General features: G+C 71.2%; 90 protein-coding genes and 4 pseudogenes. 46 read left to right on the forward strand and 48 right to left on the reverse strand.

Features of this window, described 5'->3' with window-relative positions; genetic code table 11:
* The 4 genes from ABT299_RS25535 to ABT299_RS25550 all read right to left on the reverse strand — a co-directional run.
* A partial coding sequence (locus tag ABT299_RS25535) for a branched-chain amino acid ABC transporter permease (RefSeq protein ID WP_500252241.1) occupies positions 1–1,059 on the reverse strand: 1,059 nt, incomplete at its 3' end.
* The gene (locus ABT299_RS25540; protein ID WP_387026473.1) at positions 1,052–1,903 is read right to left on the reverse strand and encodes a branched-chain amino acid ABC transporter permease; all 852 of its coding nucleotides are present in this window, start codon (positions 1,901–1,903) and stop codon (positions 1,052–1,054) included. The genes ABT299_RS25535 and ABT299_RS25540, both read right to left, overlap by 8 nt.
* A 16-nt stretch (positions 1,904–1,919) precedes the next feature.
* The gene (locus tag ABT299_RS25545) at positions 1,920–3,068 is read right to left on the reverse strand and encodes an ABC transporter substrate-binding protein (protein ID WP_500252242.1); all 1,149 of its coding nucleotides are present in this window, start codon (positions 3,066–3,068) and stop codon (positions 1,920–1,922) included.
* Positions 3,069–3,345: 277 nt separating this feature from the next.
* Complete coding sequence (locus ABT299_RS25550) at positions 3,346–4,068, reverse strand: TetR/AcrR family transcriptional regulator (protein WP_190855411.1); 723 nt, start codon at positions 4,066–4,068, stop codon at positions 3,346–3,348.
* Positions 4,069–4,350: 282 nt separating this feature from the next.
* Between ABT299_RS25550 and ABT299_RS25555 the strand changes: the two genes are divergently transcribed.
* Positions 4,351–4,647 (forward strand): hypothetical protein, encoded by a 297-nt coding sequence (locus ABT299_RS25555; RefSeq protein WP_500252243.1) that lies wholly within the window; start codon positions 4,351–4,353, stop codon positions 4,645–4,647.
* A 163-nt stretch (positions 4,648–4,810) separates the two neighbouring features.
* On the opposite strand, the gene ABT299_RS25560 is transcribed toward ABT299_RS25555, so the two are convergent.
* Positions 4,811–5,299 (reverse strand): DUF5994 family protein, encoded by a 489-nt coding sequence (locus tag ABT299_RS25560; protein WP_433135783.1) that lies wholly within the window; start codon positions 5,297–5,299, stop codon positions 4,811–4,813.
* 207 nt (positions 5,300–5,506) lie between these two features.
* Here ABT299_RS25560 and ABT299_RS25565 point away from each other — a divergent pair, with 207 nt between their 5' ends.
* A complete protein-coding gene (locus tag ABT299_RS25565) occupies positions 5,507–5,887 on the forward strand; it encodes a DUF2255 family protein (RefSeq protein WP_500252244.1) in 381 nt (126 codons plus the stop codon).
* Between the two features lie 87 nt (positions 5,888–5,974).
* Here ABT299_RS25565 and ABT299_RS25570 read toward each other — a convergent pair whose 3' ends face one another.
* Entirely contained in the window at positions 5,975–6,844 is an 870-nt protein-coding gene (locus ABT299_RS25570; RefSeq protein WP_500252245.1) for an aldo/keto reductase family oxidoreductase, read from the reverse strand.
* Between the two features lie 135 nt (positions 6,845–6,979).
* Here ABT299_RS25570 and ABT299_RS25575 point away from each other — a divergent pair, with 135 nt between their 5' ends.
* Entirely contained in the window at positions 6,980–7,423 is a 444-nt protein-coding gene (locus ABT299_RS25575; RefSeq protein ID WP_190855422.1) for a winged helix-turn-helix transcriptional regulator, read from the forward strand.
* Between the two features lie 69 nt (positions 7,424–7,492).
* Here the strand turns inward: ABT299_RS25575 and ABT299_RS25580 are convergent, their stop codons facing one another.
* Positions 7,493–8,146 carry a TetR/AcrR family transcriptional regulator gene (locus ABT299_RS25580; RefSeq protein ID WP_500252246.1) on the reverse strand — a complete coding sequence of 218 codons (654 nt, stop codon included), beginning with the start codon at positions 8,144–8,146 and terminating at the stop codon, positions 7,493–7,495.
* A gap of 121 nt (positions 8,147–8,267) precedes the next feature.
* Between ABT299_RS25580 and ABT299_RS25585 the strand changes: the two genes are divergently transcribed.
* Positions 8,268–9,602: a cytochrome P450 gene (locus tag ABT299_RS25585; protein WP_500252247.1), complete on the forward strand. Its 1,335-nt coding sequence runs from the start codon at positions 8,268–8,270 to the stop codon at positions 9,600–9,602.
* 189 nt (positions 9,603–9,791) lie between these two features.
* Here the strand turns inward: ABT299_RS25585 and ABT299_RS25590 are convergent.
* Together ABT299_RS25590 and ABT299_RS25595 are read right to left on the reverse strand one after the other, a co-directional pair.
* Positions 9,792–10,292 (reverse strand): annotated as a pseudogene (locus ABT299_RS25590) (molybdopterin cofactor-binding domain-containing protein); the annotation flags it as partial.
* A gap of 103 nt (positions 10,293–10,395) precedes the next feature.
* A pseudogene (locus ABT299_RS25595) lies at positions 10,396–10,875 on the reverse strand (molybdopterin cofactor-binding domain-containing protein); the annotation flags it as partial.
* Between the two features lie 102 nt (positions 10,876–10,977).
* On the opposite strand from ABT299_RS25595, the gene ABT299_RS25600 reads away from it, so the two are divergent.
* Positions 10,978–11,265, forward strand: a complete 288-nt coding sequence (locus ABT299_RS25600) for a hypothetical protein (protein WP_500252248.1) — start codon at positions 10,978–10,980, stop codon at positions 11,263–11,265.
* Positions 11,266–11,308: 43 nt separating this feature from the next.
* Here ABT299_RS25600 and ABT299_RS25605 read toward each other — a convergent pair whose 3' ends face one another.
* From ABT299_RS25605 to ABT299_RS25615, 3 genes are all read right to left on the reverse strand, one after another.
* On the reverse strand, positions 11,309–12,202 hold the full coding sequence (locus tag ABT299_RS25605) for a DMT family transporter (protein ID WP_190855428.1): 894 nt from the start codon (positions 12,200–12,202) through the stop codon (positions 11,309–11,311).
* A 98-nt stretch (positions 12,203–12,300) separates the two neighbouring features.
* On the reverse strand, positions 12,301–12,570 hold the full coding sequence (locus ABT299_RS25610) for a hypothetical protein (RefSeq protein WP_387026457.1): 270 nt from the start codon (positions 12,568–12,570) through the stop codon (positions 12,301–12,303).
* A gap of 16 nt (positions 12,571–12,586) precedes the next feature.
* Positions 12,587–13,180, reverse strand: a complete 594-nt coding sequence (locus ABT299_RS25615; RefSeq protein ID WP_500252249.1) for a PASTA domain-containing protein — start codon at positions 13,178–13,180, stop codon at positions 12,587–12,589.
* A 343-nt stretch (positions 13,181–13,523) separates the two neighbouring features.
* On the opposite strand from ABT299_RS25615, the gene ABT299_RS25620 reads away from it, so the two are divergent.
* The 8 genes from ABT299_RS25620 to ABT299_RS25655 all read left to right on the forward strand — a co-directional run bounded on the left by ABT299_RS25620 (position 13,524) and on the right by ABT299_RS25655 (position 23,367).
* Entirely contained in the window at positions 13,524–14,414 is an 891-nt protein-coding gene (locus ABT299_RS25620; RefSeq protein WP_500252250.1) for an alpha/beta fold hydrolase, read from the forward strand.
* 2 nt (positions 14,415–14,416) lie between these two features.
* Positions 14,417–15,220: a class I SAM-dependent methyltransferase gene (locus ABT299_RS25625; RefSeq protein ID WP_500252251.1), complete on the forward strand. Its 804-nt coding sequence runs from the start codon at positions 14,417–14,419 to the stop codon at positions 15,218–15,220.
* A 101-nt stretch (positions 15,221–15,321) separates the two neighbouring features.
* Positions 15,322–16,770 carry a serine/threonine-protein kinase gene (locus ABT299_RS25630; protein ID WP_500252252.1) on the forward strand — a complete coding sequence of 483 codons (1,449 nt, stop codon included), beginning with the start codon at positions 15,322–15,324 and terminating at the stop codon, positions 16,768–16,770.
* Between the two features lie 102 nt (positions 16,771–16,872).
* On the forward strand, positions 16,873–17,451 hold the full coding sequence (locus tag ABT299_RS25635) for a hypothetical protein (protein WP_500252253.1): 579 nt from the start codon (positions 16,873–16,875) through the stop codon (positions 17,449–17,451).
* A 67-nt stretch (positions 17,452–17,518) separates the two neighbouring features.
* Positions 17,519–18,142 carry a TetR family transcriptional regulator gene (locus ABT299_RS25640; RefSeq protein ID WP_190855440.1) on the forward strand — a complete coding sequence of 208 codons (624 nt, stop codon included), beginning with the start codon at positions 17,519–17,521 and terminating at the stop codon, positions 18,140–18,142.
* Between the two features lie 502 nt (positions 18,143–18,644).
* Positions 18,645–19,502, forward strand: coding sequence for a universal stress protein (locus ABT299_RS25645; RefSeq protein WP_500252254.1), 858 nt, complete (start codon positions 18,645–18,647; stop codon positions 19,500–19,502).
* A 248-nt stretch (positions 19,503–19,750) separates the two neighbouring features.
* On the forward strand, positions 19,751–22,111 hold the full coding sequence (locus tag ABT299_RS25650; protein WP_500252296.1) for a phosphoketolase family protein: 2,361 nt from the start codon (positions 19,751–19,753) through the stop codon (positions 22,109–22,111).
* A gap of 215 nt (positions 22,112–22,326) precedes the next feature.
* Positions 22,327–23,367 carry a zinc-dependent alcohol dehydrogenase family protein gene (locus ABT299_RS25655; RefSeq protein ID WP_500252255.1) on the forward strand — a complete coding sequence of 347 codons (1,041 nt, stop codon included), beginning with the start codon at positions 22,327–22,329 and terminating at the stop codon, positions 23,365–23,367.
* A gap of 94 nt (positions 23,368–23,461) precedes the next feature.
* On the opposite strand, the gene ABT299_RS25660 is transcribed toward ABT299_RS25655, so the two are convergent.
* Positions 23,462–23,953, reverse strand: a complete 492-nt coding sequence (locus ABT299_RS25660; RefSeq protein WP_500252256.1) for a DUF2231 domain-containing protein — start codon at positions 23,951–23,953, stop codon at positions 23,462–23,464.
* A gap of 267 nt (positions 23,954–24,220) precedes the next feature.
* On the opposite strand from ABT299_RS25660, the gene ABT299_RS25665 reads away from it, so the two are divergent.
* Positions 24,221–25,054 (forward strand): universal stress protein, encoded by an 834-nt coding sequence (locus ABT299_RS25665; RefSeq protein WP_500252257.1) that lies wholly within the window; start codon positions 24,221–24,223, stop codon positions 25,052–25,054.
* A 60-nt stretch (positions 25,055–25,114) separates the two neighbouring features.
* A complete protein-coding gene (locus ABT299_RS25670; RefSeq protein WP_500252258.1) occupies positions 25,115–25,978 on the forward strand; it encodes a universal stress protein in 864 nt (287 codons plus the stop codon).
* A gap of 53 nt (positions 25,979–26,031) precedes the next feature.
* On the opposite strand, the gene ABT299_RS25675 is transcribed toward ABT299_RS25670, so the two are convergent.
* Positions 26,032–28,449 carry a glycoside hydrolase family 65 protein gene (locus tag ABT299_RS25675; protein ID WP_500252259.1) on the reverse strand — a complete coding sequence of 806 codons (2,418 nt, stop codon included), beginning with the start codon at positions 28,447–28,449 and terminating at the stop codon, positions 26,032–26,034.
* 196 nt (positions 28,450–28,645) lie between these two features.
* Here ABT299_RS25675 and ABT299_RS25680 point away from each other — a divergent pair, with 196 nt between their 5' ends.
* Entirely contained in the window at positions 28,646–29,524 is an 879-nt protein-coding gene (locus ABT299_RS25680) for a universal stress protein (protein WP_190855454.1), read from the forward strand.
* 58 nt (positions 29,525–29,582) lie between these two features.
* On the opposite strand, the gene ABT299_RS25685 is transcribed toward ABT299_RS25680, so the two are convergent.
* Positions 29,583–30,104: a CBS domain-containing protein gene (locus ABT299_RS25685; protein WP_500200775.1), complete on the reverse strand. Its 522-nt coding sequence runs from the start codon at positions 30,102–30,104 to the stop codon at positions 29,583–29,585.
* 117 nt (positions 30,105–30,221) lie between these two features.
* Positions 30,222–32,831, reverse strand: coding sequence for a cation-translocating P-type ATPase (locus tag ABT299_RS25690; RefSeq protein ID WP_500252260.1), 2,610 nt, complete (start codon positions 32,829–32,831; stop codon positions 30,222–30,224).
* Positions 32,832–33,217: 386 nt separating this feature from the next.
* Between ABT299_RS25690 and ABT299_RS25695 the strand changes: the two genes are divergently transcribed.
* Positions 33,218–34,228: an Acg family FMN-binding oxidoreductase gene (locus tag ABT299_RS25695; protein ID WP_500252261.1), complete on the forward strand. Its 1,011-nt coding sequence runs from the start codon at positions 33,218–33,220 to the stop codon at positions 34,226–34,228.
* A gap of 135 nt (positions 34,229–34,363) precedes the next feature.
* Positions 34,364–36,082, forward strand: coding sequence for a sensor histidine kinase (locus ABT299_RS25700; RefSeq protein ID WP_500252262.1), 1,719 nt, complete (start codon positions 34,364–34,366; stop codon positions 36,080–36,082).
* Between the two features lie 82 nt (positions 36,083–36,164).
* On the opposite strand, the gene ABT299_RS25705 is transcribed toward ABT299_RS25700, so the two are convergent.
* Genes ABT299_RS25705 through ABT299_RS25715 form a run of 3 tightly spaced genes read right to left on the reverse strand, consistent with a single transcriptional unit; the run spans position 36,165 to position 38,820 of the window.
* Positions 36,165–37,661, reverse strand: a complete 1,497-nt coding sequence (locus ABT299_RS25705) for a bifunctional aminoglycoside phosphotransferase/ATP-binding protein (protein WP_500252263.1) — start codon at positions 37,659–37,661, stop codon at positions 36,165–36,167.
* Between the two features lie 6 nt (positions 37,662–37,667).
* Positions 37,668–38,348 carry a CBS domain-containing protein gene (locus ABT299_RS25710; RefSeq protein ID WP_387026423.1) on the reverse strand — a complete coding sequence of 227 codons (681 nt, stop codon included), beginning with the start codon at positions 38,346–38,348 and terminating at the stop codon, positions 37,668–37,670.
* 28 nt (positions 38,349–38,376) lie between these two features.
* Positions 38,377–38,820 carry a universal stress protein gene (locus tag ABT299_RS25715; protein WP_190855470.1) on the reverse strand — a complete coding sequence of 148 codons (444 nt, stop codon included), beginning with the start codon at positions 38,818–38,820 and terminating at the stop codon, positions 38,377–38,379.
* Between the two features lie 335 nt (positions 38,821–39,155).
* On the opposite strand from ABT299_RS25715, the gene ABT299_RS25720 reads away from it, so the two are divergent.
* Positions 39,156–40,001 carry a universal stress protein gene (locus ABT299_RS25720; RefSeq protein ID WP_387026720.1) on the forward strand — a complete coding sequence of 282 codons (846 nt, stop codon included), beginning with the start codon at positions 39,156–39,158 and terminating at the stop codon, positions 39,999–40,001.
* Between the two features lie 104 nt (positions 40,002–40,105).
* Positions 40,106–40,753 carry a CBS domain-containing protein gene (locus ABT299_RS25725; protein WP_500252264.1) on the forward strand — a complete coding sequence of 216 codons (648 nt, stop codon included), beginning with the start codon at positions 40,106–40,108 and terminating at the stop codon, positions 40,751–40,753.
* A gap of 3 nt (positions 40,754–40,756) precedes the next feature.
* Here the strand turns inward: ABT299_RS25725 and ABT299_RS25730 are convergent, their stop codons facing one another.
* Positions 40,757–41,209, reverse strand: a complete 453-nt coding sequence (locus ABT299_RS25730; protein WP_190855479.1) for a pyridoxamine 5'-phosphate oxidase family protein — start codon at positions 41,207–41,209, stop codon at positions 40,757–40,759.
* A gap of 251 nt (positions 41,210–41,460) precedes the next feature.
* Between ABT299_RS25730 and ABT299_RS25735 the strand changes: the two genes are divergently transcribed.
* The gene (locus ABT299_RS25735) at positions 41,461–44,103 is read left to right on the forward strand and encodes a bifunctional acetate--CoA ligase family protein/GNAT family N-acetyltransferase (protein ID WP_500252265.1); all 2,643 of its coding nucleotides are present in this window, start codon (positions 41,461–41,463) and stop codon (positions 44,101–44,103) included.
* Positions 44,104–44,242: 139 nt separating this feature from the next.
* Entirely contained in the window at positions 44,243–46,930 is a 2,688-nt protein-coding gene (locus ABT299_RS25740) for a cation-translocating P-type ATPase (protein ID WP_500252266.1), read from the forward strand.
* A 117-nt stretch (positions 46,931–47,047) separates the two neighbouring features.
* Here ABT299_RS25740 and ABT299_RS25745 read toward each other — a convergent pair whose 3' ends face one another.
* The gene (locus tag ABT299_RS25745) at positions 47,048–47,413 is read right to left on the reverse strand and encodes an STAS domain-containing protein (protein WP_500252267.1); all 366 of its coding nucleotides are present in this window, start codon (positions 47,411–47,413) and stop codon (positions 47,048–47,050) included.
* Positions 47,414–47,675: 262 nt separating this feature from the next.
* On the opposite strand from ABT299_RS25745, the gene ABT299_RS25750 reads away from it, so the two are divergent.
* The 6 genes from ABT299_RS25750 (at position 47,676) to ABT299_RS25775 (ending at position 52,757) form a co-directional block, all read left to right on the forward strand.
* On the forward strand, positions 47,676–47,879 hold the full coding sequence (locus ABT299_RS25750; RefSeq protein ID WP_387026415.1) for a DUF1918 domain-containing protein: 204 nt from the start codon (positions 47,676–47,678) through the stop codon (positions 47,877–47,879).
* A 41-nt stretch (positions 47,880–47,920) separates the two neighbouring features.
* Positions 47,921–48,784: a universal stress protein gene (locus ABT299_RS25755; RefSeq protein ID WP_500252268.1), complete on the forward strand. Its 864-nt coding sequence runs from the start codon at positions 47,921–47,923 to the stop codon at positions 48,782–48,784.
* A gap of 122 nt (positions 48,785–48,906) precedes the next feature.
* Positions 48,907–49,320 carry an OsmC family protein gene (locus ABT299_RS25760; protein ID WP_190855485.1) on the forward strand — a complete coding sequence of 138 codons (414 nt, stop codon included), beginning with the start codon at positions 48,907–48,909 and terminating at the stop codon, positions 49,318–49,320.
* 33 nt (positions 49,321–49,353) lie between these two features.
* On the forward strand, positions 49,354–49,842 hold the full coding sequence (locus ABT299_RS25765; RefSeq protein ID WP_387026411.1) for a cyclic nucleotide-binding domain-containing protein: 489 nt from the start codon (positions 49,354–49,356) through the stop codon (positions 49,840–49,842).
* A 112-nt stretch (positions 49,843–49,954) separates the two neighbouring features.
* Positions 49,955–50,206: a DUF1876 domain-containing protein gene (locus ABT299_RS25770; RefSeq protein WP_190855486.1), complete on the forward strand. Its 252-nt coding sequence runs from the start codon at positions 49,955–49,957 to the stop codon at positions 50,204–50,206.
* A gap of 235 nt (positions 50,207–50,441) precedes the next feature.
* A complete protein-coding gene (locus ABT299_RS25775; protein WP_500252269.1) occupies positions 50,442–52,757 on the forward strand; it encodes a heavy metal translocating P-type ATPase in 2,316 nt (771 codons plus the stop codon).
* 27 nt (positions 52,758–52,784) lie between these two features.
* Here ABT299_RS25775 and ABT299_RS25780 read toward each other — a convergent pair whose 3' ends face one another.
* Positions 52,785–54,107, reverse strand: a complete 1,323-nt coding sequence (locus tag ABT299_RS25780; RefSeq protein ID WP_500252270.1) for a nicotinate phosphoribosyltransferase — start codon at positions 54,105–54,107, stop codon at positions 52,785–52,787.
* Positions 54,108–54,336: 229 nt separating this feature from the next.
* Between ABT299_RS25780 and ABT299_RS25785 the strand changes: the two genes are divergently transcribed.
* On the forward strand, positions 54,337–55,182 hold the full coding sequence (locus tag ABT299_RS25785) for a universal stress protein (RefSeq protein WP_387026405.1): 846 nt from the start codon (positions 54,337–54,339) through the stop codon (positions 55,180–55,182).
* 45 nt (positions 55,183–55,227) lie between these two features.
* Entirely contained in the window at positions 55,228–56,076 is an 849-nt protein-coding gene (locus tag ABT299_RS25790; RefSeq protein WP_500252271.1) for a universal stress protein, read from the forward strand.
* A gap of 99 nt (positions 56,077–56,175) precedes the next feature.
* Here the strand turns inward: ABT299_RS25790 and ABT299_RS25795 are convergent, their stop codons facing one another.
* From ABT299_RS25795 to ABT299_RS25825, 7 genes and pseudogenes are all read right to left on the reverse strand, one after another.
* On the reverse strand, positions 56,176–56,565 hold the full coding sequence (locus tag ABT299_RS25795) for a PLD nuclease N-terminal domain-containing protein (RefSeq protein ID WP_190855497.1): 390 nt from the start codon (positions 56,563–56,565) through the stop codon (positions 56,176–56,178).
* Between the two features lie 166 nt (positions 56,566–56,731).
* Positions 56,732–58,126 (reverse strand): CapA family protein, encoded by a 1,395-nt coding sequence (locus ABT299_RS25800; RefSeq protein ID WP_500252297.1) that lies wholly within the window; start codon positions 58,124–58,126, stop codon positions 56,732–56,734.
* Positions 58,123–58,383 carry a glycoside hydrolase domain-containing protein gene (locus tag ABT299_RS25805; RefSeq protein ID WP_500252298.1) on the reverse strand — a complete coding sequence of 87 codons (261 nt, stop codon included), beginning with the start codon at positions 58,381–58,383 and terminating at the stop codon, positions 58,123–58,125. The genes ABT299_RS25800 and ABT299_RS25805 overlap by 4 nt, the downstream gene beginning before the upstream one ends.
* Before the next feature lie 7 nt (positions 58,384–58,390).
* Positions 58,391–59,275: pseudogene (locus ABT299_RS25810) on the reverse strand (glycoside hydrolase domain-containing protein); the annotation flags it as partial.
* A gap of 353 nt (positions 59,276–59,628) precedes the next feature.
* Entirely contained in the window at positions 59,629–59,814 is a 186-nt protein-coding gene (locus tag ABT299_RS25815) for a hypothetical protein (protein WP_500252299.1), read from the reverse strand.
* Positions 59,815–59,964: 150 nt separating this feature from the next.
* Complete coding sequence (locus tag ABT299_RS25820; protein WP_500252272.1) at positions 59,965–61,605, reverse strand: amidohydrolase family protein; 1,641 nt, start codon at positions 61,603–61,605, stop codon at positions 59,965–59,967.
* A 279-nt stretch (positions 61,606–61,884) separates the two neighbouring features.
* Positions 61,885–63,222 (reverse strand): GH1 family beta-glucosidase, encoded by a 1,338-nt coding sequence (locus ABT299_RS25825; RefSeq protein WP_500252273.1) that lies wholly within the window; start codon positions 63,220–63,222, stop codon positions 61,885–61,887.
* Between the two features lie 69 nt (positions 63,223–63,291).
* On the opposite strand from ABT299_RS25825, the gene ABT299_RS25830 reads away from it, so the two are divergent.
* On the forward strand, positions 63,292–63,942 hold the full coding sequence (locus tag ABT299_RS25830) for a TetR/AcrR family transcriptional regulator (protein ID WP_387026394.1): 651 nt from the start codon (positions 63,292–63,294) through the stop codon (positions 63,940–63,942).
* A 1,258-nt stretch (positions 63,943–65,200) separates the two neighbouring features.
* On the opposite strand, the gene ABT299_RS25835 is transcribed toward ABT299_RS25830, so the two are convergent.
* Positions 65,201–65,440, reverse strand: a complete 240-nt coding sequence (locus ABT299_RS25835; RefSeq protein WP_387026392.1) for a hypothetical protein — start codon at positions 65,438–65,440, stop codon at positions 65,201–65,203.
* Between the two features lie 205 nt (positions 65,441–65,645).
* On the opposite strand from ABT299_RS25835, the gene ABT299_RS25840 reads away from it, so the two are divergent.
* A complete protein-coding gene (locus tag ABT299_RS25840; RefSeq protein ID WP_208269775.1) occupies positions 65,646–66,161 on the forward strand; it encodes a nitroreductase family protein in 516 nt (171 codons plus the stop codon).
* Positions 66,136–66,576: an archease gene (locus ABT299_RS25845; protein WP_387026388.1), complete on the forward strand. Its 441-nt coding sequence runs from the start codon at positions 66,136–66,138 to the stop codon at positions 66,574–66,576. The genes ABT299_RS25840 and ABT299_RS25845 overlap by 26 nt, the downstream gene beginning before the upstream one ends.
* A gap of 28 nt (positions 66,577–66,604) precedes the next feature.
* On the opposite strand, the gene ABT299_RS25850 is transcribed toward ABT299_RS25845, so the two are convergent.
* From ABT299_RS25850 to ABT299_RS25865, 4 genes are all read right to left on the reverse strand, one after another.
* Positions 66,605–68,017, reverse strand: coding sequence for an RtcB family protein (locus ABT299_RS25850; RefSeq protein ID WP_500252300.1), 1,413 nt, complete (start codon positions 68,015–68,017; stop codon positions 66,605–66,607).
* A 2-nt stretch (positions 68,018–68,019) separates the two neighbouring features.
* Positions 68,020–68,229: a hypothetical protein gene (locus ABT299_RS25855; RefSeq protein ID WP_500252274.1), complete on the reverse strand. Its 210-nt coding sequence runs from the start codon at positions 68,227–68,229 to the stop codon at positions 68,020–68,022.
* 10 nt (positions 68,230–68,239) lie between these two features.
* Complete coding sequence (locus ABT299_RS25860; protein ID WP_500252275.1) at positions 68,240–68,491, reverse strand: hypothetical protein; 252 nt, start codon at positions 68,489–68,491, stop codon at positions 68,240–68,242.
* A 275-nt stretch (positions 68,492–68,766) separates the two neighbouring features.
* Positions 68,767–69,444, reverse strand: coding sequence for a haloacid dehalogenase type II (locus tag ABT299_RS25865; protein WP_500252276.1), 678 nt, complete (start codon positions 69,442–69,444; stop codon positions 68,767–68,769).
* A gap of 1,073 nt (positions 69,445–70,517) precedes the next feature.
* Here ABT299_RS25865 and ABT299_RS25870 point away from each other — a divergent pair.
* Both ABT299_RS25870 and ABT299_RS25875 read left to right on the forward strand, forming a co-directional pair.
* Positions 70,518–71,231: a site-specific integrase gene (locus ABT299_RS25870; RefSeq protein ID WP_500252277.1), complete on the forward strand. Its 714-nt coding sequence runs from the start codon at positions 70,518–70,520 to the stop codon at positions 71,229–71,231.
* Between the two features lie 33 nt (positions 71,232–71,264).
* A complete protein-coding gene (locus tag ABT299_RS25875; RefSeq protein WP_500252278.1) occupies positions 71,265–71,624 on the forward strand; it encodes a hypothetical protein in 360 nt (119 codons plus the stop codon).
* Positions 71,625–72,056: 432 nt separating this feature from the next.
* Here ABT299_RS25875 and ABT299_RS25880 read toward each other — a convergent pair whose 3' ends face one another.
* From ABT299_RS25880 to ABT299_RS25890, 3 genes and pseudogenes are all read right to left on the reverse strand, one after another.
* Entirely contained in the window at positions 72,057–72,974 is a 918-nt protein-coding gene (locus ABT299_RS25880; RefSeq protein ID WP_500252279.1) for a ketopantoate reductase family protein, read from the reverse strand.
* A gap of 122 nt (positions 72,975–73,096) precedes the next feature.
* Positions 73,097–74,002, reverse strand: coding sequence for a YbhB/YbcL family Raf kinase inhibitor-like protein (locus ABT299_RS25885; RefSeq protein ID WP_500252301.1), 906 nt, complete (start codon positions 74,000–74,002; stop codon positions 73,097–73,099).
* 261 nt (positions 74,003–74,263) lie between these two features.
* Positions 74,264–74,773, reverse strand: a pseudogene (locus tag ABT299_RS25890) (MFS transporter); the annotation flags it as partial.
* On the opposite strand from ABT299_RS25890, the gene ABT299_RS25895 reads away from it, so the two are divergent.
* Together ABT299_RS25895 and ABT299_RS25900 are read left to right on the forward strand one after the other, a co-directional pair.
* Entirely contained in the window at positions 74,750–75,352 is a 603-nt protein-coding gene (locus tag ABT299_RS25895) for a CGNR zinc finger domain-containing protein (protein WP_500252280.1), read from the forward strand. The pseudogene ABT299_RS25890 and the gene ABT299_RS25895 sit on opposite strands and share 24 nt — an antisense overlap.
* Positions 75,353–75,843: 491 nt before the next feature.
* Positions 75,844–76,197 (forward strand): helix-turn-helix domain-containing protein, encoded by a 354-nt coding sequence (locus ABT299_RS25900; RefSeq protein WP_500252281.1) that lies wholly within the window; start codon positions 75,844–75,846, stop codon positions 76,195–76,197.
* A gap of 255 nt (positions 76,198–76,452) precedes the next feature.
* Here ABT299_RS25900 and ABT299_RS25905 read toward each other — a convergent pair whose 3' ends face one another.
* Both ABT299_RS25905 and ABT299_RS25910 read right to left on the reverse strand, forming a co-directional pair.
* Complete coding sequence (locus ABT299_RS25905) at positions 76,453–76,848, reverse strand: nuclear transport factor 2 family protein (RefSeq protein WP_500252302.1); 396 nt, start codon at positions 76,846–76,848, stop codon at positions 76,453–76,455.
* A gap of 67 nt (positions 76,849–76,915) precedes the next feature.
* Positions 76,916–77,701: an SDR family oxidoreductase gene (locus tag ABT299_RS25910; protein ID WP_500252303.1), complete on the reverse strand. Its 786-nt coding sequence runs from the start codon at positions 77,699–77,701 to the stop codon at positions 76,916–76,918.
* Positions 77,702–77,947: 246 nt separating this feature from the next.
* Here ABT299_RS25910 and ABT299_RS25915 point away from each other — a divergent pair, with 246 nt between their 5' ends.
* Positions 77,948–78,559: a response regulator transcription factor gene (locus ABT299_RS25915; RefSeq protein ID WP_500252282.1), complete on the forward strand. Its 612-nt coding sequence runs from the start codon at positions 77,948–77,950 to the stop codon at positions 78,557–78,559.
* On the opposite strand, the gene ABT299_RS25920 is transcribed toward ABT299_RS25915, so the two are convergent.
* Positions 78,485–80,419 carry an ATP-binding protein gene (locus ABT299_RS25920; RefSeq protein ID WP_500252283.1) on the reverse strand — a complete coding sequence of 645 codons (1,935 nt, stop codon included), beginning with the start codon at positions 80,417–80,419 and terminating at the stop codon, positions 78,485–78,487. The genes ABT299_RS25915 and ABT299_RS25920 overlap by 75 nt on opposite strands.
* A gap of 870 nt (positions 80,420–81,289) precedes the next feature.
* Between ABT299_RS25920 and ABT299_RS25925 the strand changes: the two genes are divergently transcribed.
* Positions 81,290–81,931, forward strand: coding sequence for a LysE family translocator (locus tag ABT299_RS25925; RefSeq protein ID WP_500252284.1), 642 nt, complete (start codon positions 81,290–81,292; stop codon positions 81,929–81,931).
* On the opposite strand, the gene ABT299_RS25930 is transcribed toward ABT299_RS25925, so the two are convergent.
* The 3 genes from ABT299_RS25930 to ABT299_RS25940 form a co-directional block, all read right to left on the reverse strand.
* On the reverse strand, positions 81,928–82,146 hold the full coding sequence (locus ABT299_RS25930; protein WP_500252304.1) for a hypothetical protein: 219 nt from the start codon (positions 82,144–82,146) through the stop codon (positions 81,928–81,930). The two genes, ABT299_RS25925 and ABT299_RS25930, sit on opposite strands and share 4 nt — an antisense overlap.
* A 342-nt stretch (positions 82,147–82,488) precedes the next feature.
* Positions 82,489–83,226, reverse strand: a complete 738-nt coding sequence (locus ABT299_RS25935) for an SDR family oxidoreductase (protein WP_387026363.1) — start codon at positions 83,224–83,226, stop codon at positions 82,489–82,491.
* Positions 83,227–83,228: 2 nt separating this feature from the next.
* Positions 83,229–84,176 (reverse strand): MFS transporter, encoded by a 948-nt coding sequence (locus tag ABT299_RS25940; protein WP_500252285.1) that lies wholly within the window; start codon positions 84,174–84,176, stop codon positions 83,229–83,231.
* 90 nt (positions 84,177–84,266) lie between these two features.
* Between ABT299_RS25940 and ABT299_RS25945 the strand changes: the two genes are divergently transcribed.
* Entirely contained in the window at positions 84,267–84,761 is a 495-nt protein-coding gene (locus ABT299_RS25945; protein WP_500252286.1) for a MarR family winged helix-turn-helix transcriptional regulator, read from the forward strand.
* 184 nt (positions 84,762–84,945) lie between these two features.
* Here the strand turns inward: ABT299_RS25945 and ABT299_RS25950 are convergent, their stop codons facing one another.
* Together ABT299_RS25950 and ABT299_RS25955 are read right to left on the reverse strand one after the other, a co-directional pair.
* A complete protein-coding gene (locus tag ABT299_RS25950) occupies positions 84,946–85,581 on the reverse strand; it encodes a LysE family translocator (protein ID WP_500252287.1) in 636 nt (211 codons plus the stop codon).
* A 103-nt stretch (positions 85,582–85,684) separates the two neighbouring features.
* Positions 85,685–86,155, reverse strand: a complete 471-nt coding sequence (locus ABT299_RS25955; protein ID WP_500252288.1) for an aminoacyl-tRNA deacylase — start codon at positions 86,153–86,155, stop codon at positions 85,685–85,687.
* 132 nt (positions 86,156–86,287) lie between these two features.
* Between ABT299_RS25955 and ABT299_RS25960 the strand changes: the two genes are divergently transcribed.
* Positions 86,288–87,379 (forward strand): ArsR/SmtB family transcription factor, encoded by a 1,092-nt coding sequence (locus tag ABT299_RS25960; RefSeq protein WP_500252305.1) that lies wholly within the window; start codon positions 86,288–86,290, stop codon positions 87,377–87,379.
* Positions 87,380–87,730: 351 nt separating this feature from the next.
* Here ABT299_RS25960 and ABT299_RS25965 read toward each other — a convergent pair whose 3' ends face one another.
* A complete protein-coding gene (locus tag ABT299_RS25965; protein ID WP_500252289.1) occupies positions 87,731–88,330 on the reverse strand; it encodes a TetR/AcrR family transcriptional regulator in 600 nt (199 codons plus the stop codon).
* Positions 88,331–88,510: 180 nt separating this feature from the next.
* Between ABT299_RS25965 and ABT299_RS25970 the strand changes: the two genes are divergently transcribed.
* From ABT299_RS25970 to ABT299_RS25980, 3 genes are all read left to right on the forward strand, one after another.
* Entirely contained in the window at positions 88,511–89,377 is an 867-nt protein-coding gene (locus ABT299_RS25970; protein ID WP_500252290.1) for a polysaccharide deacetylase family protein, read from the forward strand.
* A gap of 579 nt (positions 89,378–89,956) precedes the next feature.
* Positions 89,957–90,499 carry a GNAT family N-acetyltransferase gene (locus tag ABT299_RS25975; protein ID WP_500252291.1) on the forward strand — a complete coding sequence of 181 codons (543 nt, stop codon included), beginning with the start codon at positions 89,957–89,959 and terminating at the stop codon, positions 90,497–90,499.
* Between the two features lie 142 nt (positions 90,500–90,641).
* On the forward strand, positions 90,642–91,223 hold the full coding sequence (locus ABT299_RS25980; RefSeq protein ID WP_500252292.1) for a hypothetical protein: 582 nt from the start codon (positions 90,642–90,644) through the stop codon (positions 91,221–91,223).
* A gap of 191 nt (positions 91,224–91,414) precedes the next feature.
* Here ABT299_RS25980 and ABT299_RS25985 read toward each other — a convergent pair whose 3' ends face one another.
* Positions 91,415–91,633 (reverse strand): integrase core domain-containing protein, encoded by a 219-nt coding sequence (locus ABT299_RS25985; protein ID WP_500252293.1) that lies wholly within the window; start codon positions 91,631–91,633, stop codon positions 91,415–91,417.
* Positions 91,634–92,354: 721 nt separating this feature from the next.
* On the opposite strand from ABT299_RS25985, the gene ABT299_RS25990 reads away from it, so the two are divergent.
* Together ABT299_RS25990 and ABT299_RS25995 are read left to right on the forward strand one after the other, a co-directional pair.
* Positions 92,355–92,528 carry a hypothetical protein gene (locus ABT299_RS25990; RefSeq protein ID WP_387026341.1) on the forward strand — a complete coding sequence of 58 codons (174 nt, stop codon included), beginning with the start codon at positions 92,355–92,357 and terminating at the stop codon, positions 92,526–92,528.
* 334 nt (positions 92,529–92,862) lie between these two features.
* Entirely contained in the window at positions 92,863–93,138 is a 276-nt protein-coding gene (locus ABT299_RS25995; RefSeq protein WP_500252294.1) for a hypothetical protein, read from the forward strand.
* Between the two features lie 539 nt (positions 93,139–93,677).
* Here ABT299_RS25995 and ABT299_RS26000 read toward each other — a convergent pair.
* On the reverse strand, positions 93,678–94,055 hold a 378-nt coding region (locus ABT299_RS26000; RefSeq protein WP_500252295.1), incomplete at its 5' end, for a substrate-binding domain-containing protein.

Below are 94,055 nucleotides of genomic sequence, written 5' to 3' on the forward strand. Positions count from 1 at the left end.
CGCGCACCGCCCGGGGGGGGGGGGGGGGCCCGGGGGGGGGGGGGGGGGGGGGGGGGGCGGGGGGGGGGCGGCCGCCCCCGGGGGGGGGTACCGGCGGGAGAGCAGCCGTCCGGCGAGCCGGACGAGCGGGCCGATGAGCCCGCCGGGGACGAACACCACGACGGCGATCAGCAGCGCGCCCTCGATGATCGTCCACTGGGCGGGGAAGTGCTCGTTCAGCTTGGCGCCGGCCAGGCTCATCACGATCGCGCCGATCATCGGGCCGACGATGGTGGCGCGGCCGCCGACGGCGACCCACACCAGCATCGAGGTGGCGAGCGTGAAGCCGAACTGGCCGTCGTTGGAGACGCCGGTCATCATCGCGAACACCGCCCCGGCGAGCGCGGTGACGGCGGCGCCCGCCGTGAACACGCCGATCTTGACGTTGACGTCGTTGTAGCCGAGGTAGCGGGCCCGCGGCGCGTTGTCGCGGACGGCCCGCATCAGCAGCCCGAAGTCGCTGCGCACGACCACCAGCGCCACCGCGACCGTCACGGCCAGCAGCGCGGCGGTGATGTAGTACCAGCCGAGCGGGGTGACGTTCTGGAGGTTGAAGCCGAACAGGCCGTTCTCGCCGCCGCCGAGCGCCGGCGTCTGGTCGTAGACGGTGACGGCGGCCGTGGCGAGCGCGAGCGTCACCACGACGATGTAGAAGTCGTTCGAGCGGCGCGACGACAGGCACAGCCGCGCGACGATCGCGGCCAGGGCGGTCGCGGCGGCGACCCCGACCAGCGTGCCGAGGGCGTAGCGTCCGAACGAGCCGTGCACCTCGGTGACCAGCCCGACGTCGGACAGCACCGTGGTGGCATGGCCGACCGACAGCGCGCCGATGCCGAACCAGAGGGCGTGCCCGAGGTCGGGGACGCCGGCGTACCCCCACACGAAGTCCAGGCTCACCGCGACGATCGCGTACAGGAACGCCTGGGCGAGGAGTTGCTGGTAGTAGGTGCCGGTGAGGTACGGCGCCACCAGCACGACCACGGCCGCCGCCGCCGTCGCGATGACGACCGGCCTAGACATGGGCCCTCCTGAACCGCCGCAGGTCGATGCCGTCCGGCAGGAGGCCGAGCACGATGACGGCCACGGCGATGACGGCCACGGTCGCGTACGCGGGCTTCGACCAGTAGGCGAACCCGACCTGCACGACCGACAGGGTGATGCCGGAGATGACCAGGCCGTGCAGCGTCCGGCCGGACATCATCACCGCGAGGAACGCGGGGATGAGCAGGCTGCCGGCGAAGTTCGGGTCGATCCCGGAGATCGGGCCGAGCAGGACGCCGACGAACCCGGCGAGCGCGCAGCCGAGCACGAACGTCGCCTGCCGGACCAGCAGCGTGTTGATGCCGCTGTCCTCGGCGAGGTCCGGGTCGGCCATGCACATCCGCACCCGGAGCCCGACGCGGGTGAAGCGGGTCAGCGCCCACATCGCCGCCACCAGCAGGATCGCCGCCGCCACCAGCAGCACCCGGTACTTCTGCCAGGTGGTGCCGAACAGGTGGAACGAACCGTGCAGCGGCGTCGCCATGACGCGGCTGTCCGGGCCGTACCGCAGCGTGATGAGCTGGGTCAGGATCAGCGACAGGCCCCAGGTCGCGAGCATCGTCTCCAGCATCCGCTCCCGGACGCGGCGCAGCAGCAGCGTCTCGGCGGCGGCGCCGATCAGGCCGGCGAGCACCGCGGCGGCGAGCGCCCCCGTCCAGAAGCCGAGCCGGGGCCCGACCTCCAGCCCGGTGTAGACGCCGACGGCCATGAAGCCCGTCTGGGCGAGGTTGACGATGTGCATCAGGCCCAGCACGATCGCCAGCCCCATCACGACCAGCAGCGTGGTCGCGCTCGTATTGATCATGCTGATGAGTACGGTCATGCCGGCCCCCGCCCGCTCACTGCCGGCACCCGACGGACGGGTCCGCGGACGGGACGGTCTGCAGCACCGACGAGGCGGCGCCGTCCGCGCCGACCTTCCAGATGCGCATCGGCATCGTCACGTAGCGGTTCGCGCCGGCCGTGAGCGTGCCGCTCGGCGTGTCGGTGGCCGCCGACGACAGGGCCTTCCCGATGGCCGCGGACGTCGGCTTCGCGCCCTTGGGCAGGCCGTCGAGCGCCTTGCCGACCAGCGCCATCCCCTGGTAGGGGAGGATGGCGTCACCCGGGTTCACCTTCGGCGCCGCCGCCTTGAGCGCCGCGACGTAGGCGGTGTTGGCGGCGTTCTGCGCGGACGGGTCGTAGGGGCCGGCGTAGACGGCGCCCGCCGCGGCGGAACCGAGCGCCCGGGCGGTCTTGGTGACCATCTGCATGTCGCCCTGGACCAGCTTCTTCGTGCCCGCGTTCGCGGCGAACTGCTTGTGGTAGGTGATGTTGTCGCCCGCGACGACCGCGCTGAACACCGTGTCGGCACCGGACGAGACGATCTTGGAGATGTCCGGCGAGAAGTCGGAGGTGCCGAGCGGCTCGTAACCGGTGCCGACGACCGTGCCGCCGTGCGCCTCGACCTGCGACCGCACGATGGCGAAGGTCGCCTTCGGCGAGGCCGAGTCGGTGCCCACCAGGTAGAACCTCTTCGAACCGTGCGCGAGCAGGTACTCGATGAGCGGCAGCGCCGCCTGCTTGGGAGAGGGGCCGTAGTTCCACATGTTCGGGAAGCAGAACTCGGTCGCGCCGGTGGCGAACGAGACGTACGGGGTCTTCCGTGCGGCGGCGACGGCCCGGCACGCCTGCGCGTTGGCGGCGGGCTGCCCGGCCACGATCAGGTCGACGTGGTCCTGGTTGACGAAGCGCTGGCACACCTGCGTCGAGGTGGCCGGATCGCTGGCGTCGTCGCCCTTCTTCAGGACGAGCTTCCGGCCGCCGGACTTCTCGTGGACCTTGACGGCGCTCTCGACGCCGCCGGTGAAGCCCCCCGCGTAGAGCGCGGCGGTCCCGGACAGCGGTGCGATGTAACCGATCTTGATGGTCGAGCCGTCGCCGCCCGCCTCGCTCGTCCCGCACGCGGTGAGGGGGAGCAGCAGCGAGGCGGCGGCTGCACCGAGCATCCGCGCACGGGACCTCGGTGGACGGGACGGCGGCGTGGTGAGGGTGGATGGACGGCTTCTCCCGGTGTTGGCGAACATCCGGGTACCTCCTTGGTGACGCGACGCCGCGTAGGGCGCGAAGGAGTGCGTGGGGTGGGGTGCTCGATGCCGCGGACGTCACCGCCGTCACGGCATGCGGGAAGGGCGGGCGCGCGCATGGCGCGCCGCGTCGAACGGGTGGGTCAGAGGGATGGGCGGTGCCCGCGAGGGGCGGGCGGGAGGCGGCCTCGGCGGCCGGTCACCACCAGACGTCGCGGTGGGCGTCCTCGACCACCTCGACGAGCCGGGCGACGGACGGCGCTTCGAGGTCGTCGAAGCGCAGCGGCCGGCCGTCCCGGTGGGCGCGGACGGTGCCCAGCGCCAGGTCGGCGAACTGGGCGGTCACCGCGTCCAGGCCGAGCGCGCCGTCGGCCTTGTACCACTGGGTGACCAGCGTGGTCGAGCGCATCAGCGCGATCCGCGCCAGCGACGCCGACCCGAAGGCGAACACGCCCTCCGCCCGGCCGCGGGTCAGGACGCCGGTCCACAGCCGGTTCGTGAGCGCGCGCTGGCGGCTGATCGCCGGATGGTCGGACCAGTCGCGCGCGTGCAGCTCCTGCTGCAGCAACTGGCCCATCTGCGGATGCTTGACGGGGATGATGATGTGGACGCCGATCAGGGCGGCGAGCTGCTCCTCCGGGCGGTCGACGATCGCGCAGGCGTTCTCCAGCGCCTGGCCGTGCCTGCTGAGCCCCTCCAGCACGAGGTCGCTCAGGGCCTCGTCCTTGGAGCTCAGGTAGTGGTAGAGCATCGAGGTGCTCACGCCGGCGTGCGCGCCGATCTCGCGGATCCCGGTCGCGTGGAACCCCTTCTGGGAGAAGAGCTCCAGCGCCGCCTGCGAGAGCCGGACGCTGGCGGGCGCGCCGTCCGCGGTCCGGCGGCCGCGCCGCCCCCGCGCCGCCCCTTCGGCGTTCCCGCTCATCCGGCCTCCTCGATGCGCTGCGGATTCTGGTCGATCGATCGGTCGATCGAACCGTTGCCGCCGACCGTATCTATCGATCGATCGATCGGTCAATAGGGTCGCCGACGCCGGTGCCGGAAAGCGGGCGGGCTCGTCCCGCTCGAACGCCGCCGCTCGCGGGCGGCGCGAACGTGATCGCGATGTCGGCGCGGGCCGGCGCCCGGGGCGAGAAAGTCGGCGGGGTGGGGCCGCTTATGGTGGAGTGGTGGGCCCGAGGCTGGTGAACCGGGGGAGGTGAGGCCTATGAGCGGGACTCTGCCCGCAGCGTGGATCTCGGGCGCCGACGGCGATCTGATCCGTGCCGATGCGATCGTGGTCCTGCGTCTGGACAGGACCGGGCGGCTGACGGCGCAACTGCGCGACGAGGCGAAGGTCAGCGTGACCCTCCTGGAGGGCGCGCCCGGTGGCGGCCACCCGCCCGCCGACTTCCACCGCGAGCTGGCCCGGATGATCGCCGAGGCGGCGGCCTCCGGGAGCACGCAGTTGATCAGCGCGCGGCATGTGGACGGCGCGTGGCGCTGGATCAGCGAGCCTTTGTAGGCGGTGCGCGCGCGGGGCGTTCAGGAGACGATCAGGAAGACCGCGGCGATGACCGCGCAGACGGCGACCACCGCCACGGCCATGCCGCCGACGAGGCCCCTCATCAGCCCGAGGTACTCGTCCTTGATCGTCATGCGCTCGTCGCCCCTCGCCCGAGCCGGGCTCATGGACGGGCGGCGGAGACGTCGCAGGAGGCGAGGATCTCCCATGGCAGCGGATCGCCGGCCTCGGCCGTCCTGCCCAGGGCCTCCTCAGCGCAGGACCGGGGCGTCTCGGGCGGGATGACCAAGAGGAGGAGCGGCTCGTCACGTCCGCACGCGACCGCGACCATGTGGTCCAGATGGGGAAGCCAGCCCACCCTGATCGCGCGGCCGAGGGCGGTGATGCGGAGCGGGACGTGGTCCCAGTCGTCGAAGTCGATGGTCAGGCGGGTGGCCATGCCCAGCCGGTCGGCCAGGGCGATCACCAGCTCGGGGAGTTCGGCGGCCGCGTCGCGCGACCGGGGCCACCAGCCGCCGTCCATGATCCCGCGCCCGGTGCCGTCCGGCCGCAGGCGCAGCCGGGGCGTCGGCGGCGGGATCAGGGGCGGCACGGCCGTGCCGGGAAGGTGGGCGAGTCGAGTGCTCTGGCGGGCCATCTCGAAGGGCCCCATTCTCGGTCCGGTGAGGACCGGGTCGTGATCCCCGAGGACGGCGCCGGCAAGGCGGCCCGCGCGCGAAATGCCCTCGATCGACCAGCCTACGCCATGCGCCCGGGCAAAACGCTGCCGCGTCCCTGATCGGACCGCGGATTTCGGGGCAACCACGGTAATGGGCACCACTGAACCAACGGGCAACATCGAAACCAGGGGGAGCACACGATGAGCGGCTGGACCAGTCAGGAACTGGAGACGATCGCGAACGCCGACGAACTGCAGATCGCACCGGACCAGGACGACGGCGGGCGGCGCGACCCCACCACGATCTGGGTGGTCGGCGACGGCGACGAGCTCTACGTCCGCTCCTACCGCGGCGGCCAGGGCACCTGGTACCGCACCGCCCGCGCCACCGGCCACGGCCGCATCAGCTCCGGCGGCGTCACCAAGGACGTCGCCTTCACCGACGCGGCCGGCGACCCCGACCTCAACGCCCGCCTCGACACGGTCTACCGCACCAAGTACGGCCGCTACGCCCGCCAGTACGTCGACCCCATGGTCGCCGACACCGCCCGCGCCACCACCCTGAAACTCACCCCGCGCTGAACGGCCGCCGCGGCGGGACCACCGCCGGCGCGAGGGCCCGCCGGAGAATCCAGCAGGATGACCGCCGTGCGGCGATCTTCAACACCGTCACCGACGGCCGATCTTGTCGAGTTCTGCGAGATCGTCGGGGGAGAGCCGCAGTGCCGCGCCCGCGACGTTCTCGTGCAGGTGGGCCGCTGACGAGGTGCCGGGGATGAGCAGGATGTTCGGCGACCGCTGGAGCAGCCAGGCCAGGGCGACGGACATCGGCGACGCGCCCAGCCGGCCGGCCACGGCGGAGAGCGCCGAGGACTGCAGCGGGCTGAAGCCGCCGAGCGGGAAGAAGGGCACGTAGGCGATGCCCTCTTCGGCGAGCTCGTCGATCAGCTCGTCGTCCTGCCGGTAGGCGAGGTTGTACATGTTCTGCACGCACACGATCGGCGCGATCGCGCGTGCCTCCGCGACCTGCTCGGCCGTCGCGTTGCTCACGCCGAGGTGCCGGATCAGGCCCTGCCGCTGGAGTTCGACGAGCGTTCCGAGGGGCGCGGCGAGCGAGCCGGGCCGGGGCCCCTGAGCGTCGCCGAGCCGGAGATCGACCAGGTCGAGCGCCTCGAGGCCGAGATCCTCGAGGTTCTCGTGGACGGCGCGGCGCAGGTCCTCGGGTTCGCGGGCCGGGGGCCAGCCGCCCTGCCGGTCGCGGTCGGCGCCGACCTTGGTCGCGATGTGCAGCGCCTCGGGGTAGGGGTGCAGCGCTTCGCGGATGAGCCGGTTGGTGGAGCGCGGCCCGTAGGCGCCGGCGGTGTCGATGTGCGTGATCCCGAGGTCCCTGACCTCGCGGAGGACGGCGAGTGCGGCGTCGCGGTCGGCCGGCGGGCCCATGACCCCGGGGCCGGCGAGCTGCATGGCGCCGTAGCCGAACCGGGAGACCGTCAGGTCGCCCAGGGTCCAGGTGCCGCCGGGGAGGGAAGGGGAGGACATTCGCTACCTCTGTCTCTGGTGGTGTGCTGGTAAAGGGCCTTGCGGCTCCTCGGCCAGCCTCGGGGAGTAACGTTCTGAAAGGAAGTAGGCACCTGAAAGTGCGTATCGAACCCTGAGGGCGTGAAGGAGCGGGCAGTGGCGACGACGACGGCGGCCCAGCAGCGGGCACGGTCCAAGGTGGAGTACGACGCGTTCCTCGCGGCGTGTCCGAGCCGCGACCTCCTCAACCGGATCTCCGGCAAATGGGTCGCGCTGATCCTCTCCGCCCTCGGCAGCGGCGGTCCGCGCCAGGTGGACGGCGAGTGCGCGGGCGAACCCCGGGCGATGCGCTACTCGGAGCTGTCGCGCATGCTGGCGGGCGTCAGCCAGAAGATGCTCACCCAGACGCTGCGCTCGCTGGAGCGCGACGGACTCGTCAGCCGCACCGTGGTGCCCACCGTGCCCGTCACGGTCACCTACGAGCTGACCGACCTGGGCGTCTCGCTGCACCGCATGGTGCGCGGCCTGAAGACCTGGGCCGAGACCCACATGGACGACGTGATCGCGAACCGCGCGGCGTACGACACCGGGACCGGCTGAACGGCGTCCCGCCGGCGCCGGCGCGCCGGCGCGGCGGCGCGGCCGGAGCGCTGGACGGGCTCGCTCCGGTCAGCGGAGGCGGTGGTGGAGCGGGGCGGCCAGGTCGGTGGTCGCCAGGACCAGGGCCACGGTGTAGTCGATGAGGTGGTCGCGGTCGATGTCCAGCTCGCCGCGGAACCAGGCGGTGAACAGGTCCCAGAGGCCGGCGGTGAGGGTCAGGCCGGTCAGTTCCAGGTCGGTGCCGGGGACGGGGACGCGGTCCAGCGTCTCGTGGGCCTGGGCGGCGAAGATGGCGGCCAGGGTCCGGACGATCTCGACGCGCCGCTGCTGGAGCAGGGGAGAGGACGGGAACGCGCGGGTGAGGATGTGAGCGCGGCGCGGATCGGTGGTCAGGAAGTCGAACACCGCCGTCACCACGGCCCGGGTGCGGGCCTGCGGGTCGCGGGGGGCCTCGCGGGTGGCGGAGAGGATCACGGCGGTGCCCTGGGCGACCTGGTCGTCGACGATCGCCAGCAGCAGGGCGTCGCGGTCGGGGAAGCTCTCGTAGAAGTAGCGGTCGTTGAGCCCGGCTTCGGCGCAGACCTTCCGCACGGTGGTGGCCGCCAGTCCCTGCGTGCCCAGCAGCCGCAGCCCCGCCGCGAGCAGCGCGGCCCGGCGGCGGGCCCGGCGCTGGTCGGCGGGAACGCCGCGGTAGGGGCGCGCGGGGGATGTCTCGGGCGTCACGGCTCCGATTCTGCCGCATCCCCTTGACGCGGCCCGCGAAGCTGAGGACGCTGAACACCGGATATTTCTGGTGAACTGACTCACCAGAAAGCGTCGCGGCGAGACGGGAGCGTGAGGTCCGGTGGCGACGGAGAACCCCCCACAGCCGGCACTGGCGGACATCGACCCGAGCGATCTGCGGTTCTGGGCCCGGCCGCTGGACGAGCGGGCACGGGCCTTCGCGGAGCTGCGCGCCCGGCCGGAACCGGTGTTCATGACCCTGCCCAAGTTGCCGTTCCTCCCGCAGAGCCCCGGTTCCTGGGCGCTGGTCCGCCACGCCGACGTGACCGAGGCCAGCCGCCACCCGGAGATCTTCAGCAGCGAGCCCAGCGCGACCAGCCCGGCGGACATGCCCCGCTGGATGGACAAGTACTTCAACTCGATGATCGACATGGACGACCCGCGGCACGCCAAGATCCGCCGGATCGTCTCCCGGGCGTTCAGCCCCAAGATGCTCGCCAAGGCCGAGGACGACATCGCGCGGCGCGCCGCCCGGATCGTGGACGAGCTGATCCGGGCCGGCGGCGGCGACTTCGTCTCCCAGGCCGCGGCGCGGCTCCCGGTCGAGGTCATCTGCGACATGCTGGGCATTCCCGCCCGGCATCACCGGCGCGTGGTGGAGCTGACCAACATCATCGTCGGCTACAGCGACCCCGAGTACGTCGGCGCCACCGTGGAGTACGGCGGTGGCGGGCCGACGATGGGACGGCTCCCGACGCTCCGCATGCTGGGCACGGTGGCGTCGGCGGGGTGGCGGCTGCACCGGCTGGCCGCCCGGCTCGGGCGGGAGCGCCGGGCGGCGCCCACCGGTGACCTGACGTCGGCGCTGGTGAACGCCAACGTCGACGGGGAGCGGCTGAGCCCGCGCGAGTTCGGCGCGTTCTTCCTGCTGCTCGTCGTGGCGGGGAACGAGACCACCCGCAACGCGATCGCGCACGGGCTGAGGCTGTTCACCGGGCACCCTGAGCAGCGGGAACTGCTGCTGGCCGACTTCGACGGGCGCATCGCGGGGGCGGTCGAGGAGATCGTGCGCTTCAGCAGCCCCGTCATCTTCATGCGCCGCAACCTGACGCGCGACCACGAGATGAACGGCCACACCTACCGCAAGGGCGAGCGGGTCACGCTGTTCTACTGGTCCGCCAACCGCGACGAGACGGTCTTCACCGATCCCGATCGCTTCGACATCACCCGGTCGCCGAATCCGCACGTCGGGTTCGGCGGTCCCGGCCCGCACTTCTGCCTGGGCGCCAACCTCGCCCGGCGGGAGATCACCGTCATGTTCCGCGAGCTGTTCGACCGCCTGCCGGACATCACCGCCGGCGAGCCCGACCGGCTCGTCTCCGGATTCATCAACGGGTACAAGCGCCTGCCGTGCGGCTTCACCCCGCCGACCACCTCCTCCGTGCACTCCGGCTAGTCCTGGTTGGCGTCTCCGACCCAGCGCCTCCCCGACGTAGGACCGACCTCCCAGGTGGGGAAGCGTTTCAGGATCTCCTCCAGGGCGATCCTGCCCTCCAGGCGGGCGAGCGCGGCGCCCGGGCGGCAGGCCCTCGGTCTGGAAGCAGGCGATCGAGGCGATCTCGGCGTAGGACGGCTCGGCGCCCGGTGTGCCGCGCACCCGGGCCCGCCCGGCGGAGAGCTCGATGTCGCCGACGGAGGCATCCAGCCGGTGCGCGGCGATCGCCGTGATGCGCTCCCGCAGGACGGGCGCGGTCTCGGCGATGGCTCCGGCGGTCATCGAGCCGGACCGGCTGCCGCCGGTGCCGCCGCCGAACGGCGTGAGGGCGGTGTCGCCCTGGACAGTGTTGACGTCGGCGATGTCCACGCCGAGGGCGTCCTCGGCGAGCTGGACGACGGTGGTCTCGATGCTGTTGCCGCTCGACCCTCCGGCGACGTACACGTTCACCTTGCCGGCCGGCTCGATCCGGATCGTCGCGCCCTCGGTGGCGTGGACGCCGACACCGCTCGTGGTCGGCTCGATGTAGCTGCACGTGCTGACGCCCAGGTGGCGGCCCTCGGCGCGAGCCCGCGCCTGCTCCTCGCGGAACGCCTCGTAGTCCAGGACGTCCAGCGCGTGCTCGAAGGTCTCCAGCGGCTCGCGCGCCACCGACGCCCGCGGGAGGCGGTGCGTCCGGTGATGTTGGAGAACACCGGCCGTCCTCGTCGAAGGCGATGCGGGCGTCGCCGTGCTCGTGGCGTCCCTGCCCCGCCGCGATGAGGTTCTCCTGCCGGTCCTCGATCCACTTCAGCGGGCCGGGCACCTTGCGCGCCGCGAGCATCACGCACATGTCCTCGCGCTGCGTCACGGCCTTCTGCCCGAAACCGCCGCCGGTGTCGCGCATGACGCCCCGGATGCGGTGCTTGTCCAGCCCAAGCAGCCGGCTGCAGAACAGCCGCGTGTCGTGCGGCCTCTGCGTCGACGCCCAGATCGTCATCTCGCCGCTGGACGGCGACCATTCCGCGACCAGGCCGCGCGTCTCCACGGGCACGGCCGCGTAGCTCTGCTGGTAGACGGTCTCCCTCGCCACATGGGCCGCCCGTGCGAAGACGTCCGCGAGGTCGTCCACCGGGCGTCCGGCGAGGTTCGCCGGCGAGGTTGCGAGGATAGGCGGGGTGCACACGCTCCGCGGACTCGTGCGCCGCCTTGTAGTCGACACTCCCGGGTGGGGGGCCTCGCTCGCCGGATCCACGTCGGCCAGGACCGTCGGCTCGACGAAGTAGCCGTCGCGGACGCGCGACGCACAATCCGCGCGGAACCGACCGATGACGGCGCGGAACGGAACCTCACGGAGGTGCTGCGGGCGACCGATGAGATGCTCGTGCTCTTCGACGGCGTGGCGGACTTCGACGAGATCGTGTTCAAGGCGATCGCCGCGCCGGTCTTCGACCCGACCGCCCGCGCGCTACTGGCGCTCAGCATCACCGGATCCGGCGAGCCGGTCCGCGTCGACCGCGTCCTGACCCTCGGCCGCCGGCTGGTCCAGGCGGCGGGCATCGCGACGCGCCGGTCCCGCGGCCGGGTACCGTGCCGCGACGCGCCCCGTAGCGGCACCGAGCCCGCCGGCGCCTTCAGCGGGTGACACCGTGCCTAGACGGTGGTGAGGCCCGGGTCTCGGGCCGTGGTCAGAGCGAGTTCGCCCCGCTTCGCTCGTCCGGGCTGAGCCGGTCAGGTTCGCGATGGTCGCCGGAGGGCCGGGTGGCGGCGAGGTAGCCGCTGGCCAGGATGAGGGCGCAGCCGGCCAGCTGGACGAGCGTGGGACGTTCGGCCAGCACGATGGCACCGAGTCCGACCGCGCCCACCGGGGTGAGAAGCAGCAGTGTCGCGCCGACGTGCGCGGGAAGCGACGGCGTGGCCAGTGCGACCAGAAGCCAGCCCAGGACCTGGCCCAGGACCGCGACCGCCAGCAGCCAGCCGATGGGGGACCACCCGGGAGCGAGGTCGACGCCGTGCCAGACCGCGCCGATCGCCAGGGACGCGACGGCGGCCGCGACGATCACGTGCAGGTAGGTCTGCCGGGTCAGCCCGCCTTCGCCGGTTCGCCGGAGCAGGAAGAGGAACCCCGAGTAGCAGGCCGCGGCCATGACCGCGTGCAGCGCGCCGGTGAGCGGGTCGGTGCCCATCGCGCCGCCGACGAGCCCGGCGGTCAGGACGAGGCCGGCCAGCAGGAGCGGAAGCGCCAGGGCGAAGCGGCGCCCCGGCGACTCACGGTCGACCACCAGCGCCAGCAGCGGCACCAGCAGCACCTGCATGTTCACGACCACCGTCGAGATCCCCGCGCCGGCTTCGGGGATGGCCTGGGTCCACAGCAGCATGTCGCCCGCCAGCAGCACGCCCGCCGCCCACGCCAGCGCCACGGTTCGCCGGCCCGGGCGGCCGTGGCGGCGTTCCGCCAGCGCCAACGGGACCAGGAGCGGCAGCGCCAGCACGCACCGGTAGAACGAGGCGGTCCCCGGAGAAACGTGGGCCAGGTGCAGCAGCACCGCCGACGCCGACACCGCCAGCGCCCCGACGCCCATGCAGACACCCGGCCACCGCCGCACCCACTCAGGCACCTGAGGCTGACTCGGTCTCCTTCCGGCGCCAGTGCTCATCGGCTCTCCACATCACACGTGTTTCACGGCTCGGGTCGGTCGTCGGGGTCGTACATGACCCATGCCCCGATCAAAGCCGCGACGAGACTCAAGACCACAAGGAGCACGATGCAAAGGCAGATGCCTCGACCAAGCCAAAGCAGCACCGCCGATTGCATCTTGTCGTTGAGGAAGATCAATCCTACTAGTGGAGGAATGAGGGCGAAGGCTCCGATGATCAGGCGCCGGCAGAGCCGTGTGAACCGCTTGCCGATGGCGGCTCGCTCATCCGGCGGTAGATTCGGATCGCGCAAGACCTGCTCCCGAACGCTATTGATCACATGGCCCCGCCGGATCCACGAAGACCACCGACAGCGCCTCTCCGTAGTGGGTGCGCATGCTTTCGCCGGCGGGCGGATCCTGACGGCAGACGACCCGTTCCAGATGGGAGTCACCGTAGCGCGAGCTCGGTTCGCCGTGGAGACTCTGGAATCCGACCCGTTCTCCGATCTGTTTCGCCTGGAAGCCCGTCTTCCCGACGACGTCGGGGACGGTTGGCCAGGCCGTGACACGGCCGTCCGCGGGGCAGGGCACCTGCGGTGGAAGCATCCCGAACTCGACCGTTCTGCTTGCAGCGTTCTCTGTCTGGGTGCAGACGATCCAGGTGCCGGAGTAGGACTCGCCATCGAAGGCGTGGCCGTCGGTCAGGGAACGGAAGACGGTGGTGTAGGAGGGGGCGGCACCTTCCCGTTCCCTGCTGACCGCGTCGAGGGTCTTCCCTTTATAGCTGGGAAGGGCCGCGGAAATCCGCGATGCGGGGGCGTTGGGCGCCGTCCGGTGGGCTTCCTCGTTGCCGGTCGAGCAGGCGGTCAGCGCAAGCGCGGTCATCATGCCGACAATGGCGGAGATGGCACGAGCTCGCATCAGCGGTATCCCTCCATGCTGTCATTGGCGACGTCATCGATGATCATGTCCGATCGGACGCCGGAGCGCCACTCGCTTCTCCACCCTCATGAAGTGCACGGTGCCCGATTCCACCCGGGCCTGGTCGCAGATCGGCGGGTGCGCCACCATCGGCGCGTCGTCGAGCCGGGTCACAGACACGGGGCCGTCAGGGAAGATGCCGCAGCCGGGGCGCTCGTCCCGAAGCCTGCGCACGACCAGCGGCAGCAGCCATGAGTCGCGCGCGTGAGCATGGTTCTCCGCGATCGGGTCAATCGGAAACCATCACTTTCGTCGATGAGCATCCGGGCCTAGCGTGGCGATCGTGACCCATTATCTCTCTAACGGCGAGAAGCTCGTCAAGCGGAGCGACGTCGAGTTGTGCGTCGAGACCTTCGGGGACCCCGCGAAACCCGCGGTCCTGCTCGTCGACGGCGCGGCCGCCTCGATGCTGTGGTGGGAGGCCGACCTGTGCGAGCGGATCGCGCGCGGCGACCGGTTCGTGATCCGCTACGACAACCGGGACACCGGCAGGTCCACCTGCTACCCGCCCGGGCGGCCCGGCTACGAGTTCACGGACCTGGCCGAGGACGCGCTCGGCGTCCTGGACGCATTGGAGGTGGAGCGCGCGCACGTCGTGTGCCGGTCCATGGCAGGCGGGATCGGGCTCATTCTCGGAGTGGACCACCCCGACCGGGTCGTGTCCCTGACGTTCGTCTCCTCCTCCACAGGCGAGGATGGCCTCCCGCCGCCGTCGAAGGGGTTCGCCGATAACGTTCCCGCCGCCCCTGACCCGTCCGATCGCGCCGCCGTGGTGGACTTCGTCGTCGCATCGGCCAAGGCCTATTCGGGTGACTCTCCCTTCTTCGACGAAACCGCCACGCGCGCGCTGGTCGAGCGGGACGTGGCCCGGACCCGCGACATCGCCTCCACCCTCACCAACCACTACGCGATGGACTTCGACGGGGCGGCCCGCGACTTCGGCGACATCAAGGCGCCGACCCTCGTGGTGCACGGTGACCGCGACCCGGCTCTTCCGCTTCCGCACGGGCAGGCGTTGCGCGACGCGATTCCCGGCGCGAAGCTGCTCGTCCTGGAGGGGGCGGGACACGACCTGCCCAGGCCGCTGTGGGACGTTTTCGTACCGGCGCTGATTCGGCACACCGCAAGCGCCTGCGGTGCCGTCCCACCCGGCGCAGACGAGAGGATCCGGTGACGGTGACGTCCGACCAGAGCGACCTGTTCGACTACGACGCGGAGCTTCGCCTGCACAACGAGCTCTTCCGCGCTGCTGCCCGCGTCGGCCCTGACGACCGTGTCCTCGACATCGGGTGTGGCACGGGACAGTCCACGCGCGAGGCAGCCCGCGCAGCCGTCAACGGAAGCGCGCTAGGGGTCGATCTCTCCGCGAGAATGCTCGAACGCGCCCGTCGGCTCAGCGACGAGCAGGGTCTGCGCAACATCACCTACCAACAGGCGGACGCCCAGATCCATCCCTTGCCGCCGGCGCATTTCGACCTCGCCATCAGCAGGTTCGGAACGATGTTCTTCACCGACCCGGTCGCCGCGTTCACCAATATCGGGCGGGCTCTCCGCCCGGCGGCGCGGCTGGTGCTGCTCGTGTGGCAGGACCGCGACCACAACGAATGGGCCTCCGCGATCCGCCGGCCGCACACTGCCGCGACCCCGACGCCCGCCCCTCCCGTCGGCAGCCCGGACCCGTTCTCGCTCGCCGACCCGGCTCGCACCAAGAGCGTCCTGGACGCGGCGGGCTTCACGGAAGTCGGCTTCACCGACGTGCGCGAGCCCGTCTACTACGGCCCGGACACCACCACTGCCTTCGATAATGTGCTCCGTCTTTGGGGCACAGACGTGCTGAACGACCTCGATCCCGGGACGGTCGAACAAGCCCGCACGCGGCTACGTGCCGCCCTGGCCGCCCACGACACCGGCAGCGGCGTCTTCTTCGACTCGCGTGCGTGGATCATCACGGCACGCCGCCAGGCCATGGAGCCACGGTGACCATGCAAAAGGGGCCGGGTGGCCGCATTCGGCCAGCAGAAGGGGGTGCGGTGGCGGCCCGGTAGGGTTTCCAGCGTCCATGATCATGACGGGACGATGGGATGACGGTGACACCGCTGGCTCCAGGCGACCCGCGGACGGTGGGGCGCTACCGGTTGTCGGGCAGGCTCGGCGGCGGCGGCATGGGCGAGGTGTTCTTCGGCCGGTCGCCGGGCGGCCGGCCGGTGGCGGTGAAGGTCGTCCGGCCCGAGCTCGCGGCCGACCCGCTGTTCCGGCGCCGGTTCGGCCAGGAGGTCGAGGCGGCGCGGCGGGTGGGCGGCTTCCACACCGCGCCCGTGGTGGACGCCGATCCCGACGCCGACCCGCCGTGGCTGGTCACGGCCTACGTCCCCGGGCCCTCGCTGATGGAGCTGGTCGCCGCGCACGGACCGCTGCCCGAGCCGACCCTGCGAGTGCTCGGCGCGGGGATCGCCGAGGCACTGGAAGCCGTGCACGGCGCGGATCTGGTGCACCGCGACCTCAAGCCGTCCAACATCCTGATCGCCGACGACGGTCCCCGCGTCATCGACTTCGGCATCGCGCGGGCGGCCGACGTGACCGCGCTCACCCGGGCGGGCGGCGCCGTCGGCACGCCCGGGTACATGGCGCCCGAGCAGGTCACCGGCGAGCCGGTCGGCCCGGCGACCGACGTGTTCGCCTTCGGGGCGGTGCTGTGCTTCGCCGCCGGGGTGCGTCCCTTCGGCGACGGGCCGCCGACCGCGCTGCTGTACCGCGTCGTCCACCAGGAACCCGACCTGTCCGGCCTTCCCGACGGCATCCGCGGACTCGTGGCGGAGTGCCTCGCCAAGGACCCTGAGCGGCGGCCGGACACCGACGGTCTCCTCGCCGCGCTCACCGGCACCGACCTCACGGGGGACTGGCTCCCCGGACCTGCGCGAACCCTCGTGCTCGAAAGGGCCCAGACCGTGGCCTCGGGGCAGACCGCGACGCGGACGCAGACGGAGGTGCGGAGTACGCCCCGGCCGGCCGCACGGGGGACCGCCACCGCGCCCCGCGCGTCCGGAGTCGTCGTTCCCGTTCGCGCGCCGCTCCCCAATCCGCTGCTCATCGTCGGCGCGGTGATGCTCATGGTGGCGGCCGTCGGAGCGGTGATCAACAGGCAGGGCATCGGGCTCCTGTTCATGGCCGTCGCCGTCCCGCTGTTCGTGCGCTGGTTCATCCGGTCGTCGAAGTACGACCCGACCCGTGACGGGCTGCGGATCGACCGCCAGGGCCTGGAACTGCGCACCGGAGCGAGCCGCGTCTCCTACGCGTGGACCGACATCGACCAGATCGCCTTCGGGCGCATCGGCCGGCTCGGCCGGAAAAGCGTCATCGTCCGGCCGTACGCCGGGGTGTCCGCGCAGCACAGAGCCCTGCCATGGTTCCAGCGGGATCCGGAGACCGGCTGGGCGCTCCTCGTCGAGACCCGCCTGCTGGACGCCTCGCGCTCGGTGCTCGCCGAGACCTTCGCCCGGTACGCCTCACAGCGCTGGAGGCCGGCCCCCTGACCGCGCAGGGCGCCCGGCGAGACGCCGAGCGCCCGAACGGTCACCTGCTTCTCATCGCCACTCGCGTTCTCGATCCCGGCGACCAAGGAAGTCCGATCCTCCATGACGCCCCCACCCTGGCCCGAGGAATTGCTCGGCGCGCCTGAAGTTCCGGTGCCCGACATAGAATGGTCCGAGGTTCGTGCGCGGACCGGCCTGGAATTTCCAGCCGACTATCGGGAGTTCGCTGCGCTCTACCCGGCGCTGATCATCGATGAGTTCCTCCGCATCCGCCACCCCGCGGGCCCGCCGGACTTCGATCTCATGGAATCATGGGGGCGGTTCGACCTGCGGCATTCCTGGGGCATCTTCGACATATGCCGGCACTGGGGCCCGGCGGAGGAGATCATCGAATTCGATCCCGTCACCACGCGTTCGCGGACGCTGGCGCCGACCGGCGGCGAGAATGTCTTCCCCTGGGGAATCAGCGACATCGGACCGGTATTCGGATTCTGGCTGGTGGAAGACGATCCGTCGGATTGGACGGTGATGCTGGTCGGTCAGTTCATGCAGTGGCGGTACCGCGGTTCGCTCACCGAGTTCTTGCCGGACGTGCTGAGCGGCCGGGTGAACTGCCCGCTCCTGCCCCAGGATTGGCCGGATCCGCTGGCCGGCTGCGCAGTCGAGCAACTCCTTGGATAACGCCTGGCGGCAGACGAGACGGGTAAGCCGATGGCGATGACGTGAGCCAACGGCGTACCCTTCAGGAGTGCCGATCAGCAAGGAAGAAAGGCAGGCGCTTCGCGTCGCTCGCCGCGAGCAGATCCTGGACGCGGGACTTGAGACGTTCGCCGCCGAGGGCTACCAGGGCACGACCCTGGCCGAAATCGCGGCCCGGGTAGGGCTCACCGAAATCGGTGTGGCGCGCTACTTCGCCTCTAAAGCGGAGTTGCTGGCCGACGTGCTGCGCCACCGCGACAACATCGTCCCCGACGCTCTTGCCCGCATGACCGGCGCCGACATCATCGAGTCCGTTCGCCACATGGCGGATCTGGCGAGCACACTGCTCGACCACCCGAGTCTGGTGCGCTTCGAGACAGTGGTCGGCGGGGAGAGCGTCGTCGAAGGCGGGGAGCCCTTCGAGTACTTCGAGGCACGCCTGCAAGCCGTCCGTCGGGTGCTGAGCGACCGCCTGCGCGAGGCGAAAGAGGCCGGCACGGTTCGTGCCGACACCGATCCCGACCTCACCGCCGCAGAAGTCATCGCGTTCATGCACGGCGCCCACACCCAATGGCTGTTCTCCCCTCAGGACGTCGACCTGCGGGGCTTGTACCGTCACTACTTCAATCAGCTCGCCGAGCGGCTCACGCCGGCACAGGCTCCGCATGGCTGAAATCGGCCGGCCTGGTTAACGGACGGCATTGGCTGCGGTCGTAGAGTGCGTGGGTCATGCCGGGTGTGATCCGCGCCGGGCGCGGAAGCGCGCGGCGAGGACGCCCAGGGCCACCCACCAGCCCGGGGCCAGTCGACGGGGCATCCTCGACCGGTCCGAGGCCGGCCGCTGGAACTCCGCTCTGAGGGGGCGGGCACTCTGCGCTCATGCCGCGCGGCTCGTCGGATCTCCCTGTGCTCCCTAGGACGGAGTTGCTGTTCCGAAGCTCGCCTTGCCCGCCGCGCGGGCGTGCAACCGAACCAGGCCCGCAAAGACTGGGTCACGTCCGTCCTCCCTGATCGCTGACACGGCAGGAAGGCCTCGGCCATGGGGCGCCGATGCCGCGCGACCAGGACTTTCGTCCCTGGAGGGAGCCGCGGGCGGGCGCGAGTCTGGACACACGGGGTCCTGTCGGACGGGCGCGCACCGATCGACGTGAGCGTCTGGGAAACGCGAGGAGAACATGTCACAGCCCATCGTCGTAGGCGTCGACGGATCCGAGCACGCGGACCGGGCCGTGGAATGGGCGGCCGCCGAGGCGAGCCTGCGCCACCGGCGTCTTCACATCGTCCACGCCGTCGAGAACTTCCCGTACGGCGCGCCGCTGTTCGCACCGGCGGAGACGATCAGTCTCATGTCCCGGGTGGGGCACGGCGTTCTCGCCGCCGTGGCCGAGCGCGTCCGGGAGCAGTGGCCCGACCTGGAGGTCAGCACGGCGCTCGTCTCGGACGACGCGCCGCATGGCCTGATCGAACAGACCGCGGGCGCCTTCGAGGTCGTCGTGGGCCATCGGGGGCTCGGCGGGTTCGCCGGTCTCATGCTGGGATCCGTCAGCCTGCGGCTGGCCGCGCGCTGCGCGATTCCGGTGGTCATCGTGCGCGGGACGGCCGACGAGCAGGGGGAGGTCGTCGTCGGGCTCGACCTGCAGACCGACGCGGACGCGATCCTGCACCACGCGTTCGACGCGGCCGCCCTGAACGGCGCGCCACTGCGGGTCATGCACGCCTGGCGCGTCTCGCAGACCCTCGTCGAGGCGGGTTTCGCCCCCGACCGGGACAAGGTGGAACGGGTGGAGCGGGAGTTCCTCGACCGCCTCACCGCGGCGTACACGCCCTGGCAGGCGAAGTACCCGCAGGTCGAAGTGGTTTCCGAAGTGGTCCTGGCCCACCCGGTGACCGCCCTGTCGAACGCTTCGCTCGGGGCCCGCCTGGTCGTGGTGGGCGCCCACACGCGGTCGTGGACGGCGCCTCGGCTCGGCTCCGCGGCGCACGGCGCGATCCACCACGCGCACTGCCCCGTCGCCGTGGTCCCTTCCACCTGAGGTCGTTCGAAGTATCCGCCGGGGTCGTGTCCCCAGCGCTCGTTCAGCCGCGAGCGTGACGTCCGGCAACGCGCCGCGGCTACGACTGGGAGACCGTTTCCCGGGGGAGCGGTAGGGCGCCGGTTCCCGCGCATCGACGGGACGTGTGACCTTCGGCCCTGCCGTGCGCGGCCCGCCCCATGGTGCGCTTGGGCGAGCGACCTCAAGGAGGAACGGTGACGTCCACGACCACCCCCAACGGCCAGTCGATCGAAACCGAGCCGGCGTCGACCGACACCGGGTTCGCGTCAATCGACGCCTACTGGAGAGCGGCCAACTACCTGTCGGCCGGGCAGATCTACCTGCTGGACAATCCGCTGCTGCGCGAGCCGCTGCGACCGGAGCACATCAAGCCCCGGCTCCTCGGGCACTGGGGCACCTCGCCGGGGCTGAACTTCTGCTACGTCCACCTGAACCGGGTGATCAAGGCCCGTGATCTGGACGCCGTCTACATCATGGGGCCCGGGCACGGCGGGCCCTCCGCGGTCGCCAACGCCTGGCTGGAGGGCACCTACAGCGAGGTCTATCCCGCCGTGTCCCAGGACGCCGAAGGTATGAGGGCGCTGTTCCGGCAGTTCTCCTTCCCCGGCGGCATCCCGAGCCATGTCGCGCCGGAGACGCCCGGCTCGATCCACGAGGGCGGCGAGCTCGGCTACTCCCTCGCGCACGCCTACGGCGCCGCGTTCGACAACCCGGACCTCGTGGTGGCGTGCATCGTCGGGGACGGGGAGGCCGAGACCGGGCCGCTCGCGACCAGCTGGCATTCCACCAAGTTCGTCGACCCGGTGAACGACGGCGCGGTGCTGCCGATCCTGCACCTGAACGGCTACAAGATCGCCAATCCGGCCGTGCTCGCCCGCATCCCCGAGGAAGAGCTGGTCAGGCTGTTCGAGGGGTACGGCCATGCCCCGATCGTGGTCTCCGGCGATGATCCGGCGACCCTCCACCGGGACATGGCGGCGGCGCTCGACCGCGCGCTGGACGAGATCGCCCGCATCCAGCGCGCCGCCCGCGACGAGGGCGCGACCGGCCGCCCCCGCTGGCCGATGATCATCTTGCGGACGCCGAAGGGGTGGACCGGGCCCAAGGAGGTCGACGGCCTGCCCGTGGAGGGCACGTGGCGCGCCCACCAGGTGCCGCTCGCCGGAGTCCGCGACGACCCCGAGCACCTCGCGGAGCTGGAGGCGTGGCTGCGCTCCTACCGTCCGGAGGAGCTCTTCGACGACGCCGGACGGCCGGTCCCCGCGCTGCGCGACCTCGCGCCGTCGGGGAACCGGCGGATGAGCGCCAACCCGCACGCCAACGGCGGGCTGCTGCTGCGCCCCCTCGACCTGCCCGACCCGCGCGCCTACGGGGTCCCGGTGGACGAGCACGGCACCGCCACCGCCGAGGCCACCCGCGTCCTCGGCGGCTACCTGCGCGACGTCGTCGCCGCGAACCCGCGGAGCTTCCGGATCATGGGGCCGGACGAGACGGCCTCCAACCGGCTCGGAGCCGTCTTCGAGGTCACCGACCGCGTGTTCGAAGGCGACAGGCGCGACACCGACGAGCACCAGGCGCCGCACGGCCGGGTCATGGAGGTGCTCAGCGAGCACCTGTGCCAGGGCTGGCTGGAGGGCTACCTGCTGACCGGGCGGCACGGCCTGTTCAACAGCTACGAAGCGTTCATCCACATCGTCGACGCCATGTTCAACCAGCACGCGAAATGGCTCAAGGTCACCCGGCACCTGCCGTGGCGGCGGCCGATCGCGTCGCTGAACTACCTGCTGTCGTCGCACGTGTGGCGGCAGGACCACAACGGCTTCACCCACCAGGACCCCGGCTTCCTGGACGTAGTGCTGAACAAGAAGGCCGAGATCACCCGCGTCTACCTGCCGCCGGACGCCAACACCCTGCTCTCGGTCGCCGACCATTGCCTGCGCTCCCGCGACTACGTCAACGTCATCGTCGCCGGCAAGCAGCCCGCCCCGGTGTGGCTGCCGATGGACCAGGCGATCGCGCACTGCACGCGCGGCATCGGCATCTGGGAATGGGCCTCCACGGACGGCGGCGCCGACCCCGACGTGGTCCTGGCCTGCGCCGGCGACGTCCCCACCCTGGAGACCCTCGCCGCGGTCGACCTGCTGCGGCGCTTCTTCCCGGACCTGCGCGTCCGCGTCGTCAACGTCGTCGATCTCATGCGCCTACAGCCCGTCGAGGAGCATCCGCACGGGCTGCCCGACGTCGAGTTCGACGCCCTGTTCACCGCCGACAAGCCCGTCATCTTCGCGTTCCACGGCTACCCGTACCTGATCCACCGGCTCGCCTACCGCCGCCACGGACACCACAACCTGCACGTCCGCGGCTACAAGGAGGAGGGCACCACCACCACGCCCTTCGACATGGTGATGCTGAACGACCTGGACCGCTTCCACCTCGTCGTGGACGTCATCGACCGCGTGCCCTCGCTCGGCAGCCGGGTCGCGAACGTGCGGCAGCGCATGCTGGACGAGCGGCTGCGGTTGCGCTCGTACACGCGTGAGCACGGCGAGGACGCACCGGAAGTCCGCGACTGGGCCTGGCCGTACTGAAGCGCCTGGTGGTACGCCCTCCGGGATCGGGCGCGTCCCTCGCGGCGGTGGCGGGACGTGGTGGTCACAGCCCGCGAGGACCTCGGGATCGCCGCGGCCACCCGCTCCGTCATCGGCGGGACGTAAAGCCGTCCGACCGGGACGTTCGGCACTGTCGGCCCCGGACCGCCGACAACGACGCTGGAGATGGAACCGGAGTTACCGAGGAGGCCCCGATGCGTGCGCTGGTGTACCACGGTCCAGGTCGGAAGGCATGGGAAGAGGTCCCGAAACCGCAGATCGCCGACGACGGCGACGCGGTGGTGCGGGTCGACGCGGTGACGATCTGCGGAACGGACCTGCACATCCTCAAGGGCGACGTCCCTGCCGTCACCGACGGCAGGATCCTCGGCCACGAGGCCGTCGGAACCGTCGAGACGGTCGGTTCCGGTGTCCGGACGGTCGAGCCGGGCGACAAGGTGCTGGTCTCCTGCATCACCTCGTGCGGGACCTGCCGGTTCTGCCGCGAGAGCAGGTACGGGCAGTGCCTCGGCGGGGGCGGCTGGGTCCTCGGGCACAAGATCGACGGGACGCAGGCCGAGTACGTCCGCGTGCCCTTCGCCGACACCTCCGTGCACCGGCTGCCGGAGGGGCTCCCCGCCGAGGACGTGCTGATGCTGGCCGACATCCTGCCCACCGGGTACGAGGTCGGCGTCCTCAACGGCCGCGTGGGGCCCGGCGACGTCGTCGCGGTCGTCGGCGCGGGCCCGATCGGCCTCGCCACGATCATGGGCGCGCGGCTGTTCAGCCCGAGCCGGATCATCGCGGTGGACCTGGCCGACAGCCGGCTCGCGGCGGCCAAGGAGTTCGGCGCGGACGTGCTGGTGAACAACGCCCGCGAGGATCCGGCCGCGATCGTCCGCGACCTGACCGGCGGGCTGGGAGCGGACGCGGCCGTCGAGGCCGTCGGCGTCCCCGACGCCTTCGAACTCGCGGTCGCGCTGGCCCGCCCCGGCGGCCGCATCGCCAACATCGGCGTGCACGGCGAGCCCGCGACGCTGCACCTGGAGGAGCAGTGGATCCGGGACGTCACCATCACCACCGGGCTGGTGGACACCTTCTCCACGCCCACGCTGCTGCGCCTGCTCGCCGGCCGGCAGCTCGACGCGGGACGGTTCGTCACGCACCGCTTCGGCCTCGACGACTTCCCGAAGGCCTACGAGGTCTTCGCCGACGCCGCGCACACGGGCGCCCTCAAGGTCGTCCTGACCCGCTGACCTCCTGGGCCCGGGACCGGAGGAGCCGCGACCGCCCCCCTCGGACGTGAACGGTCGCGGCCCCCGCCTCGGGCCACCGGCGTCCGGCGGCCCCTCAGCGGCGGTCCGGATGAGCGGCCACGTCATGCCACACCGCGTTGGCGCCGCTGTGTCCGATCCGGACCACCTGGACGCCGGACGCGGCGGCCCCGCCGACCGCCAGGACCGCCGCCGCCACCGTCACCGCGCCCGCCCAGCGCGGCACCGCGGCCGACTCGCGGCGGGCGTACCAGCCGACGCCGGTCAGGACGGCGAGACCGAGCCACATCACTCCCGCGAGCGGCAGCAGCATGTCGGCCAGTTCGGCGTGCCGCTCCACCAGCGCGTTGTGCGGCACCCGCTGTTCCAGGTTCTCGCCGCTCGACGTCGCCATGGGCACCGAGATCACCGCAGCGGTCGCCAGGCCGAGCACCCACGGGGCCGCCGCCCGCCGCGCCCGCGGCCACAGCGCCACCACGAGCGTCGCGACGACGGTGAGCGGGACGAGGAAGACCACCAGGTGAACGACGAGCGGATGGGTGGGCAGGCCCCAAAGGGTCGACGGCATGACCGACCTTTCACAGAGACGGGAGGACTGGACGAGAATGTCGTGGTTCGCTCCCTCCTGCCCACGGCTTCGGGTGCATTCAGAGAACCCTCATAGGTTCCCCGGCACAGCCGTTACGAGGATTTCAAGTGGCCTTCAACCGAACCGGTGTTTGAGATCGCGGGTGACCCTCGCCTTGCCAAGAGGGGACCTTCGGCCGCAGAACCCTGGGAAAGCGCGGCCTAGCGTCGACAGTGGGACGTTCCTAGAGCGTGGGAGGGATGACCAGTGTCGGCACCGATCGCCGTGGGCATCGACGGCTCCGTGCATGCGTGGCGCGCCCTGGACTGGGCGGCCGATCACGCGGTCCGCCGCCGGCTGCCGCTGCGGCTGGTGCATGGGGCGCAGTTCCTGGTGCACGGCGGCAGGATCCCCGAGGACGTGCTGGTCCACCTGATCGCCGAACGCGAGGACCTCCTCACCGAGGCCCGCCGGTACGCCCTGAAGATCCATCAGGAGCTCGAGATCGAAACGGCGCTGGTGCCGGGCGACCCCGGCCGCGCGCTGGTCGGCGAGAGCGAGGAGGCCGCACTGGTGGCCGTCGGGTCGCGCGGGGCCGGAGGGTTCGAGGGACTGCTGTTCGGGTCGGTCGCTCTGCACGTCTCGGCGCACGCGCGCTGCCCGGTGCTCGCCGTGTCCCGTTCCGCGCCGTTCCCCGCAGAGGCGTCCGGCGAGATCGTCCTCGGTCTGGAGGGGCGTCCCGGCGAGGACCGGCTCGTCGACTGGGCGTTCGCGGAAGCCGGATCGCGGGGTGCCCGGATCCTCGCCCTGCACGCGGTCGGCGGTGACTTCCCGTCGCCGCGCACGCGGGTCGTGGAGGACATGGAGCTGTCCGCGGCCCTCGCCGGCGTCCGTGAAGAGCACCCGGACGTCCCCGTCGACCAGATGATCTCCGACCGGACCGCGGCCCGAGCCCTGGTGGAAGCGTCCGAGCACGCGGCCCTGGTGGTCGTCGGAGCCCGCCACAGGCGCGGCCCGTCCGGCATGGCGCTGGGCCGGGTGAACCACGCCGTGCTGCACCACGCGGTCTGCCCTGTGGTGGTCGTCCCGCTGCGCGACTGAGCCCGGGGCACCGGGTGCGAACCCGTCCCGGAAGGCCGGGACCCGACAGAGGAGAGGACCATGGCCGAACCGATCATCGTGGGCGCCGACGGCTCCGTCCCGTCCGCGCGAGCCGTGGCGTGGGCCGCCGACGAGGCCGCCCGGTACCGGCGCGACCTGCAGATCGTCCACGCCGTCGAGAACTGGGCCTTCGACGTCCCGCTGACCGCCGCGCCGGGAGAGGTCGCCTCGCTGTCGCGGGCCGGCGGCGAGGTCCTGGCGAGCGCCGAACGCGTCGCGCGCGACCGGCGGCCGGAGGTCCAGGTGAACACCGAGCTCGCCGCGGCGGGCACCGTGCGCGCGCTCACGGAGCGATCGAGGAACGCGTTCGAGCTCGTCGTCGGCCACCGGGGTCTCGGCGGGTTCGCCGGGCTGGTGCTGGGCTCGGTCGGCCTCGGCGCGGTCCGCCACTCGGCCTGTCCGGTCGTGGTCGTGCGCGGCGAGGGCGAGGCCGGGCACGGCGAGATCGCCGTGGGCGTCGGGCTCGGTGACGACTCGGCGACCCTGGAGTACGCGTTCCGGGCCGCGGCCGCCTGGAACGCCCGCCTGAGAGTCGTGCACGCGTGGCCGTTCCCCGAGTCCCTGGACGGGCCGGGAGCGGCGGAGGGCGTGGAACGCACAGAGGAGCGCGCTCGGTGGCGCGTCGTCGAGGCGCATGCCCCGCTGCGCAAGCGGTATCCCGAAGTTGACGTCCAGGAGACGATCGTCTCCGACAATCCCGCCGCGGCGCTCATGGCCACCACGGGAGCGGCCGATCTGGTCGTCGTCGGCACCCATCCCCGCGAGGGGCTGATGCTTCCCCGCAACCGCGCGGTGACGCACGGGCTGATCCACCACGCCCACTGCCCGGTCGCCGTCGTCCCCGCCCCCGGCCACCGGCCCTGACACGCCTCCGGCGGAGCCGGGTTCGCGCGACGTCGGGACGAACGACCCGGTGGTCATTCGTCGGCGGCGGGCGCCCTGCCGTTCCGGAGCGGGGTCTCCCAGGAGTCCCCGGGCTGGATGAGGACCTCCTGGTCGCCGGGGGCGATGCGGATGGGCAGAGCGGCGCCGGGACGGAGCGTGACCTTCAGCCGGTCCTGGCGGCAGACGAGGTCGATGCCCCAGTGTCCGCGGTAGCGCAGGCCGAGGCGCAGCTCGCCGATCGCCGCGGGCAGGCGCGGGTTCAGGTGGAGGGTGCCGTCCTGGGTGTTCATCCCGGCGTAGCAGCGTTGGACGAGGTCGACGGTGCCGGCCATGGCGCCGAGGTGGACGCCCTCGGCGGTGGTGCCGTGCTGGGCGTCCGCCAGGTCGCTGTCCAGCGCTTCCCGGAAGACCCGCCAGGCCTGGTCGCCGTCGGTGCTGGCCAGGATCCACGCGTGCACCAGGGAGCTGAGGGTCGATCCGTGACAGGTCCGCGGCAGGTAGTAGGCGGTGGTGCGCGCGATCAGGTCGGGCCCGTGGTCGTAGCCGAGGCGTTGCAGGATGTCATCGAGTTCCTGCGGCGTCAGCACGTAGAAGAGCATCAGCACGTCGGCCTGCTTGGATGCCTTGTAGCGGTTGGTCGAGTCGCCTTCGGCCTCCAGGATCCGATCGAGCCGGCGGATGTCCCCGTAGCGCTCGCGGTAGGCGGGCCAGTCGAACTCTTCGAGGTCGCCGTAGCCCTCGAACTGGCTGATCACGCCGTCGTGGAACGGGACGTACATCCGCCGGCGGACGTCCTCGAACCGGGTGATCTCCTCGCGGGTGAGGGCGAGCCGTTCGCGCAGCTCGGTGCGGCGGTCCTCGGGGAGGAGGGCCAGCGCGTCCAGGGCCCGGTGCAGCAGCCAGGCGGTGAGGACGTTGGTGTAGGCGTTGTCGTCCAGGCCCGGCTCGTCCCGGCCGGGAAAGGCGTCGTGGTACTCGTCGGGGCCCATGACGCCGCGGATCCGGTACCGGTCGGTGGGGCGGTCGTAGCAGGCCAGATCGGCGAAGTACCGGGCGATCTCCAGGATGATCTCGGTCCCGTACTCGGCGAGGAACTCGGTGTCGCCGGTCGCCTCGTAGAACCGCCAGACGTTGTGGGCGATCGTCAGCCCGACGTGCCGCTGCAGGTGGGAGTGGTCGGGCAGCCAGCGGCCCGAGCGCGGGTTGAGGTGCACGCGCTGGGTCTCCTCGCGGCCGTCGGCCGCGCTCTGCCAGGGGTACATGGCGCCGCGGCGGCCCGCCGCGGCGGCCGCGCGCCGCGCCGCGGGAAGGCGCCTCCACCGGTACATCAGCAGCGCCTTGGCGATCTCGGGGAACCGCATGGTCAGGAAGGGCAGGATGAACAGCTCGTCCCAGAAGACGTGGCCGCGGTAGGCCTCGCCGTGCAGCCCGCGGGCGGGCACGCCGGCGTCCAGTTCCACGCTGTGCGGCGACACCGTCTGCAGGACATGGAAGATGTGCAGGTTGAGGACGCGCTGCACGTCGGCGTGGTCGAGCCTCAGCTGGGCGCGCCGCCACAGGTGCGCCCAGGCGAGTGCGTGCCGCTCCAGCAGGCCGTCGAAGCCGTCCGCGCGCCGGACGGCGGCGAGCGCGGCCCGGCCGTGCTCCTCCACCGCGCGGTCGCGGGAGGTGTAGACGGCCGCCACCTTCTCGATCGTCACCGCCGCGCCCTCGCGGACCTCGATGCGCAGGTCCTGCGCCGTCCAGCCCGGCTCGGCGCGCCGGGACGCCGCCGCCGGCTCGGACGACCGCGTGCGGGCCGCGACCGCGATGCCGATCCTCGACGTGGTCGTGACCGTGGTGAGCAGCTGCGCCTCGGGGTCGCCGGGGTCGGCCGGATCCTCGCGGACGAGGTGCTCGGCCGGCAGGTCCCGGTACCGGGCCACGCCGGTGTTCGCGACCCGTCCGTCCAGCGCCGAGCGGACCTCCAGGACGCCGGTCCAGTCCTCCGGCACGATCGTGGTCTGCAGGGCGGCCAGGTGCGGCTCGTCCATGGACACGATCCGGCGCTGGGCGAGGCGGAACGTCCGGCCCGCCGCGTCGCGGCAGCGCAGCAGCCGGGTGAGGACGCCGCGGCGCAGGTTCAGTTCCTGGCCGTACGCCAGGAGCCGCCCCTCCGCGCGGGCGCGGTCGAGGTCGAACCACTCGTCTCCGGCGGCGCGGAAGGTCAGCGGGAGCCAGTTCGGGACGTTCACCAGGTCGGCGTTGTCGGCGTCCTGCCCGCCGAACCGCGCGGTCAGCCGGTCGTAGCATCCGGAGACGTAGGTCCCGGGGTAGTGCGTTCCGTCGGCGGACGACTCGGGCGCGGCACCGCGTGTGGCGAAATAGCCGTTGCCCAGCGTGCACAGTGCCTCGCGCAGCCGCTCGGCGGCCGGCTCGTAGCCGTCATAGATCAGGTCCCACCGGCTCATGGCCTCTCCCGCCGGTCGTCGGTAGCCGTCCGGTGACGATGCCCTCTTTCCGGACCGTCTCACCGGCGGCACCGGAGTGCCGAGTGCCGGACGGACCGGGCTTCCAGGGACCTTCGGCCCGTCCAGGACGGTTCGGTACGAACCGAGACTGAGTAATCGAGGAGTACTGCCGCCTCACTGGGGAGATGTGTTGGGAATGGGCGAACTGGACAGGGCTCAGCGGGCGCACGTGCTGCTCGGCTACGACGCCAGCGAGGACAACGAACCGGCGCTGCGGTGGGCGGTCGACGAGGCGCGCCTGCGCGGGCTGGACTTGGTCCTGTGCCATTGCTGGCACTGGCCGTACCCCGCTGACCACGTGGACGGCCGCGTCGAGGCGATCATCGAGCGGGCGGGGGAGAAGCTCCTTGAGCACGGGGAGGCGCGGGCCCACGAGCTCGGGATGTCCCGGACGGTCGGCAAGCGGCTGAGGCCCGAACCCGTCTCCGACGCCCTGGTGTGCGAGTCCGAGGACGCCGAGCTGATCGTGATCGGCTCCCACGAGCGGCACCACCTGCCGGTGGGCTCGACCGCGGTGCAGCTGCCGGCCCGGGCGCGGCGGCCCGTGCTGGCCGTCCGCCGCGACGACCACGGTGGCGGCCCTGCCCGCGGCCTCGTCGTCGCCGGTGTGGACGGGTCCCGGGGCGGCGACGCCGCGCTGGGCTTCGCCATGGAGGAGGCGGTGCTGCGCGGTTGGCGCCTGCGGGTCGTGTTCGGGGTCTGGGAGCCCGGGGCGGTCGACGAGGCGGAGCTGCCCCTGTTCACCGACAAGGAACGGCTTGCCCAGGTCCGGGCGGAGACGCTGGAGCGGTCCGTCGCCCCCTGGCGCGACCGCTATCCCAAGGCCGATCTCGACGTCTCGGTGGTCCTCGATCGTCCCCGTGAGTCCCTCTTGGACGCGGCGGACGGCGCCGATCTGCTGGTGGTCGGGGACCGCGGCGCCGGCGGTCTCGACCCGCTGTTCCTCGGAGCGACCAGCTCGGCGATGCTCCAGCACGCCCCCTGCACGGTGGCCATCGTGCCGTCCGCCCACTGACCGCGTCGGTCCCGGGCGGCGCGGCCGCGCGCCGGCCGGGCCGCTCTCCGCGCCGCGGCTAGTCCGGTCCCATCCGCCCGGCGTCCGGGTGGCCGGGGAGCCCGGCGGGGAACACCGGTTCGATCCGGTACAGGGACGGCATCCCGCCGGTGCGCGGTCCGACGTCGCGATGGACGCCGGCGAGCCCGCTCACCAGGTCCCGGGCCGTGAGCAGCCCGACGAGCACGTTCCGGTCGTCGGTCACCGGGACGTAGTCCAGGCCGGCCTTCATCATGGCCCTGGCGGCCTCCGCCACGGTTGCCGTGGGCGGTACCGTCACCGGAGGTCCGGGCGGCAGGAGCGTGGTGACGGCCCGCCGGGCCTGCTCGGGGCCGGAGGCGTTCCAGGAGGCCGTCAGGGTCTGCGCGTCGACCACGCCGACGAAGCCTCCCTCGTCGTCGGCCACCGGCAGGTGGTGGACGCCCGCCTGGCACATCAGCTCCCACGCCATCAGCACCGATTCGGACTCGGAGATGGTGAGAAGGTCCAAGGTCATCACCTCGGCGACGGCCCGCCTCTCCAGCGGGCGATGGGCGACCATGACTCCTCCAGGTGTCGGTTCCGTCCTCATGCCCCATGATCCGCCCGTGGCGGGGGCGACGCGCAGAGGCGAAGGTCCTTCGAGAAGAGGCCGAGAAGCCCGGCCGCGGGGGAGACGTCAGCCGCGCTGGAGCCGCTTGATGATCTCTATGAGGGCGTAGGCGGCCACCGCGAAGACGATGATCCGCGCCCACGCGCCGAGGCCGAGCGCGGCCGAATGGAAGACCCTCTGCATGAAGGGGGTGTACGTGTAGAACATCTGGATCGCGAAGAGGGCCGCGGCGCTGGCGGCCGTCCAGGGGTTGCGGCGAACGCCGCGCCACAGCAGCGGCCGCTCCAGGGACAGGCAGTTGAACATGTAGGCGATCAGCGTGACGGCGAAGACGTTCACCACGATCGTCCGGGCCGTCTCGGGAGGGGCCCCGTGCGCCAGTTCCCAGTGCTGGAGGCCGAACGAGCCCGCGAGCAGGATCCCCGACACCAGCAGGATCCGCAGGGTCATGGCGCGGGTGAGCAGCGGCAGCGACGGGTCGCGGGGCGGCCTCCGCATGATCGCCTCGTCCCTGGGCTCGACCGCGAACGGCAGGCCGAGGACCAGCACGGCCGTCATGTTCAGCCACAGCACCTGGAGCGGCAGGATCGGCAGCGAGGCGTTCGCGGCGATGGCGGCGACCAGCACCAGCCCGAGGCCGATGTTCGACGGCAGCGCCCAGACGATGAACTTCACCAGGTTGTCGAACACGCCGCGCCCCTCCTCCACGGCCTGCTCGATGGAGGTGAAGTCGTCGTCGGTGAGGACCATGTCGGCCGACTCCCGGGCGGCGTCGGTGCCACCGCGTCCCATGGCGACGCCGATGTCGGCGCGCTTGAGTGCGGGGGCGTCGTTGACGCCGTCCCCGGTCATGGCGATGACGTGGCCGGCCTCCTGGAACGTCCGGACGAGCCGCAGCTTCTGCTCGGGGGAGACCCGCGCGAACACCGAGGCCGCGCCGATCCGCTCCGGGGAGAGGCCGGCGGCCAGGTCGGCCCCCGTCACCACCTCGCCGCCGAGTCCGATCCGGGCGCCGACCGCGGCGGCGGTCGCCGCGTGGTCCCCGGTGATCATCTTGACCTGCACGCCCGCGTCGCGGCAGGCCCGCACGGCGCTCGCCGCCTCGGGACGCGGCGGATCGATCATCGCCTGCAGGCCGAGGAAGGTGAGGCGGGGCAGGGGATCGAGCCGGTCGGACGACGCCCGCGCGAACGCCAGGACGCGCAGCGCCCGCCCGCCGAACGCCTCGGCGCGGGCCGTGACGGCCGCGCGATCCAGCGGCTCCGGCAGGCCGTCCGGCCCCGCCTGGTCGTCGCAGAGCTCCAGGATCCGCTCGACCGGGCCCTTGGCGTAGACGATGCCGCCGTCATGGGCGGTGGCCATGAAGCGCCGCTCGGAGGTGAAGGGAAGCGCGGCCGTCCTGGGCGGCACGCCGCCGATCTCCGCCTTGGCGGCGCTCGTCAGGAGCGCGCCCTCGGTGGGGTCCCCGGTGATGCGCCAGACACCGTCCTCCTCGAACAGCTGTGCGTCGTTGCAGGCCGCGCCCGCGAGCAGTGTCTCGCGCAACGCGGGATCCGCTGCCGGGCGGACCGGCCGCCCGTCCTGTTCGACGGTGCCGGCGGGCGCGTAGCCGGAGCCCGAGACGGTGTACTCGCGGCCGCCGCTGAACACGGCGGTGACCGTCATCTGGTTCTGGGTGAGCGTCCCCGTCTTGTCGGTGCAGATGACCGTCGTGCCGCCGAGCGTCTCGACCGCGGGGAGGTGCCGGACGATCGCCCCCCGGCGGGCCATCCGGGCGACGCCGAAGGCGAGGGTGATCGTGACGATGGCGGGTAGCCCTTCGGGGATGGCGCCGACCGCGAGTGCCACCGCGGCGGTGAGCATTTCGGCGGGCGGGCGGCCGTACAGGACGCCGATGCCGAAGGTCAGCGCCGCCAGCAGGAGGATCGCGACGGTGACGATCCTGCTGAACCGGGCGATCTTGCGGGTGAGCGGGGTCTGGACCGTGCCCGTGGTCCGCATCAGGCGGTGCACGTCGCCGATCTCGGTGGCGGCACCGGTGGCCACGACGATCCCGGCGCCCTGCCCGTTGGCGACCAGCGTCCCGGAGAAGGCCATGTTGCGGCGGTCCGCCAGCGCCGTCTCCTCGAGCGCCGCCGGGTCCTTGCGCACCGGAACGGACTCGCCGGTGAGCGCCGACTCGTCGACCGAGAGCTCGTCGGTGCGCAGCAGGCGCAGGTCCGCGGGGACCTTGTCGCCGGCCGCCAGCGCGACGAGGTCGCCGCGGACCAGCTCGGCCGCCGGCACGGTCACGGGCGCGCCGTCCCGGACGACGGAGGCCGTGGTGCGGGTCAGCGCGGACAGCGCGGTGAGCGCCGCCTCCGCGCGGGACTCCTGGGCGAACCCGACGACGGCGTTGACGGCCACCACGCCCAGGATGACCAGGGCGTCGGCGTGCTCGCCCAGCAGCGCGCTCGCGGCGGCCGACGCCAGCAGCACGTAGATCAGCGGGCTGTGGAACTGCAGCAGGAACCGCGCCGCCGGCCCCTGTCCGCGCGCCGCGGGCAGCTCGTTCGGCCCGTCCCGCGTCAGCCTCTCCGCCGCTTCCGGACCGTCGAGACCGCGCTCGGCGTCGGTGCCGAGCGCGGCCGCGACCTCGTCCGCCTGCGTGCGGTACGGCGCTTGCGCGGTCGTCATCCGAGCTTGGCCAGCCGCTCGCTGTACTCCTCCGAGGTGATCCCACGGCGCGCGTAGCGGGCGGTGAGGGCGTACTCGATGCTCATGGCCGTACCTCCTGACGGCTCCACCGTCCCCTGCCGGGCATGCCGCCCGGCAGGGGCGAAGGTCCCAGGGATGAGCGCCCCTCGGCCTCTGGTGCGGGCGTTCACTTGCGTCCGACCCCGTCATGGTGATCGTTCCCCCTGGACGGCTGGTGGTGTCACGGACGTACCCCCCATGCGTCCGGCCTCACGGCGCGTCGATGGCTCCCCGGTCGGCACGGTGTCGGCCGCGATGGACTTTCGGCCCTGTCACAGGTAAGGGCCCGGATGATGCGCTGGAAGGGAGGAGAGAAGGAGCGACAGATGCGGACCAGGAGCGAAGTGCCCGCGGGCGTCGACGACGTCATCCGCGGTGCGGTCGAGGACGCGATCCGAGCACCGTCGGTGCACAACACCCAGCCGTGGCTGTTCGGCGTGCGCGGATCCCGGATCAGCCTGCGCGCCGACCCGGACCGCCGCCTGGACGTCGCCGACCCGCAGGGCCGGGAGATGCTGATCAGCTGCGGCGCGGCCCTGTACAACCTGCGGCTGTCACTGCGCAAGCGCGGGTTCGAGCCGGTCGTGCGACCGCAGCCGGACGCCGACCGCCCGAATCTGCTGGCCGACGTCGAGGTGGAACGCGGTTACGCGGCGGTCTCCAGGGAGGTCGAGGGCGAGTACGCGCAGATCGAGCGGCGGCACAGCCACCGCGGCGGGTTCCGGCCGGAACCGGTGCCGTCCGGTGTGGTCACGGCCCTGCTGCGCGCGGCCGAGCAGGAGGGGGCGCGGGTGATCCAGGCCGTCGACGCCCACGTGCTGGGGGCCCTGGCCGCGCTGACCGACGCGGCCGAGCACGTCCAGCGCCGCACGCCCGCCTACTCGACCGAGATGGCCCGCTGGGCGCCGTCGCCCGCCACGGCGCGCAAGGACGGTGTCCAGGAGATCTCCTACCCCGTGCGGACGCCTCGGACGGAACCGCACTTCGCGCCGCGGGACTTCGCCCGCGGTCAGGGGTGGGGCGTCGAGCCCGCCGATGACGACGGCACCGCGCTCGCGGGGATCGTCCTGCTGCTGGTGACGGCCGAGGACACCCCGGCGGCGTGGCTGCGGGCCGGTCAGGCGCTGGAGCGGCTGCTGCTGTGCGCGGCCGAGCACGATCTGTCGGCCGCCTATCACACGCAGGCATTGCAGGTTCCCGAGCTGCGCGCTTTCATCTGCACGCACTTCTGCGGCGACGCCCATCCGCAGATGCTCCTGCGTCTGGGCGTGCCCGTTGGGGAGGAGCTGGCGACCGTGCGGCGCCCGGTCGAGGACGTGCTGGTCGAGGAGCCGTGATCCCGCTCGCCGCCCGCGCATGAAGTGAACGGCCGGTCACAGGTGGATGACCCTGCGTCTACGCGCTGCTGTCGCGTCACGGCCGACCGTCCCCCGGCCTGGGTTCGCGGTCGCCGATCGGTGATACTGGAAGACGTGACCGCAGAGCCGGGGCCGGGCGGGGACAAGGCACGGCTGATCCTCCCCCAGTTGCAGCTGGACGACCTGCTGGCCGAACTCCAGACGCGGCTGGAAGCCGCGCGGTCGACCCGTGACCGGGTGCACGCGCTGCTGGAGGCCGTGGTCTCGATCGGCGGCGAGCTGGACCTGGAGACGGTGCTGCGGCGGATCATCGAGGCCGCGACGACGCTGGTCGACGCGCGCTACGGCGCGCTGGGGGTGATCGACGAGGAGGGGGAGCGGCTCGTCCAGTTCATCACCGTCGGGGTCACCGAGGACGAGATCGCGGCGATCGGCCACTGGCCGCACGGCCACGGCATCCTGGGCCTGCTGATCAAGGACCCGCGGCCGCTGCGGCTGGCGGACCTGTCCGAGCATGCCGAGTCCTACGGTTTCCCGGCCGACCATCCGCCGATGCGCACGTTCCTGGGCGTCCCGATCCGGGTCCGCGACGAGGTGTTCGGCAACCTCTACCTGACGGAGAAGGCCGGCGGCGGCGTCTTCGAGGAGGAGGACGAGGTCGTCGTCACGGCCTTGGCGACGGCGGCCGGCGTCGCGATCGAGAACGCCCGCCTCTACCAGGAGACGCGGCGGCGCGAGCGCTGGCTGGAGGCCTCCGCGGAGGTCTCCACGACACTGCTGTCGGGTACCGACACCCACCAGGTCACCTCGCTGGTCGCGGCGCGGGCCCGGCAGGTCTCCGATGCGGGGCTGGCCACCGTGTCGCTGATCGACGAGGCGAGCGGGGAGTTCACGGTGGAGGCCGCCGACGGCGCCGACGCGGGCCGGGTCCGCGGGGTCCGGCTGCCCAAGGGGCACTCGATCGCCGGGAGGGTGTTCCAGGAGGGGGCGTCGCTGCGCCTGGCCGACGGGGCGGGGGCGGTCCGGGAGGCCGGCACCCCGGTCGAGGTGGAGATCGGCCCGCTGCTGGCGGTGCCGCTGGGCGTCGGGTCGTCCGCCCGCGGTGTCCTGACGGTCATCAACGCGCCCGGCGAGCCGCCTTTCTCCGAGGGGACGCAGCGGTTGCTGGAGGCGTTCGCCGGGCAGGCGGCGGTGGCGTTGGAGTTGGCCGAGCGGCGCCGCGACGCCGAGCGTCTGACGCTGCTGGAGGACCGGGACCGGATCGCCAAGGATCTGCACGACACCGTCATCCAGCGGCTGTTCGCCACCGCGATGACGCTGATGGCCGCGATCAAGATCACCCAGAAGCGGGAGGTCGCGGTCCGGGTCCAGCGGGCCGTGGACGATCTCGACGACACCATCCGGCAGATCCGCTCGTCGATCTTCGCGCTGCAGGCGACCGGGGACGAGGAGTCGTTGCGCAGCCGCGTGCACGCCTTGGTCGACAGTGCCGCCGAGCAGTTGGGGTTCTCTCCGTCCGTCCGGCTCGACGGCCTGCTCGACACCGCCGTCGATGAGGAGACCGGCGAGCAGCTGCTCGCGGTCGTGCGCGAGGCTCTGTCGAACGTGGCGCGGCACGCACACGCCGGGGAGGCCGTCGTCGCCATCGATGTCGGCGACGACCTGACGCTGCGCGTGGAGGACGACGGGGTCGGCATCGGCGAGGGCGGCCGCCGCAGCGGTCTGCGCAACATGACCGACCGCGCCGAGGCGTGCGGGGGTTCCTGCACCACCCGGCCGCGGCCCGGCGGCGGCACGATCCTGGCCTGGCGCGTCCCGCTCAAGGACGGCTGACCGCTCACCGGCCCGATGCGGTGTGGATCCACCACGGGTAAGCGCTCGTTGTAGCGGCTCGATCCGGGCTCCGGCCGGCGGCTCAGCCGGGGGAGAGGAACGGGCGGCGGGGCCACACGAGCTCGGCGCCGTGGGGACGGACGATCGGGAGTGCCTGTTCGAGGGCCGCGGGCACGGTGCCGCTCGTGTCGATCGTGGTGGCCTCGGGCCAGGGCGAGGCATGGGCGGTCATGGCGAGCGCGATGTCGCCGTCCGCGTCGGAGATGCCGTGCGTGCGCTGCCGGATGCGTTCGACGGCCAGGGCCTCGGGCGCGTCGCAGCGGAGGGCGACGAGGTCGGCGTGCTCGCGGTGCGCGACGGCGGCGATGAGGTCCCGTTCGGCCTTGTCGGTCCAGGAGGCGTCGAGGATGACCGTTTCGCCCAGGCGGAGCAGCCGTGCGGCGCGTTCGGCGAGTTCGCGGTAGGTGCGCCGGCTCCAATCGGGCGTGTAGATGCCGGTGCCGTAGGGGGTGGCGGCCGGCGTCTCGGGAGAGATCCCGGCCAGCTCCTTGCGGACGCGGTCGCTGCTGAGGAGGGTGCAGCCGAGCCGGTCGGCGAGGGCACCGGCCAGGGAGGTCTTCCCGGTTCCGGGCAGCCCGCCGACGAGGACCAGGTCGACCTTTCCGGCGCGCAGGTGGCGGAGGGCGAGATCGGCGTATCCGCGGGCCTCGGCGGCCGCGCGGTCGTCGCCCTGGGCGTGGCGCAGGCAGGCGACCTTGGCGCGGACGAAGGCCCGGTAGGCCACGTAGTGGTGGCGCAGCGAGGGCGGAGCGGGATCGGCGGCGAACTCGGTGTACCAGCCGATGAACCGCTCGGCGAGGTCCGGCGCACCGAGACGTTCGAGGTCCATCGCGAGGAAGGACGCGTCGTCGAGGCCGTCCAGCCAGCGCAGGCGCTCGTCGAACTCCAGGCAGTCCAGGATGCGCGGGCCGTCGTCGAGGCAGAAGACGTCGGTGGCCAGCAGGTCGCCGTGGCCGTCCACGACGCGCCCCTCGGCGATGCGGGCGTTGAAGAGCGGCTCGCGGCCGGCGAGGAACGCGGTGGCGAGCCGCTCGATCTCGGTCGCGGCCGGGTCGGCGACGGCGCGGCCCGGCAGGGCTCGGACCTGCTGGAAGCTGTCGTTCCAGCGGGACCTCACGGCGTCGCGGGTCTCCTGCGCGGAGATCTGCGGGCCGCGCGGCGCCTCGGCGTGCCACGCGGCCAGGATGCGGGCGGTGTCGCGCAGCGCGTCCTCGACGGGCTCATGCGCCTTGACGAGGGTGGACAGGCGCCGGTCGGCGGGCATCCGCCGCATGGCGACCAGGTGATCGCGGACGTCGCCGTCGGGGCCGTGGACGTCGCAGACGCCGAGGTAGACGTCGGGCGCGAACCGCCGGTTGAGCCGGATCTCCTCGTGGCAGGCGCGCTCGCGCCGCTCCCGGGTGCTGAAGTCGAGGAAGCCGAGGTCGAGCGGCTTCTTCAGCTTGTAGGCCCGGTCTCCGACGAAGAAGACGACGCCGCTGTGGGTCTCGCTCACGGCCGCGCTCACCTGGTCGGGCATCGCGTCTCACGCTCTCGGGTAGGCGGTCGGGCGGGTGTCGTCGCGCTCGTAGGCGAGGTCGCCGACGACGTCCACGACGCCTTCGGTCGCGGCGGTCATCCGCACCACGATGGGGATGAGGCTCTTCAGCTCCATGCGCCCGGAGAGCCGGACGACGCCTTCGCGGACCTCGACGTGGACCTCGGACGGGTCCTGCCAGAGCCGGGACACCAGCACGTCGTAGACGATCTCGTCGCGGATGTCGTCGTCGCTGCGGTGGAACACGGTCAGCAGGTCGCGCCGGGAGACGATGCCGCACAGGGTTCCGCTCTCGTCGACGACGGGCGCGGCCCTGAAGCCGTGGGAGGCCAGCAGCCGCGCGGCTTGAGCGACGGTGGCGTCCGGCCTCACCGTGACGGCGGGCGCGCTCATCAGGCCGCGGGCGTCGACGGCGCGGGCCTTGGCGAGGGCGTGGTGCCGGTGGCGGCCCCGCAGCGGGCGCTCGCCGGCGTCGTCGGGCTTGAACTCCTCCTTGTGGAGCAGGTCGGCTTCGGTGACGATGCCGACGACGCGTCGGTCGTCATCGACGATGGGAACGCCGCTGATGCGGTGCTCGGCCAGCGCGTCGGCGATCTCGGCGAACGTGGTGTCCTCGACCGCCGTCACCACCTCGGCGGTCATGACGTCCTTGACCGTCCGGCGTTTCATGGCCGCCTCCAGATGGGGTGCCGGGGACTCACGGGACTTCGTGGGAGGCGGGGGTCTGGTCGGCGCAGATCACGACGGGGCAGCGTGCCAGTTCGCGGGCGACGGGGACGGTGTCGCCGCCGAAGGGGTTGCCGTGTTCGGAGTTGACGCGCGCGCCGATGACCAGGAGTTCGGCGTTTTCGGCGGCTTTCGCCAGTGCCTCGCCGGGCCTGCCGTGGGTGATCTTGAGGCGGGTGGTGAGGTGCTGGGTGTGGGGGATGGTGCGGGCGACCAGGTCGCGCAGGCGCAGCCATTCCTTGGCGGCGCGCAGGGGGCGGGGCGTGGGGGTGGTGTCGTTGTTCACCACGCGGACGACGTCTAGGCGGGCGTGCCGCTCCAGGGCTTCCCGGGCGGCGCGGTGGAGCGCGGCCAGGGAGTTGGGGGATCCGTCCACGCCGACGACGACGGAGCGGTGTTGGGGCATGATCTGCATTGACGACCTCCCTTGGTCGTTTCCAGCGTCGCAACCGGCCGGCCGGGAGATCAGTGCCGAGCGTCCCCCGCGGCCGGGACCTTCGGCCCGCTCCTGGCGGCGCATGAGGCGGTCCCAGTGCTCGCTTCCGTACCGCCTACCGGTCCGCACGACGGCCGGGACGGTGTAGCCGCGTAAGAGACCTCCCCGCTGAAACGGGCGCCGAAAACGTGCCGGTCGAAGGCCCCGGCTCCCAGGGCACGGCGGGGTTTTCCAGGCCGAGGTACGGGCGGGTCCTTCGGCCCTGTGCGTCGTGCCTGCGCAGGTGGTGAGGTTGTTGATGGGGGGTGAACGCGATGGGCGTACCGATCGTGATCGGCACCGATGGTTCCGATGAGGCGGCGCGTGCCCTCGACTGGGCCGCCGCTGAAGCCGTCTTGCGTGAACGTCCCCTGCACATCGTCCACGCCATCGAGAGCCGGCCGAACACGGCGCCTCTTATCGCGCGGTCCGGCACCGCCGAGCCCACCACCTGCGTGGGCCGAAGGGTGCTGGCGGCCGCTGGTGAACGCGTCCGGGAGCGATGGCCGGACCTGGAGACGACGACCGTTCTGGTGACCGGGGAGACCTGGCAGGCGCTGGGAGCGGAGTCGGAGAACGCGTTCGAGCTGGTCCTGGGAAGTCGTGGCCTGGGCGATTTCGCCGCCCTGCGACTGGGTAGTACAAGCCTGCGCATGGCCGAGCGCTCCACCGTCCCGGTGGTGATCGTGCGCGGGGACGCCGCCGAGGGCGGCGAGGTCCTCGTGGGCATCGACCCGGTACGGGAAGCCGGCGCGATCCTCGACTACGCCTTCGACGCCGCCGCGCTCCACGGTGCCCGGCTCCGCGTCGTCCACGCGTGGCAGAGCCTCGCGACCTTCCTCGACGCCGGTTACGCCGACGTCGAGCAGATCGAGGCGGACCTGAGGAGAGCGGTCATCGCCGCTTGCCGGCCACTGCGAGGCGGATACCCGGCAGTCGACGTCGTCGACGAGATCGTTCTGGAGCATCCGGTGACCGCATTGTCCAGGGCCTCGCGCGAGGCCCGCCTTCTGGTGGTCGGCGCCCGCGACTGGCACTGGACCTCGCCCCGGCTCGGTTCCGTCAGCCACGGGGTCTCGCACCACGCGCAGTGCCCGGTGGCGGTCGTCCCCTCCCGCTGATCACGGGTCCGCGTTCTGCCCGACCGCATGCTCACGGCCTCGTGCGCGGCCGACACCTTGGAAGGGAGCCCTGCCAGATGAAGCGACCGACAGTGGGGACGGTCATGACATCCGATGTCGTGACGGTGTCGCCCGACGATGCGTTCAGGGACGTGATCGCCGCTCTCGCCGATCGCGAGATCAGCGGGGCGCCCGTCGTGGACGGGGAGGGGCGCCTCGTCGGCGTGGTCACCGAGGCGGACCTGCTCCGCAAGGCGGCGGCCGGCCGAGGGGGGCCGGGGCGGAAGCAACGCCTTGAGCGGCAAGGGGCCGGCGCCACCACGGCCGGGGAGGCCATGAGCTCGCCGCCGGTCACCACGACCGCGGACGCCCCGGTCGCCGAAGCAGCGCGATCGATGTGCCGCCACGGCTTCAAGCGGCTCCCGGTCGTGGACGCCGACGGCCGTCCGGTCGGCATCGTCAGCCGTGCCGACCTGCTGAGCGTCTTCCTGAGGACGGACGCGGAGATCCGCGACGAGGTGATCCACGAGATCGTCATCCAGAGCCTCTGGCTCGACCCCGCCGAGGTGGAGGTCGACGTGCGCGACGGCGTGGTGGCCCTGCGAGGCCGGGTGCCCGTGGCGAGCCTCGTCCCGATCGCCGAACGCCTGACGGCCTCCGTCGACGGCGTCGTCAGGGTGATCAACGCGCTCGACTACGACGAGGACGACGGCGCGCGCCCGCACCGGCGCCGCGCGGGCCGGCGGCACTAGGGATCAGCCCGGTTCGTCGCCGGGGTCGATGTGCTCGGTCGTGACGCCGCCGGGATGCAGGGGGATGCGGCGTCCGGTGATCTTCTCGGGGGTGAGCCGGACGAAGAACGGCTTGGGGGAGGGCACCCAGGGGGCGAGCGGCAGCGATGTCAGCCGTTCGGTCTCGGCCGGGTCGGTGACGACCTCGGCGGGGCCGGTGACGATGACGCTCCACGCGGTCCGCAGTGCCGGTTCGAGGTCGTCGGCCTCGAAGGTCAGAGGGCGTCCCGCCTGGACCGCGTCCATCTTGGCGCCGGGCGCCGTGGCGAACACCACCGCGGTGCCGTCCATGACGAAGTTCACCGGCAGGACGGAGGCGGTGCCGTCGTCCCCGGCCCACGCGATCCGGCCGACCGCGGCGCCGCGCAGCAACGTCAGGCAGGCGTCGGTGTCGAGAGTCTGGAGTCCGGTGGTCATGGCGCCTCGATTCTGGTGCCCGCGCCGCCCGCGAGCAGGGCGGGCGCGTCGGCGTGATGGTGCTGGCAGGACGGGCGTACCCCCGCCGTACCGCGTCATCAGTCGATCACCCGCGACCCCGATGAGTCGCCGGGCTTCGGTCCCGGGCGCACCGGACCAAGGTCCCGGCCGCCGTCACGAGGGCCGAAGGTCCCGGTGCGCGGTGACGTTCGGGCGCTGACCCGGGGACCCGCCCGCCGGAGGCTGGGCCCATGAGGGCACGAACGTCCACCGGGCACTTCTACGCGCTGCTGACCGACGGCACACAGGTCGAGATCAGACCGCTCACCGGAGCCGATCGCGAGGCGGTGTGCGCGCTGCACCGCGACCTCAGCGACGAGAGCCTCTACCTGCGCTTCTTCGGGCTGAACAGGGCGATGGCCGACCGGATCGCCGACCAGGTCTGCCGCCCGGACGGTCCGGGCCACGGGGCGCTGGGCGCCTGGCTCCGCGGCGAGCTCATCGGCATCGCGGAGTACGAGCCATCCGACGCGCCCGGCGAGGCCGAGGTCGCGATGGCGGTCGCCGACAGGATGCACCACCGCGGTGTCGGCACCCTGCTGCTGGAGCACCTGGGATCGCTGGCCCGGGCGAACGGGATCATGGCGTTCCGGGCCGACACCCTGGCCGAGAACGCCCCGATGCTGCGGGTCTTCGCCGATGCCGGCATGCCCGCCAAGCGCCGCGCGTCGTCGGGCGTCGTCGAGGTCACGATGCCGCTGGTGTCCGATGAGCACTACCTGGACGTGGTGGCCGAGCGCGAGCGGAGCGCCGACGTCGCCAGCCTGATGCCGTTGTTCAGGCCCCGCGCCGTCGCGGTCGTCGGCGCGAGCCGGCAGGCGGGCACGGTGGGCGCGTCCGTCCTGCGCAACATCGCGGCGGGCGGCTACACGGGACGGCTCTACGCGGTCAATCCGCACGCCGCCGGCACCGAGCTGCACGGAGCGCCGTGCGCGGCCGCGGTGTCCGGCCTGCCCGAGCCCGTCGATCTCGCGATCATCACCGTCCCGGCCGACGCGGTCACCGGCGCGGCGGCCGAATGCGGCGCGTTCGGCATCCCGGCCATCGTCGTGATCACGTCCGGGCTCACCGCCGACCAGGGCGCCGAGCTGCTGGCGGCCTGCCGGGAGCACGGCATCCGGCTGGTCGGCCCCAACTGCCTCGGAGTGGCCGACACCGGCACCGGGCTGGACGCGACGTTCGCGGCCCGCCGCCCCGCCGCCGGCGTCGCCGGGGTGGCGGTGCAGTCGGGCGGCGTCGGCATCGCGCTGATCGACCACCTCTCCCGCCTCGGCATCGGCGTGTCGTCGTTCGCCTCCCTCGGCGACAAGTACGACGTCAGCGCCAACGACCTGCTCATGTGGTGGGAGTCGGAGCGGACCACGCGGCTGGGCCTGCTGCACGTCGAGTCGTTCGGAAGCCCGCGCAAGTTCGCCCGCACGGCGCGCCGGGTGGCGGCCCGCATGCCGCTGCTCACGGTCCTCGCGGGGCGCTCCGGGCCGGGCACGAAGGCGGCGGCGTCGCACACGGCCGCCGCCGCCACGCCGGAGGCCACCCGCCGGGCCCTGTTCGAGCAGGCGGGCATCGTCGCCACCGACGACCTCGGCGAGCTGGTGGACGCCGCCGCGCTGCTGGCGAGCCAGGCGCCGCCGGCCGGGCCGCGCGTGGCGGTGGTGTCCAACGCCGGGGGCGCCGGCGTCCTGGCCGCCGACGCCTGCGTCGACGCCGGCCTCACCATCCCGGCCCTGGGAGCGGCGACGCGCAGCCGGCTCAGCGCGGCGCTGCCCGCGTGCTCCTCGGTCGCCGATCCCGTCGACACGACCGCGGCCGTTTCCGCCGAGACCTTCCAACGCGCGATCCGGCTGGTCGCGGACGACCCGTCGGTGGACGCGGTGCTCGCGGTCGTGGCGCCCACCGCCCTGGCGGACCTGACGGGCGCGCTCGACGGCTGCGCCAAGCCGGTGGCCGCCGTGGTCCTGGGGCAGGCGGAGACGGTGCTGATCTCCGATCAGGGCGTTCCCTGCTACGCCTACCCGGAGAGCGCCGCTCGCGCGCTGGCGCACGGCTGGTCCTACGCGCGGCGGCGCGACGAGGCCCCCGGCCTGCCGCCTGAGCTGCCGGGGCTGCATGCGGGCGAGGCCGCAAGGCTCATCGGCGGCTTCCTGGCGGACGCGCCGGAGGGCGGCTGGCTGCCGCCCGTCCAGGCGTTCGAACTGCTGGAGCTTTACGGGCTGCCCCTCGCGCCATGGCGCTGGGTGCGCGGCGAGCGGGAGGCGATCGCCGCGGCGGACGAACTCGGTGGTCCCGTGGTGCTGAAGGCCGATGCCGAGGGCGTCCTGCACAAGACCGCGGCCGGGGCGCTGCAGCTCGACCTGCGCGGGACCAAGGACGTCCGCAACGCGTACCGGTGGCTGGCCGACCGGTTCGGGGACCGGCTCCGGGGCGTGATCGTGCAGCGGATGGCCGCCGAGGGCGTCGAGGTCCTGTGCGGCGCCGTCCAGGACGACGTCTTCGGCCCGGTCGTGATCTTCGGGGCCGGCGGCGTCGACACCGAGGCCCTCGCCGACCGCACCGCGCGGCTCGCGCCCCTCACCGAACGGGAGGCCGGGGAAATGGCCCGCGAGCCGCGGGTGTCCGCGGTCCTCGCCGGTCATCCCGCCCGCCCCGCCGGTGATCTCCCGGCGCTGCGGGACGCGCTGCTCCGGCTCTCCCGGCTCGTGGCCGACCATCCGGAGATCGCCGAACTGGACCTCAACCCGACGATCGTCCGACCGGACGGCGTCGTGGCCGTCGACGCGCGCATCCGCCTGGCCCCGAACCGCGTCTGGGATCCGTATCTGCGCCGCCTCCGCTGATCCCGGCGCCCTGCCGGGGGCGGTCCGCGCGGGAGTTACCCCGGTTTCGGCGGGGGTACGGCCTGAAGGACCTTCGGCCCGCCGCGCGCCCGGCGTTCGGCCCTGCCCCGCTGATCACAGGGTGGCGAGCATGAGATCCATGGGACATCATTCCGTCGCGCGCCCCGAGCCGGAGCCGGACGCGGCGGCCGCGGCGAACCCGGAGGAGCCGCTGCCGCTGCTCCGCAAGGAGCTCGGGACGGGGGACCGCGGGCTGTCGGCGCGGGAGGCTGCGCGGCGGCTCGCGGTGTACGGGCCGAACCAGGTGCGCCGGCACGAGAAGACCTCGTTCGTCCGGCTGCTCGCGGGCCAGCTGGCGCATCCGCTGGCGCTGCTGCTGTGGGGCGCCGGCGCGCTGGCCTTCATCGCCGGGACGCAGGTGCTGGGATGGGCGATCCTCGCGGTGATCCTGGTGAACGCGGCCTTCGCGCTCCTGCAGGAGCACCAGGCCGAACGGGCCGTCGAGGCGCTGGCCGCCTACCTGCCCGAACGGGCCCACGCCGTCCGGGACGGGCGGCGGCAGGCCGTCGACGTCGCCGACCTCGTCCCCGGCGACCTCGTGGTGCTCGAAGAGGGCGACAAGGTCCCCGCCGACGCCCGGCTCACCGACGGCGCCCTGGAACTGGACATGTCCATGCTCACCGGGGAGTCGGCCCCCGTGGAGCGCGTCGCGGCCCCCGGACGGGAGGGGATCGCGCTCCTGCGCGAGCCGAACCTCGTCTTCAGCGGGACGACCTGCACCGGGGGAGAGGCGCGGGCGATCGTGTTCGCCACCGGCGGGCACACCGAGCTCGGCCGCATCGCGGCGCTCAGCCAGCGCGCCCCGCGCCAGGACAGCCCCCTGGAGAGCCAGGTGAAGAAGGTCGCCTGGCTGATCGCGGGCGTCGCCGTCGGGATGGGCGCCGTCTTCCTGCTGATCGGGGCGCTGGTCGGCCTGCCGCTGCGGGACGCGCTGGTGTTCGCCATCGGGCTGCTGGTCGCCAACGTCCCCGAGGGGCTGCTGCCCACCATCACGCTGGCCCTGGCGGTCGGCGTCCGGGTCCTGGCCAGGCAGGGCGCGGTGGTCAAGCGCCTCAGCGCCGTCGAGACCCTCGGGTCGACGAACGTGATCTGCACCGACAAGACCGGCACGCTCACCCAGAACCGGATGCGGCTGCACACCTACTGGACCCCCGACGCCGGAACGGTCACGGCGTCGGAGGACCGCCCGCCGCCGCCGGACCTGGCACGGGCGATCACCGACTGCACGGCGGTCTCCTGCGCCGAGGACGGCGCGCTGCAGGGGGACCCGACGGAGATCGCCCTCGTCGAGGGCGCCGGCCCGGACGCGCCGCGGCGGCTCGCCGACCGGGACTCCCACCGCCGCGCGATCTTCCGCTTCGACGCCCGGCTGCGGCTGATGTCCACGGTCGCGCAGCGGGACGGCCGGCTTCTCGTCTCCGTCAAGGGCGCCCCGGAGTCGGTGCTCCGCCACGCCGACCTCGCCGAGGACCAGCGGGCCCGGGTGCTCGCCGCCGTCGACGAGCTCGCGCAGAAGGGCCTGCGGGTCCTCGCGGTGGCTGCTCGCGAGCTGCCGTCCGGGCGGCCGGTGCCGGGAAAGCGGGAGGACGTCGAGAAGGACCTGCGGCTGATCGGGCTGGTGGGCCTGTACGACCCGCCGCGTCCCCAGGTCGCCGCCGCGGTCCGCCGCTGCCACGACGCGGGCCTGCGCGTCCACATCGTCACCGGCGACAACGGGACCACGGCGGCGGCCGTCGCCCGCGAGGTCGGCATCGGCGTCCCCGAACTGCGCGTGGTCGCCGAGTCCGAGGAGGTGCACGACCACGAGCTGGACGAGCTGCTCACCGGCCCCGCCGAGATCGTCTTCGCCCGCTCCTCGCCGGAGACCAAGCTCAAGGTCGCCGACGCCCTGCGCGCCCACGGGCAGATCGTCGCGATGACCGGGGACGGCGCCAACGACGCCCCGGCCCTGCACCAGGCCCACATCGGCGTCGCCATGGGACGGTCCGGCACCGACGTCGCCCGCGAGGCGTCGACCATGGTGCTGACCGACGACAACTTCGCCACCATCGTGACGGCGATCGAGTCCGGACGCCGCGTCTACGACAACGTCCGCAAGTTCATCCAGTACATCTTCGCCCACGCCGTCCCCGAGGTCGTGCCGTTCCTGGTCTTCGCGCTCAGCGGCGGTCTCGTGCCGCTGCCGCTCACCGTCCTGCAGATCCTCGCGATCGACCTCGGCACCGACACCGTCCCCGCGCAGGCCCTCGGCCGCGAACCCGCCGAGCCCGGGATCATGAACCGTCCGCCCCGGGCGGCGTCCGAGCGCGTCATCTCGCGCGGCATGCTGGTCCGCGCCTGGGGCTACCTCGGGCTGGTGTCGGCGACCCTGGTCATGGGGATCTTCTTCTACGTCCTGCTGAAGGCCGGCTGGCACCCGGGCGACGCGACCGGGAAGGGCGCGCCGCTCCACCACGTCTACCTGACGGCGACCACCGCCACCTTCACCGGCCTGGTCGCCTGCCAGGTCGGCGCCGCGGTGGCCGTCCGCACCGATCACGCCTCGCTGCGCCAGGTCGGTCTCACCTCGAACCCGCTGCTGCTCGCCGGGATCGGCTTCGAACTGCTCTTCGCCGCCGTGCTGATCTACGTGCCGCCCGTGCAGCACGTCTTCGGTACCGCCGGGCTGCCACCGGACGTCCTCGGCATCATCGCCGCGTTCCCCTTCATCGTCTGGGGCACCGACGAACTGCGCCGCTGGCACCGCCGCCGCACCGCGCCCGGCTGAGCGCCGCGCCGTTCGCGTGGGAGCCGGTGGGGCGCTGCCTCGAGCACCTCGCCCTGCTCGTCGAGCGCCGTCGTCCGCCAGTAGCGCTTGGTGAGCCACGGGTCTCGATCACGGTCGTCATGCCGGGTGCCCGCCTTCGGCTCGCTCGCCCACGGGAAAGCGCCGGTCGAGGCCGGTCGCCCGCAGGATCCTGCGCAGCAGCGGCCGGGCGTTGGTCAGCGTCAGGCCGCCGCCCCGCCGCGCGGCGATCTCGTCGACGGCGACCAGCGCCCCCAGTCCGCTGGCGTCGCAGAACACCAGGTCGCGGACGTCGATCTCGACCCGCGGTGAGCCGTTCTCGATGATCTCGGTGAGCAGCTCCTCCAGGCGCGCGGCGGTGAGGATGTCGAGCTCTCCGGCCACGACGACGCGCGGGGGCGCCCCGGGCCGGACCGTGGTTCGCAGCTGCGCGGACGGCGTGGGCCGTCCGGACGTCGTGTTCATCGGAATCGTCTCCTGTCCCCCTCGCCGCGCGGCTTTCCAAGCCTCCGGCGAGGGACGGAGCGGGCTCCAGGGACCAAAGTCCCGTGCGTGTCCGTGGAAGTCCGGGATGTCGGGCGTCGCAGGGCCTCCTTCACCCGGTAGGGGCGGAGCCCAGGGGACGTAGGCACCGGTGAAGCCGGGACCTTCGGCCCCTGCACGCGAGAAGCGCCCGTGACCACGCTGGAGGTGACGGCGAGACCGGCCGTCGGACGAAGGAGACGACATGAAGGCGAACAAGGGCGACTGGGTGATCGTTCACGGCCACCTGGCGGGGGAGCCGACCCGCAGGGCGCTGATCCTCGACGTGCACGGCCGCGACGGCGAGCCGCCCTACGTCGTCCAGTGGGACGACGGTCACGAGAGCACGTACTTCCCCGCCTCGGACGCCGTGATCGAACGGCACGCGCCGAGCGGGTCGCACGGCTGACGAACGCCGCCGGGGGTAGTGAGGTCCGAGGGGGTGAGCGCATGAACGGGATCGTCGTCGGGGTCGACGGATCCAAGCAGAGCCTGCTCGCCGTGGACTGGGCGGCGGACGAAGCGGTCCGCCGGAACGCCCCGCTGCGGATCCTGTACGTCATCACGCCCTGGCTGTTCGACGTGCCCGTCGACCCCCGGGCGGGGGCGATGCGGGCATGGCTCCTGCACGGCGGTGAGGACATCGTCGGATACGCGGTCGACCGGGCGGGCGAACGGGCCCCCGGCTTGGACGTCACGGGAGAGCAGGTCGGCGGGCAGGCCGCCGAACTGCTCGTCGACAGGGCCGAGAACGCGCTCATGCTCGTGGTCGGGTGCCGCGGCCGGGGCGGTGTCGGAGGGCCGATCCTGGGCTCGGTGGCGGTCCAGGTCGCCTCCCACGCGCGCTGCCCGGCGGTCGTCGTCCGTGACGGGCCGTCCGGCGACCACGGCGAGGTCGCGCTCGGCGTGGACGGTTCGCCGGCCTCCACGGAAGCGGTCGGATTAGCCTTCGCGGAGGCATCCGTGCGTAGGGCCCGGTTGCACGCGGTGCTGGCCTGGCCTCATCCGATCTCCACGGGCCGCGGAGACATGCAGCCCCTGGTCTATGACCCGGAGCTGGTCACGGAGGGGGAGGAGCGGGTCCTCAGCGAGTGCCTGTCCGGATGGCGCGCGAAGTTCCCCGACGTCGAGATCGTCCCCGAGGTCGTCCACGGCCGCGCCGCGCCCGCGCTGGTACGCGCCTCCGAGCAGGCGGACCTGCTCGTCGTGGGTTCGAGAGGGCGCGGAGGCTTCGTCGGGCTGCTGCTCGGATCCGTCGGCCACGCGATGCTGCACCGCTCCCACTGCCCCGTCGCCGTGGTCGCCCCGGCCTGACCGCCGAGACGGGTCCTCCAGCCCTGCCGGGCGGGACCTTCGGCACTCATGCGCGGTGCCGCCGCAGGTGAGGCTGTAGGTGAAGGGCAAACGACGAAACGAATGAGGGAGGCGACCCTCCGATGCAGGAGATCAAGGTCGTCCACCGTGAGAACGACGCCTTCACCGTGCTCATCCGGGACCATGTGATCGGCGTGGACCAGCCGTACACCTCGGGCGGCATGGACGAGGGCCCGACGCCGGTCGAACTGTTCGTGGCGGCCCTGGCGGCGTGCGCGGCGCACTACGCCCGCCGCTACCTCGCGGGACGCGCGCTACCGGCCACCGGACTGGAGATCACCGCCGACTTCGCGATGAACCCGGGCGTCCCCGCGCGCGTCGCGCGGGTCCGCCTCCATCTGCGCCCCCCGGTCGACCTCCCGGCGGCGGCGCTGAGGGGCCTGGAGGCCGCCGTGGCGAGCTGCACCGTGCAGAACTCGATGCTCGACCCGCCGCGGGTCGAGCTGGAGGTGCTCGGCGCCGTTCCCGCGGTCTGAGCAGGCGGATCGCGGCGGCTGGGGGTGAGCATCATGGCCTTGGCGACGGGGGAACTGGCGCGGGAGCCCTTCCTGAGCGGCATGCGCGGTGCCGACCTCGGCAGGCTGGCGACCGCCGCCCGGCTCACCGGGTTCCCGGCGGGCCGGCGCCTGGCCACCGAGCCCGAACCCGCGGAGCGGTTCTGGATCATCCGCGACGGGACGATCGACCTCGACTCGCGGCTTCCCGGAGGCGGCTCGGTCGCCGTCGACACGCTGGGTCCCGGCGCGGTCGTCGGATGGTCATGGATGTTCCCGCCGTACCGGTGGCGGTTCGGAGCGGTGGCGAGCACGCCCGTCGAAGCCGTCGAGTTCGACGGGCGGCTGGTCCGGGTCCTGTGCGCCGTCGATCCGTCGCTCGGCTACGAGCTGACCCGCCGCTTCGCGGAGGTCATGGCCGATCGGCTCCAGACGGCACGCACCCGCCTCCTGGCCCCCTCGCCCGGCACGGGGCGGGCCGAGGGCCGAAGCATGCGGTCCTGACGGGCGACGGGTCGTTGGTCGTCCCGGGGAGGGACGTTCGCCCCTGGGCCGGCCGGCGGGTCGCCGCCGAGCATGGAAGTGGAGGCAGGCCACCCAGGTGAGGAGGTTGACCATGGAGACCAAGGAGTGGAGCGTGGAGCTCTACATCAGCGAGGACGCCACCGACACCGACGTGCGCGCGGTGCTGTTCACCGGCCGCGAGCAGAAGACCACCGGCCACGGGCACGCCCGCCGCAACCCGGCCGACCGCCGGATCCCGGAGATCGGCGACGAGCTGGCCGTCAGCCGGGCGCTGGCGGACCTCGCCGACCGGCTGCACGGACTCGCGAGCGAGGACATCGCCGAGCTCGCGGGGCCCGTGTGAGAAGCGAGGTCACGGGAACACCCGGGACGGGGCACGGCGAGGCCGCACCCGGCGGGCCGCGCCGGCGCCCGCACCTCGCGGTGCCCGGCGTCGCGACGGCGGGCACCGCGACGGCTCCCTGGCTCGAGGCTTCCCTGAACACCGTTAGGCGGCGCGCGATCGTGCTCGCCGTGCCGCGGCTTGTGGCGGCGATGGACGCCGCGCACAGGGCCCATCGCTGATCGTGGGAGGGCGGATGGACGTCATCGGCGGGCTCAGGCGCCGTGCTTCCGAGATCCTCTTCGTCGCCGCAGCTCTCGGACTGGTGGTGGGCGCGGCCCTGCGTTGGGCGGGGCTGCCGGGGCCTGGCGACGTCGCGTGGGCGGCGGTCACCGTCATCGTTCTCATCCCCGCCGCCTGGTGGGTGCTGGACGGGCTCCTGCACCGCAGGTTCGGCAGCGACGTCATCGCCCTGCTCGCCTTGGCGGGCACGCTCGCCGTCGGCGAACCCCTGGCGGGCGCCGTGATCGCGGTGATGATCACCGGCGGCCGCCTGCTGGAGGAGCGCGCCGGGCGCCGCGCCCGCCGGGACCTGGGCGCGCTGCTGTCGATGGCGCCGCGCGTGGCGCACCGCCATGGCGCGGACGGGCTGGAGACCGTCGCCGTGGACCGGGTCCGTCCCGGGGACCGGCTGCTCGTCCGTCCGGGCGAGGTGGTCCCGGTGGACGGGCAGGTGGAGCAGGGGCCGGCGGTGCTGGACGAGTCGACGCTGACCGGCGAGCCCGTCCCGGTGGAGCACGCCGAGGGGGACGGCGTGCGCAGCGGGGCCGTCAACTCCGGAAGCCCGTTCGGGCTGCGGGCGACCACCGACAGCCGCTCCAGCACCTATTCGGGGATCGTCCGGCTGGCCCGTGAGGCGGCGGCGGAGAACTCCCCGTTCGTGCGGCTCGCCGACCGCTATGCCGCGTTCTTCCTGCCGGCCACGCTGGTTCTCGCCGGGGCGGCCTGGTGGGCGGCCAGGGATCCGGTCCGCGCCGTGGCCGTGCTGGTGGTGGCGACCCCCTGCCCGCTGATCCTGGCGGCGCCGATCGCCTTCGTCTCCGGGCTGTCGCGGTGCGCGCGCAGGGGAGTGGTCGTGAAGGGCGGGAGCGCCCTGGAACGCCTCGCCGAAGCCCGGGTGCTGCTGTTCGACAAGACCGGCACGATCACGGCCGGGCACCCCGTCCTCTCCGAGGTGGCCACGGCTCCGGGGCGGACCGCCCAGGACGTCCTGGGAGCGGCCGCCTCCCTCGACCAGGTGTCCCCGCATGTGCTGGCGACAGCGATCGTCCGCGCGGCCCGCGACCGCGGGCTGCGGCTCGCCGCCCCGTCCGGGGTGACGGAGGAGCCCGGTAAGGGGGCGCGCGGCGCGGTCTCGGGCCGCGAGGTGAGCGTCGGAAAGGCCGACTGGGCGGGGGAGGGCGATCCGGCCTGGGTCGAGCGCATGCGCGGCCGCGCCGCCGCGCGCGGCATGATCACCGTGTTCGTCGGCGTCGACGGGCGGCTCGCGGGGGTCCTGCTGCTGCGCGACACGGTCCGTCCGGACGCGGCCCGCACCTTCCGGCTGCTGCGCAGGGCGGGGATCGAGCGGACGGTGATGGTGACCGGCGACCGGCCGGCCGTCGCGGGACCGATCGCCGAGCTGGTGGGCGCCGACGCCGTCCACGCGGGGCAGACCCCCGAGGGCAAGGTCGAGATCGCGCGGGCCGAGACCGACCGCGCCGCCACGGTCATGGTCGGTGACGGCGTCAACGACGCCCCGGCCCTGGCGGCGGCCGGCGTGGGTGTCGCGCTCGGCGCCCGCGGCGCGACGGCCGCCTCCGAGACCGCCGACGTCGTGATCACGGTCGATCGCCTGGAGCGGCTGGCCGAGACGCTCGCGATCGCCCGGCGGACCCGTTCGATCGCCCGGCAGAGCGCCCTGCTCGGCATGGGGCTGTCGCTGGCGGCCATGCTGGCCGCCGCGTTCGGCTACCTCGCCCCGGCTGTCGGCGCGCTGCTGCAGGAGGGCATCGACCTCGCCGCCATCCTCGGCGCCCTGCGCGCGCTCGGCCCCGGACGCGACCGCGCGCCCCGGCTGCACGGAGACGAGGCGGAGCTCGTCCGCCGGCTCGACGACGAGCACCGGGCGCTGCGGCCCCGCATCGACGGGCTTCCCGACCTCGCCGAGAAGATCGCCGGACCGGACCTCGGGACGCGCGACGCCGCGCTCGCCACCGTCGAGGTGCTCCTGCGCGACATCGCCGACCACGAGCGCCGGGACGAGGACCAGCTCTATCCCGCCGTGGCCCGCGCCCTGGGCGGATCGGACCCGACCGGGGTGATGAGCCGCGGGCACACCGAGATCGCCGACCTGACGCGCCGCATCGGCCTGCTCGCCGCCGAGCTGCGCGACCGGCCGGACTCCGCGGGAACGGCCGCCGACCTCCGCGCGACGATCCAGGAGCTGCACGCCGTCCTGCGGCTGCACTTCGCGCAGGAGGAGGAGAACTACTTCGTGCTCGCCGACGAGCCCACCTCGACCGCACGGTGACGCCCGCCTTCGCGGACCGGCGGGTTCTTACGGGACCCGCCGGGAGACCAGCTCCTGGCGTAGCCGGTCGCGGGCCCGCCGGAGGCCGTCGCTGAGCCGGACGGCGCGGGTCTCCGGCGCCCGCAGCCGGGTGACCTGCCCGGGCAGTGTCGCGAGCTCGCCGGCGAGGCGGTCCCGGATCGCGGAGAGCGGCTCGGAGACGATCGTGCGCCCGCCCCGCATCACCGGGACGAGCAGGGGCTCGGTGCCCGGGGGCGCGGGCTCGTCCCGGAGCGAGATGACGTCGCCCTGCGGCCCGCGGTGCACCTGCTTGGCGCCGGGTGCGGTGGCCTTGCCGGCGGACAGCTTCATCACGTGCCGGCCGCCGTAGGAGACGAGCTTGTACGCGCTGTCGAGGAACGGGGCGTCGGCGGAGACGCCCATCCTGGTGCCCACCCCGTAGGTGTCGATCGGGGCGCCGCCGTCGGCGATCTCGGCGATCCGGTACTCGTCGAGCCCGCCGCTGGCCACGATGCGGGTCCGCGTCATGCCGGCCTCGTCGAGGATGCGCCGGGACGCCACCGCCAGCGCGCCGAGGTCTCCGGAGTCGAGCCGGACGCCCGGCAGGTGGTGCAGGCCGGCACGGCGGGCGACGCGTATCGCGGTTCTGACGCCGTCCAAGGTGTCGTAGGTGTCCACCAGCAGTGTCGATCGCTCGGGGAAGTCGCCGACGAAGGCCGTGAAGGCGCCTTCCTCGTCGGAGAACGCCTCGATGTAGGAGTGGGCCATCGTCCCGACCGCGGGGATGCCGTAGCGGCGGGCGGCTTCGACGTTGCTCGTGCCGGCGAAACCGGCGATGTGGCCCGCGCGCGCGACGGCCATGGCGGCGTCGATGCCCTGCGTCCGGCGGAAGGAGAAGTCGATGACGCCCGCGCCGGCGGCCGCCCGGACGCAGCGGGCGGCCTTGGTGGCGATCAGGGACTGGAAGGTGAGGTGGTTGAGCAGGACGGTCTCCACCAGCTGCGCCTCGGTGATCGGCGCGGTGACCTCCAGGAGCGGTTCACCGGCGAAGACGACACGCCCCTCCGGCACCGCCCACACGTCCCCGGTGAACCGCAGGTCCTCCAGCGCCCGGAGCGTGCTCTCGCCGAATCGCTGCTGCCGTTCCAGATAGTCGATGTCCTCTGGAGCGAACCGGTAGCCCTCCAGGAACGACAGGCAGTCGGCCAGCCCGCAGGCGACCAGGAAGCCGCGGTCGGCGGGCAGGCTGCGGACGAACAGGCTGAAGGTCGCGCGCTCGGTCATCCCGTGCTGGAGATAGCTCGCCGCCATGGTCAGCTCGTAGAAGTCGGTCAGCAATCCGCCGGTCATGCCGTCATCCCTTCCCTCCGGAAAGGTTTCTGACCAGGTGCCACGCCGCACGCCCCGCCGTGCCGTCCGACGACGGCCACGGTAAATGACCTTTTCGCCGGGAAGGCCCTGAACTGGGGACTTTCGCCCCTGGGGAGTGATCGGCCGCGCCGGTGACGCTGGAGGGGAGACCGCACGCAGAACCGCGCGGGCACCGGCGTCCGCGATGCGCATCGCCGAGGAGGGGAACATGTCCGAATCGATCGTCGTCGGCGTCGACGGATCCGAGTGCGCCGACCGCGCCATCGACTGGGCCGCCGACGAGGCCGTCCGCCGGAACCGGCCCCTGCACGTCGTCCACGCCGTCGACAGCAGCCCGTACCGTGCGCCGCTGTTCGCACCGCCCGGGACGGTCGAGCGCCTGACGCGGCTCAGCCGGCGCGTCCTCGACGAGGCGCAGGAGCGGGTCCGGCAACGCCATCCGGACCTGCGGACCACGACGCTGCTGGTGGCCGAGTACGCGCCCAAGGCCCTGATGCGGGAGTCGGAGAAGGCCTACGAACTGGTGCTGGGGAACCGCGGGCACGGCGGTTTCGCCAGCATGCTGCTCGGCTCGACGAGCCTGCGGATGGCGGCCCGTACGACCGTCCCGCTCGTGATCGTCCGGGGCGACACCGGCGATCGCGGGGAGGTGGTCGTCGGCCTCGACGTGACCAAGGACGAGGAGACGACCCTCGGCTACGCCTTCGACGCCGCCGCCCTCCACGAGGCCCGCCTGCGGGTCGTCCACGCCTGGCTGATGTACCCCACCTACATCGAGGCGGGGTACGCCCCCGAAGACGAGAAGGTCGAGGCGGAGATCCGCAAGCAGGTCGCGACCGTGATCGCCCCGTGGCGCGCCAAGTACCCGCAGGTCGACGTGGTGGAGGAGGTCGTCATCGAGCACCCTGTGGCCGCGCTGACCAGTGCCTCCCGCAGCGCTCGCCTGGTGGTCACCGGCGCGCACGAGCGCGGCTGGACCGCGCCGCGGCTCGGTTCGGTCAGCCACGGTGCCCTCCACCACGCGCACTGCCCGGTCGCCGTGGTCCCCCGCTGAGGGCGTGAAGGTGACGGCGAACGCGTCTGAGTGCTGGAGGACACCATGCCCGCACCGGTGATCGTGGGAACCGACGGTTCCGGCAGTGCCGGACAGGCCGTCGCCTGGGCCGCCGCGGAGGCGGTCCGATGGCATCGGCGGCTGCACATCGTCCACGTGGCGCAGATCTGGCCGTACCAGGTCAGGCGCTTCACACCGGCGGAGGAGGAAGAGCGCGTCTCCCGCGCCGGCCGCGCCGTGCTCGCGGAGGCCGAGGCCACCGTCCGGGACCGTCACCCGGATCTGCGCGTCACCGCCGCGCTGGCGGTCGGCCCGACCGTCGACGCGCTGGGCACCGAGGCCGAGGGCGGCCTGGAGCTGGTCCTCGGCCACCGCGGCCGCGGCGGTTTCACCGACCTGCTCCTGGGCTCGGTGAGCCTGCGGATGGTCGGGCACTCCTCCGTGCCGGTCGTGATCGTCCGCGACGGGGGCGTGCAGGACGGCGAGGTGGCGGTCGGATGCGGCCTCGGCGGGGAGGACCACGACGTCCTGGCCCATGCGTTCGCCGCGGCCTCGGCGCGCGGGGTGCGGCTCAGGCTGGTCCACGCCTGGCAGGCGCCCGCGGAAGCGGAGCCGGGCCCTCCGGCCGACGAGGAGCGGATCGACGATGAGCGGCGCGTCCGGCTCGTGGCCGCCTGCGCGCCGTTCCGCGAGCGCTTCCCGCTCGTCGAGGTGGCCACGGAGGTGCGCGCGGGCCACCCGGTCTCCGTCCTGGCCCAGCGGTCACGGAAGGCGGCGCTGCTGGTCGTCGGCACGCGCGAGCGCCACTGGCCCGCCCCGTGGCTCGGGTCGGTCGCGCATGGGGTGATCCATCATGCGGCGTGCCCGGTGGCGGCCGTCCCGCGGTCGAAGTGACCCGCGAAACGGCGGCTCGTCCAAGCCTGGCCGACCGGCGACCACGGTGGCCGCCTCACCCCTTGAGCCATCAGGCGGGTTCTCTGCGAACCGCGCGGCTCACCCCGTGAGGACCTTCGTCTTGGCGCGCTCGAACTCGTCCGAGGTCAGGTCGCCGTGGGCCTTCAGCTCCGCCAGACGAGCCAGCTCCTCGGCGTTCCCGCCGGTGCGCGGGGCGATCCGTGCGGCGGCCTCCCGGTAGCGGGCCTCGCGTTCGCGCAAATGGCCGATCTCGCGCTCGCCCATGCCCCCGCCGCGGACGATCAGGTACGTGAAGACACCGAGGAACGGCAGGACGATGACGAAGACCGTCCACGCGGCCTTCGCCCAGCCGCTCAGGGAGTCATCGCGGAACAGATCGCCGATCACGCGGAACAGCAGCACGAACCACAACACCCAGAGGAAGACCCACATCATGGTCAAGAACACGTTGAGAAGTGGGTAGTTCATCTTTCAACTCCCGACATCTGATGGGGTACTACTGACATAAATGCTAGGCTTCCTGCTTTTGCTCCTCCACCCGCTCATGGTGGTCGCCGGGTATATCGATGGCCAAGGAAGGTGAAGCTTTCGGGAAAACGCGTCGTTTTCGGCCCGTCGCGGCCTCCGGGCCGTTTCAGGGGCCCGCGAGTTGCTCGGCGGAGGCCGGGGGTCCCTCGAGGGGGCCGTCCAAGACGGGGACCTTCGCTCCGAGGCTGCGGACGGCCGCCGTCGTGCGGTCGAGCGCCGCGCGGTATCGGGCGCGGCTGGAGGCGGGAAGGTCGTCACGGGCGAGTGCGCGGGGCAGGTCGACGAGCCGGATCGGCGGGCCCGCCTCCACGAGGGTCGGGACGAACGACGCCGCCGCCCGCCAGCGGCCCGCCGCGTCGCGCGTCAGCCGGAACCGGGCGACCAGGCCCTCGTGGGTGTCTTCGCCGTTGGCGGTCGGATTGGCGATCTGGTTGCCCATGCCGTACACGACCCACTTGCCGTCGATCCGGTCGAATGGCTGCACGACGTGCACGTGGTCGCCGATGATCAGGTCGACGTCGGGTGAGGCGAGCAGGCGGCGGGCCAGCGCCCGCTGCTCGTCCGTGGGCGCGTGCCGGTACTCCTCGCCCCAGTGCAGGCTGACGATGACGATCGCGGCGCCCTCCGCTCTGGCGCGGGCGGCGGCGTGCAGGATCGCGGGCGCGTCCAGCCCGGAATTGACCAGCCACGGCCGGCCCGCCGGGATCGGGACGCCGTTGGTGCCGTAGGTGTAGGAGAGCTGCGCGACCTTCACACCATGCGCGTCGAGCATATTGGTGCGTTCGGCCTCGGCGGGGCCGCGTGCCGAACCGGTGTGCCGGACGCCCGCGGCGTCCAGGGCGCCGAGCGTCCGCCGGACGCCCGCGTCACCCTGGTCGAGGGTGTGGTTGGACGCGGTGGAGCAGGTGTCGTAGCCGAGGTCGCGGACGGCGTCCACGATCTGCGGCGGCGAATTGAACTCGGGATATCCCGCGAACGGGCCGCGGCGCGTGGCCACCGGGGTCTCCATGTGGCAGATGCCGACGTCGGCGGTGTCGATGAGGGGGCGCAACTGGCTGAGCATGGGGAGGAAGTTCCAGCCGTGGTGGCCGCTCGCCGCGGCGTCCTCGGCCGCCTGCGTGATGAGCGGCTGATGCAGGAGGAAGTCGCCGGTGGCCGCCACAGTGATCGTGCCGGGCACCCTGGCGGCCGCCGCAGGCCGATGGGACGGTGCGTGGCGCACATCGCCCGTGCATCCCGCCGCGATCGCGGCGGCCGCCGCGGCCAGCAGGAACGCCGCCGTCCGGGAAGTCCTGGTCCGAAAAGAATTCTTCACGCGGACCGTCGTTCCTGGAGCAAGCGCGATCAACCGGCCAATGCTCAATAATGTGGTGCTTTTGGTGATCGGCCAGTGTCGAAGAGAAGGTCCCTTTGTGGCTCGCTCATCCGGCGGTCCGGCAAATCGGTGAAATTCCTCCAAACGGGGAAAGTGCCCCCTGTCCGCCGTCAGAGCGTTGATCATTTCGGCGGGCGGTCGAGGGTGAGCGCCGGCGCGGTGGGGGCGGCGCCCCAGGGCTGGGGGGCGCGGTTCATGGTGAAGTCGAGGTCTCCGCCGCGGGCCAGGTCGGCGTGGGTGAGGAACGGCTTGCCGACGGTTCTGCCGTTCACGTTCAGGGCTTGGATGTAGGGGCGGGTCGCGGTTCCGGCGGCCGTGATGACCAGCGGCCGGACGGAGCCGGGCAGGTCGAGGGTGACCTTGTCGAACAGCGGGCTCGTCACCGCGTACTGCGGCGGTGTAGGCCCATCGGTCGCCTTCGACCCAGCCGTCGGGCGCCCACGACCCGTCCCGGTCGCGGGCCTGCATGAACCCGGTCGCGCGGTTGTACAGCTTGCGGTAGTTCTTGCTGCGGCCCAGGAAGTAGGCGGCGTCGGTGGTCCGGCCGACCGCCTTGGCGACCTGGGCGACGGCATAGTCCTCGTAGGCGTAGTCCAGGGTCCGTGACCCCGCCGCATAGCTGTGGTCGGCCGCGACCCAGCCCTTCTCCTTGTAGGCGGTCAGTCCCGCGCGGGCCTGGACGGGCGCGAACGGTTCCCGGTCGAAGTAGGGCAGCAGGGTGTCGTAGTCCGGCGGCGTCATCGCGTCCTTGCGGACGGCGCGGTAGGCCAGGTCCAGGTCGAAGCCGCGGAAACCCTTGGCGATATCCTCGGCGATCACCGAGTCGGCGTTGCTCCCCACCATGATGTTGGTCTCGGTGAGGTTCTTCCAGACCGGTAGCCGGCCGCCCTCCCGGTAGTCCTGCAGCATCGAGGTGACCATCCCGTTGACGCGTTCGGGCGCGAGCATGATGAGCAGAGCGTTCTCGGCCCGGAAGGTGTCCCACAGGGAGTACCCGGTGTAGCTGACGCCCCGGTGGACCTTGTCGTCGTAGGCGCTGTAGTAGCGGCCGTCCTCCGACATCTCCGAGGGGTACTGCAGGGCGTGGTACAGCGCGGTGTAGAAGGTGGTGAGCTGGGCGCGCGTGCCGCCCTGGACGCGGATCCGGTCGAGCTTGGCGGCCCAGGTGGCCTTGACCTGCGCCGCGGTCCGGTCGAAGGAACGCCCGTCCGGGATCTCCTTGTCCAGGTTCGCCCGAGCCTGGGCGACGGAGATGAAGGAGGTCGCGATCCGCATCGTGACGGTCACCGCGCCCGCCGGGAAGCGCACATAGCCCGCCACGTTCCGGTCCGTCCGGTCGGACTGCCCATCGTGCTGGGCCACGCCCGACGTCGTGCCATAGCCGGCGAACGAGGTGTCGAAACAGGCCACGAGTAGCCCTTGAAGTGCGGCGCCCGGAACGGCCCCAGGTAGCCGTCCTGCCGGTCGGGGTTGTAGCCGGTGATCTCGCGCCCCGCCGGGTCGATGTGCACGTTCCCGGTGATGCCGCTCCGGGTCGCCTGGACCACGAAGTTGGCCGCCGCCCCCTGGGGTAGGTCAGCCGCAGGAACCCGACCCGGGAGGTGGCGGTGAGCTGGGCGCGCAGCGTCTCACCGCCCCCACCCCGGGCATCCCGGCCACGTAGCCCGAGTCGCCCATCCAGATCGCCGGCCGGTGGTCCCGATGAACCCGGTGATCTTCGGATCGCCCAGGCGGTACGGCAGCACGCTCACCCTGTTCTGCCGGGTCGGCGACCACCGCGTCATCCCGAACGGCGGAGCCGTGCTCGGGATCATCCCCCCGTACTCGGTGTCACTCGCGCCCGTCGTCCCGATGAACGGATCGACCAGGTTCACGTTCGCTCCGCCCGGCCGCCGCTGTGCCCATGCCGGGGCCGCCGGGCCATGGTGAAGTCGCCCCAGCCGGGGGAGCCGCCACGATGTCGACTACCTCTTCGCGCGCTGCCACATCTCCAGGTACGCCTCTGCGCCCTTGGCCATGTCATCGGTGATCCCGCTGCCGCCGACGTGGCGCAGGTCGGCGATCCAGTCCGGGACGAGCCCGTAGTTGGCGACGCCGTCGGTGTTGAGGTCCCAGGTCCGCACGCCGGTCTTCTGCCTGGTGAGCGTGACGCCGGGGTCGACCGGGGACCGGAACGGGTACTTCAGCGGGTCCTTGGCGGCGGTGGTCCGCGGCGCGGGCAGCGGCCCCATTCCGTTGGCGTCCAGCCCGTACCCGTAGCCGAACAGGTACTTGGGGTCGGCCTGCGCCTTGGCCTGCTTCCACCCGTCGATGAACTGTGGGGCGGACGAGGCGTAGGAGGTGACCATGCCGCCGAGCCGGTAGACGCGGCTCAGGTAGTGCTCGTCCGACCAGCTGTGCGAGGAGATCACGCCGGAGTAGCGCGCCTTCTCCAGCAGGTCCAGTGACTGTCCGGCGGCCTTGGCGCTCATGTGGTCCAGCTCGATGATCATCTTTCGTTTGATCATGCTGTGCAGCGTGTACGCGCCGAGGCCGGTGAGTCCGTTGGCGTTGCACAGCGGCGCGCTCGGATACACCGGCACCGTCACGCCGAGCTCGCGCAGCCCGCTGAGCGGCCCGGCGAGCAGGTCGCCGATCCGCCCGGACGGCATGATCGGATTGTCGTGCTCGGGCGCCGTGCAGTGGTCGGCCTGCCAGAACCGCCCTGACCCGACGAACTGGCCGAGGTTCATGATGACGCCCGTGGCGTCGGAGTCGTACCGGACGCCGCACAGCGCGTTGTCGAACTTGTGGCACAGGAACATCGACGAGACGCCGAGCTTCTGCACCTCGTCCAGGCCCCTGTCGATGTCGGCCTTGGTGCATCGGGGCTTTCCGTACACCTCGCGGCAGCCGAACGGCTCGGAGGTCTCGATGCCCAGCACGACGGCGAGCTTGCCCTGCTCGATGACCCGCCGCGCCTGCTGCGGGCCGGTCACGACGCGGAACCAGCCCTTGCCCGCGCCGCCGTTCTCGCGGTCGATGAAGTCCTGGAGGGCGTAGGTGGCCTTGGCCTGGCGCCGGATGGTCTCCATCTCGTCGCACGGGTACTTCTTCAGCGGGTAGATCTCGCACAGCGTCCGGTTGTCGACGAGCTGGTTCACTAGGACGCGCTGCCCGGCCCGCCAGGACCGCTCGATCCACTTGTACCAGGACTGCTCGTGCGTGTACGAGTCGTAGGCGGGCCAGTCCTTGAACGTCGGCCACCCGGTGGTGTCGTGGGAGCCGATCGGGGTGCCCTTGCGGGTGAAGTTCTCGAACCAGGCGGGGATGCCGTTCGGGCTGTGGTCCGGGCAGTCCTTGAGGGCGGCGGCGGGGCCGCCCGGATCGAACGTCTCGCCGCACATGAGCGACCCGCCGAAGCCCAGATAGGACATCAGGTGGCTGTGCGCGTCGATGTATCCGCGCACCTGCCCGTTGGCGGTGCCGCCGGTGAAGGGAGCGCCGGTCGCGCCGACGTCGACGACCGGGGTTCCGTCCGCGTCCGCGGACGGCGTCAACGGCATGGCCGCGAGCAGGACGATGGCCGGCGCCATGAGCAAGGCGCGGAGGCGGGAGGTTCTCATTCGTCACACCCTGGGGGGAGGTGGTGCTTGTCTTGGTTCGCACCAAGAGGAGTACCAGACCGCGGCGAAAATGTGAACAGTGCTCATCTTTTTTGGGCGCCCCACATGGGTATCGACAGAAACGAGCGAGCGGGCTGAGGAAGGCTCGTGTTCGAGCCGAGACACCTCCGCTGGCGGGCGCCGTCGGTCCCACGGCCCGGCATCACGCGAGACTCCCTGGTCTCCTCGCTGGAACGGCGAGGAGACCCAGGGTCAACGCGGGTGCTCACACGGTCCGGGTCAGGAGCGCTGGGCGGCGATGAGGTCGCGATACCAGGCATAGGAGGCCTTGGGGGTGCGGACCTGGGTGCCGTGGTCGACGTGGACCAAGCCGAACCGCTGGTGGTAGCCCTGCGCCCACTCGAAGTTGTCGGTGAGGGTCCAGGTGAAGTAGCCGCGCACGTCGACGCCTTGGCCGATGGCGTCCGAGATGGCCCGGATGTGGCCGTCCAGGTAGTCGATCCGGTCGGCGTCGTCGACCCGGCCGTCCACGACCTCGTCGGCGACCGAGCAGCCGTTCTCGGTGACGTAGATCGGCGGGAGCTTCGCGCCGTACCGCGTCTCGAGCAGCACGAGGAGCTCGCGGAGGCCGTCGGGGACGACCGGCCAGTCGAACGCGGTCCGCGGCACGCCGTCGATCGGCGCCTCCTCGAAGGGGAGGCCGGCGCCGGCCGAGGGAGCCGCCATCCGGGACGGGTTGTAGTAGTTGACGCCGAGCGCGTCCAGCGGCGTGGAGATGATCTCCAGGTCGCCGGACCGGACGGAGCCGCCGAGATCGTCCGAGGCGCCGAACGCGCTCAGGTCGGGATAGCGGCCCAGCAGGATCGGGTCGAGGAAGAGCCTGTTGTGCAGGGCGTCGTAGGCGTCGGCGGCGGCGCGGTCGGCGGGGCTGTCGGTGGCCGCCCATACCGGGGTGCAGTTGTTGGCGATCAGCACCTCGCCGGTCTCGCGCAGGCGCGGCGCCGCCAGGCCGTGCCCGAGCAGCTGGTGGTGGGCGACGGGGAGGCATTCGAGCATCAGCGCCCGGCCGGGCGCGTGCTCACCGGTGCCGTAACCCCAGACCATGTGGACGAACGGCTCGTTGAGCGTGATCCAGCGCCTGACGCGGTCGCCGAGCGCGTCGGCCATGACCGCCGCGTAGTCCGCGAAGCGTTCGGCGGTGTCGCGGTTCAGCCAGCCGCCGTCGTCCTCCAGCGCCTGGGGGAGGTCCCAGTGGAACAGGGTCGGAGTCGGCGCGATTCCGTTGTCGAGCAGTGCGTCGACCAGCCGGTCATAGAACGCGAGGCCCTTCGGGTTGACCGGTCCCCGGCCGTCCGGCTGAATCCGGGGCCACGCGATCGAGAACCGGTAGCCCGTCAGGCCGAGGCCCGCCATCAGCGCGACGTCCTCGGCGTACCGGTGGTAGTGGTCGCAGGCCGTCTCGGCGGTGTGCCCGCCACGGATCGTGCCGGGCTTCGCCGTGAACGTGTCCCAGATCGAGGGGCCCCGGCCGTCCTCCGCGGTCGCGCCTTCGACCTGGAAGGCCGCCGAGGACACACCCCAGACGAAGGACTGTGGGAGGTTCGGGGGCGTGGTCATGGCATCTCCTTATGAACATGAGGTTTGCTCATGTTAGCTCCGGATATCGCGGAACGGCATGATGGAGGAGTGAGTGCGAACCCGGGGCCGGTGGGCTCGCTGCGCCGCCGGCCCGTCCAGCGCCGGAGCGCCGAGCGGTTCGAGCGGATTCTGGACGCCTGTGCGGAGCTGCTGGACGAGACCGGGTACCCGGGCCTGACGACGAAGGAGGTCGCACGCCGGGCAGGCGTGCCGATCGGCACGCTCTACCAGTTCTTCGCCAGCAAGGAGAGCCTGGCCGGCGCGCTCGCGGCACGCAATCTCGACCGCTACCTCGAGAGGCTCGCCAAGCGGTTCGCGGCCGAGTCGCCCGACCAGGTCGCCACGGTGGTCGATCTCGCGGTCGAGGAGTTCGTCGCGATGAAGCGGGCCGTTCCCGGCTTCGGGGTGGTCGACTTCGGCGCGGGTGGACGCGCGGACGCCGGTCTCGTCGGAGCCGATCACGTGCTGGACGCCGCCGTCGACAACAACACCGCCGTCGCCGACAGGCTCGGCGCCATGGTCGCCGGCCTGCTCGGAGTCGATGACCGCCCCGACCTCGGCGTGGCGGGGCGCGTGGCGCTGGAGTGCGCCGACGCCGTGCTCAAGCTCGCGTTCCGCAGCGACCCCGACGGCGATCCCGTGCTGATCGCCGAGTGCAAGCGCCTGCTCCGCTGCTATATGCAGGACCGTCTCGGCTGAGCGCTCTGAGGCGTCGTCATCGTCCGCGACGAACTTGCCCCCGTCCCCGCCGTCATCAACCCGTCGCGGCCCGCTCGACGCCTGGTGGTGCAGCCCCGGCCACCGCCGCGGTGTTCATCACGTGCCTGGTGATATGCGGAGCCGGGCGGCAAGTTCGCCTAAGTTGGCTCACTTTCGGCCGTCAGGGGGGCTGACGTGGGTGGATGGATTACCTCCGGCGTAAGGACGAGGCGTCCGACCACGTCGGAAGGAGTCGATCGGGGAGCTTCCTACCTGCAGCGATGCAGGGAGAAGGTCGCACGGGAGCGTGAGGTGTTCGAGCACGCTGGCTCCCCGTTCTGGCTCCCGTGGCTCCCTCAGGGCAGTGGACGCCTGCGGCAGCCCCGAGTGCGCCGTGGGCGGTCGTTGAGTGAACGCCGACTCCCGCGGGCGGGTGGGTGCGGTGGCCCGGGCGGCGCGGACGGCGGCGGCGAAGCCCCTGAGCCGGGTGGGACTGAACTGGTCGTGGGGCCGGTCGAACTCGTAGCGCTCCTCGGCGCGCGGCGGGGGCACGCGCCTGGGAGGCCGGGCCCCGTTGGATCGCATCTGCACCCAGGCACCCGAGTATCTGGCCCCGAACGGAACCTTGCTGATGCTGCAGTCCTCGCTCAATGGGATCGCGGCAACTGGGTCCCTGCTGCGGCAAGCGGGGATGCAGGCATCGGTCGTGGTGCGCGGGAGGGATTCTTCGGGCCAGTGATGCACGGCTGGACCGCACGAGTACGAACGAGCACTCCCGCAGCGCTTCAACGGCCGCCTGAGTCCGGCGGAAATGTGAGAAGCATCGACCTGAAAGGAGGCACGTGTCATGGATCCCGATCCGTTACCGCAAAAGGCGGGCCCCGGTGGAGCTTGCGGTCGCCAGGTGTCTGCCGACCTGTCTCCCGAGTGTGGAGATGACGGCAGGACGGGGGGAGCGGCCGGGCCAATGTGGTGGTGGATGATCGGCGGGCTTGGGCGAGGTGCCGGCGGCGGCCGAGGACGCGGCGACGACAGCACCGCGCAATCGGCGGGCAACGCATCGAACACGGCCGGATAATCAAGCCCGGTCAGATGGATCGTCCACCCCGAGCACGCAAAAGCGGGTTCGCGCGGCGCCCCGCCCGCCCCAACGAAGAAACGGCCGTCGAAGGTCGCAGGCGCCCGGCCGCCGCCCGACCGATCGACAGGGCCCACCTGTGACCGGACGCCATCGCCAAGGGGCGGCGGCCGAGCCGCCTCAGCCGGCGAGGCGCTGCCGCAGATACTGCTTGCCCTGCTCGGCGCCCTTGCGGCTCTCGGCCTGGGCGCGGCGGAACAGGTCGGCCAGTTCCCTGTCACCGGCCCGCTCCGCGTCGGCGATGTAGATCTCCAGCCGAAGCGCGTTGTTCAGGCACTGCTCGACGAACCAGACCAGGTTGTAGTCCTTGTCCTTGGTCCCGGTGATCTCACCTGTCTCTTGCGCGTATGCGGTCGCCATAGGTCCTCCTTCTGGAGATGGAGTGCCCGGCCAGTCCCTTCTCGCGTGATCCCTCTCAGACCGGACCTTGGTGATGCGTCGGGCCGTACCCGGCCATATCCGGCTCATGCCCGGCTCTTCGGCGAGTGGCCTGAGCACGGTGGTGGCCTGCCTGGCCGGGAGGCGTCTCGCGTTACTTCGGCTGGGAGCCGGGTAGTCGCGCACCGTGGAGACATGGGATGTGCTCACCTCGCGTCGCAACGTCCGGACCTATCAGGACCAGCCGCTGCCGCACGAGGAGCTGAGGCGGATTCTGGAGGCAGGGCGCCGGGCGCCGTCGGCCCGGAACCGGCAGCCGTGGGATTTCGTGCTCGTCACCGATCCGGACAGGCTGCGGGAGCTGTCGCAGGTCTGGCGTGGAGCCGGTCATGTCGCCGGCTCCGCGGCGACGATCGTTCTGGTGGCGCAGATCCAGGACGATCCCGATCAGCGTGACCGGATGCGGTTCGACCTCGGTCAGGCCGCGATGGCGATGATGCTGGCCGCCGCCGACCTCGGCATCGGCAGCGGGCACGCCGACGTGTCCGACCAGGAGCGGGCTCGCGAGATCCTCGGGATACCGGGCGACCGGTTCTGCGCCTTGATGCTCGCGCTCGGACGCCCGGCCGACCGTCCGCTGCGTCCCATCGGCCGACCCGATCGCAGGCCGTTCGACGATGTCGTCCACATCGGCCGGTGGTAGCGCGGCGGGGCATCGCGGCGTCCCGCACACCGCGGACCTGAGGATCGAGGCGTGGGCTCCGACGCGGGAGCGATGCATCGCCGAGGCCGTGGCGGGGCTCGTGGGATCGTTCGCCGATACCAGCGGCGTCCGGCCGTCTCGCACCATCCGGTTGAGTCTGCCGCCGGGGCCGAACACCGACGTGCTGGTGAGCGTCCTCGATGAGGTGATCTACCGGTTGGAGGTCGACGGAGAACTCGTCCTCGGCGTGGAGATCGCTCGCGCTCCCGGCGCAGGCCTCATCGCTGAACTGACGGCCGGCGACGCGAGGCGGGCGACTGCGGTCGGTGCCGTGCCGAAGGCGGTTTCACTGCACGGCCTGCGTTTCGACCGGAGGGACGAAGGCTGGTCCTGCGCGGTGACGATCGACGTGTGACCCCCTGCCCCGTTAGGAGGCCCGCAGGTCATCCCTTCACGACACCGACCGGCAGGAGACGGGCGACCTTCCGGCACAGCCCCGCGCCCTCGCTGGCCTCGATGACGGCCGACACGTCCTTGTAGGCGTCCGGGGCCTCCTCCGCCAGGCCGCGCCAGGACGATGGACGCACCGCGATCCCCCGCTCCTCCAGCGTCGCGCGCAACCGCCTGCCGTCGACGCCCCGGGCGGCCTGGTGGCGGCTCTGTACCCGTCCGGCGCCGTGGCAGGCGGAGGCGAACGCGGGCCCGCCCGGCATGCCGACCAGGACATAGGACGAGGTCCCCATCGTCCCGGGGATCAACACCGGCTGTCCGGCATCGCGCAGGTCGGGCGGGAGGTCGGGGTGCCCGGGCGGCAGCGCACGGGTGGCTCCCTTCCGGTGGACGCACAGCCGGCGGCGCTCACCGTCCACCGCGTGCTCCTCGAGCTTGGCCAGATTGTGGGAGACGTCGTAGACAAGGTCGAGCGGGGCGCCGGCGATCCTCTGGAAGACCCGCCGGGCCGCCTGTGCCAGCAGCTGCCGGTTGGCGCGGCCATAGTTGGCGGCGGCCGCCATGGCCCCCAGGTAGGCGCGGCCCTCGGCGGAATCGACCGGTGCGCAGGCGAGTTGCCGGTCGGGCACCTGGATCCCGTACCGCTCCATCCGCCGCTCCATCGCCCGGACGTGATCGGTGCAGACCTGGTGCCCCAGCCCCCGCGAACCGCAGTGGATCATGACGCAGATCTGCCCGTCCCGCAGCCCGAAGGCCTCGGCCACCTGCCGATCGTAGATCTCGCAGACCCGCTGCACCTCCAGGAAATGGTTGCCCGAACCGAGGCTCCCCACCTGACCCGCGCCCCGCTCGAGCGCCCGCTCGCCGACGTGGTCCGGGTCGGCGTCGGCGACCGCACCAGCGTCCTCGCAGCGCAGCAGGTCTCGCTCGTTCCCGTGGCCGTGCTCGACCGCGTACCTCGATCCCCCGGTGAGGATGCCGGTCAGCTCGCGGCGCCCGGACAGGCGCCATACCGCGCCCCTGCCCATACCGCGCGGGATCACCGGGTCCAGCCCGTCCATCAGCTTCTCCAGGACCGGCTCCAGATCGGAGGCGTCGATGTCGGACGCCATCAGCCGGACGCCGCAGGAGATGTCGAATCCGACACCTCCGGGCGAGACCACGCCGCCCTGCCGCGGGTCGGTGGCCGCCACGCCGCCGATGGCGAAGCCGTAACCCCAGTGAATGTCCGGCATGGCGTACGAGGCGCGCACCACCCCCGGCAACGCGGCCACATTCGCGACCTGATCGATCGCGTTCTCGGCCGACCCCAGCAGTTCCCGCGAAGCGAACACCACTCCCGGAACCCGCATCGCCCCCGTCGGCTCGATCCTGAACCGGTACGGAGCCTCCTGCACCAATTCCATGGTCATGAGACGTCGGCCGGCTGCGGCAGGTACCGGCCGGACCATCGAACCGCCAGGTCGGCCGCCCGCTCCAGCGTGCCGGACTCCTCCAACAGACGCGGGGCCCCGCTTCCATGCGCGAACGGCACCACGCCGGCCGGCTCGTGCAGCAGGACCAGGTCACCGGGCTGCGCGGCATTCTCGACATCAAGCGTCACTTCGGCGGCATCCATAACGCGGGCGCTACCCCGACCGTGGCACCGCATGCGACACCATGAATTTTCGTCTCGGAGGCAGCGCGTTGTCTCCGCCGTCGTCACAGATCTCGACCGCGCACAAGCGCCCTCCGCTGGGCCACGATCCGTGCAGCGCGACGGTCGGGCCGTCAGAGGTCGGCAGCTGTTCGACGCCGACCGGCAGCGCCCGCCGGTCCATCGCCCGTTGGGTCACCTTGTCCAGGGCGTACACATCACCCTGGTCATGGGCTTTCATCATCGGGCCTCACACGTTAAGACCAGCGCAAGCCAGGGCACCCGCCCACACGTCGGCGCTGGCTACGCCCGGCGTTCGACCGCGTGCGTCGCAATCTGTACCGGCGAGTGTTGACGACGGCCGCGTTGGCGGGGCAGCCGGCCATCGGCGATGAAGCGAGCGATGGCCGGTCGACGCTGGCCGGCAGTGACCGGCAAGGCGCGCCGACCACCTTCTCCGGCAGCACGCCCCACTCGGCCCAGGTGCATCCGCGCTGTTCGGCGACTGCTACCGGTTGTTCATCCGACGGCGGCAAGGTCGCGCGCCAGGCTTCGCAGATCGGTCGCGGTGTGGGTGGGGGCGGTCATGACGGCGGGATATGCCACGCCGTCGCGGTTCAGCCAGGCGGCTTGGAGCCCGGCTCGTCGGGCGCCGTCGATATCCCAGGGGTGGACGGCGACCAGCAGTGTCTCAGCCGGGTCGACGCCCAGCGTCCCGGTGGCGTGCCGGTAGGCCGCCCAGGCGGGTTTCCACGCTCGTGGAGCACTCACGTCCAGCAGCGCCGCAAAGTACCCCAGCAGACCGGCCCGCGACAGCAGCGACTCGGTGTTGGCGGCCGATCCGTTGGTCAAGGTGGCCAGCCGCAGTCCCGCAGCGTGCAACGCCCGTACGCCGTCCGAGACGTCGTGGTGCACGTCGAGTTCTGCGAAACCGTCCAGGACGTGGGCCGCGGCGCGCGATACGTCTCCGTCCCATCCGGGCAGAGCCGTCAGCAGACCATGCAGCCCGGCATCGGCCACGTCGCGGAAGCCGGCGTAGGCGCCGGCGGCGGTGAGCGCGAACCCGTCCCGCAGGACCCCGGCGAACCAGGCTGTGGCCAGGTCGCCTGGAGCGCGGACGTCTTCGAACCGCCTCCGCAGCGCGGACATGTCGCTCAGGGTCTCGTTCACGTCGAAGAGCACTGACCGGATGGGCATACCCGGTCTCCTTCCCGCCTCCGGGCAAGTCGAAAGGGCCGGTCGATGTGAGAGCCCGACTCCCGCTCTGGACCAACCCGGACTGCGGGTTGAAGACCCGGACCTATCCCGATACCGGGATCTTCCCGCGCAACCTGGTCACCGCCGCACGACGAGTCTGGGAGAGCGTCGCATGCTGAGCCCCAGCCGATCGAGGGCGCGCGGCCCCGACTGAAGTTGGCCGTGCGCCGTCGTCACTGCGCTCGGGATTCCTGGCGGCACGGTCGGCCCCTGCAGCGTGGATCAAATAGCGCATGGCCATCAGTCGCTCACGCGGGCGGTCAGCGTTGGTTCGACGGCCTGGTGGCGAGTGACCACAAGCCCTGACCGGTCCGGTCACGTCCAGCTTCCTCTTTCAGAGTGGCAACCACGACCAGAGGTCGGCGGAGCCTCCTCCGACCGGACCGGGCGCTTCGATGGCTGTTGATGAGGCGCCCAGCGCTCCTGGGGCGTTGATTGAGAACAAGTCCAGCCCTGGACCGGTAATCGCGTCCGGGATGGTCGCTGGCGAGCTCGGCCGCTGCCGGGCGCGCCTGTGGAGCTGTCGGCCGGGGGCTTGACCAGCGGGGTGCAGTCGAGCGTGCATACCGGTGCTCCGAACCAGCAGGACGGACACGGTCGCGTTCAGCGGCCGGTCCGTCCGGTCGGCGGAGCGGTCCTGATCTGTTGGAGGACGCCCGCGTCGTCGGCGCCCGCCCACGTGTGTTCCCGTGACGGTCGGTAGGCCATCGAGAGGCTGACCGCGCTGTGGGTTGGGTGGTGATGCAGGGGCTGACGCCGGCGGAGATCCGTGCGCGGCCCGCGGTGGTCGACCTGGTAACAGCGGGTCAGGCGCTCGGAGTGGGGCGCACCAAGAGCTACGAGCTGGCTCGGATCGGGCGGTTTCCCTGTCCGGTGCTGCGGGTCGGCCGCAGTTACGTGGTCCCCACCGCCGGGGATACCTCCGCCAAGATGACCCCGACCACCGCCACCGCGTCATCGACCTCATCACCACCACCCTCAAGCAGCACAAGCGCCTGCCCGAGCCGGACGAAGTGCGGCGCAAGATCCGCACCGGCCAAGTCCTGGACACCACCATCACCACCGGGCAGTGGCTCACCCTGTGGCTGGCCGGGCGTAAGGGGCTGCGCGCCAGCACCATCCGCAGCTACCACACCCACATCCACGGGCACCTGATCCCCGTCATCGGTCACATCCGCCTCGACCGGCTGCGCGCCGCCGACGTGAAGGCGGCGTTCGAGGCCATCGACGAACGCAACGAACTCATCACCCACGCCCCCACCACCGGCGACCCGGAAGTGCGCGTCCGCGTGAAGGGCTGCCGGGTCGTGGGCGCGGCGACCAAGCACCGCATCCGTGCCACTTTGCGCGCCGCACTGAACAAGGCGATCCGGGAACGACGCATCGACCTCAACGTCGCCTCCCTCAGCGAACTCCCACCCGGCAAACGCCCCAAAGCACTGATCTGGACGCCCGAACGGATCCAGCAATGGGAACAGGCGCGCGACGCCTACATCACCGTCAAGGCCGGGATCCGCCGCGCCCAGCTCGGCGGACGCGGCCACAGCAACCGGATCAAGCCCATGGACTCCTATTTCGGCACACCGCGGCCATCTCCGGTGATGGCGTGGACAGCTGAGCAGACCCGGGTGCTCCTCGACCGCGCCCGAGGGCACCGGCTGTACGCGCTGTACCACCTCATCGCCTTCCGCGGCCTTCGCCGCGGCGAAGCCTGCGGGCTGCGGTGAGCGGACGTCGACCTCGACGCGGGGGTCATTCGAGTGCGGTGGCAGATCACCCAGATCGACGGCACAACTCAACAGGGACGTCCGAAGTCTGAGGCCGGCGAGCGGCAAGTCACCCTCGACAAACACACCATCAAGGAGCTCACCGCCCACCGCGCCCACCAGAACCACGAACGGCTCGCTGCGGGCAGTACTTGGAACGAAAGTGGCTTCGTCTTCACCGACGACACCGGAGATCCGCTCCGGCCCGAATACGTACTCGCCGGACACGACCTCGAAGTCGTCCAGGAGACTTTGGGACTGCCCTCCATCACGATCGCCTCCGACACCTACACAAGCGTCCTACCCGACCTGGCGCTACAGTCCGCCGAAGACGCCGCCGCTCTCCTCCTGTAAAGCAATTACAGAAGAAGTAAGAACCGCCAGAGTGGTGCGCAGATCATGTCCTAGGCGTTTTCCGCCGCGAGCGGCGGTCCGCAGTTCCAAAAACAACTCACGCGCAGATTGGCTCGATTGTTATGCATAGGCTTCCGGTTCGTCAGGTCACTTCACCTGTAAACTTTTCCTGAAACGATTGCGGGATTCGATCAAAGGAGCGCTTAAGTGGTGTTAAGTGCTGCTCCTACCATGATCGGCGTCGCGCGCCGCGCCTGCCAAAGGGGGAGAACGGCTTCGCTGATCGCATCCGTCACCATCGCTGTGCACGGCGCGCTCACCGCCTTGGACGCCGACCTGGGGGAGCGGTGCCCGGGCTGGGCCTCGGCCTACCGGCCAGCAGGCCCGGGATCCCGATACCGCCGCCGAAAGCTTCGTTTTTCTGGCAGTTGATCAGAGCGCTGTCGAACGGGCGAGCGCTGTTAGCTCTGTGACCAGTCTACGGGCGATCGGTGCCTGCACGGCCTGTCGGTCCGCGGCGCGAAGCAGTGCCCCGCCGATGGCGTCCAGCTCCAGCGGGCGAGCGGCTTCGGCGTCGCGTTGCATGGAGGATTTGGTCTCCGGTGGGAAGTCGTCGTATGCCCCCATCACCGCATCGGTGTTGATCTCGGGCGCAAAGGTGCGACCGATCGCTGTGGTCTCTTCGACCAATTCGAGCAGTTCTTGTCTCCGCGCCGAGCGCAGCTCGCCTATGGAGAGTCCGTGTCGTGTTGTCAGCAGTGCCATCGGGGCGAGAAAGCTCATCTTGCGCCATAGCGTGGCGGTCTGGTCGGGCTGCACTTTGGTGCGCACGCCGGCTGCGTTGAGCATCGCGGCCGTGGTGTCGAGGCGCTGGGAAGGTACGGCATCGCCGGCCAGGTCGATGTCGGTGAACGGGCTGCCGTGTTCGATGACACCGGGAGCGACCCGGGTGGATTCGACGCGGATGACGGCTGGCGCCACCAGTTCCGGGCGGTACCGCTGGCACAGCAGGTCCGGATGTTCGACACCGTTGAGAAGCGGAACGATCAGACCGTTGTCGGCCGCTGCCGGCGGGACGCGCCGCAAGGCGGCCTCTAGTGCGGTCTGCTTGCAGGTGATCAGGCACAGGTCGACTGGTTCAGTGAGCTCGGTAACGGCCTCGACTGCCACGGTGAAGTCACCGAACTGGGCGCTGTGCACGCTGATCCCAGTGCGGAGCAGCGTGGCCGCGGTCGGCTCGCCGGCCACACAGAGCACTCGGTGTCCGGCGCGGGCGAGCAGTGCGGCGAGCAGGCCGCCTACACCACCAGGGCCGAGCACGGCCACGGTGGAGGGTGCTGAGTCGTTCATCGCGTTCCTTGCTGTGGTTTATGGAGATGTGGGTGTTTTGATGCGATTTTGTCGAGACCCTATCTTCGAGCCGTCGGTCATACTCGATCGCGGCCGCAGGTTCCCGTACGGGGCCGGTAGCGTCAGTAGGTGGGCCTGAGGACGCCACGGGCGATGGTGTGCGCGGTCAGGAGGGAACCGGCGTATCCGGCGCTGGCGTCAGCGGTCAAACCGAGGTCGTCGATGTCCACGGCATGAACCGCGAACACATACCGGTGTGCGGGGTCCCTGCTCGGTGGTGCGGCGCCTCCATAGGCGTGAGTGCCGAAGTCGTTGCGCAGATGCAGCGCACCGGCTGGAAGGTGCTCGCCGTCACCCCGGCCGGCGTTGCCCGGCAACCTGGTGCAAGTGGTGGGCAGCCCGAGCAGAATCCAGTGCCAGAAGCCGCTGCCGGTGGGGGCATCCGGGTCGTAGCAGGTGACTGCGTAACCCTGCACGTCTTCTGGTGCGCCGGTCCAGTTCAGTTCCGGGCTTTTGTTTGCGCCGCCGAGGCTGTCGTGGAGGTGCGGTTCGGCGAGGGGTTGCCCGTCGGCGATGTCGGGGCTGTGCATGGTCAAGGGGGCGACCGGCGGGAGGAGGTCGTAGGGGTCGGGCGCTTGGGGGCGGCCGGAGTCATATGTGCTGATCTCGACGAGGTTCTCGTCCGGATCCCGCAGATAGATGCTGGTCATGGGGCCAGTGGCTCCCGTGCGCGCGACCGGCCCCAGTTCGATGGGCACGGACAGGGCGCGCAGATGTTCCTGGACGCAGGCGAGGGTGACGGCGCTGATCAGGCACAGGTCGGCTGAGCCGGGAGTCGGGTGTGCGGCTCTGGGGTCCAGTTCACGTCCGGCCTGGTGGAGGTTGAGCTTCTGTCCACCGAAGGTGAGAGCTTGTCTACCCTCGCCGAAGGTCACGGATCTCATCCCCAGCACGGTGCTGTACCAGTTGATGGTGGCCGAGATGTCACGGACGGTCAGTACGAGATGGTCGGCGTGGACGATGCGCATCGAGTCTCCTTTCCCGGAACCTGGCTGCACGGCCTCGGTGGTGGTTGTATGTGCGGCCGTCCATCCGGCCCGGGCGGCGGTCTCCGTCCCAAAGATGGGCTTTTCAGACCGCCCGCAGCGAAGATCGCCGTGTTCTGTAGCCCGTGAATGCGGCCAAGACGGTCTTGCGGACCGGTGGCCACAGTCAGCCGGGTGTTGCGGGTGAAGGCCAGACCGTTTCAGCAGTCCGCCAGCGGGCACGGCGGGCCGACGCAATCCGAGCACCGCCCCGAGTCGGTCGAGCGGCAGGCGGTCGGCTAGTGGTTTTTCCAGTGCCGACGTTCCCGCGGCGGCGCCCACTCCGGCGACTGCAAGTCCGGTCGTGACCGCGACGGCGCTGCCGCCCCTGGCGGCCCATCCGGATCCCGCCGGCGCCGCGGCTGCCACCGGCAGGCCCGGCAGCGGGATTCGGCGGTCACCGACTTGGTCCGCCCATACTCCCCACGCGAAGGCTGATGCCGCAGTTGCCGCGAACACAGTCCCCAGCAACGGGCCAAGCCTCATCGAGCCGACATTCAGATCAGCCTGCGGCTGAACGCTGATGCTCGGCAGACCCTGCTGCACCACCGATACGGCGATCTGAGCAGCCAGGACCGTCGGGACGACGGCACTGGACACCGATGGAGAGTGCGCGATATCTGGGAGCAGAGTCGATCGGAGCGTGCGCCCCCTGCCAACCTTGTCCACGTCACGAGTTATACTCGTGACGTGGAAGCCGACGCAACCTGGCACAGGGACACTCCTGTTGAGGAACTGCGGTTCAACTTCCGTTCCGGCCGTCTGTGCCTGGCCTTTGTCGCCACGGTCGGCGAACGGTGGCGCGGCAATTACGAGCGCCTGCGAGAACCGGCCGACCTGACGCGGTGGTATCGCGAGTGCGGACTGCTCGACGAACCGGTCGCGGTCACGCCGACGGGCCTGGACGCAGCCCGCACGCTGCGCGAGGCGATCTACCGCGTCGCCCATGCAGTGATGGCCGGACGACTGGCCGCCGTCCAAGACGAGGCCACCATCACCGCCGCGGCCGCTGCCCCCGCACTGATCCCTGTGCTCCACAAGGGAACCGGTCAGCTGACGCTGCCGGCCGACGGCGGCGAACAGGCGGCGCTGAGCACCGTCGCCCGCGACGCCATCGACCTGTTCACCGGCACCGCCGCCGATCGCATCCGCGAATGCGCAAGCCCTGAGTGCGCCCTGCTGTTCGTCGACACCAGCCGCCCTGGACGCCGCCGCTGGTGCTCCAGCGCCGCTTGCGGAAGCAAGGACCGATCTGCGGCGTACCGCCGACGACAAGCTGGGAACGGTCCCTGAACTGTGGCTTCGACAGCCTGGTGATGTACACGGACTTTTGTGAGGTGGTGGAGCGTTGAAGGCTTCCCTGGCCGGTGGAGCGCACCAAGCGATCCACGGATCCGGTCATGGGGACAAGGCTGGTCATCCGCTGCTGCTGCTCTGCGAAGGTCAAGCGTGAGCGGCGCTCCTGCCGATGCCAGCGGTCGGCGGGCGCGGCCGAACGGGATCAGGCAGACCCCCAGATCACCGGCTCATCATCCACATTCATCGGTGCGCGGGGCCCAGGCGTCTGCCCGCTGCACGCCGAAAACTCTCCCAGCTGTTCCGTGCCGCCTACCGGCGGCGCATCGGTCACGCGCTCTGGCCCGATCACGAGCCGCTGACGATCACCGCGCCGGTGGACGTTGTGTCCGGCCCGGCTGTTCCCCCAGCCCAGCCACTGCTCCCCAAGGTCACGGCGGCGTCTTCCACATGACGCGGGACCGGAAGGCGTCACGCACGTGACGACAATGACCACGGCACTGAGCGACATGCGACCCATCGGGGAGCAGTTGCGCGCATGGCGGCAGCTACGGAAGCTGAGCCAGTTGAAACTGGCGTGTGAGGTGGACATGTCGGCCCGGCACTTGAGCTTCGTGGAGACGGGCCGGTCGGTGCCGAGCCGCGACACGGTGCTGCGGCTTGCCGAGTACCTGGACGTGCCGCTGCGCGACCGGAACCTCATGCTGCTCGCGGCTGGGTACGCGCCGGTGTTCCACATCCCGCTGCGCGACCCCAACCTGCTGCTGATCGCGGCCGGGTACGCCGCAGTGTTCGACGAGACGCCGAGTTCGCCGATGCGGCCGGAACGAGACGGCTGTTAGCTCAGTGACCCCAAGGACCTTCGTCTGCGTTCCCCTCATCTGGAAGAGAGTGCGTCGAGTACCACGCACGTTTGTGGAGGTGCGCTTTCGCCTGGACGACGCCTCTGCCATGGCGAGCCGGACGTGTCGGGACTCGACGACACGATCGAGTCAGCCGCCTCTCGGCCCCGCGCACCAGGCGATCAACCATGACGAGCGCATCAGCGTCGAGATCAACGATCGGGATGACCAAGGCATGATGGAGCTGCGGTCTGATCAGGGCCGGGGGCGGGAGGCGGCGTCCAGGCGGTAGTGCGCTCGCTCGGCGTCGGGGATGGGGAACGAGCTGTGCACCCACATCTGGTCCACGGTGCACGCGGTCATCCGCCAGAGGCCGTCCTCCTTGCGGAACCGGTCGACGCGCAGGCCCTCGCCCGCGATGATGGGCCGCTGCGGCCCGTCGCCGTCCTCGCCCACGAGCACGCCGAGCAGGTAGGACAGCGCGGTCGCGGTGCCGTCCTCCTCGGCGTGGACGGTCGGGTTGAGGCTGGCGTGGCGCAGCCCGTCGTTGATCGGGAGCTTCTCCCGCAGGAGCGCGATCGCCGCCTCCCGGCCCTCCCGGTAGCCCCAGACGTGGTCGAGGACGAAGTCCTCGGTGAGCATCTCGCGCAGCGCGTCGAAGGGAGTGCTGTGAGGACGGCCAGGGCGGGTCGCTCGGGGGCGCCGGCCTGGACGTTTCTCATCCGCGGCCGGTAGCGAGGCTCAAGCCTCCGTTGACCTCGATCACCTGGCCGGTCATGAACCCGTTTGTCGCGGCCAGTAGCACGGCCTGGGCCACGTCCTCGGCTTGCCCGACCCTGCCGACCGGCAGGGCCGCGGCGTGCTCGGCGAACATCTCCTCGCGCTGCCGGGCGGGCATCTTGTCCCACCATGGTGTGGCGATGATGCCGGGGGAGACCGCGTTGATCCGCAGTGGTGCCAGCTCAGTCGCCAGTGGCCGCACCATCGCCTCCAACGCCCCGTTGATCGCCGCCAGGCCAGCCGTACCCGGCAACGCCGCCCGCGCGGAGGACGCGGTGATGAAGGTGACCGAGCCGGTCGGGGCCAACGACCCGAGTGCCGCCTGAAGGATCTTGAGGTGGACCCAGAACTTGCCTTCGAAACCGTCGCGCAGGGCCTGCAGGTCCAAGCCGGGGAACGGGCCGGCACCTGAACCGCTGCTGAGCGCTAGCACCATTTGGTCGTAAGTGGTGTCTTCGGCGAAGAATGCCGCCAAGGCCTCCTCCGAACCGCCGTCCAGGCGCCGCGCAGTGATCTTTTCACCGATGGCCGCGGCTGTCTCGGCCAGACGATCCTGGTCGCGACCGGTGATCACTACCTCGGCGCCCTGCTGAACGAACAAGGCAGCGCTGGCGGCCCCGATCCCTGAACCGCCCCCCATGACCAGCACACGCTGATCACTCAGTGACGCGGGTAGTGGGTTTCTGGTCCACCTGGAGCCCGGAACTTCTCGATTCAAAGGCATGATCACAAACTCCAAGAGAGGATGAACGAAACAGGAGCGATCTGCGCGGAAAGCCGGTCCGCGACCCGCTCGTTCCTCATCCTTCGGGTCGTTGTTGTCGTGCACGACGATGCTGCCAGCGCATCCGGCTGCTGTGACAGTGCCGCTGTCACCGTGAACCCGTGCATTTCTCACATGGGTCCGCCCATGCTCTGTGCCTGTGCCTGTGCCTCAAGGGGCGAGCATGAAGGAGGAGGCTGAGGCTCCGTGAGTGTCCCGTCACTACTGATCGCAGAGGACATGCATCTTCTCCGGGAGGCACTGGCCGAGCTCCTCGGTCTGGAGGGGGACATGGAGGTCGTGGCTCAGGTGGACTCCGGGACGCGCGTCGTGCCGGAGGCGGAGCGGTACGGGCCCGACATGTCGATCGTCGACATCGACCTGCCCGAGATGGACGGTCTGGTGGCGGCCGCGCTGCTTTCCGAGCGGGTGCCCGGCTGTCGGGTCCTGATCCTCACCGCGCTGAGCCGTCCCGGGCATCTGCGGCGGGCGCTGGAGGCGGGCGTCGCGGGGTTCGTGCGCAAGGACGTCCGGCCGGAGGAGCTGGCGGCGGCGGTCCGCACGGTCGCCGCGGGCGGCACGTTGATCCATCCGGCGCTTGCATCGACGGCGCTGCCGGCTCCGCAGAGCCCCCTCACCCAGCGGGAGACCCGGGTGCTGCGCCTGTCGGCCACCGGCGCGCAACCGATGGAGATCGCCGAGCGGCTGTTCCTGTCCTACGGGACGGTGCGGAACTACCTGACCTCAGCGGTCGGCAAGCTCGGCGCCCGCAACCGGATCGACGCCGTCCGCATCGCCACCGAGTCCGGCTGGATCTGACCGGAACTCGGCCACCACCTCGAAACCGCCTTCCGAGCGCGGCCCCGCCGACAGCCGTCCGCCGGTGCGGGCGGCCAGGCTTTCCAGCCCCACGCCCCCAGCGACCGAAGTGCGGGGCTCACCTGCGCCGTCGTTGACGATCCGCAGGCATGCGGCGCCGTCCGAGCCGGTGACCGTGATGGAACAGGTGCGCGCCCGGCTGTGCCGCAAGACGTTGGTGACGCCTTCGCGGAGCACGGCGGCCAAGGCGGTGCCGGTCTCGTCTGGCAGCGTCCCTATCTCCACCTCGGCGCGAACGGTGATGCCTGCGGCTTGCAGCGCCTCGACCGCCGCATCGATCTCATGGCGCAGCTCGAGCCGGACCCGGCCGCCGGTGATCGAGCCGAGCTCGGCGTGCGCCCGTTCCAGGACCCGGACCAGCGTCGCCAGCTCGGCTGCGGCCCGTGCCGGATCACGGTCCAGGAGCCGTAGGGCCAGCTCTCCGCGCAGCGCGACCGCTGACAGGCTGAACCCCAGGACGTCGTGCAGGTCGCGGCCGATCCGGAGGCGTTCGGCGGCGACGGCGGCGACCGCCAACTCCTGCCTCGCCCGTCCGAGGAGGACGACCAGGTCGCCGAGCCGGGACAGGCCGTAGAACAGCCACGCCAGGATGATGGGCGAAAGCACGCTCGTCACCATGTCCGCCGGGGAGGCCACGGGCGGCGGGGTGATGCACACCACGACCTGCAAGGCCAGGACGGCCGCGGCGATCGCCCACGATCCCGGTGGGCGGACCCAGGCCAGCGCGGCACCAGCGAACAGCCCCCACATGCAGCTGACCACCAGCAGCGTGCCCGCCGCGTAGCTCCCCGGCCAGGCCAGCGGGACCAGCAGCAGGCCCAGCGCGATGAGCCGCCCCCGCGACGGCCGCGACAGCAGCAACGCCACGGCCACCGCGAGCAGCGGGACGAGCAGGTACAGCCAACGCGGGTCTCCGGCGACGGTGAAGACGTTCGTTACCGGCCTCACCGCCTGGATGAGCACCACTGCGGCGAGCACGACGCGGACGAACCTTGGCGACCCGACCGGCGGCCGCATGTCCTGACTACCCGTGGCGCGGTAGGCGCCGGCCATCGAACGGACCTCGGCCAGCGTTCGCCTGGCCGTCTCGGCCGCCTCCTGGATCCGGACGCGGGCGTCCTCAGGCGACGCCTCGGCCGCCGCCGCGAGCCCCTCGGTGATCGACCGCAGCCCGGTCCCGACGGTCCGGCGCAACTCCGCGTCGAGTCGCAGCCGTTCCCTGGACGTCTCGATCCTGGCCAGCTCGTCCCGCGTGGCGTGCAGGTCGGCCACCAGCCCGCTGACGGTGTGGAGGCTGAACACGATCAGCGCGTCCGTCGCCAGGGCCAGTGGCCGCCAGGCCCACACATTGATCGGTTCCCCGGCCAGCAGGCCGGTGGCGGCTGTCGCGGCTACAACGGCACCGAGCAGCGGCCACGACGCCCGCGCCGGAAGGGCGACAAGTACGCCGGCCCCGACCGTCCACGGCAGCCACCCCCACTCCATGCCGACCACGGCGAACGGCATCAGCGCCAGCGCCACCAAGGCCACCAGCAGCCCGAGGCGGACACCCAGCCGGAACCGACCGGCCAGCAGCGCCACCAACGGCGGGTAGGGAGCCGCTGCCAAGAACAGCGCTTCCGCACCCATGCCGCCTCTGGCCGCATCGAACGCCCGGATGCAGAAAAGCAGCGCCAGCGCGGTCCACAACATCGCACGCGCGACCCGCGGCGGGAGATCCTCAACGCTCGACTCCACACAGCCCCCAAAGCCAAGCAAGATCTTCGCACGCGCCTCCGCCGGACCCGAAGCGCGATCCATGATCTGAGACGGGAGTACAACGAAGGTCGGGGTGTGTCCAGCTAATTGGACACACCCGACGCCACAGCGGCGCGATTGCGCGGCCGCGGAACCGCACGTCCGGGTCCTCAGCCAGGTGTATCACCCGAGGGGGCCTGGCGCTCGATGCGTTGCTGGTCCCCCCGACCAGGCCACCTGGAACGGACGACGCGATCACTCGATGCTGCCGGTGGGCAACGAAACCGATCTGCGCGTCCCCGAACTCACCGACTCACCTCGGAGACGTGCGCCTCGGCACGGGCCCACATCGATTGTCTGGGCAAATGACGCAAACGGGCGCATCACTCCGCTGACCACCAGCACCGTCATCCTGCTCACGTCCTGGCGCAGTGAAGGTGTCGGAACACCTGGCCATCGATTCTGCACCCACCACGCTCCGCCGTTCAGCCACTGCGCCGCCGGCGGAGACCGGTCAAGCTGCGACCGCGCCACCGCCTGCTCATCCGCAAGAGTCTCGTCGATGCGGCATTCGGAGTCGTTTCGACGGCGCCTTAGACGCTGCCGCATTGTGCTCGCTCGGTGGCGCCGGGGTCTGGCGATGTCCTTCAGGACCTCGAGGGTGCGAGGCCGCGGCCGAAGGAGTCGGCCTGCCGGTAGCTGCTCAGGGAGCGTCGCAGGACTTTGGTGTTGTAACGGGTGCTAAGCCCTGCTCGGGGACTTCGGACGAGGTCGCGAGGCCGGATCGTCTTGGAGGCGACGTCGATGGTGACCTCGTGGACCAGCCGCGGACCGGGACCGGCAAGTTCTGTGCTCACCTCCTCGCGGGCCCGTCAGGCGGCCCCGCACCCGGGTAATGTCTGCGACCAGGTGATCGTTCTTTGGGGGTAGTTCGTGGCTGATGCGCTGTCGGCTTTTGCTGTGGTGGCGCTGCTGTTCGCTCTCACGCCGGGACCGGACATCTTCCTGGTGCTCAAGCACTCTTCGAGGGGAGGGAGCCGTCATGGGATCGCGGTGGCGATCGGAGCCGCGTCAGGCTCCCTGGTCTGGGGTGTGGCCGCGGCGGTCGGGCTCGCGGCTGTCATTGAGCAATCCGCATTGGTCTATAACTTCATCCGGTACGTTGGCGCCGCCTATCTTCTCTTCCTCGGCATTTCGACGATCTGGGCAGCGCGCCACCGCAATAGCACCGCAGATGCGGAGCACAAGGCCGTGGCCAGAGAACCGCTTCGTAACAGGAGCCGGGCCGCTGCGTTTCGTACGGGCGTGCTGGCCAACCTGTTGAACCCGAAGATGGGCATCTTCTACGTCGCCATCCTGCCGCAGTTCGTTCCCTCCGGGGCGGACGTGCTTACCACCTCGGTGCTGCTGACCCTGATCGAGTTGGTGATGTCCGCCGTCGTGCTCGCAGCTGTCGCGCTGCTGGCGGCTCACGCCGCCGCGCTGCTGGCCGGAACCCGGTTGCGGCAATGGCTGGACCGCATCGTCGGCGCCGTCCTGGTTGCTTTGGGGATCGGAGTCGCCTCGCAAGCCTAGAGGCCGCGCTGCCGACGACAGTGGTGACGGCTGACTGGCCGGAGGTCTCGTTCTGGGGGAGTGGCAGCAGCCAGATCTAGTAGTTGCGACGTGATCAGGCCAGTGCGAGGCATTGATCCGTGGGGTTCTGGTTCGCTGAGTCGCCGCCATCGGCTCCGATTGCCATAGCCGCGTATATCGCACCAGCGGCGGGCGTTGCGTTGCGATAGGGTCAGGTGAAGATAAGCGCACTGGTCGGCCTGGCATTCCTTGGCGCGACGGGCTTGGGCTCGCCGAGCAGTTCGACCGCGACCGTCGCCGCGAGCGCGCCGGTCATGCCTCCCTGAGATCGGCGGTTCCGATGCGCCCGCGAGCTGCGACGGCCGCAGCTGGAAATGCCCAGCCCGGCGCGCTAACGGTATTTCCGCCGAACCCGGGAGTTCCAGATCGGGCCTGGGGTTTTTGTGAGGGGACGCCGACCATTTCTGAGGCGTTCGCCCGGAGGTCACCGGGAGACGTTGCGTCTTTCTCTACGCCTCACGGTGACCATCCGGCGCCTGGCTTGGCGCGGCGTGCGGTTACTGGAGGCTCTGGCCGCCGTCGATCGCGGTCACCGCTCCGGTGATGGCGCCGTTGCGGAACAGGTGCACGACGAGCGCGGCGACGTCGTCGGGGCCGACGACGCGGCGGATGGGCAGCGATCGGGCGAGTTCGGCCGTACGCGCGGCGAACCGGTCGCCGAGCGCTCCTCGGGTGAGCGGCGTGTCGACGAATCCGCAGGCGACACTGTTGGCGCGAATGCCCCGTTGTCCGAGTTCGAGCGCCAGATTGTTGGTGATCACTTCGACCCCGTGCCCCACGACCGCCGCGGGAAGGGCGCCCATCGCGGCCGGCCGGCGGTTCTGGGTGCTGGTGACGAAGACAAATGATCCGCCGGCCTCCATACTGGCCGCACCGTGCCGGGCCACGCTGAGCAACGAGCCGAGTCGGGTGTCCCAGTAGCGCCGTACCTGGGCGAGGTCGAGCTTTTCGAAGGGACCGAACATCGGCATGCCGGCGCTGAGCAGCACGTGGTCGACCGCACCGAAGGCGGCGAAGACATCCGCCACCTGATCGTCCTGAGTGACGTCGACGGTGGCGACCTCGACGCCGTCGCCGAGGTCGGTCGCGGCCTCCTTCAGGCGCGTCATGTCGCGGGCCGCGATGGTGACGCGGGCGCCGGCGTCGAGAGCGCTGCGAGCGGTGGCTTTGCCGATGCCGGAACTTCCGCCGATGACGACGACGTGGCGTCCCAGCAGGTTCGGATCACTTGTCACGGTCATTCTCCTTGGTGGTGACGGCGGCCGCTCGGCTCGCCGGAGTGAGAGAGGGCAGGTACGGCCAGGGACGTGACGGCCGCGACCAGGGCGAACGCGGCGGCCACGCCGAAGGCCAATGTGTATCCCGACGTGAACGCCCGGGATGGAGCAGCGACGTGAGGAGTCACGGCGCAGGTCGCGGCGACGGTGGACAAGACGGCGAGCCCGATACAGGCACCTATCTGCCGAGTGCTGTTGAGCACCCCCGAATCGAGTCCTGCGTCCTCGCGGGGAACGCCCGACGTCGCGGCGAGTGCGAGCGGCGTCATGGCCGGCCCGACGCCGAGCGTGACGAGCATGCCGGGGACGAACAAGGTGCGCCAGAACGTACCGTCTCCGGTCAGGCGGGACAGCCAGGCCAGTCCGGCGGCGGACAGCAGTGCCCCACCCACGAGCAGGCCGTAGACGATCGTCACCAGCCCAGCGGTGACCAGGATCGCGCCGGTCACGTCGGGACGCGGTCGCCGTTCCGACTTCCGCGACGCGTCCTTGCCGAGTATCGCCAGGGCCGCGACCAGAGCGCCGGCACCGATCGGCCCGTTGACGAACAGGATCCGCCGCCAGCCGAGCAGGCCGGTGAGCACACCGCCGAGGACCGATCCGGCCGCCGCGCCGGTGCCCGCCACACCGGTCCACACACCCATCGCCCGGGTGCGGCGCGGACCTTCGGGGAACGTCGTCGTCAGCAGCGTCAGCGTCACCGGGGACAGCACCGCGCCGCCCAGCCCCTGCACGGCGCGTGCGGTCACCAGGCTCGTCCGGTCCGGGGCGAACCCGCCGGCCAGGCTGACCGCGGTGAGCAGGGCGAGTGCGAACAGCAGCGTGCGCCGCCGTCCGAGCACGTCCGCCAGGCGCCCTCCCAGCAGCAGGAACCCGCGTAGGTGGTCGCGGTCTCGTTCATGGCTCACCTCGTCATCACGTCCACGGAGCATCGGCGCAACAGTAGACGATCCAGATCATCTTAAATCAAGACGATCTCAGGCGTGTATTATCCGTGCATGGGCTTCAGTGATCCGGATGACGAATCGGCGTCGGCCCGTCGGCGCACGGATCTGCACTGGCTCGTCCTGCGCCTGTACCAAGGACTCGGGGCGGTCGAGAACGACGTGGTCCGTCGGCACGGGCTGAGCCTGTGGGGTTACGAGGTGCTCACCGCCGTCGCCGACACACCCCACCGCAGCCAACTCACGCTCGCTCGCACCGTGGGCATCGACAAGAGCAAGATGGTCCTCGTCCTCGACGAACTCCAATCCGCCGGGTTCATCACCCGGACCCCCGATCCCGCCGACCGCCGCGTCCGGGTCGTCGAAGCGACGGCCGCCGGCCTCGACGTGAGGTCCGCGGTCGCCGCCGAGCTCCGCGAGATCGAGGATGCCCTGCTCGCCGACCTCCCGGGCAGTGACCGGCGCACCCTGCTCGCCGGTCTGCAGCACGTCGTCAACGGCCCCCTCGACGACCTCCGGACGACCCGCCCCGACCAGAACTGTCACTGATTCGACCGCCGATCATCGGATCGACGGAACGGCCGCAGCCGGCGCCGTTGAGCTGGCGAGTTCGGCTTCGACGTGATGCCGACGAAGAGTGGCTGTCGCCGCTGTGGCGGGGTGCGATGGGTCCTAGCGACCACATAGCTGGTCAAGGCGGCCGGGAACCTGCTCCCGACCGCTCTGGAGGAGGTCAGTGGGGAGTGGTGGCGATGGTGAGGCCGAGGCCGATCAGTGCGATGCCGCCCGCGGCGCCGATCATCGATGTGCGGCGGTCGGAGACGGCGAGCCAGGTCCGGGCGGCCGATGCGCTCAAGGCCCAGGCGGTGTCGCAGATCAGGCCGATTCCGGCTGGGATCAGGCCGAGGACCATCATTTGCAGTGGGATGTGTCCGGCACCGTGGTTGACGAACTGCGGCAGGAACGCGGCGAAGAAGACCAGGCCTTTGGGGTTGGTGGCGCCGACGAGCAGGCCGTCGAAGACGGTGGACAGGGCGCCACGCCGTTCGCCCTTATCGTCTGCCAGGGCGGTGCGCATTTGGTCGCGGTGGCGGAACGCCTGGACGCCGAGGTAGGCGAGGTAGACGGCGCCGGCCATTTTCACCGCCGTGAACGCGGAGGCTGAGCCTTGGACGAGGGAGCCCAGGCCGAGGGCGACGACCAGGACGAGGGCATAGCAGCCCAGGAGGTTGCCCACGACGGTGGCGAGCGCGGTACGGCGACCGTGGGCGAGCGCGCGGCCGACGACGAACAGGACGCTCGGACCGGGGATCGCGATCACCACGAGGGACATTGCGGCGAACTCGAGGAGGCTTTCGCGGGTCACCATGAGCCAGTTCTTCCTCATCACTGCCACGCCGCTGATGGGACGGCTGCGCGGCACGTGCTTGCTGTACGTGGAGCGGGCCGGCACCGGCGCCGCCCGAGGCGGACTACCGGGAGAAGGACGTCACGCGGGCACGGGGGAGGCGGGCCAGCACAGCGGACTCGATTTGGAGAGTGCGGTCAGCAGAGCCGGCGCCGCAGTAGACAGGGCGGGGCGGTTCCGCGACGGCAGTGTCGATGAGGCACGGCACAGCAGGGCGGTGACTGACCGGAGGTATGCCACCCGGAATCAGGCCCTCCACGGCGAGCAGGCCGGCGTCCGCCATGCGCAGCTGGGAGCGGCCGACAGCGAGGGCACGCGCGAGGCGGGCGAAGTCCACCTGGTCTTCCGCGCGCAGGGCCGCGAGGACGAGCGGGATGTTCCGGGTGGTGAAGGCAAGCGTCTTGACGGCCTGCGACAAGGGAAAGGGCAACGTCCGGCGCTCAGCGACGCTGTGCGCGGCGGCGTGCTCGTGGACGGTGTATGCGCAGCCGTCCGCGTCCAGCACGGCTTGCCAAGAAGCAACGGGCGTATTCATAGGGCGACCTGCGGCTTTCGGGTCGGGGGAAGGAGAGTGACCTGCGGCGAGAAGGCCGCAGGCCGCTCCCGAGCCTGACCGACGCGGCTAGAACCGATCAACTGATTGTGGAATCCTGCAATCGTGATCACCATGGGGTTCACCGAGACGGCCGAGGAGGACATCGCCTTCTCCGTCTCACCGCTGCTCGAAGCCGTCCACTCCTGGCACGTGCTGACCGACCCAGGCCACCACGCCCTGCACATACCGTGGGTGCGGCGCTGCCGCCGGCTGCCCGCCGCCCTGCGTCGGCGGATACGCGAACACGGCTTCGCGGTGGCCGATTACATTCCCGCGTTCTTCGAAAGCCGGGCGGGCGATCACGACGCCGATTTCGGGGACCAGCTCGCCGCCATACGGGCGCTGCCGCCTACCCTGCTGGCCACTGAACTCGCCCAGACCCTCATTGACACCACCCGCTACACCGGACACCACCTCATCGAAGACCCCGCCGTTCGCGACGCGGTCCTCGCCGAACTCCAACAGGCCGAACCCGGCCGGGCGGCACGGCTGAGCGACATCCTCACCGACCCTCGCCCCGTCCTGGAAGATGTGCTCGCCGTACTGGAGGACTACTGGAGCACCGCTTTCGCCGTCGAGTGGGAACGCGTCGAGCCTTCCCTGTACGAGTCGATCGCGCGGACAGGAAGCCGGATAGCCCACCAAGGCCTGTTTCCGATGCTTCGCTCCCTGGTCCCGCAGATCCGCATCGACCCCGCCCGGCGAACGCTCCGGCTCGATCGACCGCACGACCACGACATTGAGGTCACCCGCGGCCGCCCCGTGACATTCACCGCCAGCCACTATGTCTGGCCCCACGTCCGTGTCACCTGCGACCAGCCATGGCCCCAGCGGATCACCTACCCCGCCCTGCCCCTCGCCCCTGCCTCGGCCGCCCGCCCCATCAGTCAGGAAGACACCCTCACCACCTTGCGGGCCCTGGCCGCAGCACCACGCCTGCAGATCCTCGCCCACCTCGCCACCCAAGGCCGCAGCACCCAGGAACTCGCCACCCTCCTCAGCCTGTCCCCGTCAGTGATCTCCCGCCACCTCCACCAGCTCACACAGGCAGGACTCACCACCACCCGACGCGAGGGCTACTACGTCCTCTACTCCCTCAACACCACCCGCCTCGACCAGATCGCCACCGCCCTCACCGCCCTCACTCCTAGGCTCGAAGAGTGAACAAACGGCCGGCCGACATCGGAGCCGCAGGCCACAACTTCACTCCATCGGCCAGACCCAGTACGCCGGGAACGTGGCCGGCCAGGACCGCTAGGACGTCTTCGATCTCCGAGAAGTGACCGAGCGGCTGGAAGGACTCCAGCCACACCACCAACGCCACCGGATGATGCCCACCCCGGATACCACCACGCGCCCGCCGCATTTCAGCTTCGGTCGGCGTGAACGCCTCCGCCGACTCCCGCCCGTCACCCCTCGCGGTGCCTTTCGGCCGTATGCCGGAGCCGACCCTCTTCTATGGAGTTCACGGTGTGTGTCGGCGATCGTCGATAGACACCGTGCCCAAGATCCTTTTTATCGCGGCCGCAACCCGCGGAGGGCGAGGTCGGCGACGCTATCCGTGAACGCCTCGTCGTGCGGTCCGGACGCGACCAGCAGGCGGTAGTACAACTGGGCATAGATGAGATCGATGGCACGGTACGGATCGATGTCGGGGGCGACCTGTCCCTTTTCTTGCGCGTGGCGGATCCGCGCGGCCATCCGGTCTCTGGCGGGACCGATGAGGCGGTCTCTCAGTTCGATGGCGAGGTCCGTGTCGTGCTGCGCCTCGCCGATGAGCCAGGCGAGCACGGGGCGCGAGTCGCCGATCGCGCCGAGCCATGAGTCCTTGAGTATCTGCTTCAGGTCGCCCTCGAAGTCGTCGCTCTGCGCTGATTGCAGGTCCTCGTAAGACAGGTCCTCGAGCCGCTGTGCCCAGGCATCCAAGACGACTGAACCCTTGGAGGGCCACCAGCGGTAGATCGTCCGTTTGCCGACGCCCGCGCGCGCCGCGATGCCCTCGATGCTGACCTTCGCCAGGCCGCTCTCGCTGGCCATGGTCAGAGCGGCCTCGAGGATCGCGGCGGTCGTCTCAGGATTGCGCCGGGCGGGATCGGGCGCGTGCGACGGGCTCATATCACCTCATCCTCAGTGGCTTCTCAAGCTACCGCATTGGGGAGACGATCCGGTCCGTGTTGACACCGCCTCGGTGCTCCCCTCTATAGTCTGGAGATACGATACGGTCCGTATCGCGATACGGACCGTATCGTATCTCCGCTCAAGGTGGGCGGAACGACCCCTCTGGCAGGAGATCTCATGCGCAATGAGCTGTACGACTACAGTCCGATCACCGAACGCGCGCCCATCACCTGGCCCGGAGGGGCCCGAGTGGCGTTCTACGTAGGGCTCAACGTCGAGCACTTCGTGCTGGGAAAGCCGTCCACCAGCATCAACCAGGCGACCGCCACGCTCGTGCCCGACCCCCTGAACCACGGTTGGCGTGACTACGGCCCGCGGGTGGCGATCTGGCGGATGATCGAGGCGTTCGACCGCCACGGCGTGCGCCCGAGCGTGCTGCTCAATTCGGACGTCGCCGAGCAGTACCCGCAGATCATCGAGGCCGGCAAGGCCCGGGACTGGGCCTGGCTCGCGCACGGCAAGAACAACTCCACCGTGCAGCCTGAGGTGGAGGCACAGGAACGGGCGTACCTGACCGACGTCGTCGATACCATCGAGAAGGCGACCGGACGCCGCCCCCGCGGTTGGCTGGGACCGGCCCTGAGCGAGACGTTCCAGACCCCGGCGCTGCTGGCCGAACTCGGCTTGGACTACGTGCTGGACTGGACCAGCGACGACCAGCCGTACCACCTGAACGTGCCCGGCATGATGAGCGTCCCGTACAGCCTCGAGCTCAACGACCTGGGTCTGTTCACCGCCCACTCCATCAGCGGCCCCGACTTCGTGCAGATCGTCAAGGATCAGCTCGACCAGCTGTACGCCGACTCCGAGCACAGCGGGCGGGTCATGGCCCTGGCCCTGCATCCCTTCGTCACCGGGCAGGCGTTCCGCCTGAAGTACCTCGACCAGGCGCTGGAGTACGTCGTCAACCACCCCGGCGTGTGGAACACCACCAGCGACGAGATCGCCGCGCACTACGCCGCCACCGCCGGCCGACCGGCCTAACGCACGCCACGGCGCCGCAACCCGCAAACCCACGGATCACGGTCTCCCGCGAGCTTGCCTTGCCTCCCCAGAATCGAGGCATGAGCGGCAGACCGGACACCCCGGTCACGCCGTCCGCCGCCTGCAGCAAGAGCGACGGATCGGCCGGGATGGCGGCGCCGTGGCCCTCACCGTCCTGTCCGCCCGGTCAGGCATGGAGCGCGACCGCACTCTGGAGATCACGAGTCCGCGCGCTCCCGCAGCGAAAACATTGGCGGAGCCACCGTCACCGATGGGGGACGACACCGCGGCGGGCCGGACGCCCACCCGCCGTGCCGGGCGCCACCGTCAAGGACGGCTTCGACCTCGTGGCATCGGACAGGGGAGTCCGGTGCTCGGCACCGCCGGAGCCCCCTGCGCTTGACATCAAGCCGTACGTGCCCCAGGTCGGCCCAATCGGCGAGGTGCGCCAGCCCGCTGGGTCATCGAGTTCATGCGCGAGAATCACTGCACCGGCGGCGTCAGTTCGTACCTGCGGCCGAGCACACCGCGTCGTCAAGCGCTGCCTGGCCCATGCCAGACCCCGAGGAGCTCTCTGCCATGGCCAAGAACCCGTCTTCCTTTCCCGAGCACGTCGAACTCTCGGGGCAGGACCTTGTTCTGCGTGACTGGACCGAGGCAGACCTGCCCGCGATGCCAGGTCTGTTCGACCACCCCGACATCGCGTACTGGACGCCCTTCGTCTCCCCTTTCGACGCGGCAGCCGCGCGTGCCCGGTTGGATCGGGCCAGGCAGTTGCGCAGGGAGGGCAGCGCCATCCTCCTGGCCATCACCGCCGACGGAGGCGCACCGATGGGCGAGGTGATGCTGCGGCGCGCTCCGGAAGGGACGGAGCTCGGCTACGCGGTCAGCCCGGCCTTCCGTGGCCAGGGCCTGGCGGCGCGTGCGGTCCGGGTCATGGCCTCGTACGCCTTCGAGTACCTGGCGGCGGAACAGGTGATTCTGGAGTTAGAGGCGGAGAACGCGGCCAGTGTCGCCGTGGCCGCGAGGGCGGGCTTCCGGCTGCTCGACATGCCGCTCATCACTGGCGAGGAAAAGGGACGTCCCTATGCTTTGCAGACCTGGGGCCTGGACCGGCCCTGACACACAAGGACAGGGCGGAGCCGCCTGCCGGTACCGGCAAGCCCAGCGCCGGTCGGTGGCCATCGAGACCTGATCGCGAGCGCCTTCGGGAAAAGGAGTTCCCCCTTGTCACGTGGACGGCCCAAGACATGAAGGGGCATCGGTGGAGATGACGTACGCCGCCCGGCGGATGCTGCTGCGGCAGGAGACATCGAGGAACGACGTCCTCCGATACGCCGCGGCGATGGGCTGGGCAAAGACCGGCGAGGAGGGCGCCCTGGAGCAAAGCCAGACCTACCGCCTTGTCTTCTCGGTCGTCCCCGGGACCGCGGTCCGGTACGTGGAGGACTTCACTTCCAGGCAGCGCTACCTCTATGTCTCCAGCAATACGGACTGGGTCGCAGAACGCCTGGCGACACTGATCGACGACGATCTCAGCCCGTGGCCCCTGTCCGACCTGGTGGCCGCATGTGATCACTCTCGGGATCTGGAACACGGTCGCGCCCTCATGCGACTCGGGGTCGCGGCCCCGTACGAATACAACCCGGAAGTCTTCGCCCGGCTCGATGCGGGAATGCAGCACCCTGACCCACGAGTCCGGCGGCTGTCGCTGTGGGCGACGACCTACTCGCCCTGGCCCCAGTACCTCGCGCGGATCTGCGCCATCGCTCAGGCCGATCCCGAGCCCGCCCTCCAGGAGAGAGCCGAAACCATTCTGGCTGTTCTCCAACGGGCTGCTCCCTGAGCAGGAACCGCAAGCGGGCGTCCGTGGCCAGGAGGGACTTTCGGACGAACCGGTCGACGGGCATGGTGGACGGCTCCGACGGTGAGCGGGATGCGATCGGGCGGCGGCCCTGTCCCTGCCGTAAACTTCGTCCACGCAGGTCGAGCGGCATGTTCGTACTCGTTGAGGATCCCGCCCAGACGTTGCCTTCTTCAGATGTTCAGGTAGGCGATCCGGTCTGATTCGTTGATCGGCGGAGGCAGCGGCTTCAACGGGCGAGCGTTGGCGATGCCCTGATGCGGGCGATGCTCGTCGTAGAAGGTCTCGAACTCACGGAGCGCGTGGAGCAGGTGTCGCTGGTTCCAGATCAACTTGCAGTCCAAGAGTTCACGGCGGCAGGTCTGGACCGACCGCTCCATCACCGCGTTCATCGTGGGCATCCGCACCCCGTGACCAGCGTCCGGATGCCGGCATCGGCCAGGATGGCGTCGAACAGGCCGGGGAACTTGCCGTCGCGGCCGCGGATCAGGTGTCCGTTCCGGATGAACCTGTCGGTAGGAGCGCTGAGCTGGGGTCCGACAAGTACTCGTGCAACTGCTGGCTTCGGTTGTTCATCTGAACATGGCGGATTCCGTGGCCCGCGACTTCGAGGTGGACGTTGCGTCGTCCGACTACCCGAACGGCCGATCCATCGCGTCAACGCCGCGCCCCGCGATGATCGCTGACGTGAGTAGTGAGCGGAACGCACCTTTGGAGGAACGCGCGCAGCGGATGAAAACGCCGCCGCGAGGTATCGGGGGGTTGCGTTCAGCCAGTACGGTGATAAGCTAGCCCGCTGTTCTTCGAGAGCGTCTACAAACTCGACGCGATGGATGAAGTGAGTGACTACGACTTCCAAGTTGCCGGCTCTCCGGACAGGGCGAACGTAGGCAATGGAATCTCCACGCATTTCCGTGAGAGTGATTGGATCACCAGGCGCCCGGGAGGCGATGCCAGTGAATGACCAGCTACACATCCGAATGAAGGGCCACCTCGGGGGGGCGGCTCTCCAGGTTTCGGGACCAGGTGGGGCTGAGTCCGCGTGGTCGCCTTAATGATGACTGGGATGAGGAATTCGGGCAGCGAGAGTTGCGATCCAAAGAACAGGGTCATGTGAAGCTGACGCTCTGGCGTTACGCCGACGATGACTGGATGATTGCGCTCACCTACGAGCGGGATCCGCTGCCCGTGGACGAGGCTGAAGCCTTGCGCCGAAATATTCTGGACGCCGTGACCGCAGTCGGGCTGACGGTAACCGCCCAGTCCCCATCGCAGACTTCGCAGTGAGCAGCGGAAATGAGGATAGAGGAATTTTGCGTTTGGACGCTTCCGACTCCGGCGGTTAAGGAAGGCATTTTGTGTGCGGGTGGCTCTTGATGTCCCGTGAGTGATACAAGGGTTTGGCTGGTGCCGTTATCGGTCGGGGGACAGGCCTATGCGCGGTTATTGTCCGAATAGATATTTTGTGACGCGGTTCTGTTCGGATTACTTTGCTGTTTCCGAGGATGGCGTCCAAAAACGCACTATGGTCCGCTGGCTCTGGTAGATCGCTTCTTCGTACTGTCCCATCGGGATGGACCACTCGCGGATGACGACGGGGTGGACGGTGCGGTGGTGCAGGATGACTGCTTCCGGGGCGGCGTTAACCACCTTCGCCGCAACCCCAGGCCACAGCCGGCCCAGCCACCTCACCAACACCACCAAAGCCGGACGCGAGCGTCACGATAAGGTCATCGTTTGGTTCACCCGCATCGCCGCTTCGGTCGCGTATCTCGTGCAGAGGGAAATCCTGCAGATCCTGGCGCGGCAGTCGAAGGATCGCATCGGGGGCCGTGGCCCTCGCGCCGGCCGCAGGCGTGTGCAGGGCGATCGCCCTGACCAGTACGGAATGGGATAGGAAAGGCACGCTCGATGCCCGGTCGGCTGTGATCGCGTGCCTCGCCGCGACCTGCCTGGCGGGGCCGAGCGCTTCGGGCTTCCCAGGGTGGGACTGATCAGCGCCGACCGGCGCTCGGCGGATATCCAGAGGCTGCTGATCCGCGTGGGCGAGGTCGTCGCGATACTCGTGGAGGTCGACGGCGGCCTCGACTCGACGGCCGTGCAGGACGTGACGGCGATGGCGAGGTCCGCTCCGCCAGGGCGTCGGCCCGGGTCGGTATCCGATGCAGCGGCACGGACCTAGTGCTGAGAGCGTTCAGGTTCCGTCGCGTACTCGACGGTGCCGGCTTGCGCAGCGTCTGGATCTACGCCGATGCCCACGCGGATGGGCGGCCTTCGTACGCATCGAGGGCATCCGCCATATCGATCGAGGGCCGGCTGATCGACGCCGCTGAGCCCCATCGGTATCTCGTCGACCTCCAGCTTCGCGGGCAGCGGGCCCTTGGCGTGCAGCGAGGTCAGTAGCATCCCTTGCACGTGCTGGGTGGTCGGCCAGTGCTACAGGGAGGCGTACTCGGTGGGGGAGTGGGCGTGCGAGCAGCAACCGCAGCGGGGCCCCGGTCGGGGCCCGGCTCGGCCTTCCTGTACGGTGGACAGCCGCCGGCCGGCCGGGACGGGCGCCGTGGAGCGCCGCACGACCAGTTCCGGGCGGAACAGCAGTTCGGTGCGGGGTGAGCGCGCGCCCCGGATCTCGTCGAGCACCGTGCTGACCGCCGCCATCGACATCTCCCGCACGGCTTGGCGGATCGTGGTCAGCGGCGGGTCGAGGTAGGCGGTCAGTAGCGAGTCGTCCATGCCGGTCACCGACACGTCCTCGGGCACCCGCAGGCCGCGCGCCCGCGCCGCGCGGATCGCGCCGAGCGCCATGATGTCGTT

Source organism: Spirillospora sp. NPDC000708 (assembly GCF_040299565.1).
Taxonomy (GTDB): Bacteria; Actinomycetota; Actinomycetes; order Streptosporangiales; family Streptosporangiaceae; genus Spirillospora.

What these genes read in the sequence shown, in the direction of transcription:
- ABT299_RS25540 (WP_387026473.1), bottom strand. Translation starts at nt 1,903, where the DNA reads ATGACCGTACTCATCAGCATGATCAATACGAGCGCGACCACGCTGCTG.
- ABT299_RS25545 (WP_500252242.1), bottom strand. Translation starts at nt 3,068, where the DNA reads ATGCTCGGTGCAGCCGCCGCCTCGCTGCTGCTCCCCCTCACCGCGTGC.
- ABT299_RS25550 (WP_190855411.1), bottom strand. Translation starts at nt 4,068, where the DNA reads ATGAGCGGGAACGCCGAAGGGGCGGCGCGGGGGCGGCGCGGCCGCCGG.
- ABT299_RS25555 (WP_500252243.1), top strand. Translation starts at nt 4,351, where the DNA reads ATGAGCGGGACTCTGCCCGCAGCGTGGATCTCGGGCGCCGACGGCGAT.
- ABT299_RS25560 (WP_433135783.1), bottom strand. Translation starts at nt 5,299, where the DNA reads ATGGGGCCCTTCGAGATGGCCCGCCAGAGCACTCGACTCGCCCACCTT.
- ABT299_RS25565 (WP_500252244.1), top strand. Translation starts at nt 5,507, where the DNA reads ATGAGCGGCTGGACCAGTCAGGAACTGGAGACGATCGCGAACGCCGAC.
- ABT299_RS25570 (WP_500252245.1), bottom strand. Translation starts at nt 6,844, where the DNA reads ATGTCCTCCCCTTCCCTCCCCGGCGGCACCTGGACCCTGGGCGACCTG.
- ABT299_RS25605 (WP_190855428.1), bottom strand. Translation starts at nt 12,202, where the DNA reads ATGGGCGTCGGGGCGCTGGCGGTGTCGGCGTCGGCGGTGCTGCTGCAC.
- ABT299_RS25615 (WP_500252249.1), bottom strand. Translation starts at nt 13,180, where the DNA reads ATGCGAGCTCGTGCCATCTCCGCCATTGTCGGCATGATGACCGCGCTT.
- ABT299_RS25630 (WP_500252252.1), top strand. Translation starts at nt 15,322, where the DNA reads ATGACGGTGACACCGCTGGCTCCAGGCGACCCGCGGACGGTGGGGCGC.
- ABT299_RS25635 (WP_500252253.1), top strand. Translation starts at nt 16,873, where the DNA reads ATGACGCCCCCACCCTGGCCCGAGGAATTGCTCGGCGCGCCTGAAGTT.
- ABT299_RS25645 (WP_500252254.1), top strand. Translation starts at nt 18,645, where the DNA reads ATGTCACAGCCCATCGTCGTAGGCGTCGACGGATCCGAGCACGCGGAC.
- ABT299_RS25655 (WP_500252255.1), top strand. Translation starts at nt 22,327, where the DNA reads ATGCGTGCGCTGGTGTACCACGGTCCAGGTCGGAAGGCATGGGAAGAG.
- ABT299_RS25660 (WP_500252256.1), bottom strand. Translation starts at nt 23,953, where the DNA reads ATGCCGTCGACCCTTTGGGGCCTGCCCACCCATCCGCTCGTCGTTCAC.
- ABT299_RS25670 (WP_500252258.1), top strand. Translation starts at nt 25,115, where the DNA reads ATGGCCGAACCGATCATCGTGGGCGCCGACGGCTCCGTCCCGTCCGCG.
- ABT299_RS25675 (WP_500252259.1), bottom strand. Translation starts at nt 28,449, where the DNA reads ATGAGCCGGTGGGACCTGATCTATGACGGCTACGAGCCGGCCGCCGAG.
- ABT299_RS25680 (WP_190855454.1), top strand. Translation starts at nt 28,646, where the DNA reads ATGGGCGAACTGGACAGGGCTCAGCGGGCGCACGTGCTGCTCGGCTAC.
- ABT299_RS25685 (WP_500200775.1), bottom strand. Translation starts at nt 30,104, where the DNA reads ATGGTCGCCCATCGCCCGCTGGAGAGGCGGGCCGTCGCCGAGGTGATG.
- ABT299_RS25690 (WP_500252260.1), bottom strand. Translation starts at nt 32,831, where the DNA reads ATGACGACCGCGCAAGCGCCGTACCGCACGCAGGCGGACGAGGTCGCG.
- ABT299_RS25695 (WP_500252261.1), top strand. Translation starts at nt 33,218, where the DNA reads ATGCGGACCAGGAGCGAAGTGCCCGCGGGCGTCGACGACGTCATCCGC.
- ABT299_RS25705 (WP_500252263.1), bottom strand. Translation starts at nt 37,661, where the DNA reads ATGCCCGACCAGGTGAGCGCGGCCGTGAGCGAGACCCACAGCGGCGTC.
- ABT299_RS25710 (WP_387026423.1), bottom strand. Translation starts at nt 38,348, where the DNA reads ATGAAACGCCGGACGGTCAAGGACGTCATGACCGCCGAGGTGGTGACG.
- ABT299_RS25715 (WP_190855470.1), bottom strand. Translation starts at nt 38,820, where the DNA reads ATGCAGATCATGCCCCAACACCGCTCCGTCGTCGTCGGCGTGGACGGA.
- ABT299_RS25720 (WP_387026720.1), top strand. Translation starts at nt 39,156, where the DNA reads ATGGGCGTACCGATCGTGATCGGCACCGATGGTTCCGATGAGGCGGCG.
- ABT299_RS25725 (WP_500252264.1), top strand. Translation starts at nt 40,106, where the DNA reads ATGACATCCGATGTCGTGACGGTGTCGCCCGACGATGCGTTCAGGGAC.
- ABT299_RS25730 (WP_190855479.1), bottom strand. Translation starts at nt 41,209, where the DNA reads ATGACCACCGGACTCCAGACTCTCGACACCGACGCCTGCCTGACGTTG.
- ABT299_RS25735 (WP_500252265.1), top strand. Translation starts at nt 41,461, where the DNA reads ATGAGGGCACGAACGTCCACCGGGCACTTCTACGCGCTGCTGACCGAC.
- ABT299_RS25740 (WP_500252266.1), top strand. Translation starts at nt 44,243, where the DNA reads ATGGGACATCATTCCGTCGCGCGCCCCGAGCCGGAGCCGGACGCGGCG.
- ABT299_RS25745 (WP_500252267.1), bottom strand. Translation starts at nt 47,413, where the DNA reads ATGAACACGACGTCCGGACGGCCCACGCCGTCCGCGCAGCTGCGAACC.
- ABT299_RS25750 (WP_387026415.1), top strand. Translation starts at nt 47,676, where the DNA reads ATGAAGGCGAACAAGGGCGACTGGGTGATCGTTCACGGCCACCTGGCG.
- ABT299_RS25755 (WP_500252268.1), top strand. Translation starts at nt 47,921, where the DNA reads ATGAACGGGATCGTCGTCGGGGTCGACGGATCCAAGCAGAGCCTGCTC.
- ABT299_RS25760 (WP_190855485.1), top strand. Translation starts at nt 48,907, where the DNA reads ATGCAGGAGATCAAGGTCGTCCACCGTGAGAACGACGCCTTCACCGTG.
- ABT299_RS25765 (WP_387026411.1), top strand. Translation starts at nt 49,354, where the DNA reads ATGGCCTTGGCGACGGGGGAACTGGCGCGGGAGCCCTTCCTGAGCGGC.
- ABT299_RS25770 (WP_190855486.1), top strand. Translation starts at nt 49,955, where the DNA reads ATGGAGACCAAGGAGTGGAGCGTGGAGCTCTACATCAGCGAGGACGCC.
- ABT299_RS25775 (WP_500252269.1), top strand. Translation starts at nt 50,442, where the DNA reads ATGGACGTCATCGGCGGGCTCAGGCGCCGTGCTTCCGAGATCCTCTTC.
- ABT299_RS25780 (WP_500252270.1), bottom strand. Translation starts at nt 54,107, where the DNA reads ATGACCGGCGGATTGCTGACCGACTTCTACGAGCTGACCATGGCGGCG.
- ABT299_RS25785 (WP_387026405.1), top strand. Translation starts at nt 54,337, where the DNA reads ATGTCCGAATCGATCGTCGTCGGCGTCGACGGATCCGAGTGCGCCGAC.
- ABT299_RS25790 (WP_500252271.1), top strand. Translation starts at nt 55,228, where the DNA reads ATGCCCGCACCGGTGATCGTGGGAACCGACGGTTCCGGCAGTGCCGGA.
- ABT299_RS25795 (WP_190855497.1), bottom strand. Translation starts at nt 56,565, where the DNA reads ATGAACTACCCACTTCTCAACGTGTTCTTGACCATGATGTGGGTCTTC.
- ABT299_RS25800 (WP_500252297.1), bottom strand. Translation starts at nt 58,126, where the DNA reads ATGATCAACGCTCTGACGGCGGACAGGGGGCACTTTCCCCGTTTGGAG.
- ABT299_RS25815 (WP_500252299.1), bottom strand. Translation starts at nt 59,814, where the DNA reads ATGATCCCGAGCACGGCTCCGCCGTTCGGGATGACGCGGTGGTCGCCG.
- ABT299_RS25820 (WP_500252272.1), bottom strand. Translation starts at nt 61,605, where the DNA reads ATGAGAACCTCCCGCCTCCGCGCCTTGCTCATGGCGCCGGCCATCGTC.
- ABT299_RS25825 (WP_500252273.1), bottom strand. Translation starts at nt 63,222, where the DNA reads ATGACCACGCCCCCGAACCTCCCACAGTCCTTCGTCTGGGGTGTGTCC.
- ABT299_RS25835 (WP_387026392.1), bottom strand. Translation starts at nt 65,440, where the DNA reads ATGGCGACCGCATACGCGCAAGAGACAGGTGAGATCACCGGGACCAAG.
- ABT299_RS25845 (WP_387026388.1), top strand. Translation starts at nt 66,136, where the DNA reads ATGTCGTCCACATCGGCCGGTGGTAGCGCGGCGGGGCATCGCGGCGTC.
- ABT299_RS25850 (WP_500252300.1), bottom strand. Translation starts at nt 68,017, where the DNA reads ATGGAATTGGTGCAGGAGGCTCCGTACCGGTTCAGGATCGAGCCGACG.
- ABT299_RS25855 (WP_500252274.1), bottom strand. Translation starts at nt 68,229, where the DNA reads ATGGATGCCGCCGAAGTGACGCTTGATGTCGAGAATGCCGCGCAGCCC.
- ABT299_RS25860 (WP_500252275.1), bottom strand. Translation starts at nt 68,491, where the DNA reads ATGATGAAAGCCCATGACCAGGGTGATGTGTACGCCCTGGACAAGGTG.
- ABT299_RS25865 (WP_500252276.1), bottom strand. Translation starts at nt 69,444, where the DNA reads ATGCCCATCCGGTCAGTGCTCTTCGACGTGAACGAGACCCTGAGCGAC.
- ABT299_RS25880 (WP_500252279.1), bottom strand. Translation starts at nt 72,974, where the DNA reads ATGAACGACTCAGCACCCTCCACCGTGGCCGTGCTCGGCCCTGGTGGT.
- ABT299_RS25885 (WP_500252301.1), bottom strand. Translation starts at nt 74,002, where the DNA reads ATGCGCATCGTCCACGCCGACCATCTCGTACTGACCGTCCGTGACATC.
- ABT299_RS25900 (WP_500252281.1), top strand. Translation starts at nt 75,844, where the DNA reads ATGACCACGGCACTGAGCGACATGCGACCCATCGGGGAGCAGTTGCGC.
- ABT299_RS25910 (WP_500252303.1), bottom strand. Translation starts at nt 77,701, where the DNA reads ATGCCTTTGAATCGAGAAGTTCCGGGCTCCAGGTGGACCAGAAACCCA.
- ABT299_RS25920 (WP_500252283.1), bottom strand. Translation starts at nt 80,419, where the DNA reads ATGGATCGCGCTTCGGGTCCGGCGGAGGCGCGTGCGAAGATCTTGCTT.
- ABT299_RS25945 (WP_500252286.1), top strand. Translation starts at nt 84,267, where the DNA reads ATGGGCTTCAGTGATCCGGATGACGAATCGGCGTCGGCCCGTCGGCGC.
- ABT299_RS25950 (WP_500252287.1), bottom strand. Translation starts at nt 85,581, where the DNA reads ATGGTGACCCGCGAAAGCCTCCTCGAGTTCGCCGCAATGTCCCTCGTG.
- ABT299_RS25955 (WP_500252288.1), bottom strand. Translation starts at nt 86,155, where the DNA reads ATGAATACGCCCGTTGCTTCTTGGCAAGCCGTGCTGGACGCGGACGGC.
- ABT299_RS25960 (WP_500252305.1), top strand. Translation starts at nt 86,288, where the DNA reads ATGGGGTTCACCGAGACGGCCGAGGAGGACATCGCCTTCTCCGTCTCA.
- ABT299_RS25965 (WP_500252289.1), bottom strand. Translation starts at nt 88,330, where the DNA reads ATGAGCCCGTCGCACGCGCCCGATCCCGCCCGGCGCAATCCTGAGACG.
- ABT299_RS25970 (WP_500252290.1), top strand. Translation starts at nt 88,511, where the DNA reads ATGCGCAATGAGCTGTACGACTACAGTCCGATCACCGAACGCGCGCCC.
- ABT299_RS25975 (WP_500252291.1), top strand. Translation starts at nt 89,957, where the DNA reads ATGGCCAAGAACCCGTCTTCCTTTCCCGAGCACGTCGAACTCTCGGGG.
- ABT299_RS25985 (WP_500252293.1), bottom strand. Translation starts at nt 91,633, where the DNA reads ATGAACGCGGTGATGGAGCGGTCGGTCCAGACCTGCCGCCGTGAACTC.
- ABT299_RS25995 (WP_500252294.1), top strand. Translation starts at nt 92,863, where the DNA reads ATGACTGCTTCCGGGGCGGCGTTAACCACCTTCGCCGCAACCCCAGGC.